Here is a 112,468-nt window from a genome sequence, read left to right as displayed (position 1 = left end):
GCTTCAGATAGCCTCTCCAGGCGGGACGCGGCGCCATGATGATTTCCTGTAGAGAAGGACCTGGCTGGAACGGACGACGACCCCAACGGTTCCAATCCGGTCGAGCCAAGGCCGGCGCGATTGCCACCGGCCCCGGCTCTTTCAGCCCCTATTCGGCGGCCTGCAGGTTGATCTTGCTTTCCGCTATTTCGGTCAGCTTGCGATCCGTCGCCTGCTCTTCCTTGAGGTTCTTGGCCAGCACGTTGGCGCAGTCGCTGCGGCCAAGCTGCTTGGCCCAGGCGATCAAGGTGCCATAGCGGGTCATCTCATAGTGCTCGACCGCTTGCGCCGAGGCGATCAGCGCCGCGTCCAGCACCTCCTTGTCGTCGACGTCGCCGCTGACGTCGTCGGCTTCCTCGAGGATGCCGTCTATGGCGGGGCAGTTGACTTCCTTGGCCTTGACGCCGTGCAGTTCGAACACCTGCTCGACGCGCTCGACATGGCCCCTGGTCTGCTCGAGATGTTTCTCGAAGCCGGCCTTCAGCTGCGGATCCGTCGCCTTGTCGATCATCTTCGGCAATGCCTTCTCGATCTGCTTTTCGGCATAATAGATGTCGCGCAGCGTGTGCACGAAGAGGTCGTCCAGGGTTTTGATGTCCTTCGAAAAGAAGCCCATGATTGCGGCCCTTCCTTTGCTCTTGCGGTTGCGGGTTAGCGTGGGGCCGCAGGTCGGCGGCCCCATGGGCCGGCCATGCCGGCTCGAAGAATCAACGTCTCGTCCCAAGCCGGGTTCCGGACTTGCGGCGGCGAGCAAGGAAAATTCTCCCGCCAGGGCGAAAGCTGAAACGCAACCGCACCCAGGCGACATCCAAACGAAACATATGTGATGCAAAAGTCACACACGCCGAAATGGCGACAAAAGGCGTGGAAAGACCCCGAATCAGCCGCATTCCGGCCATGAAGCGACGGGTTTTCGACCAGAAATTAACATCGCGTTCACCGACTATTCACGCCTCGACGCTATGATTTCCGCAATTCGGAAGGGACACCCGAAAGTCGGGACAGGGACAGGTAAAATGAACTTCCTCACGCACCTCATCGGCTATGCCGCAGCCATCCGCGAATTCGTCGCGCCGACCTATCGGCCCGAGCGCTACTACATGCGCGGGCCGGGCCCGGCCTGCGCTCGTCGCGGCACCTCGCTGGGCGCGCACTGACCATGACTTTCGAGAGCCGACACAACAGCCGCATCTGCAGGCCTGACGTCGAGTCGCGCGCCACCACCTATCGCGCCGAGCGCCCGACCTTCGCCGATCGGCGGCGTGCGACATCGCCGCGGCTTTGAGACCGCCTTCGCCGGCTTAATGTCTCAGGACACGAGCCGCCGAGGCCCGCGTAAGCGACCTTCTCCAGTCCAGTCGGGTCCAGTCCAAGCCGTCCTTCTGAATACCCTTCGATGCAACCCAGCCGCTGACCGTCTTCGACGGCGTCGGCTCCAGCCGGGATGATCGTGCGCTACCGCGGCCGGCTCGTGCCGTCCGGAGCACACGGCTCCAGCACAATCGTGCCGCCGGCCACCTTGCCGAGTTCTCGGCAACCCTGATCTGTGCACAGTGTCCAACCATCACCGGTCGCGCCGGAGGCGGCGAGCATAAGGCTTCGCTGCGGCCCGGCCTTCGGCGCATAGGCCCACCAGCCGTCTCGCAGCACCGCGCCCTCGGGTGGTTCCATGCCGGCGCCCGAGCCCTTTATGCGCGCCTCGGTGACTTGCAGGCCGGAAGGCATCACCTTCCAGTGCTCCTCCCAGCGCGTGCGCTCCACCGAGTGCGTCCAGGACAGGGTGAAGGCGGCGGCCGCGAGCGTCGCCGTCTTGCCGGCGGCAAGGATACACAGGCTCATGCTTGGGCCGCCGCCCGCCGCGCGCGCCAGAAGTGCCAGCCGATCCAGGCAAACGACAATGCCCAGCCCGTCTCGTCGGTGAGCGGGATCGCCGCGACCAGCAGCACGCCGGCACAGAAGGCGACGAGCCGTTCCCACCACGCCATGCGCCTGGCAAGGAAGCCGACGGCGGCGGCGCCCCACAGCACGATGCCCATGCACGCCTTGACGACGATGTAGGCGACCTCGACGGGGTAGCCGAACTGGGCGGCGATCGGGCCTGGATCCTGCAGCATGAGCGCCGGCGTGTAGACCGCCATGAACGGCACGACGAAACCGGCAATGGCAAGCTTGGTCGCCTGGATGCCGATCTTGAGGCCGCTTTCCCTGGCCATCGGGGCGGCCGCGAAGGCGGCCAGCGCCACCGGCGGCGTAAGATCGGCCATGATGCCGAAGTAGAAGACGAACATATGGCTGACCACCAGCGGCACGCCGAGCGACAGCAGCGCCGGGCCGGCCAGCGAGGAGGTGATAATGTAGTTGGGAATGGTCGGGATGCCCATGCCGAGCACCAGGCAGGTGAGCATGGTCAGCACCAGAGACAGGAACAGATTGTCCTGGCCGATGGAGATGATCCAGCCGATGAAGGTGGAGGCGATGCCGGTGAGCGTCAGCGTGCCGATGACGATGCCGACGATGGCGCAGGCGATGCCGACCGGCAGCGCGTTCTTGGCCCCTTCGGCGAGTGAATCCACGCAGATCCGCAGCGTTTCGCGCCCGCCCTTGAAGGCGAAGCAGGCGACGACGAGCGCGGCGATGACGAGGCCGAGTATGTTGACGCCGAAGCGCATGAACGAGGCGGCGGCGAGCCCGAGTGCCAGCCAGAAGACGACGCGGAAGGCGAGCGGTCCGATCAGGGCCGCCAGTGGGGTGCCGAGGATGAGCACGATGGTCAGCGCCAGCCCCATCGTGCCGGCGAAGATCGGTGTGTAGCCGGCAAACAGGAGATAGATGAGGGCCGCCAGCGGCAGCACCAGCGGCCAGTGCTGGCGCACGGCATCCCAGGGATTGGGCAGTTCGGCCTTGGCCATGCCGTGCAGGCCGGCCTTGCCGGCTTCCAGATGCACCTGCCAGAAACAGGCGCCGAAATAGAGCAGCGCCGGGATGATCGCCGCCTTGACCACTTCGGCATAGGGGATGTTCAGCGTCTCGGCCATGATGAAGGCGACCGCGCCCATCACCGGCGGCATGATCTGGCCGCCCATCGAGGAGGTCGCCTCGACGGCGCCGGCGAAGGCCGAGCGGAAGCCGAAGCGCTTCATCAGCGGGATGGTGAACTGGCCGCTGGCCACGACATTGGCAACGCCGGAGCCGGAGATGGTGCCCATCAGCGCCGAGGACAAAACGCAGACCTGCGCCGGGCCGCCGCGCCACGAGCCGACCAGGCCGAGCGCGAAATCGTTGAACAGCGCGATCATGCCGGCGCGTTCGAGGAAGGCGGCGAAGACGACGAAGATGAAGATATAGGTGGCCGAGACATAGACCGGCGTGCCGTATATGCCTTCGGTGCCGTAGGCGAAAGTGTCGACGAGCTGGGCGAAATCGTAGCCGCGATGGATGAAGGGCGGCGGCAGATGGTTGCCGACGAAACAATAGGCGAGAAAGATGAAAGCGATGATCGCCAGCGGCAGTCCCATCAGCCGCCGGGCCGCCTCGAAGACCAGCACCACCAGCACCGCGCCGACGACAAGATCCGGCGTGGTGAGGAAACCGGAGCGGCGGATGAGGTCGGTGTAGAACACCCAATTGTAGAGGCCGGTGCCGAAGCCGAGCACGCCGAACGCCCAGAACACGGCCTTGGCCGGCAGGCTTCGGGCGCGCAGGTTGGCGATCAGGCCAAAGCCGAGCAGCAGCAGGAAACCGACATGCATGGCCCGCACCACCTGGCTCGGGATGCTGCCATAGGCGGCGACGTAGATCTGGAACACGGAAAAGGCGACGGCGATGAGGAAGGCAGCCTTGCCGGCGATGCCCTCGCCAAAGCCCGGCGGCAAGCCTTCGACCTGCTCTTCGGCGACGGGGAGATGGAAGGTGGAGGATTTGCCGTCGGCTGTCGTTCCATGCGTTGTTTCGCTCATCCGATGCACTCCAAAATGAGCGAATGACAGTGCGAAGACATCTCAGATAGTCCTCGCCTACTTCAGCAGCCCCTTCTCCTTGTAATAGCGTTCCGCGCCCGGATGCAGCGGCACCGGCATGCCGTCGAGCGCCTTTGCAGGATCGATCGCCTTGGCGGCGGCGTGGGCGGCGGCTAGTTGGTCGAGATGCTCGAACATCAGCTTGGTCATCTGATAGGCCGTCTGGTCGGAAACATCGGCGCGGGTGACGAGGAAATTGCCGACGGCCGCGGTCGCGACGTCCTCGGCCTGGCCCTCATAGGTGCCCTTGGGGATAACCACCGACAGATAGGGGGCGCCGATCTTGGCGACATCCTCGGCCGGCACGGCGACGACGTTGATCGGCACCGAGGTGGCGAGATCGCGGATCGAGGCGACCCCGAGGCCGGCCGACTGCAGCGTGGCATCGAGCTGGCGGTTCTTGATCAGCTCGACCGATTCGGCGAAGGGCAGGTATTCGACCCGGCCGAGATCCTCGTATTTCAGCCCGGCGGCGGCAAAGATGGCACGCGCATTGAGCTCGGTACCGGAGGCCGGCGCGCCGACCGACAGGCTCTTGCCCTTGAGGTCGGCCAGCGTCTTGATGCCGGATTCCTGGCTGGCGACGATCTGGATATAGTTGGGGTAGATGGCGGCGATGCCGCGCAATTTGTCGAGCTTGCCGGGGAAGCCGGCCTCGGCATTGCCTTCGGCGGCCATCTTGACGGAATCGCCGAGCGCGAAGGCGATCTCGCCCTTGCCCTGCTGCAGCAGGTTGAGGTTCTCGACCGAAGCCTTGGTGGCCTGCACCTGGGTGCGGGCGCCTGCGATGCCCTTGCTGTAGATTTCCGACAGCGCCACGCCGAGCGGGTAGTAGACGCCCGACGTGCCGCCGGTCAGCACGTTGATGAATTCCTGTGCCCTGGCCGAGGCAATGCCGAGCCCAAGCGATAGCGCCATTGCGCCGGCTGCAACGAACTTCGTTCTGAAATGGAACATCCGGTTTCCTCCCTGAAATATTGGCTGCCGCACCACCTCCTCGATGCGAACCGGCCAAGTTTAGACGGCGGGCCGCAAATGCCAACCCGCAATTGCATTCATTAGACGAACGGTTGAATGGATGCGGAAACAGCTCCCGGCTTGCGCGGGACGCGACCGTGGCCGAAAGATTTTTTCCGGCACCTGTCGAAATCGGACCTTGCCGCGCGACATATGTCCGGCTCGCAAGGACGCGGCCTACGAAACCACGGGAGAAGACCCATGCGATACATGCTTTTGATCAACAACGACGAAGCCGCACTGGCGAACACGCCGATCGAAAAGGCCCAACAGATGAGCGCGGCCTATGGCGCCTATACCGAAGCGTTGAAGAAATCCGGCGCGTGGCTGGCCGGAGAAAGGCTGCGCCCGACTCAGGCAACCACCTCGGTGCGGATCACCGACGGCAAGACCAACGTGATCGACGGCCCCTATGCGGACACCAAGGAGCAGCTTGCCGGCTTCTACATGATCGAAGCGGCCGACATCGATACCGCCATCGAATGGGCCGCGCGCTGCCCGGCGGCCAGCACAGGCACGGTCGAGTTGCGGCCGATTTGGGAAATGGCCGAATACATGCCCAAGAAATGACGATGTGATGGACAGCAGCGCGCAGATTGCCCGGGCAGCCGCCGAGGCCGCCGCCCGGCAAAGCTACGGCAAGCTGGTCGCCTGGCTCGCGGCGCGCACGCGCGATGTGGCCGCCGCCGAGGACGCGCTGGCCGACGCCTTTGCCGCGGCGCTCGAACGCTGGCCGCGAACCGGCGTGCCCGAAAAGCCGGAGGCCTGGCTGCTTGCCGTGGCAAGGCGGCGGCGTGTCGACGCGGTGCGGCGGCGGCTCACCAGCGAAACCGGCCGCGACCATCTCAAGCTGATTGCCGAGGAGGCGGAGGCGTGCATGACCGACCAGGACCTGCCCGACGAACGGCTGCGGCTGATGTTCGCCTGCGCGCATCCGGCGATCGAACCTGGCGTGCGCGCGCCGCTGATCCTGCAGGCCGTGCTTGGTTTCGACGCCGCGACGATCGCCTCCGCCTTCCTGGTTCCGCCGGCGACAATGGGCCAGCGCCTGGTGCGGGCCAAGGCCCGCATCCGTGAAGCCGGCATTCCGTTCCGCGTACCGGAGCGGGCCGAACTCGGCGAGCGCCTGGATACCGTGCTGGAGGCCATATACGCGACCTTCGCCGAGGGCTGGTCCGACCCGGCGGGCACAGAGACGCGGCGCCGGAACCTGGCCACCGAAGGGATCTGGCTCGGCAGGCTGGTGGCCTCGCTGCTGCCGGACGAACCGGAGGCGCTGGGCCTGCTTGCGCTGATGCTGTTCGCCGAGGCGCGCCGTACCGCGCGCCGCGATGGGTCCGGAGATTATGTGCCGCTCGCCGAGCAGGATCATGCGCTTTGGGATCATGCCTTGATCGACGAGGCGGAAACCCTGCTCGGCCGCGCCGCCTCCATGGGCGTGATCGGCCGCTACCAGCTCGAGGCGGCCGTGCAGTCCGTTCACGCGGCGCGGCGGCTGAGCGGCGAGACCGACTGGGTGGCGATCCGCGAATTCTACGACGCGTTGCTTTCGATCGCACGATCGCCCGTGGTGGCGATCAACCGCGCGGTGGCGATCGCCGAAGCCGAGGGCGCCGTGGCGGGGCTGGCGGCGCTGTACGTGCTTGGCGACGACAAGCGGCTCAATGGTTACCAGCCCTATTGGGCAGCGCGCGCCGGCCTTCTGGCCAGGCTCGGCCAGGTGCCGCAGGCGGTCGAAGCCTATGACCGTGCGATCGGCCTCGAAAGCGATCCGGCGGTACGCCGCTTCCTGCAGGGAAAACGCGCGACGCTCAGGCATTGAAATGCCTGAGCGCGGTGCTTTGCCGATGAATTGTTCAGCCCGGCCACATTTCGTGCGATGCGTTGAGCGTCTTCATCAGCGGGTGCTCGCGAAGCCTGGCCCACAGGCGTTCGATGTCGGGCCAGGCAGTGCGTGCCTTGCCGCTGTCGGGATGCCAGGCCACCAGCATGGCCAGATAGATATCGGCCACCGACATCGCCTCGCCTGCCAGCCAGTCGCGGCCGCGCAAGGCGGCATCGACGACGGCAAAGCCGCGGTCCATCTCGGCCACGGCCGCCTGCTTGACGGCCTTGGCGCCGTCGGCGTCGGCCGTGTAGCGCGGCGCGTAGTAGAAACGCAGCACCGCCGGATAGAGGGCGGACGACATGAACGCCATCCAGCGCAGGAAGTCGGCGCGGGCCGGTTCATCGGCCGCCGGCGCCAGCCCGGCCCGCGGATGGCGTTCGGCGAGCAGGATGCAGATGGCCGCCGATTCGGTCAGCGAGCGGCCGTCCGGCAAGGTCAGCACCGGCACCTGGTTCAGCGGGCTGATGTGGAGGAAAGCGGGATCGGGCCGATCGGATTTCGGTACGTCGATCTGCTCGAACGGCGCCTTGGCCAGCGCCAGGGCCGCCTCGACAACGAAGCCGCCGCTGCCGGGACGGGTGTAGAGCTTGTACATGAGGTCCTCCGCCGGCCCTGCGAGGGCCGGGGGCGATATGAACCGGAAGCAGGGCGCTGCTCAAGCCCGTGGCATCCGCCACGGCGGGTTTTTTCAGCGGGCCAGGCTAAGCACCTTTGTGTTAGGCGCTCGGCAGGGGGCGTGTCGAAACTTGACAGGCGACGCGTCGTATCGCTTCGCCCAACGAAGACCCTAAGCGCCCAGCCCTTCGAACAGGATCGTCGACAAATAGCGCTCGGCGAAGGACGGGATGATCACCACCAGGTTCTTGTCCTTGTTCTCCGGCCGCGAGCCGACGACGATCGCCGCCTGCAAAGCGGCGCCCGAGGAGATGCCGACCGGCACGCCTTCCAGCCGGGCGACGAGGCGGGCATTGGCGACCGAATCCTCGTTCGAGACCGTGACGATTTCGTCATAGATGGTGGTGTCGAGGATTTTTGGCGCGAAGCCGGCGCCGATGCCCTGGATCTTGTGCGGGCCAGGCTGGCCGCCCGACAGCACCGGCGAGGTTTCCGGTTCGACCGCGACGACATGCAGCGAAGGCTTGCGCTTCTTCAGCACCTGGCCGACGCCGGTGATGGTGCCGCCGGTGCCGATGCCGGAGACGATGATGTCGACCTCGCCATGGGTGTCGTTCCAGATCTCCTCGGCAGTCGTCGTGCGATGGATCTCGGGATTGGCCGGGTTCTCGAACTGCTGCGGGATGATGGCGTTGGGGATGGTGGCCGCCAGTTCGTCGGCCTTGGCGATGGCGCCCTTCATGCCTTTCGGCCCTTCGGTCAGCACCAGTTCGGCGCCGAGCAGCGCCAGCATCTTGCGGCGCTCGACCGACATGGTCTCGGGCATGGTGAGGATCAGCTTGTAGCCCTTGGCGGCGGCAGCGAAGGCAAGCGCTATGCCGGTATTGCCCGAAGTCGGCTCGATCAGCGTCGTCTTGCCGGGAGCGATCTTGCCCGATGCCTCGAGCGCCTCGATCATCGCCACGCCGATACGGTCCTTGACCGAGGCGATCGGGTTGAAGAATTCGAGCTTGGCAAGGAGATGGGCAACGATGCCCTTCTCCTTGGCGAATTTGTCGAGCCGCACCAGTGGCGTGTCGCCGATCGTATCGGTGATGGAATTGTAGATGCGGCCACGGCCGGGAACACGAGCGGAGGCGGCGAACTTGTTCATTGGTTTGGCTCCCAGAATGTCAGGCGGATGGAACTGATCTCAGACGGATGGCCGCCAAGATAGGCCTTCCACGGACGCAAGATAGACCGTCGCCCGAAAATATCCGAGTGGGGCCCGTGTCTAAAACGCCTCGGCCTCGGAAAAGCGTTCCCGCAAAAGCCAGTCCGGCGGAATGCCTTGGCAAAAATGGCCCTATTGGCGGGCGGCGATCGCCGCCGCCGCGCCGACCATGAAACCGGCCGCGGTGCGGTTCAGCGCCTTCAGGGCGCGCGGCGAGCGCAGGAACCAGCGCGCCTTGGCCGCCAGCGCCAGATAAGGCACCAGCACCACGAACAGGACGAGGACGGTGAGTGCGGCGAGGATGCCGTAGTCGGCCAGCGTGATGGTCTTGAGGTCGACGATGGTCGGCGTGATGGCGAGATAGAAGATCATCGTCTTCGGATTGCCGAGCGTCACCGTCAGGCCGGCGAGGAAGCTCGACGCCAGCCCGCCCTTGCCTTTCCTGGCCTCGACCGTCTCGGGCGTGATGCCGGCGGTCCAGAAGCGCCAGCCGAGGAAGGCGAGATAGGCGACGCCGGCCCATTTGACGGCGAGGAACACCAAGCCGAAGGTCTGCGCGACAAAGGCAAGCCCAAGCACCACGGCGGTGAGATAAAGGAGGTCGCCGAGCATCAGGCCGAAGGACATGGCCAGCGACGAGCGGAAGCCGGAACCGAGCGCGCGCGCCACAAGCGCGGTGACGCCGGGGCCGGGAATGGCCGCGGCCAAGCCGAGGGCGGCGCTGTAGGCGAGGAAGCCGGTGAGGGTCATGGATTGAGCCTTGCGTCCGCGAAACTGCTGGGACGGCGCCTTGTCGCACAGAGTTTCGCGGGCGGGAATTGCCTGGAGCCGGATTTGGTTGCACCAGGCACGCCCCGTGCTCGAGGCCTTTCAGCGGATCAGGACCGGCCGTCGCCGTAGGTCACGCGCCAGATGGTGCCGTTGCCGTCCTCGGTGACGATCAGCGCGCCGTCGCTCGCCACCGCCACGCCGACCGGCCGGCCCCAGACCTCGCCGCCGGAGGTGACGAAGCCGGTCATGAAATCCTCATATTCGCCGGTCGGCTTGCCGTCCTTGAACTTGAGCCGCACCACCTTGTAGCCGGTCCTGTTGCCGCGATTCCACGAACCGTGCAGGGCGACGAAGGCGTCGCCCCTGTATTCGGCCGGAAAACCGGATCCTGCGCGGACATTCCTGCCGTCGTAGAAGGCGATGTTGAGCGGCGCCGAATGCGCCTGCATCAGAATGTCGGGGACGGTGACCTTGCCGGCAAGGTCGGGACGCGCGCCCTTGTGGCGCGGATCCTCATTGTCGCCGATATAGTACCAGGGCCAGCCGTAGAAGGCGCCTTCCTTCACTTCGGTCGCATATTCGAACGGCACGTTGTCGCCGAGCGCGTCGCGCTCGTTGACCACGCACCACAGCGCGCCCGCCGCCGGCTGGATGGCCATGCCCGAACAGTTGCGCAGGCCGGTGGCGACGATGCGCCCATTCCTACCGTCCGGGTCGAAAGCCCTGACGTCGGCGCGGCCTTCCTCCGCGCCCCAGGTGGCGCCGAGCGGCTTCGACCTGGCCCAGGCGTCGAGCCCGCCCCGCGGTTTCCTTGCCATGTCCTGGGCGGCGTTCGAGCCGGAGCCGACCGAGAGATACAGCGTCTTGCCGTCCGGCGAGAAGGCGATGTCGCGGGTCCAGTGATGAGTGGCCGGAATATCGCGGACGATGGTTTCCGGCTCGCCGGAGGCCTCCAGGTCGCCATCGCGGTAGGGAAAGCGCACGATGCTGTCGCTGTTGGCGACATAGACCCATTGCGGGTTGTCCCCAGGCGGGTAGAAGGCGATGCCGTAGGGCTGGTTGAGATTGCGGGCGAAGATGCCGTCCCTGACAGGTTTCGCGCTGCCCTCGCCGAGACGGTAGACGCGGATCTGGTTGGCCTCGCTGTCGGCGACGAACAGGTCGCCATTGGGCGCGACGCGCACGACGCGCGGATTGTCGATGCCCGAAGCGATCAGTTCCGCCGAAAAGCCCGCCGGCAGCCGCGGCTCGGCGCCTTGCGGCCTTTGCACCGGACCGGCGCCGTTCGAGGCGGATCTGGTGACATAGGGCCTGGGCTGGTCTTGCGGGCTGATCAACCGGCGCACGCCCGGCGCATCGGCCCGCCAGTCACCGAATGCGGCCGCGCCCTTCAGCACCGGCTCTTCCTGCTGGGCCAATGCCGTCGCGGCGAAGAGCAAGGCAGCAGCGATTACCACGGCGCCGGCAAGTCGGATCATCCCAGTCTCCAGCTTCTCGCTTCTTCATGCATGTCGTTGTCCCAAGACCGAAGTCACATGCATCAAGGGAACGGGCGGGCTCGGCAGTCGTTCCGGACGACACGGGGAGTTGAAGGAATTCGGGTCAGCTATCCGCGTCGAGATCGAGATCGGCGTCGAGGTTCTTTTCCAGTTCGACGAGATCGGCCGGCAGCGGCATGCCCATGGCGCGGATTTCGCGCAGCTTCTCGCGCAATTGCTCCTGCACTTCGCGCACATCCTCAGGCTGGTTGACCATCTCCTCCAGCAGCAGGCTGATCTGGGCCTTGAACGATTCCAGCGCCATCTTTTCTCTCCTCGGCCGTCTGGATCGATCCCAGCTCTCAGCGCAGCATGCGCGATATCAGCTGCGCCGTATAGTCGACCATCGGGACAATGCGGGCATAGTTGAGCCGGGTCGGGCCGATGACGCCGAGCGCGCCGACGACGCGGGCGTCCTTGTCGCGGTAGGGTGCCACGACCAGCGACGAGCCGGAGAGCGAGAAAAGCTTATTTTCCGAGCCGATGAAGATGCGCACGCCCGGTCCCGCCTCGGCGAGGTCGAGCAGCTGGATCAGCCCGTCCTGCGTCTCCATGTCCTCGAACAGGTGGCGCAGGAGTTCGATGTCGGCCTGGGCGGTGACGTTTTCGAGCAGATTGGCGCGGCCGCGCACGATCAGGCGCGCCGGCAGGCCGCTTTCCGCGCCGGCCCACACCGCCAGCCCTTTCTCCACCAGGTCCTGCGACAGCGTGTCGAGCGCTGCCCTTGTCTCTTCCTTGATACGCTCGACCTCCGCCCGCGCCTCGGCCAGCGTACGGCCGCGAATATGGGCGTTGAGGAAATTCGAGGCCTCGTGCAATTGCGAGACGGTGATGCCGGCCGGCAGATCGATGACCCGGTTCTCGACGTCGCCGTTCTGCGACACCATCACGGTCAGCGCCTTGGTCGGTTCGAGCTGGATGAACTCGATGTGCTTAAGCGCCACCTCGTTCTTGGCGGCCAGCACCAGGCCGGCGCCGCGCGACATGCCCGACAGCATCTGGCTGGCCTCGGTCAGCATGTGTTCCAGCGTGGCGCCCGAGCCGGAGGCTCGCACCTGCGCCTCGATGCTGCGCCGCTCCTCGTCGGAGAGGTCGCCCAGTTCCATGAAGGCGTCGACGAAGAAGCGCAGGCCGGCCTGCGTCGGCAGACGGCCGGCCGAGATGTGCGGCGCGTAGATCAGGCCGAGATGTTCGAGGTCGCTCATCACGTTGCGGATGGTGGCGGGCGACAGCGAGGACGGCAGGATGCGCGACAGGCTGCGCGATCCCACGGGCTCGCCGTCCCTCAGATAGGAATCGACGATACGCCGGAAGATGTCGCGCGAACGCATGTCGAGCGCCTGAAGTGCCGGCGCGTGAAGAGCGAGCGACTGCGAAGCGGGATCGACTGCCTTGGTCATTTCGGCCATAACCTCCGGTTCAAGGATATAGACTTCGCGGCGCTGCGCGCAACCCGGTGTCGCGTTGCGCGATCAGCCGGTGTCGCACTTGCGATCACCCGGTGTCGCCGTTTGCGATCACCCGGTGTCGCGTTGCGCGATCGCCCCGGTGCCGCCGCGTTTGCGGCCGCCGGTCCATTTTCCTTTACGCCGTGCCCCGCATGCGTCTAAAAGCCGGCCAAGATTCAAAAAAGCTGACAAGAAAGCAGGCCGAATGCGCCCCTCCAAACGCCAGTTCGACGAAATGCGCGCCATCTCCTTCGAGCGCGGCGTCTCCAAACATGCCGAAGGCTCGTGCCTGGTGAAGTTCGGCGACACGCATGTCTTGTGCACGGCAAGCCTGGAAGAAAAGGTGCCGGGCTGGATGCGCAATTCCGGAAAAGGCTGGGTTACGGCCGAATACGGCATGCTGCCGCGCTCGACCGGCGAGCGCATGCGCCGCGAGGCCTCCGCCGGCAAGCAGGGCGGGCGCACGCTGGAGATCCAGCGGCTGATCGGCCGCTCGCTGCGCGCCGTGGTCGACCTGCAGGCGCTGGGCGAGCAGCAGATCACCGTCGACTGCGACGTCATCCAGGCCGATGGCGGCACCCGCACCGCCTCCATCACCGGCGGCTGGGTGGCGCTCTACGATTGCCTGCGCTGGATGGAAGCGCGGCAGATGGTGAGCGTCGCCAAGGTACTGAAGGACCATGTCGCGGCGATTTCCTGCGGCATCCATGACGGCCAGCCGGTCATCGACCTCGACTATCTCGAGGATTCCTCGGCCGGCACCGACGCCAATTTCGTCATGACCGGCAAGGGCGGCATCGTCGAGATCCAGGGCACGGCCGAGGGCGAGCCCTTTTCGGAAGGGCAGTTCGCCGAGCTGATGGGCCTGGCCAAGAAAGGCATCCAGAGGCTGGTGAGTTTGCAGCAGATGGCGGTGGCGTAGTTTATTCATGCGGAGCCTGGGCACCCCCCTCTGCCCTGCCGGGCATCTCCCCCGCAAGGGGGGAGATCGGCTGTTGTCTCGAGCTTCGCCAGTAATCAGCATAGAATACCATGAGCGGGCGCTCACGCTGCCAATCTCCCCCCTTGCGGGGGAGATGGCCGGCAGGCCAGAGGGGGGTGCCTCGTGATCCCCTCTGCCATTCTTGAATCCGCTCTTTACGTCACCGACCTCGCCGCTGCCGAAGCCTTCTACACCGACATCCTCGGCCTCACTCCTCTCGGCAAGGTCGAGGGCCGCCATCTCTTCTTCCGTTGCGGAGCCGGCGTGCTGCTGATCTTCAACGCCGAGGCGACCAAGGTCCCGCCCGCGCCCGACGCGAGGCTGAAAGTGCCGCCACACGGCACATCGGGCGAAGGCCATCTCTGCTTTGCGGCGACCGCCGATGAAATCAGCCGCTGGAAATCCCATCTGAAGGCGGAGAACATCGCTGTCGAAAGCGAATTCGAATGGCCGCAAGGCGGCCGCTCGCTTTATATCCGCGATCCCTCCGGCAATTCGATCGAATTCGCCGAGCCGAGAATCTGGGGACTTTGATGCATTCTCTCGACGGAAAAAAGATCGTCGTCGCCAGCCACAATGAAGGCAAGCTGCGCGAATTCGCCGATCTGATGGCGCCATTCGGATTCGAGGCGAAATCGGCGAAGGACTATGGCTTGCCCGAACCCGAGGAGACCGGCACAACCTTCGAGGAGAACGCCTATATCAAGGCCTTCGCCGCAGCCAAGGCGACGGGCCTGCCGGCGCTGTCGGACGATTCGGGCCTGTGCGTTGACGCGCTCGACGGCGCGCCCGGCGTCTACACCGCCAACTGGGCCGAAACGCCTGATGGCAGCAGGGATTTCGGCATCGCCATGCAGCGCACCGAAGTGGCGCTGCAGGAAGTCGGCGCCGCCACGCCCGCGCAGCGCACGGGACGCTTCGTCGCCGTCATCTGCCTCGCCTTTCCCGATGGCGAGGCAGAATATTACCGCGGCGAGGCCGAAGGTACGTTGGTCTGGCCGCCGCGCGGCGAGCTCGGATTCGGCTACGACCCGGTGTTCCTGCCCGACGGCTTCGAAAAGACCTTCGGCGAGATGAGTGCCGAGGAAAAACACGGCTGGAAACCCGGCCAGGCTACGGCGCTGTCGCACCGCGCCCGCGCCTTCCAGAAATTCGCCCAAGCCCGATTGGGTCTGGCCCGGTTAGGCTCGGCATGATCAGGCCCGGCGCCACCATGCCGCTCGACCGCAGCCCCGGTTTCGGCGTCTATGTGCATTGGCCGTTCTGCGCGGCCAAATGCCCCTATTGCGACTTCAACAGCCATGTCCGCCACCAGCCGGTCGACCAGGAGCGCTTTGCCGCCGCCTTCGAGGCGGAACTGGCGACGATGCGCCAGCGCACCGGCCCACGCGAGGTGACCAGCATCTTTCTCGGCGGCGGCACGCCGTCGTTGATGAAGCCGGAAACGGTGGCCAGGGTCCTGGACGCCGTGGCGAAGAACTGGACGGTGCCCGACGGCATCGAGGTGACGCTGGAGGCCAATCCCTCCTCGGTCGAAGCCGAACGCTTTCGCGGCTATCGCGCTGGGGGCGTCAACCGGGTCTCGCTCGGCGTGCAGGCGCTGAACGACAAGGATTTGCGCTTCCTTGGCCGGCTGCACAATGTGGACGAGGCGCTGCACGCGATCGGGCTCGCGCGGGAGATATTCCCAAGGCTCTCCTTCGACCTGATCTACGCACGGCCAGGCCAGACGACGGAGGCCTGGGCATCGGAGCTCGAACAGGCGATCGGCCACGCCGCCGACCATCTGTCGCTCTATCAGCTGACCATCGAGGAAGGCACGCCGTTCCACGCGCTGCACGCGGCGAAGAAATTCATCATCCCCGACAACGACCACGCCGCCGACCTTTATGCGCTGACGCAAGAGGTGACATCAGCCCATGGTTTGCCGGCATATGAGATCTCAAACCACGCCCGGCCGGGTGCCGAAAGCCGGCACAATCTGACCTACTGGCGCTATGGCGAATATGTCGGCGTCGGCCCTGGCGCGCATGGCCGCTTCGTCGAGAACGGCCACCGCGTCGTGACCATCGCGGAGAGGATGCCGGAAACCTGGGCCAATCTGGTCGAGGCCAAGGGCCATGGCGTCACCGGCGGCGAGACCCTGACGCGCTCCGAAGAGGCTGACGAGTTCCTGCTGATGGGACTGAGGCTGGCGGAAGGCATCGACCTGTCGCGTTACGAAGCGTTTTCCGGGCGCGGCCTGTCGAGCGCGCGGCTGTCGGTGCTGCAAGGCGAAGGGCTGGTGGCGCCGATCGGCAACGCCCGCCTGCGCGCCACGCCCGCCGGCATGATCGTGCTCGACGCCGTGGTGGCCGATCTGGCACGGTAGGCTGGGATGCTGCTCCCAATCTCGAAGCCAAGATTACGCTTCTGGAGGCGGCTGTTTCGCGGTATCTGAGTTGAGACCCGACCGGTGAGGCTATCCGAATGAACCTGCCGCTCTCCTGGCAATTCTGGGCGCTGTTGTCGGCGACTTTCGCGGCGCTGACGGCGATCTTCGCCAAGGTCGGCATCGAGACCATCAATTCCGATTTCGCCACCCTCATCCGGACAGCCATCATCCTGGTCGTGCTTGCGGCGATCCTCGCCGCCAGCGGCCAATTCCAATCGTGGGCCTCGATCTCCGGGAAGACCTGGCTTTTCCTTAGCCTGTCGGGACTGGCGACCGGAGCCTCGTGGCTCTGCTATTTCCGCGCGCTGAAAATCGGCAATGCGGCGCAGGTGGCGCCCATCGACAAGCTAAGCGTCGTGCTTGTCGCGGTGTTTGGCGCGGTCTTTCTCGGCGAGCGGCTCACCGGTGCGAACTGGCTTGGCGTCGCCCTTATCGCGGCGGGCGCGGTGCTGGTCGCTTATCGAGGGTAGTGCTGCGCCGTGGCGGGCGTTCTTGGTTTCGAGACGGGTGATGAAAATATCGAAGCGATTGGGCATCGTCCGGTCAGTGCTCCGTCGTGCTGTCGGGTTCGTTATCGGGTAGCTTGATCTCTGGTGGCGGGCGGCGCGCGGGCCCCTGCTTGCCGTCCGTGGTGGCGGGCGGCTTCCCGTCTCCTTGCGCGGCAAAGCGCTTGCGGCCTGCATAGTAAGGCTCGAAAGCGTCCTGTATGGTCAGTCTGTCCATCCTGTCCTCCCGGGGGAATCAGGGGCTAAATCTGCGAAAGACGGTTTCGTTCCCTACTGTGGCGAAGGAATGGCGCTCGCCTTGCATTACAGCGGCTTTTGCAACCCGGCGCGGGCCGTGCCAAACAGGGCGGATAATTTCGGAACGTCCTTCGCGGCTCCATCTGGACGCGGGCGCGCCGCTGACGGAGAAGGCACCGGTGACTGGCGAGACGGGAAAGCGCAGCTATGTGATCGGGCAGACCGAGATCGCGGCCCGGCCGCTCGAACCGGCGCTCTATCTCGTGGCGACGCCGATCGGCAATCTCGCCGACATCACGTTGCGCGCGCTTGAGACGCTGGCCGCCGCCGACATGGTCGCCTGCGAGGACACGCGCGTGTCGCGCGTGCTGCTCGACCGCTACGGCATCCGCCGCCGCACCACGGCCTATCACGAGCACAATGCCGGCGAGGCCGGGCCAAAATTGATAGCGGCGCTCCAGTCGGGGCAGAGCGTGGCGCTGATCTCGGATGCCGGCACGCCGCTGGTTTCCGATCCCGGCTACCGGCTGGTCGGCGAGGCGCTCGACCAGGGCATTCGCGTCGTGCCCATCCCCGGTCCGTCCGCGCCGCTTGCCGCGCTCACCGCATCCGGCTTGCCTTCGGATGCCTTCCTGTTCTCCGGCTTCCTGCCGGTCAAGGCGGGGCAGCGGCTGGCGCGGCTGGACGCGCTTAAAGCGGTGCCGGCGACGCTGATCTTCTTCGAATCGCCGCGCCGGCTGGCCGAGTCTCTCGGCGCGATGGCCGAAGCGCTTGGCGGCGAGCGCAAGGCAGCGATCGGCAGGGAATTGACCAAGACCTTCGAGGAGATGCGCACCGGCACGCTGCGGGCGCTGGCCGACCACTATGCGGCGGCCGATACGCCGAAGGGCGAGATCGTGGTGTGCGTCGGTCCGGCCGAGGCCAGGGCGGACGAGCCGGCCGATATCGACCGGATGCTGTTGTCGCTCGCCGCCGAAATGCCGGCTTCGAAGGCGGCGGCGGAAGCGGCGAAGATGACCGGCGGCCAGAAGCAGGCGCTTTACCGGCGGCTGCTGGAACTCAGGGATGCCTCTGGAGAGGACCGTGGCTAGGCTCCCGAGCGTCAGCCGTCAAAAGGCCTACCGGCGCGGCCATCGCGGCGAATGGCTGGCGGCGGCGGCGCTGGTGCTGAAAGGCTACCGGATCCTGGCGCGCCGCCATCGCACCCGTTTCGGCGAGATCGACCTGATCGCGCGGCGCGGCGACCTGGTGCTGTTCGTCGAGGTCAAGGCGCGCCGCACGCTGATGGAAGCGATGGAGGCGATCGCCCATGAATCGGAGCGCCGCATCGAAGGCGCCGCCGACATCTGGCTGTCGCGCCAGCCGGATTACGGCAGGCTGTCGATGCGGTTCGACATGATCGCCGTGCTGCCATGGCGCTGGCCGGTGCATGTCCCGAACGCGTTTTACGGGCGCAATTGAGGGCTGTGTCGCTCGGGTTCAGCGTTCGACGGGCCATTCGCCCGCGCCAAGTGCTGCGATCGCCGCGATTATGCGCCCGAACGCGTCGGCGGCGGCCGGCACGGTGGTGCGGGCGCGCAGGAAACTGTGCACGAGGCGCTTCTCCTCGTGCCAGCTCGCTTTGCCGCCGGCGGCCAGGATGCGGTCGCGATAGGCCTCGCCGTCCGACGACAGCGGGTCGCATTCGGCGGTAATGACGACGGTGGGCGGCAGGCCGGAGAAGTCGGCGGCGCGCAGCGGCGAGAAGGTCGGATCGTCCGATGCCTGTCTCTTGGCCGAGCGGACGTGGCGGTAGAAGGCGACGTCGCCGGTCGAGAGAAGCGGCGCCTCGGCATGCTCGATATAGGAGCGGGCAGTTTCGTCGCCGCCGAGGCCGGGATAGATCAGCACCTGGCCGGCCGGCCTCTTCGCGTGAGCGCGCGTCGCGTGACTGACCGCCGCCGCCAGATTGCCGCCGGCGCTCTCGCCGGACAGCAGCAGTGGCCCGTTCGCTCTGGCCGCCGCCCATTCGAAGGCGGCCAGAGCGTCGTCGAAGGCGGCGGGGTGGAGATGTTCGGGCGCCAGCCGATAGTCGACCGAGAGCACGGCAAAGCCGGTGCCGGCGCAGATCTCGGCGCAGATGTCGTCATGGCTGTCGAGCCCGCCGAGGATGAAGCCGCCGCCATGGTAATAAAGCATCGTGGCCCGCGCGGCCGTGCCTGCCATCCCGTAGTGCCGCACCGCGATGTCCCGGCCGGGGGCGGCGATGAGGTCGTCGCTCGCCGTCACCCCCGGCGGATAGGGCTGGCGAAGCGCCCGGCACATCCTGTCATAGATCGCACGCTGCTTGGCGATCGGCAGGTCGATCGTCTCGGGCGGATACCAGGCGTTGATGCCGTCTATATAGGCCCACAGCGCAGGGTCGAGCCGCGTCGCGTATTTGCTGCGACCGGTCATTCACTGCTGCCCACGGTTTCGGAAGGCATTGCCTCAAAGCTCGCTGTAAAGCCTGGCCGCGTTTTCAAAGCTGAAGCGCAGCGGCACCGAGCCCTCGACCTGCCAGACGGCGACGCTCTCGCCAGCCAGCAGCAGGCAGGCGCCGTCGGTGTCGGTGACGGCGCCGCCATAGAGCCGGTTGGCGAGGTTGAGGATTGCGGTCTGGTGCATGGCGGCACTGCCGCTGCCGCAGGCGTCCTTGACCAGCAGCACGCGAAAGCCGCGCGCCACGGCGTCCTTCACGGTGGCATCGATGCAGGCCTCGGTCCACACGCCCGATATGACCAGCCATTCGATGCCGGAAGTCTTGAGCCGATCGGCCGCCGGCCCCGCCCGGAAGGCGCTGGCCTCGGCCTTGATCAGCAGCGTCTCCCCCTGGGCCGGCGCCACCTCACGGCAGATCTCGGTCAGCGGATCGCTCTTGTCGGAGAAGGCCGACTTGCCGTCGGCTCCAACGGGATGAAAGGGCCGCTCCTGCTTGTCGAGATCTACGATATAGGCCCAGTGATGGAGCGGCACATTGTTCTGCCGCGCCGCCGCTTGCAGGCGCTGGACGTTGGCGAGGATCGTTTCAAAACCCTCGACCAGGTAGCGCGGGTCCTGCCGGTGCTCTTCCTGCAGGTCGATGAAGACAGCGGCCACGGTGCCGCGCGTGAGGGAGATGGGGCTTTTCATACGGATGCGCCTGGGATCCAAGATACTTCCAAACGCTGGAGGGACAGAGGGGGGCGCCAAGGAATGAGGCGCTCGTTCTTCAGCTGCGGTACGTCAACTAAACCGGCCGCTGGCATCAAACCTGCTTCTCCAGAAACTCATCCTCATAGGGGAAGCGCGACAGGAGCTCGGTGCCGGTCTCGGTGATCAGGATTTCGTCCTCCAGCTTGACGCCCTCGCGGCCGCCCTTCTCGCCAATATAGCTTTCCACGCTCACCACCATGCCTGGCACGATATGGCCGTCGCGGCCATAGGTTTCGTAGTCCATGGCGTGCGCGATGAAGGGTGTCTCGCCATGCATGCCGACGCCGTGCATGACCGAGGTGTAGCGCTGGTCGACGAAGCGGTCGGGGATCTTCCAAGCCTTTTCGGCGATCTCGCGGAAAGCCATGCCGGGCTTCACGATCGAGATATTGTGCTGAACCTGGTCGTGCGCCATGCGGTAGAGCGATTTCTGATAGGGGGTCGGCTTGCCGGGCCCGCAGCGGAAGGTGCGCGAGAAATCCGAATAATAGCCATAGCAGCCGATCGTGTCGGTATCGAGCGCCAGCAACTCGCCCGGCCGGATTTTTCGCCCGCTGGCCTCGTTGAACCAGGGATTGGTGCGCTGGCCCGACGTCAAGAGCCGCGTCTCGATGAACTCGCCGCCCTGGCGGATGACCTCGCCATACATGATGGCGAACAGCTCGTTCTCGGAAACGCCGGGCTTGATCGCCTCGCGCACCGCATAGACGGCGGCTTCCGCGCCGGCCATCGACACCTGCAGGCATTTCACTTCCTCCGGCGTCTTGACCGCGCGCACCGCCAGGATCTCGCCCTGGCAATCCCGGACCTCGCAACCGCGCTTTTCCAGCGCCAGCGCCTGCAAGTGGCTGCAGCGGTCGAGCCCGAGCTTCATCGAGCCGCCGCCATGCTGCTTCAGGAGTTCGGCGATCTCGTCGGCGAACGGGCCGGCGGTTTCGTCGTCGCGGCCCGAGACCGACGACCAGACGAGCTTGGACGGACGCGCCTCGTCGATCGTGTCGAGCACCATCGAGACATGGTAGCTCTGCGGATATTCGAACAGCACGATCGGCCCTTCGGTCGGAATGAAGAAATAACGGGTCGAGTTGCGCAGAAAATAGCCGAACATGTTGCGCGAGCCGGTGGCGTAGCGCTGGTTGTAGGGGTCGAACAGCACCACGCCGCCATAGCCGGCCTCGCGCATCCAACCGCGCAGCTTGGCCAGCCGGCCTTTACGAAGGGCGTCGGCATCGATGAAGGACGGCTCGGTGTCGGACAGCCACATGCCGCCCGCCGGATCGGCCGCCGCGGGGTGGCGCATGCGGTCCTTGAAGTCGACGTCTTCAGTGCTGTCGGGGTCGAATACGACGATGCTCATGGGGGCTGACCTTGGGTGGTTTGCAAGATCAGACCATGGCGCAGGAGATAACGAGGGATTGTGCGGAAAACCGCGCTTGTTGTGCGAGATGCCGCTGGGGTAATAAGAGATGCAGGTGCCAAGCGCCCCCCTTCTGCCCTGCCGGGCATCTCCCCCTCAAGTGGGGAGATTGGCAGCTTTGACCTCGTCGCTTCTTCGGTGAAAATTGGCGAAAGCTGTTGTGACGTTCAATCTCCCCCCTTGAGGGACCCTCGTATGGGAGATGGCCGGCAGGACAGAGGGGGGCGACGTCTCTCAGCGCCAGCAAGACCTCTAATGCCGTCGCGCCAGCTTCGGAGGATGGCCGTGCTCCTCGCGAAAGGCGCGCGCGAAGCTCGACATCGAGGCAAAGCCGCAGGCGAGCGCCACGTCGCGCACGGCGAGCGTCGAGTGCGCCAGGAGATCGGCGGCGCGTTTCAGCCTGAGCCGCCGATAGTAGCCATTGGGCGAGATGGCGAGTTCGGAGCGGAAGGAGCGTTCGAGCTTATCGGAGGAGACGCCGAGCCTGGCCGTCAGCTCCGCCATGCCGAGCCGCTCCTCCACAGCGTCCTCCATGATGGCGATGGCCGACAGCACCAGCTCGTTCCGCACGCCGGTACGGAGGCGCAGCGGCATCAGCTTGCGGTCGACGCTGGAGCGCAGCTGGCTGTGCACGAACCATTCGGCGACGCCGGCCGCAAGCTCGGCGCCGTAGTCGCGGGTGATGATCTCCAGCATCATGTCGAGGCTGCCGACGCCGCCCGCCGAGGTGAAACGCTTGCGGTCGATGACATAGAGGTCGCGCCTCAGCTCGACATTGGGAAAGGCCTCGGTGAAGGCCGCCTGGCTGGTCCAGTGCAAGGTGCAGGCATGGCCGTCGAGCAGGCCGGCGCGGGCGAGGAAGAAGGCGGCGTCCGCCACCGCGCCGATATGGGCGCCACTGCGCAAGCTGCGGCGGATCCAGCTTGCCGCATCCTCGGCGACGAGATGATCGGCATCGCCGCCTGAGCAGACGACGATGCGGTCGACCTTCGGCGCATCCCCGGCATAGAAGCGCGGCTGGATGACGACGCCGTTCGAGGCCTCGACCGCGCCTTGGGTAGCGCCGACGATGATCCAGCGATAGCATTCCCGCTTCGCCAGCACATTGGTCGCGCGCAGCGGCTCGATGACCGAGCTGAACGCCATCATCGGAAAGCCGGGGAAGACCAGCACCGCGAAAGTGAGGGGAGCGTCTGGAGATGTGTCGCGCGTGGCCATAGGCTCTACATCTCGGGCAGATGGGATTTGGGGTCAACGGGGTTGTGGCTGGCTTTCTGCGAAGTTGGCGCTGCCCCTCATCCGCCTGCCGGCACCTTCTCTCCGTATAGTGACGGGGAGAAGGGAGATACCGCAACCCCGGCTCCCTCTTGCCGCCGTTGATAATTGGCGCAAATCGAGACACAGCGCCCCTCTCCCCGTCACTATACGGGAGGATGCCGGCAGGCAGGTAAGGGGCAGCGCTGGCTTGGAGACTGGCTCGTCTCAGCGGGAGCGCCGCCGCTCAGCCCCCCAGCGCCTGCTCCAGGTCCGCGATCAGATCGTCGCCATCCTCGATGCCCGCCGACAGCCGCACCAGCGAATCCGATATGCCGATCTCTTCGCGCTTCTCCGCCGGGATCGATCCATGCGTCATCAGCGCCGGATGCTCGATCAGGCTCTCCACGCCACCGAGGCTTTCGGCCAGCGTGAACAATTGCGTGCGTTCGAGGAAGCGTTTCGTGCCGGCGAGGTCGCGGTCGAGCACGGCTGATATCATGCCGCCGAACGCATGCATCTGCTGGACGGCAACGGCATGCTGCGGATGGCTGGCGAGGCCGGGATAGATGACCCGGCGCACATCCTTGCGGGCTTCCAGCCACTGCGCGATCTTGAGGCCGTTCGACGAGTGCCGCTCCATCCTCAGCGCCAATGTCTTGAGGCCGCGCAGGGCGAGAAAACTGTCGAACGGGCCCGAAATGGCGCCGATGGCGTTCTGCAGGAATTTCAGGCGATCGGCCAGATCCTTGTTGTCGCCGACAACAGCCACGCCGCCGACCATGTCGGAATGGCCGTTGAGGTACTTCGTCGTCGAATGCACCACGACGTCGATGCCGAGCTCCAGCGGCCGCTGCAAATAGGGGCTGCAGAATGTGTTGTCGGCGACCGAGAGGATGCCCTTGCGCCTTGCAAGGGCTGCGACGCCTTCGAGATCGACGATGCGCAGCAGCGGGTTGGTCGGCGTCTCGACCCAGAGCATTTTCGTCTCCGGGCGGATTGCCGCCTCTATAACCGCAAGGTCGGTGCAGTCGACGAAGCTCACCTTGAGATCGGCGGAGCGCTTGCGCACACGCTCCATCAGGCGGAAGGAGCCGCCATAGATGTCGTCGGTGGCGACGATGTGGGCGCCGGAATCGAGCAGTTCCAGCACGGTGGCGATCGCCGCCAGCCCGGAGGCGAAGGCGAAGGCAGCCGAGCCGCTTTCGAGATCGGCCACCGCGCGCTCGAAGGCAAAGCGCGTCGGATTCTGGCTCCGGGCATATTCAAAGCCCTTGTGCACGCCGGGCGACTGCTGGCCATAGGTCGAGGTGGCGTAAATCGGCACCATCACCGCTCCGGTCAGGGGATCGTGGCTCTGGCCGCCATGGATGGTGCGGGTGGAGAAGGCCAGGCGGTTCTTTCCGGATGCGGTCATCGTGCACGGCGCCTCAAATGGTTGATCAGGTCGATGCGGGTTATCAGGCCGACGAACTCGTCGCCGTCGAAGATGATGGCGACCTCGTTGCGGTCGAATACCGGCAGCAGCGCGTCCAGCGTCTGGCTGGCCTGCAAAGTATGCAGATTGGAGGTCATCGCCGTGCGCACCGGCGCGTTGAAGCGCTCCCAGCGGCCCTCATAGGGGCCGTCGACCTTGGCCAGAATGTCGCTTTCGTCGACGATGCCGACCAGCTTGCCGTCGTCGAGCACCGGCAGCTGCGAGACATCGGAGCGGCGCATGCGGCCATAGGCGTTGAGCAGGCTCTCGTCCGGACCGACATAGACGGTGTCGCCGGTGCGGTGGGTGCGCATCACCAGGTCGCGCAGGTCGCCATGCTGCTCGTGCTCGGCCAGCCCCTGCTCGGCCAGCCAGAAATCGTCGAAGACTTTCGACAGATATTTGTTGCCGCTGTCGCAGACGAAGGTGACGACGCGCTTGGGCGACGTCTGCTCGCGGCAATAGCGCAAGGCGGCCGACAGCAGCGTGCCCGAAGACGAGCCGGCCAGGATGCCTTCCCGGGACAGGAGATCGCGCACCGCCAGCATGCTCTGCTTGTCCGATATGGAATAGGCCTTCTTGACCAGCGACAGCTCGGCATTGGGCGGCACGAAGTCCTCGCCGATGCCTTCCACAGTCCAGCTGCCGGCCTCCACCATCTTGCCGGTCTTGATCAGCGGCGCCAGCACCGAGCCGACCGGATCGGCCAGCACCATTTCCGTCTTCGGCGATGCCTTGGCGAAGAACCGGCCAAGGCCGGTCAGCGTGCCGCCGGAGCCGACGCCGACCACCACCGCGTCGACATCGCCGTCGAGCTGCGAAAAGATTTCCGGACCGGTGGTGGTTTCGTGCGCCTCAGGGTTGGCCGGATTGGCGAACTGGTTGGCGTAGAAGGCGCCGGGCAGCTCGGCCGCGATCTTTTCGGCCATATCCTGGTAATATTCGGGGTGGCCCTTGCCGACATCGGAGCGCGTCATGCGCACTTCCGCGCCCAGTGCGCGCAGGTGCTGGATCTTCTCGCGCGACATCTTGTCGGGCACGACCAGGATGATACGGTAGCCCTTGGGGATGCCGACCTGGGCCAGGCCCAGCCCCGTATTGCCGGCCGTCGCCTCGACGATCGTGCCGCCTTGCTTCAGCCTGCCCTCCTTCTCGGCCGCCGCGATCATCGACAGTGCGATACGGTCCTTGATCGAGCCGCCAGGATTCTGGCTTTCGAGCTTGATGAACAGCCGGCACTTGCCGGTGTCGAATTGGGTCAGTTCGACCACGGGGGTCTGGCCGATCAGGTCGAGCACCGATCCGTAAGGCGGCCGCAGGCGCGACATTGCGTTTTCCGAAGCGGCGTTTTCCAAAGGGGCGCTATCCGAGGGCGCGATCTTGTGCCTGCTCATATCGATGCTCCATGATCAAGCGGCCGCCTCGTGCAGGGCGGCAGCGTATCCTCTTTTCCAGCCCTTTGCAGTGGGAAAGAAGATAGATCGTGCCAATCGACCGGCTAGATGGAGAATGAAATTCCGGGGCGGGCTCCGTCGTGCAAATCGCCCGCAGGCTTGTGGGGCGGCGTAGAACGCCGACGCCCTACCCCAGCAGCTGCTTGCTCAGCCTCGCACACTGGACGCGAATATCCGGGATGGCGTCGATCTCGAAGAAGGTGCCTCTGGTCAGCGGGCCGACGGCGAGGATTTTCCTGGACACCGTGCCGTCGCCGGCGATGATCTCGCAATTGGCCGTAACGTCGAGGCCGATGCGCAGCGGATCCGGCCGCGCCAGCCCGCGGTCGACCAGCGAGCGCACCACGCTGTTCGACGAGCCCGAGATGTCCCTGACGATGCCGGAGCAATCATAGATGCGGGCGACCTCGAATCTCTCCAGCCGCTTGGTGTGGCGCGACTGGACCTGGACCGTGAACTCGTCGCCCGCCGCGATGTCGACGACACGGCCGGCGACGAGGCGGATGCGGCCGGACTGCACCGCTTGCGTGACGCGGGCATGGACCTCGGGCGCCATGCGGTGGCGGTGGATGTCCCACCACGCCTTGGTGTGCTCGACGAAACGGCGCTTGGCGGAGGCCGGCCAGTTCTGCCAGATCTTCTGGTTGAACGGACGCAGGCCGTCGACGACGTCGCGCCAGTCGATGCCGGCCTTCTGGTTTTCCCGGATCAGGTCGCGGAACCAGCCGACGAAATAGGAAAGCTGGGTGCCGAGCGGGATATCGGCGACGTCGAGCTTGATCGGATTGCCCTTGCGGTGCGGCGAGGGCAGCAGGCCGCGCCGCGACACCGCGACGATCTCCGCGCGGTGGCCGCGCTGTTCGAGCGCCAGGAATGCGTCGACCATGCTGAGGCCCGTTCCCAGCACCATGACGCTCCGGTCGGGATCGAGCGCGGTGTCGGCCTCCGATCCCATCCGAACCGCATGGCCTTGCCCCATGGCCGGCACCTCGTCATGGCCGGTGGCGAGCACCGCCAGATGGGCGACGACGCTGGTGCCGTTGGCGAGCGCCACTTCGACCCCCGAGGCCGTGGGCGAGATCGACAGGCTCTCCTCATGGATCAGCCGAAGCCGTCCGGTCTCCCTCTCGCGCGCCTCGAGATCGTCCAGCAATTCGCCGAGATAGCGGGCATAGATGCTGCGCGGCGCGTAGACCGGCGCCTGCTCGGGCGTTGCCAGGCCGCGTTCCACCAGCCAGCGCCAGAAATTGCCGGGATCGTCGGCATAGGCGCTCATACCGGCGGCGCTGACGTTCAGCACATGCGCGGAGAGCAATGTGGAATAGGCGATGCCCTGGCCGAAATGCGGGCGCTTCTCGACCAGCGTGACGCGAAGGTCGGGATTGGGCTGTCTCAGCAGATGCGCGGCGAGCACGACCCCGCTGGCGCCGCCGCCGACGATGATGATCGAGTTGCCGCGGCCGCTCATGCCAGCCCCGTGCGACGCGCCGGCGTCAGGCCTTCACCGCAACCGAGAGGTCGTCGAGGCCCCTTGCGACCCCAAGGTCGTCGAGGCCGATCTCGCGCATCTCGGCGAGGCTGCGCTGGTCGAGCACCTCGGCGATCGCTTGCCGGACTTCCAGCATCAGATGTCGAACCTGGCATGTCGCCTCGTTACAGTCTTCACAGCGCTGGTATTGGGTACGGCTGGCGCAAGGGATCGGCGCCAGCGGGCCGTCGAGCACACGCACGACATGGCCGACCCTGATTTCCTCCGGTGGCCGCGCCAGGCGATAGCCGCCATCCTTGCCTTTGCGGCTCTGCACGAAACCGGCATTGCGCAATTCGCCCAGGATGGCGTCGAGAAACTTCTTCGGGATGCTGTTGCCGGTCGCGATGTCGTTGACGAAGGCAAGCTGCCCGGCCGGCATCCGTGCCAGATGGACGAGCGCCTTGAGGCCGTACTTGCCTTTCTTGGTGAGCATGATCCGAACGTTTCTCTGTCATGCGATGGCTCGAGGCCATCCTTTGCGAAACGCCTGGCGTGCCTCCCGCCGCGCTCAAGCATCCATGACACATAAATTCTACCAACATGATATACAAGCCAATCGCGATTGATCTTGCTTGATTTTCAAGCCATTGCGGCCATTTTGGACCTGACTTGTTACGCCTGGGACACAAACCGTGGCGCGACGGCCCGAGACCGGTGCCACCGGCGATCGCCGCGATACGGATGGGTATGACCTCTCATCGTCGCCTCCAAGTCTCTATGTCGATAAGTTTACTATACTTAAACGCGAACAGGCGGAACACGTTTTTAAATTCCAATCCATCTGAAGCATGGATTTGCCTTTCAAGCGGCTGCAACGTGAATTCTCGTTCGCGATCGGAGGCCGTAGCGGTGGCTGGAGCTTCCCGAACGTGATGATCTCGCCACTCTTGAAGCGCCATAGCCGCCAAATCCGCCTGGGGACCTCGGCACCGGCAGCTTTTTCCAACAAATCCGGCCCCGCTAGAAGAATTTAACTCTACAAGAACCATAGAATTAGCGGACTATCATGAAGCAATCCGGTTTTCCCCTGTTTCATGGAGCCCTTGATGTCCACCACCATTTCGCGACGCATCCTTCTCCTGTCTACGGCCGCACTTGCCGGCGCCGCCTTCCTCGGCCCGGCTTTTGCCGACGACCTCAAGATCACCATCGGCTACCAGACGGTGGTCGAACCCTCCAAGGTGCCGCAGGCCGATGGTGCCTATGAAAAGGCTACCAACGCCGCCATCGACTGGCGCAAATTCGATTCCGGCGCCGATGTCATCGCCGCGGTCGCATCCGGCTCGGTAGACATCGGCTATGTCGGTTCGAGCCCGCTGGCGGCGGCGGCGAGCCGCGAATTGCCGGTCCAGACCATCTTCGTCGTCGGCCTGATCGGGCCATCCGAGGCCTTGGTCGCACGCAACGGCGCCGGCATAGAGAAGGTCGCCGACCTCGCCGGCAAGAAGGTGGCCGTGCCCTTCGTCTCGACGACGCATTACAGCCTGCTTGCCGCGCTGAAACATGAGAATGTCGACCCGAAATCGGTCGAGATCCTCAATCTCAGGCCGCCGGAAATCGCCGCTGCCTTTTCGCGCGGCGATATCGATGCGGCCTATGTCTGGGATCCGGCGCTCGGCCAGGTCAAGACATCAGGCAAGGTGGTGCTGGATTCCTCCCAGGTCGCCGCCTGGGGCGCGCCGACCTTCGACGCCTGGATCGTGCGCACCGACTTTGCCGAAAAGAACCCGGAAGCGGTGCGCGACTTCGTCAAGGTGACGGGTGCGGCCTATGCCGAGTACCTGGCTAAGCCCGACGCCTGGTCGGCAGCGTCGCCGCAGGCGGCCGAGATCGCCAAGCTGACCGGCGCCAAGGTCGAGGAAGTGCCTGAACTGCTCAAGGGCTACGTCTTCCCGACACTCGAAGAACAGGCCTCCGACAAGTTCCTCGGCGGCGGCACGGTCAAGGCGATCGCGGCCGCGTCCGCCTTCCTCAAGGAGCAGGGCAAGGTAGACGCCGTGCTGCCGGACTATTCGAAATATGTGACATCGAAATACGTCACCGAGGCGCTGGCCTCGAACTGACCCGAGCGTTGGAGCGCCCCATGCCACGACGGGCAGGTGGCGCCCCGATGAGACGCGCGCGGCTTTCCTGACGCCGCGTGTCGTCTGTCCCGGAGCCGCTGACGAGGCGCGGCTTCGGGCAGGCGGACTTCAACGAACTCCTGCGAGGGCTCATGTCGCATCTCGTGCTCGACAGAATCTCGATCCACTATGACGGCCAGCCCGCACCCGCCGTCGAGCGGGTATCGATCGACGTCGCCAGCGATGACTTCGTCGTCCTTGTCGGCCGTTCCGGCTGCGGCAAGACCTCGCTGCTCAATGTAGCCGCCGGCTTTGTCGCGCCGGCACGCGGCACGGCCGCGATCGACGGCCGGCCGATCGCAGCACCCGGTTCGGACCGTGCGGTGGTGTTCCAGAACGACGCGCTGTTTCCTTGGCTGACGGCGCGCGAGAACGTCGCCTTCGCGCTCAGGCTGCGCGGTGTCGGGCCATCCGAGCGGGCGCGCCGCGCCGACGAATTGCTCGGCCTGGTCAAGCTCACCGATGCCGGCGACAAGCGCATCTGGGAGCTGTCCGGCGGCATGCGCCAGCGCGTCGGCCTTGCCCGGGCGCTGGCTGCCGGGCCGCAATTCCTGCTGCTCGACGAGCCGCTCGGCGCGCTCGATGCGCTGACGCGCGAGCGCATGCAGACGACGCTGCTCGACCTGTGGACGGCAAGCAAGGTCGGCGTGCTTATGGTCACGCACGGCATCGACGAGGCGCTGGTGCTCGCCACCCGCATCGTGGTGCTGGCGCCCGGGCCGGGCCGGGTGGTGCGGACCTTGGAGCCGGGCTTCTCCAGGCGCTACGCAGCGGGCGAGGCCATCCGCGCCATCAAGGCCGATCCTGGCTTCGCCGCGGCGCGCGGCGAACTGACCGACGCGATCTTCGAGGGAGAGGCGGCATGACCATTTCCTCCTACACCGAACGCTCCGGCCCCAGGACCGAAGAGGCCGACGGCCTGTCGGTGCCATGGTCGCGCCCGGTCCCGAAGCGCAAGGGCGTTTCGGCGCGCATGGTCAGCGCGGCCACCATTCTTCTGGTGCTGGCGCTGTGGACGCTGTCGGCCCGCCTGCAACTGGTGTCGCCGGTATTCCTGCCCTCGCCTGTCGCGGTGTGGAACAAATTCATCATCGTCGCCCGCGACGGCTTTGTCGACGCAACGCTCGTCCAGCATATCGCCGCCAGCCTGGGGCGGGTGTTCGCCGCGCTCATCGCGGCGCTCCTCGTCGGCGTGCCGGTTGGCCTCGCCATCGGCATCAGCACCGTCGGCCGCGGCATTTTCGATCCGCTGCTGGAATTCCTGCGGCCGATCCCGCCGCTCGCCTATCTGCCGCTGGTCATCATCTGGTTCGGCATCGGCGAGCCGTCCAAGGTCCTGGTGATAGCCATCGCCATGCTGGCGCCGGTGGCCTTGTCGACCGCGTCCGGCGTCCGCGGCGTCTCGCAGGAGCGCATCAACGCCGCGCGTTCGCTTGGCGCGACGAGGCGCCAGGTGGTCCGCCACGTGATCCTGCCCAGCGCGCTGCCGTCGATCCTGACCGGACTGCGCATCGCTCTCGGCGCCGGGTGGTCCACGCTGGTCGCCGCCGAACTGGTGGCGGCGACGCGCGGGCTTGGCTTCATGATCCAGTCGGCGGCGCAGTTCCTGGTCACCGACGTGGTGGTCATGGGCATTTTGGTGATCGCGGCCATCGCCTTCGTGCTCGAATTCGCCATCCGCAGGATCGAGCGCGCGCTCGTGCCGTGGGCGGGACGCGAATGATCGGGAAACGGAGATGACGATGACCCATTCCACCGCCATGCTGTTCGCCCATTTTGGCACCTGGCTGCTGGGCCTGACATCCGATGGCAAGGCGATAGAGGAGGACAAGGCGACAAGGGAGGACGGTCCGCGCTCGCCGGCGCCCGTCCGACTCCCGGCCGGGCGTGACCGCCTGCCGCCGCGAGACGAAAGCTTCTACTGGGCCTGGCAGTACTGGTCGCAGCGAGAGCGGCTCAACCGCGCGAACGGTTCGCCCACACGAGCCCGGCGAGACCGACCAGCATGACGACGATGCCGATGGTGAGCCATTGCGACTGGCCGGTCATGAAGCTGCCGCCGATCGCGCCGATGCCTTGCAGCGACCACAGCGCGCCGACGGCCAGCACAATCAACGCCAGCAGATTTTTGATCAGTCTCATTGCCGGATTCTCCCTTCCGAAGTTGATCGGTCGCGTCGTCGCCGTCGCGATGAAAGAGGCAAAGGAATCGGTTCGGCAGCAGCATCTTCTACTTGGATGTTGCCGCTCGATCTTGTCAAACAAGACATGGATATCCGCTGGAACATCATCGTGAGTTGATCGCTGACCGTCGGGAAATCACTGACAGACTGTTACCGGGCGACTCCAAACGTGTGCCGGCGCCATGGAACCGCCAGATGATTGCCGCATTTCGTGCCTTATTGTCTCCGTAACGGCTGGGGCCTGTCAAAAACGGAGCCTTCCCCCAAATATGAATAACAACAACCGGACCGCGCTTGCCGCGGTGACGATCGCTGCTGGCCTGATGGTCGGCGCCTCCGCCACTCCAGCCGCCTCCGCCGCCGGTCAATGCGGCCGCGCTTCCTGGTACGCCCTGCACTCCAGGACCGCGTCGGGCGAACGGATGAACCCTTCGGCCTTGACCGCCGCACACCGCACGCTGCCTTTCGGCACCAAGCTGCGGGTCACCAACCAGAACAATGGCCGCAGCGTCGTGGTGCGCATCAACGATCGCGGACCGTTCATCCGGGGACGCGTGCTCGACCTGTCGAAGGGTGCCGCCGGCCAGCTCGGCTTCATCGGTTCGGGCCACACCGCGGTCTGCATGGCGCGCGTCTGACCACCACTGCCCGGCCCGAGGGCCGGGCCGCCTGGCCTTCGCACCTGCACAATGAGCCGGCTTGTACCGTCCAAGGCTGATTTCCAACGCTTTGGACCAAGAATGCGTATAGATCACGCCACGTGACGTATTGCATCGCAGCAATTAGTTGTTAACTTCCCCGCGAGACAGTTAGGGCCAGGCACTGCTCGCCGCCCCTTCGGTCGCAGGCCGCAGCGGGGTAAACGGATGTTCTACCAGCTCTATGAAATGAACCACGCCGCCCTGCAGCCGGCCCGTCTCTATGCCGATGCGGTGCGGCTGTTCTATTCCAACCCGCTCAATCCGTTCTCGCACACGTCCTGGGGCCGCTCGATCGCGGCGGGCGCCGAGTTGTTCGAGCGCACCACGCGCCGCTACGGCAAGCCGCAATTCGGCCTCGACAAGACGGTGGTCGACTGGAAGAGCGTGGCAGTGACCGAGAAGGTCGTCTGGTCACGACCGTTCTGCAACCTGGTGCGTTTCGAGCGCGCCGTGCCCGCCGGGCGGCGGCGCGATCCGAAGCTTCTGATCGTGGCGCCGATGTCGGGCCACTATGCGACGCTGCTGCGCGGCACGGTCGAAGCCATGCTGCCCCATGCCGACGTGCACATCACCGACTGGATCGACGCCCGCATGGTGCCGACGGCCGACGGCCAATTCGATCTCGACGACTATATCGACTATGTCGTCGACATGCTGCATGTGCTGGGCCCCGACACGCATGTGATGGCTGTTTGCCAGCCTTCCGTGCCGGTGCTGGCGGCCGTGGCGCTGATGGAAACGCGCGGCGACCCCTTCGTTCCTGCGACGATGACCCTGATGGGCGGGCCGATCGACACGCGCCGCAACCCGACCGCGGTCAACCTTCTGGCCGAGGAGAAGGGCATAGACTGGTTCCGCGACAATGTCGTGATGCGCGCGCCCTGGCCGGTGCCGGGCTTCGGCCGCGAGGTCTATCCAGGCTTCCTGCAGCTTTCGGGCTTCATGAGCATGAACCTCGACCGCCACATCATCGCCCACAAGGACTTCTTCATGCACCTTGTGAAGCATGACGGCGACAGCGCCGAGAAGCACCGCGACTTCTACGACGAATATCTGGCGGTGATGGACCTGACGGCTGAGTTCTACCTGCAGACGGTCGACACGGTGTTTGTCCGGCATGCCTTGCCCAAGGGCGAGATGACGCATCGCGGCACGCCCATCGATCCCTCGGCCATCCGCAATGTCGCGCTGTTCACGGTGGAGGGCGAGAACGACGACATTTCCGGCCTTGGCCAGACGCGGGCGGCGCACGATCTGTGCGTCAACATTCCCGCCGACAGGAAGGCGCATTACATGCAGCCCGCGGTCGGGCACTACGGCGTCTTCAACGGGTCGCGCTTCCGCGCCGAGATCGTGCCGCGCATCGTCGACTTCATCACCAGCTATGGCCGCCAGAACCGGGTCGCCGTGAAACCGAAGCTGGTCCGCACCGCCAAAAGATAGGCAGCCTGCATTGCCGGCCCGATAGCGCCGGACAGGCCGGGCAGGCCTGTCGCACGGGTGCCGCTGCCATGCGTCTCGCGGGTAACCATGTCGCAAATCACCCAATCGTGGTAATTGACACGGACTGTAGATCGCCCTTAACCTTTCATTAATAACAAGGGCGAGCGGGGACAATGAATTCCTCACCAATGGCGCGAGCGCTTCGTGCGTGCGCAGTAGCCGGACTGGCGACAATGATGGGAGGCTGGGTGGCACCGGCCCTGGCGGCCGGAGCGATGACGACCGGCGGCGTCGCGTCGCAACCGATCGGCCATTATGATTTCTGCAGGCTCAATGCCCGCGAATGCGCAATCCGTCCCGGCAATCTGGCGCCGGCCGCGATGACGGACAGGTTGTGGCGCAAGCTGGCCAAGGTCACCGCCAGGGTGAATGCCGCCGTCAAGCCGATGAGCGACATGGACATCTATGGCAAGGACGAGGTCTGGGCCTATCCCGCCAAGGGCGTCGGCGACTGCGAGGACTATGTGCTGGAAAAGCGGCGCCTGCTGTCCCGGATGGGCATATCGCTTGCCGATCTTCTCATCACCGTGGTGCGCAAACCCGACGGCGAAGGGCACTCGGTGCTGACGGTGCGCACCGACAGAGGCGACTATGTGCTCGACAATCTGACCGACAAGGTCAAGGCCTGGGACGACACCGGCTACCATTTCCTCAAGCGCCAGGCGATCGACAACACCGGCCGCTGGGTCTCGATCCGCGGCGGCCAGCAGGTGCTGGTGGGGTCCGTGGAGTAGGGACTGCGGCGGGCGGCGCGCCCAACCGCCGGATGTCGGCCCCGCCCCTCATTACCCTGCCGGGCATTTCTCCCCGTATAGTGACGGGAGAAAGACGCTGTCATCGACGATTTCCCCAATTGCCGACGTCGCAAGAAATACGCCAAGGGCGCGGCTGTCTCCCTTCTCCCCGTCCTATACGGGGAGAAGGTGCCGGCAGGCGGATCAGGGGCGGCGCCGACGTTGCAGTCACGCGCCTCGCGCACTCCCCAAAAAATTCCCATACCCTCCATGAACCATTTCGGCCCGGCCGGCGACACACAGCCGTGAACCGAAACCAACCATGGAGACTTCAAATGACTGCTTTCCTGCGTAACACCCTTCTCGCCGCCGTCGCGGTGTCGGGCATGGCCGGATCCGCTCTGGCCGATCAGACCATTCGAAGCTGCGCCAACACCAATCTCAACGACCTGTGGAGCGGCCGCTGTTGCGGCGCCGCCGGCGCATCGGACTGCCTTGGCGGCGGCAATGGTGGCCGCGGCCATGGTGATCACGGCCGCGGTGGCAATGGCGGCAGCACGGCCGGCAAGAACTGATCTCATCAAGGCGGCCCGCCGGCTGCTGCTGGCGGGCACCGTTTCGCGATCGGGAGCTCAGCCGCCGCGAGAGCCGGGCAAACCCGGCCTACCGCCGCCGCCCCAGCGCCGCTCGGATAGAGAAGGTTATGCCGCGCAGTTCGTCCTCGTCGAGCTTTTCGATGTTCTCGGCCAGGAGGTTGGCAAGCTCGGTCGCGGCCGGGCTCAGGCCCGACGTGTCGAGCCTGACGCGCGGATGCGAGCCTTCGGCCAGTCGCGCCAGTTCCTCGGCGTCGTCCCAGATGATGTTGAAATAACCAATGATCTTCTGGATCAGCGTCCAGGTCGGCGCGCCCCGCCTTCCGTGCTCGAGCGCGGACAGATAGGCGGCGCTGACGCCGATGGCGGCGGCCATGTCCTTCTGGGTGACGCCGCGCTCGGCCCTCAGCGCCCGCAGCCTCTCGCCGAACGGGGTCACGACCCCATCCTCACGACCGGACCCGCCGCAGCCTGACATAGAGCGCGCCCGAGCCGCCATGGTTGCGCGCGGCATGGTCGTGACTGGAGACCAGCGGCCGGAACGCGGGCGTCGACAGCCAAGCCGGCACCGCGCGGCGCAGCACGCCGTCGCCGCCCGACGACGAGCCCTTGCCGGTGATGACCAGGACGTAACGAATGCCGCCGGCATGGGCGCGGTGCAGGAAGGAGAACAGCAGCGAATAGGCTTCGTCCTGCGTCATGCCGTGCAGGTCGACCCGGCCTTCGATGGGCAGCCGGCCTTTCGACAATTTGTCCAGCGTCGGCTCGTCGAGTGCATGGGAGACATGCTGGGCCTTCGGCTTAGGCGCGCCGGCCGGACCGGCAACGGGCCGGGCTTGTTGCGTCGGCGCCGGCTTCGCCTCGATGCCGAAATCCGGGACAGGCACGGCGGCCTTGCCCTTCAGCGGCTTGGCCGTGCGCGCCACCAGGTTCCACAGCACCCGGTCGTCCTCGCTCAGCCTGTCGGGGCGGCGGGTCATGGCCTCGACCCCGAGACGAGCGGGCGCGGCACCAGCGCGTAGAAATCGGCCGGATTGCGCACCACGCCGGCAATCTCGCCGGCGGCGTCGCCCGAGCCGGCGAAGAGATCTCCGCGCGCCGGCCCGGTGATGGCGGAGCCGGTGTCCTGCGCGATCATCAGGCGCCGGAACGGTTTTGCCTCGAAGGCCGTCAGCGATGGCGCGTCGATGTAGAAGGGCGTGCCGAATGTGTGCAGCAGCCGGTCGACGGCGATCGAGCGGCCCGGCGTCAACGGCACCTTGGCGGCGGCGATCGGCCCGAGCGTTGCGTCCTCGACCGCGGCCTCGCGGAAGAAGATATAGGAACGGTTCTGCCACAGGATCTCGTCGACGCGGCCGGGATGCGCCCTGAACCAGGCGCGGATCGACTGCATCGTCACGTTTTCCAGCGGGATCTCGCCGAGCTCGCTCAACACCTTGCCGGGCCCGGTGAAGCGCTGGCCGGACTTGGCCGCATAGGTGACGCGGCACAGCCTGCCGTCGGTCATGAGAAGCCGCGCCGCGCCCTGCACATGGATGAAGAATGCATCGACCCTGTCGGCCAGCCAGGCGATCTCCAGTCCCTTGCCGGCGAGCGCGCCGCGCTCGATCGCGCCACGGTCGAAGTATTCGGCCGGCCCGTCCGGCGTCCGGCGCGCGAAAGCGAGATAGGGGTCCATGCCGTCGGGCCGGTTGGCGTCGTCGATGTCGACGAGATCGGCGGGACGCGACAGAAGCGGCACGGCAAAACGCTCCGTGCGCACCGGCGAGGCCTCGACCTCCGGTTCGTAGAAGCCGGTGACGAGGCCGGCGCCGGTCTCTGGACGCACCTGCACGGGGACGAAATGACGCTCGAAGAAGGCGCGGGCCTCCGACCGGCTGGCAGGAGGGGCCGCGCGCGCCTCGGCATAGGCACCGGCAAAGGCGTCAAAGTCGACGCCGAGCGCGCCGCTGCGATAGGGCTTGGCCAGGACATGGAAGGCGGAGCGGCGAAAGGCCTCGAAGGCCGCCAGATGGTCGTCGTCATCCCAGCCGGGCAGAGCGCCGAAGGATCTTTCGCTGAATGCCTGATGGAAAGACACGACAGGCCCGCCGCGGTCAGGGATTCAATCTTCTTCTTCGGTGGCGACGAGCTTCCAGTTCGGGTCGCGCGAGCGCGTGTCGCGGGCGAAGGTCCAGACGTCCTTGACCTCGGCGACGGTTTCGGGGTCGCCGTCGATGACCGCACCGGCCTTGTCGCGCGTAGCCGAAATCAGCTCGCTGATGATGCGCAGCGTGACATGCGCCTCGCCGCCCTTCATCTCGGCCGAGACGATGTCGGCCTTGTCGATGCCGACGAAGGAAGACTGGATCTTTTCCGACCGCGCCTCGCGCTCGCCGATCGCGGCGACGAAACCGTCATAGACATCGCGCGACAGAAGGTTCTTCAGCGTTTTGCGATCGCCGTCGGCATAGGCCATGACGATCATCTCGTAAGCCATCTTGGCGCCGTCGATGAAACCCTTCGGGTCGAAGGACGGATCGTTGTCCTTGATGGTGCGCAGGCCCTTGTTGAGGTCGGTTCCGGGCTTGGCAAAGGCGTCGATGGCCGCATAGACCTCGCCGGCCGGCTCGCCGGGCTGGCGCTTGCGCGGCAGCGACACGACATTCTCGGATTTCTGCGCATCCTTGTCGCCGGTGCGGGCGGCGGTATAGGGATCGAAAGGCGGCCGTTCGCTGCCGGTACGACGGCCCAGCACATTGCGCAGCTGGAAAAAGATCACAACTGCCGCAATCAGAAAGAAAATCGTGCCGAAGTCGAAGAAACCCATATCTTCCGCCAATCAATCCTGCCCTCGGCCGGACCGCCCGGCCAACAGGGCAGCGGTCGCATAGCGTTCAACATGCAAACCATATAGAACGCAAGGCGCAATCATTCAAATCAAAGGCAGCCATACCTATCTAACAGCCTCGGCGCCAGCGGCCGGCGGCCGCTGGCGGGCAAAACAGACCAACGCCAGAACGATCGGAAGGATCGGCAAGACTTGCGCATTTCGTTATTTCCCGTTTTTCTTCTGGCGCTTCCGCTGCTGGAGATCGCCGGCTTCGTCATAGTCGGGCGCCAGATCGGCGCGCTGGCGACGGTCGGCCTGGTGCTCGCCTCGAGCATCGCCGGGGCGCTGCTGCTCAGGCATCAGGGTTTTGGCGTCATGAGCCGCATCAGCACCGAGATGGGCGCCGGCCGCGATCCGAGCCGCCAGCTCGCGCACGGCGCCATGATCGTGCTCGCCGCGATCCTGCTGATCATCCCGGGCTTCATATCGGACATTTTCGGCATTCTCCTGTTCCTGCCGCCGGTGCGCGATCTTGCCTGGCGCAGGCTCAAGGGCCGCATCGTGGTGGCGACGAATTTCTCGGCCGGCGGCTTCCGCGGCCGGCCGCGCGACAGGGTCATCGACCTCGACGACGGCGATTATTCGCGCGAAGACGATTTCAAGCGCGGGCCGGACCACAATTCGCCCTGGCGCCGCCTGAAGGACGATTGAGGCTATTGATGTTCAGGTGATGCCGGCCTGACCTGAATCTCGACACAGTCTGGATCCCCTCCGGTCGCAAGGCGGCAAACCTTGTCTTGTCATGCCGGCCATGGTAGCGAACGCCCGATTTCAATTCGGTCAGCAATGCTGCCCAGGCAAAAGGACACAAGGCTCATGGCCAGCAAAGATGACGCGCCGGTCGGCGCCAACGGAAACGGCAATACGGCGCAGCCCTCGCTCAACGTCCTTGCCCAGTATGTGAAGGACCTTTCCTTCGAAAGTCCCGGCGCGCCGAACTCGCTGCGCGGCCGCGACAAGGCGCCCGGCATCGCCATCAACGTCAACGTCAACGCCAATCCGCTCTCCGACAAGCAATTCGACGTCAACCTGACGCTGAACGCCAAGGCCTCCTTCGACCAGGAAGTGCTGTTCAACGTCGAGCTGGTCTATGGCGGCGTTTTCGCCATCAGTGGCTTCCCGCAGGAACACATGCTGCCGATCCTGTTCATCGAATGCCCGCGGCTGCTGTTCCCGTTCGCCCGGCAGATCATCGCCGAGGCAACGCGCAATGGCGGCTTCCCGCCGCTGATGCTCGACCCGATCGATTTCGCGCAGATGTTCCAGCAGAAGCTGGCCGAGGACCAGGCGGCGTCGAAGGTCCAGGTGAGCTGATTCCGGCTCGTACGGATATTGCAGAAAGACCCGGCCTCGCGCCGGGTTTTTCGTTTTCGAGGCTGGTGCGGCCGGTTTGGCCGCAGAGCCCCCGACCTCGTCATCCTAGGGTCTCCGCGACGTCGCTTCGCTCCTGCTCCGCCGTACGATGACGAAGGCGAGGAGAACGACGCGTCCTAGGCGCCCATCACCTTCAGCCAAAGCGCCTTCTCGCCAAGCGTGGCGACCATGCCGGCATGCGCAGCGCGCTCGGCTTCGCTCAGCCGCGGGGGCAGGGCGATCGGCCGTGCGCCGACCGAGATATCGATGTCTGCCACTTCGCCCGCGCCGTTCATCTGCACTGAAACGGTGTCCAGGATCAGAGCCGTCTGCTTGCCGCCGATCAGCTCGATATAGACTTCGGCCAACAGCTCCGAATCCAGCAAGGCGCCGTGCTTGGTGCGCCGCGCATTGTCGATGCCGTAGCGCCGGCAGAGCGCGTCGAGCGAATTGGGACCCATCGGATGCCTGCGCCGCGCCAGCGCCAGCGTGTCGACGACGCGTCCGATGTCGACGGCCGGATGGCCGAGCCGGCCGAACTCGACATTGAGGAAGCCGATGTCGAAGGTGGCGTTGTGGGCGACCAGCTTGGCGCCGTCGGTGAAGGCGATCCACTCCTCGACGATCTCGGCAAAGGACGGCTTGCCTTGCAGGTCCGCCATGCTGATGCCGTGCACGGCCTGCGCCTCGGCATGGATCGAGCGGCCCTGCGGGTTGATGTAGTGGTGGAAGGTCTTGCCGGTTGGAAAGCGGTTGACCAGCTCGACGCCGCCAAGCTCGATGATGCGGTCGTCGCGCATGTCGAGGCCGGTGGTTTCCGTATCGAAAATGATCTCACGCATCGAATCAGTCGCTCCTGGCAAGCAGAATCGTGAGAGCGGAACAAAATGGCAATGGGCAATGACTTTTTTCCTTCTCCCCCTGTGGGAGAAGGAAAAGAGGCGCCGATCTAACCTCTCAAATCCGCGATGATAGCTTTGACCTCAGCCCGCGCGGCATCCAGGCCCTGGCTGGTATCGATGACGAAGTCGGCCTGGCGGCGCTTTTGCGCATCCGGCACCTGGCTGGCCAGGATGGAGGCGAGTTTCTCTTCGCTCATGCCGGGCCGCGCCAGCACGCGCTGGCGCTGGACTTCGGCCGGCGCGGTGACGACGACGACCTTGTCGACGCGGTCGCGGCCGCCGGTTTCGAACAGGAGCGGAATGTCGAGGACGGCAAGCGGCGCGCCGGCGGCGCGGTTGCGCGCCAGGAACGCGTCGGCGTCGGCGCGCACCAGCGGATGGATGATCGCTTCCAGCCTTTTCAGCGCGGCCGCATCGCCAAGCACCCGAGCGCCGAGCTTTGCCCGGTCGACGCCTCCGGCGCCGGTGGTTCCTGGAAACGCGGCCTCGACCAGGGGGGCTGCCTTGCCGGCATAGAGGCGATGCACCGTCTCGTCGGAATCGTGGACCGGGATGCCGGCCTCGGCAAACATTTTCGCGGTGGTCGACTTGCCCATGCCGATCGAACCGGTGAGGCCGAGCACGATCATGGTTTTGGCGCCAGATCGGCTTCGACGAGCGCGCGCAATTCGGGTGTGACCTGGGGCCGCACGCCGAACCAGCGCTCGAAACCCGGCACCGCCTGGTTGAGCAGCATGCCGAGGCCGTCCACCGTCTTCAGCTTGCGCGCGCTTGCCGCCGCAAGCAGCGGCGTCTCGAGCGGCACATAGACGATATCGGTGACGATCGCGTGGTCCGGCAAAAGGGCCGGGTCGGCGGCCAGACCCTCATTGCCTTGCATGCCGAGCGCCGTGGTGTTGATGAGCAGGCCGGCATCGGCAAGCAGTTCACCGGTCGCCGCCATGCCATGCGCCGAGACACCGGCGCCGAACCGGTCGCGCAATTCCACCGCCCGGGCAAGCGTGCGGTTGACGATGCGGATATCGCGGATGCCGCGCTGCTTCAGCGCGTGGATGACGGCGCGCGAGGCGCCGCCGGCGCCGAGCACCACCGCCGGGCCAATGGACGCCCAACCCGGCGCATGATCGTCGAGATTGGCGGCGAAGCCATGGCTGTCGGTGTTGCCGCCCCACAATTGGCCGCCCTCCAGCCACAGCGTGTTGACGGCGCCGATCTGCTGGGCTGCCTCATCACGGCGCTCGATCAGGGCGAACGCCGCCTCCTTGTGCGGGATGGTGACGTTGCCGCCGAGATAGCCGTTCGCTTGCAATGTGCTCAGGAATTCGGCGAAATCCTGCGGCGCGACATCGATCGCCTGGTAGCTGCCGTCGATGCCGTATCTGGCCAGCCAGTGGCCGTGGATCTTCGGCGAGCGCGAATGCTTGATCGGGTGACCGGTGACGAAGGCCTTTTTGGTCGCCTCAGCCATCGATCGCTCCCAGCGTGCGCAGTTCGGCCAGCAGCGGCAGCAGCGGCAGGCCGACAATGGTGAAGTGGTCGCCCTCGATCTTCTCGAAGAGCTGGATGCCTTCGCCTTCGACCTGGTAGGCGCCGACGCTCGACAGCGCCCTTGAGCCGACGCGCGCCAGGTGGCGGCCGATGAAGGCCGGATCGAGCTTGCGCATGGTGAGGCTGGCGATGCCGACATGGCGCCACAGCACCTCGCCGTCGCGGACCAGGACCGCGGCGCTGTTGAGCTGATGGGTCCTTCCCGACAGCGCCAGCAGATGGCGGCGCGCCCCTTCCATGTCGGCCGGCTTGTGGAACACCTCGTCGCCGAGCGACAGCGTCTGGTCGCAGCCGAGCACCAACGCGCCGGGCCTGCGCTCGCTTACTTCGGTGGCCTTGGCTTCGGCCAGCACCAGCGCGACATCCTCGGGCGAGGCGCCGCTGCCTTGCAGGGGCGCCTCGAGCGCGCGCTCGTCGACATCAGGCGCAACCGCCTCGACGTCGATGCCGGCACCGAGGAGCATCGTCTTGCGGAACGGACTGCCGGAGGCGAGGATGATTTTTTCGGTCATGCTGGTTCACCCAGGGTTGGCGTTCCATCGCGCACCCCTCACTTCTCTCATCTGCACCTACCGCGTCTTCCCCCGCAGGGCAACGATTGCCGCCGCCGTCTCCTCGATCGAGCGGCGGCTGACGTCGATCATCGGCCAGCCATGGCGGGTACAGATCTGGCGGGCATAGGCGAGCTCCTCATTGATGGCGGCGCGGTCGACATAGTCGCCTGGCACATAGGCGCTGCTGTTGCCGAGGATGCGGTTCTGGCGGACATGCGAGATGCGTTCGGCGGTGGCGACAAGGCCGACGATCAGCGGCGTCCTGGCGTTGACCAGGCTTTCGGGCACCGGCACGCCGAGCACGATCGGAATGTTGGCGGTCTTGATGCCCCTGTTGGCGAGATAGATGCTGGTCGGCGTCTTGGACGTGCGCGAAATGCCGACCAGCACGATGTCGGCATCGTCCATATTGGCCGGCAACTGGCCGTCATCATGTTCCATGGTGAAGTTGAGTGCGTCGATGCGGCGGAAATATTCGGCATCGAGGACGTGCTGGGCGCCGACGCGGCGGCCGGCCGGCGTGCCCAGATAGGACTGGAAGACGGTGAGCACCGGCTCCAGCACGGAGACGCAGGGCAGGCCCATGGCGGCGCAGCGCTCGTCGATGCCGCGCGCCAGCTTCTGGTCGACGACGGTGTAGAGAATGATGCCCGGCTCCTCCTCGATGTCCTCGAACACTTTGGCCACCTGTTTTTCGGTTCGGATGAGCGGGTAGATGTGCTCGATGGCGCGCGCATCCTTGTATTGCGCCGAAGCCGCGCGGCCGGCCGCGAGCAGCGTTTCGCCGGTGGCGTCGGAGATCAGGTGCAGGTGGAAGAAGCTCTGGGGTTTGTTCACAGGGTTTACCTAGGGCTGTGGGCGGATGTGGATAAAGCAGGGTTCGGAAAACCCGCCGGCCGGAGCGACTGTATCAGATGCCGGTTTGTCCACAATTCGATGCGCTGTAGGCTTCGTCGGGCGGCTGGGGACAAGTCCGTGGACGGAGATTTCTGCCTTTTGTCTGTCCACAGGACGTACCTGCAGGATCGCTGCTCTAGCGTGTTGAGTCCAATGGAAGATTCCGGCTCGTCCCCAGAACCCTGCAAGGGGCGATTGGAAATGCGCGACAATATGCTTGCTGGTGTTTTGACGGCCAAAGCGGGACAGGTGACAACCACCACAACCAACAGACTCTTAGAATCAGAAGATTTTTTAAAATAAGATATTTGATTAAAGGGAAGCCGGGAGAGGCGAGCGCTCTATGCCTGCAAGACGGATCATGCTGGACGTGCTGAAGGGTGGGACAGTGTTTCCGCCGCCGCTCTGGATGATGCGCCAGGCCGGGCGCTATCTGCCGGAATACCGCGAGACGCGCCGACGCGCAGGTTCATTCCTCGACCTCTGCTATGATCCCGACCTTGCCTTCGAGGTGACCATGCAGCCGATCGAGCGCTTCGGCTTCGACGCTTCGATCCTGTTCTCCGACATCCTTGTCGTTCCGCATGCGCTTGGCCGCGACGTACGCTTCGAAGAGGGGCGAGGGCCGCTGCTGACGCCGATCACGGCGGCTGAAATCGCGGCCGTGGACAGCACGATGTTTCACGTGAATCTCGAACCGGTCTACGAGACGGTTCGCCGGTTGCGGGCGAAACTGCCCGATGAAACCACCCTGATCGGCTTCTGCGGCGCGCCGTGGACGGTGGCGACCTACATGATCGCCGGGCACGGCACGCCGGACCAGGCGCCGGCGCGGCTGTTCGCCTATCGGGAGCCGACGGCGTTTCGTCGGCTGCTCAAGGTGCTGACCGATCATTCGGCCGCCTATCTCATCAGGCAGATCGAGGCCGGTGCCGATGTGGTGCAGATATTCGATTCCTGGTCCGGCGTGCTCGACGATGCTTGTTTCGAGCTGTTCTGCGTCGAGCCGGTGGCCGAGATCGTGAGGCAGGTTCGGGCGGTCCATCCCGATGTGCCGATCATCGGTTTTCCCAAGGGCGCCGGCGCGCGCTACCGGAGCTATCGCGAGAAGACCGGCGTTACGGGGCTGGGGATCGACTGGACGGTGCCGCTGGAGACAGCGAAGGCGTTGCAGCGGGAAGGGGCCGTCCAGGGCAATCTCGATCCGCTGCGGCTGGTCGCCGGCGGCAAGGTGCTGGCCGACGGCGTCAGCGCGATCCTGGAGGGCCTGGGAAGCGGACCGTTGATCTTCAATCTTGGCCACGGCATTACCCCGGAAACGCCGATTGCGCATGTCGAGGCGATGGTGAAACTGGTGAGGAGCGCGACACGCTGATGGCCGGGATGAGCAACACCAACAGCACGGGCCAGGCGATGATGCGCATGGTGATCGGCATCGCGGCCCTGGTCGTGCTCACCGCGCTGCTGTTTCTGGCGGCTCCAGACGGCTTCTATCTCTGGGCCAAGGCGATCCACGTTCTTGCCGTCATCTCGTGGATGGCGGGCATGCTCTATCTGCCGCGGCTGCTGGTCTATCACGCCGATGCCGAGAAGGGTTCGGTGCAGTCGGAGACTTTCAAGGTGATGGAGCGCCGGCTGCTGCGCGGCATCATCAACCCGGCGATGATCGTCACCTGGGTGTTCGGCCTATGGCTGGCCTGGAAAGGTTTCGGTTTCCAGGGCGGCTGGCTGCACGGCAAGATCGCGCTGGTGCTGGTTCTGTCGGGCATCCACGGCTATCTGGCCGGCGCTGTGCGAAAATTCGCCGAGGATCGTAACGAAAAACCCGCGAGGCACTGGCGGATCGTCAACGAGATCCCCACATTGCTGATGATCGCTATCGTGATCCTGGTCGTCGTCAAGCCGTTCTGAACCTTCAGACCTCTCTCACGACCTGCTAAAAGGCGGCTTGCTCTTTCAGCCGGCCGACGATAAAAGACGGGTCTTCCTTCCCGTCATGCGCCGCCCTTCATTGCTTTTGGCCGCGCCCGGCATTTATCGCATCCCGCCGATTTCCTCCCAAAAGCCTACCCAGAGTCTATCCTAATGCAAGAAATGAAACTCACCGAGTTCAAGAACAAGAAACCGCCAGAGCTGATCGCCTATGCCGAATCGCTCGAGGTGGAGAACGCCAGCGTCATGCGCAAGCAGGAGCTGATGTTCGCAATCCTCAAGAAGCTGGCCGCCCAGGACATCGAGATCATCGGCGACGGCGTGGTCGAAGTCTTGCAGGACGGTTTCGGTTTTCTGCGCTCGGCCAACGCCAATTATCTGCCGGGCCCCGACGACATCTATATTTCGCCCTCGCAGATCCGGCGCTTTTCGCTCAAGACCGGCGATACGGTCGAGGGGCCGATCCGCAGTCCGAAAGAGGGCGAGCGCTATTTCGCGCTGCTCAAGGTCAACACGATCAATTTCGACGATCCCGAAAAGATCCGCCACAAGATCCACTTCGACAATCTGACGCCGCTTTATCCGACCAAGCGGCTGAAGATGGAGATCGACAACCCGACCTCCAAGGATATCTCGCCGCGCGTGATCGACCTGGTGGCGCCGATCGGCAAGGGCCAACGCGCGTTGATCAACGCGCAGCCGCGTACCGGCAAGACGGTTCTCATGCAGAACATCGCCCACTCGATCACCGCCAACCATCCGGAATGCTACCTGATCGTGCTTCTGATCGACGAGCGGCCGGAGGAAGTGACAGACATGCAGCGCTCGGTGAAGGGCGAGGTGATCTCCTCGACCTTCGACGAGCCGGCGGTGCGCCACGTGCAGGTCGCCGAGATGGTCATCGAGAAAGCCAAGCGGCTGGTCGAGCATGGCCGCGACGTCGTCATCCTGCTCGATTCGATCACCCGCCTCGGCCGCGCCTACAACACCGTGGTGCCGTCCTCGGGCAAGGTGCTGACCGGCGGCGTCGATGCCAATGCGCTGCAGCGCCCGAAGCGCTTCTTCGGCGCAGCCCGCAACATCGAGGAAGGCGGTTCGCTGACCATCATCGCCACCGCGCTGATCGATACCGGCAGCCGCATGGACGAAGTCATCTTCGAAGAGTTCAAGGGCACCGGCAACTGCGAAATCCAGCTCGACCGCAAGGTCGCCGACAAGCGCATCTACCCGGCCATGGACATTCTGAAGTCGGGTACCCGCAAGGAAGACCTGCTGGTGCCGCGCGCTGACCTGCAGAAGATCTTCGTGCTGCGCCGCATCCTGGCGCCGATGGGAACCACCGACGCGATCGAGTTCCTCATCGACAAGCTGAAGCAGACCAAGACCAACGCGGACTTCTTCGATTCAATGAATACGTAGTTCGCAGAGCGAGCTCCACTTCTTCGTGATCCTCGGGCTTGACCCGAGGATCCATGCCATGGCCTCGGCCAAAGAGCGCGGCGGACTGGATCTTCCACCTGTTGCAGCGCTCGAAAGTCACGGCATGGATCCTAGGGTCTCCGCGACGGAGCTTCGCCCTAGGATGACGAACTCTGTGGTCTTCGTCGCAATAGCCCTTCCAATTCATCCGGATCGCTCACCGCCGGCAAACACACCTGCCCCGTGCACAGCCACGCGCCCGGCCTGTCGGCGGGAGGCAGGATCCCGCCCGGCAACAGCGTTCGATTCGCCTGTGTACCGATCGCCACCACAATATCCACCCGACGCGGATCGGGATTGCGATTCGCTACTGGAACGAGCGTCGGATTCGCCAGATCGTCCACAAGCACCAGCTTTAGCGGCTCTATGGCGAGCGCCGAGGCGTTGACGATGCCGGCCTGTCCATAGGCCTGGTGCGCCGCGCGGCCGGCGGCATGTTCGGCGACTTTCGTCGCTTTCTCCTGCAGGTCGAGATCGCCGGTCAGCGCGGCGAGCCGGACCAGCGCCTCGATGACCTGGCCGGTGGCCGACGCAATAGCCTCGTCGACATCGCCCCTGATGCGGATCGGCACGTCGGTGCTATCGGATGCCGTGAGATAATAGCCGGTGCCGTCGGCATCGGCGTGCCAGCGGTCGAGCTGCTCGACGAATTGCCGGGCCCGATCGGCGTAGCTCCAATCGCCGGTGGCTTCGAACAGGGCGATCGCCGCATCGGTCATCGACGCATAGTCGCTCGACAGGGCCGGGAACAGTTTCTTGGCGCCGAGCATGGAATGCGGCAGCCGTCCGCCCTCGGCGGAAGAGGCGATCTGGTCGAATGCGGTCTTGGCCGCGTCGATCCAGTCTTGCCGCGCCAGCGAGCGGCCGGCCTCGGCAAGTGCTGCGATCATCTGGCCGTTCCAGTCGGCGAGGACCTTGCCGTCGCGGCCTGGCCTGACGCGCCGTTCACGGACTGCCAGCAGCCTTGCCTTGAGAGCGGCCAGAAGCGGCTGCTCGGCAATGCCTTGCACCTGCTGGGCCTGCGTCTGGTGGACAACGGGCTTGCCTTCCCAACCGGGTGGGCTGGAGAGCATGAAGTTGTTGAAAAACAACGGTGAATCGTCGCCGAGCGCGGTCTCGATCTCTTCCCGGCTCCAGGTGTAGAAAAGGCCCTCCTCGCCCTCGCTGTCGGCATCGAGACTGGCGGCGAAGGCGCCGCCATCGAGGCGCATCTCGCGCAGCAGCCAGCCGATGGTCTCCTCGATTCGGACCCGGAACAAACACTTCCCGCTCGCGGCATGGGCCCAGTTGCAAAAACGGATGAGCTGCGCGTTGTCGTAGAGCATCTTTTCGAAATGCGGCACCAGCCATTGCGCGTCGGTGGAATAGCGGCTGAGACCGCCGCCGACATGATCGTAGATGCCGCCGGCCAGCATCCGTTCGAGGCTCAACAGGACATCGTCGCGATGGCCGGTATCGCCGTCGCGCAGCCAGGACAGCCACAGTGTCTGCATGAATGGCGCATTGGGGAATTTCGGCGCGCCGCGCAGGCCGCCGAGATCCTTGTCGATCATGCCGTCTATGCCTCTGGCGAGCGCGGCAAGCGTGTCGCGGTCGAGCGCGGTGCGGGCATGCGCGCCGGCGAGCCGGGTTTCGACATGCGAAGTCAGCCCGTCGGCGCTCTGGTTCAGGCTTGCTCTTTTCTCGCGCCAGGCCTTGTCGATCGCCTCCATGACCTGGATGAAGCCCGGGCGGCCATAGCGCGGCTCGCGCGGGAAATAGGTGCCGCCCCAGAAAGGCTTGCCGTCCGAGGTCAGGAACATGGTGAGCGGCCAGCCGCCCTGCTCGCCCATCGAGGACAGCGCCGCCATGTAGATCTGGTCGATGTCGGGACGCTCCTCGCGGTCGACCTTGATATTGACGAACAGACGGTTCATGACGGCGGCGACGTCGTCATTCTCGAAGCTTTCATGGGCCATGACGTGGCACCAGTGGCAGGCGGCATAGCCGATCGACAGCAGGATCGGCCGATCCAGCGCCCTCGCCTCGTCAAGCGACGCCGGCGACCAGGCCCGCCAATGCACCGGATTGCCGCTGTGCTGCTGCAAATAGGGGCTGGCTTCGTCGGCAAGCAGATTTTGCGCAGGCAGTGTCACGATGAGCGGTCCGGCGAAACAGGGGTTGGATAGTGAAGCTAGGGCGGTCCAACAAGGCGGGCAAATGATTTCGGCCGACACCATCGTCGCGCTTTCCAGCGGCCGCCTGCCCGCCGGCGTCGCCGTCATCCGCATTTCGGGGCCAAAGACTCGATTCGTTGTCGAAACGATCGCCGGCGGTATGGTTAAGGGCCGCGTGGCCAGCCTGCGCAAGCTGCGGGCGCCCGATGGCGGCGTGCTCGACAGTGGCCTGGTGATCTTTTTCCCCGGCCCCGGCAGCTTCACCGGCGAGGACGTGGCGGAATTCCAGGTGCATGGCGGCCGCGCCGTGGTGGCGAGGCTGTTGGAGACGATCGCCGGTTTCGAAGGCGTCAGGCACGCCGAAGCGGGCGAGTTCACGCGCCGGGCCTTCCTCAATGGCAAGGTCGATTTGGTAAGGACGGAAGCGCTGGCCGATCTGGTCAACGCCGAGACCGAGGGGCAGCGGCGCTTCGCGGTGCAGAATGCCGAGGGCGCGCAGGCCGAGCTTTATCTGAGCTGGCGGCGGCGGCTGATCCATGCGCGCGCCATGATCGAGGCCGAGATCGACTTTGCCGACGAAGACGACATTCCCGGTTCCGTTTCGGATACGGTTTGGTCTGATGTTTCGGCGATGATCGGGGAGATTGAGCGCCACATTGCCGGGTTTCGTGCCGGCGAAATCATCCGCGACGGGTTCGAGGTTGTTATCCTCGGCGCCCCGAATGCCGGCAAGTCGAGCCTGTTCAACGCCTTGGCGCGGCGCGATGCAGCTATTGTAACGGATGAGCCGGGCACGACGCGGGACCTGCTCGAGATCGTGCTCGACCTCGAAGGCCTGCGGGTCAGGCTGACCGACACCGCAGGCCTGCGCGACGCCGCCGGCAAGGTGGAAGCGATCGGCATCGAGAAGGCGCGAGCCAAGGCGCATGGCGCCGACCTCTTGCTTGTGCTCGAGGATCTGGCCGACCCGCATCCCGTTGCTCTTCAACGCGAGGGGATCGCGACCTTGCGCGTGGGCACCAAGCTCGATCTGGTGCAGGAAAGAGCCCCCGCCGGGCTTACAGGCGGTTATGATCGCGTCATTTCGACCAAAGACGGGACGGGCGTGACGGAATTGCTGGCCGAAATCGCCAGGCTCGCGGCCGCGCAGGTCGGCGAAGCCGGCGACATCCTGCCCTCACGGCTTCGCCACGTTGAATTGCTAGGCGAAGCCAACCGCTTCCTGCTGCGCGCGGCCGAGAGCCCGGACGCCGGGCAGGAACTGCGCGCCGAGGATCTGCGGCTGGCCGCCGACCGGCTCGGCCGGATCGTCGGCGCGGTCGATGTCGAGGACATGCTGGATGTGATTTTCTCGCAGTTCTGCATCGGGAAATGATTCACGTGGAACATTGTCGGGGCGCCGACGCCGTCGAGCCTCCCTTCTCCCCGTCACTATACGGGGAGAAGGTGCCGGCAGGCGGATGAGGGGCAGCGCTGACCTCGGCTTCTATCACGACGGGCCCGGCCGATGACTCACGTGAAACAGAGGGGCTCTCCAACCCGACGTTGTTTCACGTGAAACGGCTGCGCCGGGGTCAGTCGCCAGCGTCGGCGCTACCCCGCACTTGCCTGCCGGCATTCTCTTATCCGGCATTCTCTTATAAAGACGGGGAGAGGGCGCTGTTATTTCCGGTTTCGGCAATTATCAGCCTTGTAAATGAAGGTGCCGGCTTTGCGGTCAGCGCTGTCTCCCTGTGCCAGGGAGGAGTGCCGACACGGCGCCGGGGGGCGGCGCCGGCGGTCGATACACGTGACGCACGTGAAACACTACAATGAGGCTCGCCGTCCTGTTTCACGTGAAACTCCCGCGAAGTTTCTTGACACCGTCCCGCTGCGGGGACATCTCTCCACCAAACTTCGGATCCAGGACGTTTGAAATGACCGATCACTATGATGTGGTTGTGGTGGGTGGCGGCCATGCGGGCAGCGAGGCGGCCAGCGCGGCTGCGCGTGCGGGCGCCAGGACAGCGCTGGTGACGCTGCGTTTCGACACGATTGGCGTGATGTCCTGCAATCCGGCCATTGGCGGGCTCGGCAAGGGCCATCTGGTGCGCGAGATCGATGCCATGGACGGGCTGATGGGCCGGGTGGCGGACGCGGCCGGCATCCAGTTTCGCCTGCTCAATCGGCGCAAGGGGCCGGCCGTGCGCGGCCCGCGCACCCAGGCCGACCGGAAACTTTACCGGCTCGCCATGCAGGAAGCGATCCGGCAGCAGAACGGTCTCGATGTGATCGAGGGCGAGGTGCTCGACTTCGACATCGACGATTCGGGATGCCTGCGCGCCGTTCTCCTGGCCGATGGCCGGCGCCTTGCCAGCGGCGCGGTGGTCCTGACCACCGGAACCTTCCTGCGCGGGCTGATCCATATCGGCGAGAAGAAGATTGTCGCCGGCCGCATGAACGAACAAGCGAGCCTAGGGCTGTCGGCGACGATGAGCCGCGCAGGCTTCAAGCTCGGCCGGCTGAAGACCGGCACGCCGCCGCGCCTCGACGGGCGTACCATCGACTGGGCGTCGCTGGAACGCCAGGCGGCGGATGACGAACCGGTGCCGTTCTCGCTGCTGACCGACCGCATCGAGACGCCGCAGATCGAATGCGGCATCACGCGCACGACCGCGGCCACGCATGAACTGATCCGCGCCAATCTCGGGCGCTCGGCCATGTATTCGGGCTCGATCGAAGGCGTCGGGCCGCGCTACTGTCCGTCGATCGAAGACAAGATCGTCAAGTTCGGCGACCGCGAAGGCCACCAGATTTTTCTCGAGCCGGAAGGCCTGGACGACGACACGGTCTATCCCAACGGCATCTCGACCTCGCTGCCGGAGGAGGTTCAGCTCGAAATCTTGAAGACCATCCCGGGGCTGGACCGAGCGGTGATGCTGCAGCCCGGTTATGCCATCGAATATGACCATGTCGACCCGCGCGAGCTCCATCCGACGCTGGAGACAAAGCGCGTCGGCGGCCTGTTCCTCGCCGGGCAGATCAACGGCACGACCGGCTATGAGGAGGCCGCCGCGCAAGGCCTGCTCGCGGGCCTCAATGCCGCAAGGCGGGCGTCGGGCAGCGAGCAGATCGTGCTCAGCCGCACCGAAGCCTATATCGGCGTCATGGTCGACGATCTGACCAGCCGCGGCATCAGCGAGCCTTACCGCATGTTCACCTCGCGCGCCGAATTCCGGCTTTCGCTGCGCGCCGACAATGCCGACGAGCGGCTGACGCCGCTGGCTGCAAGGCTGGGTATAGCGTCAGCCCGGCGGATGCGGCGGTTTGGCGAGGTGGAGCAGCGCCTCGCCGAAGCGCGCCGGCTGGCGCTCGGCGTAAAGCTGACACCCAACGAGGCGGCGCGCCACGGGCTGGAGGTCAATCGCGACGGCGTGCGCAGATCCGCCTATGAACTGCTCGCCTATCCCGGCGTCGACGTGGCTTGGCTGGCCCGAATCGATGGGAATTTCGGGACGATTGACGCCAGGACGGCGGAGCGCCTCGAAACGGAAGCAAAATATTCAGTCTATCTCGATCGCCAGAAGAGCGACGTCGCCCAAATCCGGCACGAGGAAAGCCGGCTCATCCCCGAGTCGCTCGACTTCGCCGAGGTGCCGGGACTATCGAACGAGCTGAAGCAGAAGATGCATGCGCGGCGACCGCGTTCGGTTGCCGACGCGCAGCGCATGGAAGGGATGACGCCAGCGGCGCTGGCCATCATCGTCGCTCATGTCAGGCATTCCGAGAGCGCGCAAAGGGACGTCGCGTGAGCGCTGCCTCCTGGGAGAGTCTGCGCAACGCCGCCGGTCCGGTTTCACGTGAAACATTCGATCGCCTGATGGCGTTCGAAGAGATGTTCCAGAAATGGAATCGCAGCATCAATCTTGTCGCGCAGTCGACAGCAGGCGATGTCTGGCAACGCCACATACTGGACAGCGCGCAGCTCTGGCGAATCGAGGACAAAGCGCGGCGATGGGTCGATATCGGCTCGGGCGGCGGGTTCCCGGGACTGGTGCTGGCGTTCCTGCTTGCCGAGCGTGACGGCGCCAGCATCGACCTGGTCGAGAGCAATCGCAAGAAAGCGGGATTCCTGCAAGCCGTCGTCGGCCAGTTCGGCCTGCCGGCGCGTGTCGTGGCGCGCCGCATCGACGACAGCCATGCGCTTGTTTCGGTACCGGAAATCGTCACGGCGCGGGCGCTGGCGCCGCTTTCGACCTTGCTTGAGCTGGCGGGGCCGTGGCTGATATCAGGCGCGCGCGGGCTGTTCCACAAAGGCCGGGATTACCGTGCCGAAGTGCAAGAAAGCGTTAACCGCTGGAGCTTCGATCTGGTAGAACATCCAAGCATGACCGACCTTGGCGGCGTCATCCTTGAACTGTCCAATGTGCGACCTGTCTGAACAAAGACCTGTCCGAATCCGTGTTGGCGACCCAAAATGAATTCCTGGCATAGACCCATGATGAAGAACGGCCCTCGAATCATCACCGTAGCCAACCAGAAGGGCGGTGTCGGCAAGACCACCACTGCCATCAACCTGGCCACCGCGCTGGCGGCGATCGGCGAGAAGGTGCTGATCGTCGACCTCGATCCGCAAGGCAATGCCAGCACCGGCCTCGGCATCGACCGCAAGGACCGCACGGTGTCGTCCTATGACGTGCTGACCGGCGAGCTGGAGCTTGAGGAGGCGGCGATCCCGACGGCGGTGCCCGGCCTGTCGATCGTGCCGTCGACCCTCGATTTGCTCGGCATCGAGATGGAGATCGCCTCGGCGCCGGACCGGGTGCTGCGGCTGCGCAACGCCCTGCGCGCCGCATCGGCGCGTTCGGCCGGGTTTGGCTATGTGCTGATCGACTGTCCGCCGTCGCTCAATCTCTTGACCTTGAATTCGATGGCGGCGGCCGATTCCGTCCTGGTGCCGCTGCAATGCGAGTTCTTCGCGCTGGAAGGTCTCAGCCAGCTGCTCGAAACCGTCGAGCAGGTGCGCCGCTCGATCAACCCGGATCTCACCATCCAGGGCATCGTGCTGACCATGTATGACGGCCGCAACAACCTCGCCAACCAGGTGGTGCAGGACGTGCGCGAGCATATGGGCGACAAGGTCTACGAGACCATCATCCCGCGCAATGTGCGGGTCTCTGAAGCGCCGTCCTACGGCAAACCGGCGATCCTCTACGACCTCAAATGCTCCGGCAGCCAGGCCTATCTGCAGCTTGCGTCGGAAGTGATCCGCCGCGAGCGTAAATTGCGCGCCGCTTAACAAGCGGCCGCGCATGGAGCAAAGCCGATTCGATACCGAAACAATCTGGAACCGAAATGAGCGAAGACCTTTCGAGAAAGAGACTGGGCCGCGGGCTGGCGGCGCTGATCGGCGAGATCGACCGTCCGAGCGCGCCGGAGAAGCCTGGGATGAGTGCCGACGGGAAGGTGCCGATCGAGTTCCTGACGCCCAATCCGAAAAACCCGCGCCGGCATTTCGGCGACGCCGAGTTGACCGACCTGGCGCAATCGATCCGCGAGCATGGGGTGGTGCAGCCGGTGGTGGCGCGGCCTTCGCCGTCGCAGGCCGGGCGCTACGAGATCATCGCCGGCGAGCGGCGCTGGCGTGCCGCGCAACGCGCCGGATTGACCGAGATCCCGGTCATCGTGCGCGAGGTCAACGACCGCACGGCGCTGGAACTAGCAATCATCGAGAACGTCCAGCGCGCCGATCTCAACCCGGTCGAGGAAGCGCTCGGCTATCAGCAGCTCATCGACGATCACGGCTACACCCAGGCCGATCTCGGCCAGGTCATCGGCAAAAGCCGCAGCCATGTCGCCAACACGCTGCGGCTGCTGAAGCTGCCCGACGTGATCCGCGACATGCTGGTCGACGGGGCGTTGTCGGCGGGCCATGCCCGCACGCTGGTGACGGCGGAGGACCCGGCGGGGCTTGCCAAGCGCATCGTCGAGGAAGGGCTCTCGGTGCGCCAGGCCGAAGCGCTGGCGCAGATGCCGGCCGGTCCGACCCCGGCGAAGCCGAAGCAGGCGAAAAGCGCGCCGGAAAAAGACGCCGACACGCTGGCGCTGGAAAAGCTGATGACCGGCACGCTCGGCATGATCGTGACCATCGACCACACGAACAAAGGCGGCGAGATTCGCGTGGCGTACCGGACGCTGGAGCAGCTTGACGAGCTGTGTCGGAGATTGAAACAAGAGCGGTAGTTAGCCGGCGAACTTCAACAAAGCGGAAGCTACAACGCAGGGAAAACGAGGGCTGGCTGTCCGCCAGCCCTTTCGTTTGAAGCGCTGGCGATTGCGAAAAAGCAGCGCCATCGGTATCTGTCGGCAGCCGCGCTCGCGGCTTGACAGTGCCCGGCAACGGCGTAACCTCTATTAGACAAGACTTAAATTCATTGCCCTAGCGTGCCGGTCAGTCGCGGCGAGGGCTATCTGCCATTCCTGCAACAGGCGTGAAATGGCACCGCCTCGCCAAAGCAATATGCCGACGCGCGCCTGACGCAAATGGGAGGTGCAAATGGCAGTCCGTTGGCAATTGTCCGGAAGTTACTTCGAAAACTGTAGCTGCGATGTCGTGTGTCCTTGCCTGCTGTCCATCAACGCGCAGCTGACATCAAGGCCGACGAAAGGTTTTTGCGACGTCGGTCTGGTCTTTCATATCGATACGGGCAGTTACGGCGACGTTCGGTTGGATGGGCTCAGCGTCGCCATGGTTGCCCACACGCCGGGTCCGATGGCAGACGGCAACTGGACGGCCGCCGCCTATATCGACGAACGGGCCGATGACAGGCAGACAGAGGCGCTAGGCGCCATCTTCACTGGCGTCGCGGGCGGCCCCATGGCGGTGCTGGCACCCTTGATCGGCACGAATCTCGGCGCCAAGAAGGTGCCGATAAGCTACCGGATAGACGGCAAGAAGCGGTCGGCGGAGATTGCCGGCGTCATGCGAATGGCGGTCGAGCCGCTGCCGACGATGCGCGAGGACGGGCAGATGTGGGCGGCCACTGGCCATCCCGTCAATCCCGACTGGCTCGCCTTGGCGATGGGGGCGGAAGGCAGTACATTCAGCGACCATGGCATGAGCTGGGACAATTCCCGCCGGAACGGACATTACGCCCCGATCAACTGGTCCGGCCAGCAGTAGCCGTTGGCCGCAGAGTACGGGACGTACTTCGTCCATGGTGCAGACGTTGCAGCGATACATCATTCTCGCGCTGCTGATCGCTATCGCGGCGGCGGCATGGACCTTGCTCATCCGGCAGCAGACGGGAATGGACGCGGACATGCGCATGGAAATGTACTCGCTCACCATGGGCATGAAGGCGCCGCTGTTTCTTGCCGTCTGGATGATCATGATGATTGCCATGATGTTTCCGACGGCCGCACCCATGATCCTGACATTTCACCGGGTCCAGGCCGGCAAACGGGGCCGGGGCGAGACCTTTGTCTCGAGCTGGGTGTTCGTGGCCGGGTACATGCTGGTCTGGGGCGTGATGGGCGTTATCGCCTTTGCCGGCGCGGCGGGTGCGGAGATGCTCGCCGGGCATGTGGGATTGTCCACGGCGACGGCCGCGCGTTTCGGCGGCGCGCTGCTGATGCTTGGGGGCGCCTACCAACTTTCCCCACTGAAGGATCTGTGTCTGGCCAAATGCCGCACGCCGATCGGCTTCATCCTGACCTCATGGCGCGATGGTTACTGGGGCGCGGTTCGCATGGGTCTGGAGCATGGACTTTTCTGCCTGGGCTGCTGCTGGCTTCTGTTTCTCGCCCTCTTTCCTCTCGGGATCATGAACGTTGCCGCAATGGCCGTGGTCACCTTGCTGATATTCGCGGAAAAGACCCTGCCGTCTGGAAATGGGATCGCGAAGCTGTCGGGGATCGCTCTGCTGCTCTATGGCGCGGCGGTGCTGGTCTTTCCACGGGCGCTGCCGACCTTTGAGCCGGTAGGCGCCATGACAATGAATTGACCAACGGAGGCAGCGCCCGGCGCCAAAGGGCCTAACGCTGCGCCAATCTCGCGCTCTCCACCGCGATCCCGAGCAGCGCCTGCCTTGCCAGCGCCACCGACAGGTCCGGCCTTCGCCGCGTCTGCAGCACGGCGGTCTGCAGCCGGGTCAGCGCGCGGCCGAGCGCCTCGACGCTCCAGCGTTCCAGCGCCTTCTCCACCAGCTTGCGGCGCGAGAAGAAAACCGGCGGGCGCGCCGCCGCCACCACCGACGCGGCATTGCGGCCGCCGGCCTCCATCTGGCCGCGCATGGACTGCATCGCCTGAAACTGCCGCATCGCCGAGGACAGCACCAGGAAGGGTTGGCCGCCTGCCTGGCAATGGCGGGTGAAGGCGGTGTCGAACTCGCCGACCTTGCCTTCGAGAAGCGCGTCGACGGCATCGTCGAAGGACGCGCCGGAAACGTCGCCGGACATCGCCCTGACGTCGTCGAGGCCGATTTCCTTCTGGCCATGGACATAAAGCAGCAGCTTGTCGATCTCGCCGCGAGAGGCCAGCCGGTCGCCGCCGAGATTGCGGCGCAGCGCCTGTCTTGCCTCAAGCGTCATCGTCGCGCCGGTCTTGCGCAGCTCATCGTCGATGACGGCATCGATGTCCCTGGCCTCGTCGGCATAGCAGGGCAGCGCCATGGCGTTGTCGGCCGCCTCGACGACGGCGCGCAGCCCGACGCCCTTCTTGAGATCGCCGGCTTCGATGAGGATGATCGCGTCCCGCACGGGCTCCGCCGTCAGCGCCTTGACGTCGTCGGCCAGCGCCTTCTGGCCGCCGGCATTGCGCACCCACAGCAGGCGGCGGTCGGAAAACATCGGCACGGTGCGCGCCTCGTCGAGCAGCCGGCCCTCGTCGCGCTCGACTTCGGAGCCGTCGAGCCTGACCACCGAGAAGGGGTCGTCGAGCGGCAGGCCGGTCGCGGCGGCAAAAGCCTTGGCGCGCTCCGAGACGAGGCCGCGATCGGGGCCATAAAGCAGGACGATCGCCATGCGCGGGTCCGGCTTCGCGAGCCAGGAATCCACTTCGTATGCTTTCTTCTGTGCCATCGAGGGTGGTTAGCATGATGTTGGGGCGGAGTGAACGTTTTCCAGTTCACCTCGGAAGAACTGCTTCGAGGGAAGATCGACCCCCACCCCGTCGAGCTTCGCTCGACACCTCTCCCCCGATCGACGGGGGAGAGGAAGGGTGCGAGCTCGCCAAGTTTGACGCCTTTCCTCTCCCTCCGGAGGGGGAGAGGTGGCCCGGCGCAGCCGGGACAGAGTGGGGGGAAGCCGTTTGCCAAACGCGCCGCCGCTCCAAGACACGCGCAATGACCGGCGAGGAAGAAAACCGGGTAATCAAGCGGAAGCAATGCTTCGAGGGAAGGTCGACCCCCACTCCGTCGAGCTGCGCTCGACACCTCTCCCCCGATCGAGGGGGGAGAGGAAGGGCGCCACGTTTGGCGGACCCGCGATTCTCCTCTCCTTCCGCAGGCGTGAAAGTGGGCGCGGCAGCCAAGCTTGCCAAACAATCACCTATCTGGCGACAAACCTCACGCGACCTTGCACCTAATTGCGCGGCGCCGCCCAACATCGACAAGAAATTTCGCCGACATATCTTCATCTTGGTGCGCGGCAGGCTGTATCGGCCGGCTTGGCCGGCCCGATGCCCGGAGGCTTGCCCGGTGAATTCGCACTGGCGGCGCGGATATGCAAATATCGGTGCCGGGCGACATGGAGGACGAAGGTCATGGCCGATGCTGGGATGTTGCGCTTCCATGTTCCGGAGCCCGAGGTGCGGCCGGGCGGCACGCCTGATTTCTCCAACGTGACCATCGCCGCCGCCGGCTCGGTGCCGCGCCCCGAAATCGACGTCGATCCACGCGCCATCCGCGACATGGCATTCTCGATCATCCGGGTGCTGAACCGCGCCGGCGAGGCGGTGGGGCCGTGGGCGGGGCTGCTCTCCGACGAGGAACTGCTCGAAGGCCTGCGCCACATGATGACGCTGAGGACCTTCGATGCGCGCATGCAGATGGCGCAGCGGCAGGGCAAGACCTCCTTCTACATGCAGCATCTGGGCGAAGAGGCGGTGAGCTGCGCCTTCCGCAAGGCGCTCGCCCCCGGCGACATGAATTTCCCGACCTATCGGCAGGCCGGGCTGCTCATCGCCGACGGCTACCCGATGGTCACGATGATGAACCAGATCTATTCCAACGAGGCCGACCCGCTGAAGGGCCGGCAATTGCCCATCATGTATTCGTCCAAGGAGCACGGCTTCTTCTCGATCTCGGGCAATCTGGCGACGCAGTATATCCAGGCGGTCGGCTGGGCGATGGCCTCGGCGATCTCGAACGACTCAAGGATCGCCGCGGCCTGGATCGGCGACGGCTCGACGGCGGAATCCGACTTCCATTCGGCGCTGGTGTTCGCCTCGACCTACAAGGCGCCCGTGGTGCTCAATGTCGTCAACAACCAGTGGGCAATCTCGACGTTTCAAGGCATAGCGCGCGGCGGCGCGGGCACTTTCGCCGCGCGCGGGCTGGGTTTCGGCATCCCGGCGCTGCGCGTCGACGGCAACGACTATCTCGCCGTCCACGCCGTGGCGAAATGGGCGGCCGAGCGCGCGCGCAGCAACCTGGGGCCGACGCTGGTCGAATACGTCACCTACCGGGCCGGCGCGCATTCGAGCTCGGACGATCCCTCGGCCTACCGGCCGAAGACCGAATCCGATGCCTGGCCGCTCGGCGACCCGGTGGTTCGGCTGAAGAACCATCTCATCCGGCTCGGCGTCTGGTCGGAGGAGCGGCACAAGCAGGCCGAAGCGGAAATCCTCGACACGGTGATCGCGGCGCAGAAGGAAGCCGAAAGCCACGGCACGCTGCACGCCGGCGGCAAGCCGTCGACGCGCGACATGTTCGAGGGCCTCTATGCCGAGATGCCGCCGCATCTGCGGCGCCAGCGCCAGCAGGCGGGGGTCTGAGCCATGCCGAGGCGGACCATGATCGAGGCCATTCGCGACGCGATGGACGTGTCGATGGGGCGCGACGAGAAAGTGGTGGTGTTCGGCGAGGATGTCGGCTTTTTCGGCGGCGTGTTCCGCTGCACGCAAGGCCTGCAGGCGAAATACGGCAAGAGCCGCTGCTTCGACGCACCGATCAATGAATCCGGCATTGTCGGCTCGGCCATCGGCATGGCCGCCTATGGTCTGAAGCCGTGCGTGGAGATCCAGTTTGCCGACTACATGTACCCGGCCTACGACCAGCTGACCCAGGAAGCCGCGAGGCTGCGCTACCGCTCGAACGGCGACTTCACCTGCCCGATCGTGGTGCGCATGCCGACCGGCGGCGGCATATTCGGCGGCCAGACGCACAGCCAAAGCCCGGAAGCGTTGTTCACCCATGTGTCGGGGCTGAAGACCGTCGTGCCCTCGAACCCGCATGACGCCAAGGGGTTGCTGATCGCGGCGATCGAGGATCCCGACCCGGTCATCTTCCTCGAGCCGAAGCGGCTCTACAACGGCCCCTTCGACGGCCATCACGACCGGCCGGTGACGCCGTGGTCGAAGCACGAGCTGGGCGAGGTCGCCGACGGCCACTACACCGTGCCGCTCGGCAAGGCCGCGATCCGCCGGGCCGGCTCCGCCGTCACGGTGTTGGCGTACGGCACAATGGTCTATGTCGCGCAGGCGGCGGCCGAGGAGACCGGCATCGATGCCGAGATCGTCGATCTCAGGACGCTGTTGCCGCTCGACCTCGACACCATCGTGGCGTCGGTGAAGAAGACCGGACGCTGCGTCGTGGTGCACGAGGCGACGCTGACCTCCGGCTTCGGAGCGGAGCTGGTCGCGCTTGTGCAGGAAAACTGCTTCTACCATCTGGAGGCACCGGTGGCCCGCGTCGCCGGCTGGGACACGCCCTATCCGCATGCGCAGGAATGGGACTATTTCCCCGGTCCGGCCCGCGTCGGCCGGGCGCTTACGGAAACATTGGAAGCCTAGAACGGGGAGGCCCGACATGGGCGAACACATCATCAAGCTGCCCGATGTCGGCGAGGGCGTCGCCGAGGCGGAACTCGTCGAATGGCATGTCAAGGTCGGCGACATCGTGCGCGAGGACATGATGCTTGCCGCCGTGATGACCGACAAGGCCACGGTCGAGATCCCTTCCCCCGTCGACGGCGAGATCCTGTGGCTGGGCGCCGATATCGGCGACACGGTGGCGATCGGCTCGCCCATCGTGCGGCTGAAGGTGGCCGGCGAGGGCAATGTCGTTGGCGGTGCGATGCCGGCGGAAGTGACGGCTGAAAGTATCTCCGATGATACGGGGGCTCGCCCGGTCTCGGACCTGGAGCCGTCATCGCCCAATCTGTCGCCGTCATCCTCGGGCTTGTCCCGAGGATCCGCCGTCCCACAGGGATATGACGCGACCAGTTCCGGAAGGTCGGTAGATCCTCGGGACAAGCCCGAGGATGACGGCGCCAGGTCCAAGGTCAACAGCGCGCCGCGTGCGCAAGGTGAAAGGCCGCTGGCCTCGCCGGCCGTGCGGCTGCGTGCGAAGGAAGCGGGCATTGACCTCAGGCAGGTCCAGGGAAGCGGCCCGGCCGGTCGCATCGGCCATGAGGACATCGAGGCGTTCCTGGCGCGCGGGCCGCACATGGCCAAGGCATCCGGCCTCGCCCGCAACGATGCCGTCGAGGACATCAAGGTGGTGGGCCTGCGGCGCAAGATCGCCGAGAAGATGACGCTGGCGGCGTCGCGCATCCCGCACATCACCTATGTCGAGGAGGTCGACGTTACCGCGCTCGAGGATCTGCGCGCCGCGCTCAACAAGGAGAAGCGGGCGGCCAAGGGGGTAGAAAGGCCAAAGCTGACGCTGCTGCCGTTCCTGATGCGCGCGATGGTCAGGGCGATCGCGGACCAGCCCAACCTCAATGCGCTGTTCGACGACGAGGCCGGCATCATCCACCAGCATGGCGGCATTCATATCGGCATCGCCGCGCAGACGCCGTCGGGACTGGTCGTGCCCGTCGTCAAGCACGCCGAGGCGCTGGACATCTGGGAATGCGGCGCGGAGGTCGCCAGGCTGGCCGAGGCGGCCAAGTCGGGAACCGCGACGCGCGACGAGCTCTCCGGTTCGACCATAACCATCACCTCGCTCGGTGCCATGGGCGGCGTGGCGACGACTCCGGTCATCAACCACCCGGAAGTCGCGATCCTCGGCGTTAACAAGATGATGGTGCGGCCGGTATGGGACGGCACCCAGTTCATCCCGCGCAAGATGATGAACCTGTCGTCGAGCTTCGACCATCGCGTCATCGACGGCTGGGACGCGGCGGTGTTCATCCAGCGCATCAAGACGCTCCTGGAAACGCCGGCGCTGATTTTCGTGGATTGACGGTGGATCATTCGAGATGATGGCGGGAGAGCGCCCCCCTCTGCCTTGCCAGGCATCTCCCCCACAAGGGGGGAGATCAGATGTCACGCCGGCTTTCGCCAATCACCAGCGCTGCGGGATTGAGCGAGGCGCCGAAGCCTCCAATCTCCCCCCTTGTGGGGGAGATGTCCGGCAGGACAGAGGGGGGCGCGAAGAATCTCGACGGAGCGTTTCCTCGGATCGAAGGGTCACGTCATGAAAGAAATCTCCTGCAAGCTGCTGGTCATCGGCGCGGGGCCGGGCGGCTATGTCTGCGCTATTCGTGCCGGGCAGCTCGGCGTCGATACCGTCATCGTCGAGGCCGGCAAGCCGGGCGGCACCTGTCTCAATGTTGGCTGCATTCCTTCCAAGGCACTGATCCATGCAGCGGAGGAGTTCGAGAAGGTCGCGCAGATGGCGGGCGGCAACAGCCCGCTCGGCATTTCGGTGGCCGCGCCGGCGCTGGATCTGGGCAAGACGGTCGCCTGGAAGGACGGCATCGTTAGTCGGCTTAACAGCGGGGTCGCCGGCCTGCTCAAGAAGGCCGGGGTGAAGACCGTGCACGGCTGGGCGACGTTTCGAGACGGCAAGACCGTCGCGGTCGAGACCGAGACGGGAAGCCAGGTGATCCGCGCCGAAGCGGTGGTGATCGCCACCGGCTCGGCGCCGGTCGAGTTGCCGTTCCTGCCGTTCGGCGGGCCGGTGATCTCGTCGACGGAAGCGCTGGCGCTGAAGGAGGTGCCGCAGCGGCTGGCGGTGGTCGGCGGCGGCTATATCGGCCTGGAGCTCGGCACGGCCTTCGCCAAGATGGGCGCGGCGGTGACCGTGGTCGAGGCCTTGCCGCGCGTGCTGGCGCAGTATGACGCCGAACTGACGCGGCCGGTGGTCAAGCGGCTGGCGGCACTCGGCATCGAAATGATGCCAGGCGCCAAGGCCAAGGGCCTGTCGACGAAAGGCGATGCGCTGCTGGTCGAGACCCCGGATGGCAAGGATGCGAGGATCGCCGCCGACAAGATCCTGGTCACGGTCGGCCGCAAGCCGGTGACGGAAGGGTGGGGGCTCGACCAGATCGACCTCGACATGGCGGGGCGATTCATCCGCATCGACGAGCAGTGCCGCACCTCCATGCGCGGCATCTTCGCCATTGGCGACGTCACCGGCGAGCCGATGCTGGCGCACCGCGCGATGGCGCAAGGCGAGATGGTCGCCGAAATCGTCGCCGGCCATAAGCGCGGCTGGGACAAGCGGGCTATCCCCGCCGTCTGCTTCACCGATCCGGAGCTGGTCACCGTCGGCCTGTCGCCCGAAGAGGCCAAGGCGCTCGGCGGGGAAATCAAGGTCGGGATGTTTCCCTTCGCCGCCAATGGCCGCGCGATGACCAGGATTGGCGAGGATGGCTTTGTCCGCGTCGTCGCCCGCGCGGACAATCATCTTGTGCTAGGCATCCAGGCGGTCGGGCAAAGCGTGTCGGAACTGTCGACGGCCTTCGGCCTGGCGCTCGAAATGGGCGCGCGGCTGGAGGACATCGCCGGCACCATCCATGCCCATCCGACACAGGGCGAAGGCTTCCAGGAAGCGGCCCTGAAGGCGCTGGGACACGCGCTGCATATCTAATTCGGGACGGCGGAAAGCACCCCCCTCTGTCCTGCCGGACATCTCCCCCTCAAGGGGGGGAGATTGGCAGCTTAGGCGCCCCGCACATCCCGCCTACGGTGCGCAATTCGGAGTTAATTCGCCGCGCTCATCGCCTTGTCGAGCGCTGCCTTCACGTCGGCCGGCCAGGTCTTCACCGGGGGCTTGGCGTCCGGCTCGCCATTGTCGCCGCGGCGGGCGAAATAGAGCTTGTGCTGGCCCGGATCGACCGCCATGAAGCCGTCATTGCCGCCGCAATCGTGCGGCACGCAACCGCTGGCGTAGAAGGCGCCGGACGCGGTCTTTTCAGTGCCGCCGCCGACCAGCAGGCTGGTCGCCATGTCGGGCATGTCCTTGCCGAGCAGCGCCTCGGCCGCCTTGTAGACGGCCTCATTGTGGAAGGCGTCGATGATGTTGTCGTATTTCGACGGATCGATGTCCTTCCAGTCGGTGCCGGGTTCGGGCATGTAGGTCAGATTGCCCGCGATCGTCAGCCCCGATGTCGGCGACCACTGCAATGCCGGTTTCGAATCGCCGGGCAGGAGATAGGGCACGAAATAGATGGCGCTGTCGGAGACGGCCGTGGGCGGCGCGCCGCACTCGTCCTGCTCGACGGTGGTGCTCTGGATCTCAGCGCCTTCCGGTTTCCAGACGATCACCGTCGCCGGCCCGCACTGATTGCCGCCGTCGCCGACGTCGAACAGCGCCACCTTGACGCCGCCGACCTCGACGATCTTGTCGAAGAAGACGTCGTAATTGCTGGCCAGTTGCTTGCCGTCATAGGCAAGCACCTTCTCGCCATACTGTTCCTGCTGGGTGATGGTGAACTGGCCGCCCTCGAACGGCACCGGCGCCTGTTTGTCGTCGTCGGAAACGTCGGCGGCTCCCTGATCCGTGGCAGGCGTCTCGCTTGCCGCCGGTGGCTGCGCCTCTGGCGTCTCGGCCTGCGCATGCGCGCCGGCCATCGTCGCCACGGTCATGGCCAGGGCGCAGGCGCTGGCAAGAAGCGGGCGTGTCATGACTGTTCCTCCTTCAGCCGCCGCAAGCCCGGCCAGCGACGGCCGGGCCGATGTCGTCAGCCGCGCCGTTCAGGCCCAGGGGCGCAGCTCGGCGTTCTTCTTCTCGAACGAAGCGATGGCGCCGGCCTTCTCCATCGTCAGGCCGATATCGTCGAGGCCGTTCAGCAGGCAATGACGCTTGAAGTCATCGAGGTCGAACTTGACCACGCCGCCGTCGGGCCCGCGGATCTCCTTGGCCTCGAGGTCGATCGACAGAGTGGCGTTGGAGCCGCGCGAAGCGTCGTCCATCAGCTTGTCGAGATCCTCGGGGCTGACGGTTATGGGCAGCACGCCATTCTTGAAGCAGTTGTTGTAGAAGATGTCGGCGAAGGAGGTCGAGATGACGCAGCGTATGCCGAAATCGAGCAGCGCCCACGGCGCGTGCTCGCGCGAGGAGCCGCAGCCGAAATTGTCGCCGGCGACGAGGATCTGCGCCTTGCGGTAGGCCGGCTTGTTGAGCACGAAATCCGGATTCTCCGAACCGTCGTCCTTGTAGCGCATCTCGGCGAACAGGCCGCTGCCGAGCCCGGTGCGCTTGATCGTCTTGAGATAATCCTTGGGGATGATCATGTCGGTGTCGACATTGACGATCGGCATGGGCGCAGCGACGCCGGTGAGCTTGGTGAATTTTTCCATGGTCTTTGCCCGTCTTCCTGGCATTGCGGGGGATTGCTGGCGCCCGGTTTACACAAAGCCGGCGACAAATAAAAGGCAGGTGTTCGCGCGCGTCGGCACGGGGTGCCGCACAAACGGCTTCGAATTCGCGGCCCGATGGTGCAGTCTGGCTGTGATGGCTGAAAAAATTCTCTATGCACGCGAACCCGCGCTCGACGTCCCCGAATTCCGCCGCGTGCTGGTGGACTCCGGCCTTGGCGAGATCCGTCCCGTCGATGATGCCGACAGGCTGCGGGCGATGCTGTCGGGCGCCAATCTGGTGCTGACCGCGCGGCTGGATACCGAAGGCAAGCCGCTGGTCGGCGTCATCAGGGCCGTGACGGACTTCTCCTGGGTCTGCTACATCTCCGATCTCGCCGTTTCCGGATCGGCGCAGGGGCTCGGCATCGGCAAGGGACTGATGGACGAGGCGCGGCGGCAGCTCGGCCCGTCCGTCGCCATCAGCCTGGTTTCCGTGCCCGACGCCGCCGGCTTCTACGAACGCATCGGCATGATGCGCATGGCCGACGCCTTCTGGTTCTCCCGCACGCGCTGACATTTTTCTCCTGTGGCCGGATCCAGCAGCCGTTGGCATGACATGTCGCCTTGACATGCAACCAAATGGTTGCATATTAGAGCCATGAGCATGGACGCCGTCTTTCGCGCTTTGGCCGACCCGACCCGCCGGCAATTGCTGGACAGCCTTCATGACAGGAACGGGCAGACGCTGAACGGGCTGTGCGCTGAGATGGATATGACCCGCCAGGCGGTGACCAAGCACCTGGCGATCCTCGAGGAGGCGAACCTTGTCACCACAATCCGCAAGGGGCGCGAGAAGGAGCACTACCTCAACCCGGTTCCGATCAACGAGATCGCCGAGCGCTGGATCGGCAAATTCGAGCGGGGGCGGCTCTCCGCCCTCGGCGATCTGAAGAGACGCCTCGAAAGGGAAGACTGATGAGCAACGCCTTCGTTTATGTGACCTACATCCGCACCACGCCCGACAAGCTTTGGCAGGCGCTGACCGAACCGGAATTCCACGAGCAATATTTTCTCGGCGCCCATATGCAGAGCGACTGGAGAAAGGGCTCGGCGTGGAAGATGGTCTATGCCGACGGCCGGGTGACCGACAGCGGCGAGATCCTCGAAGTCGATCCGCCAAGGCGCCTGGTGATCAAATGGCGCAATGAGTTCATGCCGGACGTCAAGGCCGACGGCTACACCACCTGCACCTTCGTCATCGAGCAGGAGGGCGACATGATGAAGCTTGCCGTCACCCATGCGGCCGACGGCCCGCACAAGCTGCTGGAGCATGTCGGCAAGGGCTGGCCGCTCGTCCTGTCGAGCCTGAAAAGCCTACTCGAAACCGGGCAGGGCCTGTCGCGGCCGGCGTCGAAAGGCTGAAAATCATCGTTTCCGAGCGAAACAATCATCCGGAGGCATCGATGATGCATGTTCCAGTGCCAACGTCAGCCGTGCAGAGCATGACCAATGGCGAGACCGTTATGGCCCAGGCCGAGATCGACGCGCCGGCAGAGCGCGTCTTCCGCGCGCTGATCACGGACGAGGTCGAACAATGGTGGGGGTCCGCCGACACCTACCGGATGGTGAAATGGTCGGCAGACCTTCGCGCCGGCGGCCGATGGGCCGTCACGGTCCGTGAAGCCGACGGCAGGGAGCTGCCGGCCAACGGGGAATTCCTCGATATCGAGGTGCCGCGGCGGATCGTGCAGACAAGGCTCTATGCCTGGGATCACCCGACGCTTGGCCGCCGGCAAACGACGGTCGCCTGGCTGCTGGAACCAACCGCCGCGGGCACGCGCCTCACCATCTGCCATGGCGGCTTCGCCGGGCTGGCCGAAGCGGCGGCCGAACATGCCGAGGGCTGGGGACGCGTGCTGGGCTGGCTACAGGCGTATTTGGGTGCGGGAAGCCGAGTGGCGGCTTAGCCGACTGGTGGCGGTGCAGACCCTTTTGATGTCAGCGTCAAAGAGGGACCTTGACTCGGCTCAAATCACATTCAACTCGCGGAACGCCCGCCCTTCGGCAACGCGTTCGTAGCCAAAGGGGGAGCAATCGACCGTGCGGTAGCCGCCATGCACGATCAGCTCGGCCAGCGCCTTGCCCACGGCGGGCGCCTGCTGCAGGCCGTGGCCGGAAAAGCCGTTGGCGAAGAGGAAATTGCCGACTTCGGGATGTGGGCCGATCACCGCGTTCTGGTCGAGCGTGTTGTAGTCGTAGTGACCGGCCCAGGCGCGCGTCGGCTTGATCGCCTCGAAGGCCGGGATGCGGGTCGCCAGCACCGGCCAGATCACCTCTTCGAACAGCGGCCAGTCGACGTCGAAATCGGCGGGATCGGCCGGGCCGTCGCCCTCCTCCGGCTCGGCGCCGCCGGTGAGATAGACCGAGCCTTCCGGCCTGACATAGATGCCGGACGGGTCGACCAGCAGCGGCATGTCGGCATATTTCTCGCGCGCCTCGAAGACGAAGACGTTGCGCTTGCGCGGCTCGACCGGCAGCGCCAGCCCGGCGAGTGCGGCGACCTTGCCCGCATTCGGCCCTGCGGCATTGACAAGGATGCCGGCCTCGAGCCGTTCGCCATTGTCAAGGCTGACGCCGGTAACGCGGTCACCCTGCCGCTCGATGCCGGTGACCGAAGCATTGATGAAGTCGATCTTCTTCTCACGCAACGCCTTGCGGAACAGCATCAGCATGGCATGCGCGTCGAACCAGCCCTCGCCGCTGCGGCCATAGGCGCCGGCGGTGATGCCCTCGGCCGACAGCCAAGGGAAACGGCGCACGAGTTGTTCGGCGTCCTCCAGCAAAATGTCGGCGCCTTCGGCAAGCTGTGCCTCGTGGTTGGCCCTGAGGATCGGCAGCCCGGCCTCGCCGGCGAGAATGAGATAGCCGCCCTCGCGAAAACCGATGTCGGCGTCGGCGCCGAATTCTTCCTTCAGCCGGCGGAACAGTTTCAGCGTGAATTGCGACAGGCGGATATTTTCCGGAATGGAGAATTGCTGGCGGATCGAGGCCATGGATAGCGTTGTCGCCGCGTGGGAAAATTGCGGGTCGCGCTCGACCAGCGCGATCCTGCCGGAAAAGCCCTCCTCGCGCAGATAATAGGCGATCGAGGAGCCGACGATGGCTCCGCCGATGATGACGATGTCGTAGCGCACTTTTTTCTCCGATCCGCTGCCGGCGTCCTTACGCAACCGGCAAGACAATCTCGAAGCGCGTGCCGCGCTCGGAGTCAACCAGCCTGATCGTGCCATCCTGCGCTTTCAGGAGGGCCAGCACGATGCCGAGCCCCATGCCGGTGCCCCCGGTAGAGCACCGCGCGATGCCGCCTGCTCCCTTGCCTCAACCCGCGGCAGGCGGCATAGATCTGGCATGACGACCGATCTCTACCGCCCGCGCCGCTCGGTGCTCTATGTTCCCGCCTCGAACGACAAGGCGCTGGCCAAGATGGCGCAGCTTGCCTGCGATACCGTCATCATCGACCTGGAGGATGCCGTCGCCCCGGCCGAGAAGGTCGCGGCGCGCGAAAAACTGGCCGGCATCTTCAGCAATCGTCCTGATACCAACCATAGTGGCCGGCGCTGCGAGATGGTGGTGCGCATCAATGCGCTCTCGAGCGAATGGGGCGGCGCCGACCTGCTGGCGGCGGCCAAGGCGGAGCCGGACGGCATCCTGCTGGCCAAGGTCGACACGCCCCGCGACGTGCTCGAGGCGGGTGACGTGCTCGACGACAATTCCGCCCCCGACAGCGTGAAACTATGGGCGATGATCGAGACGCCGAAGGCTGTGCTCAATGTCGGCGCCATCGCCGAACTTGGCCGCGATCCTGCCTCGCGGCTTGATTGTTTCGTTGCCGGAACGAATGACCTGACCAAGGACACCGGCATTCTGGCGACGTCGGACCGGCGTTATCTCCTGCCGTGGCTGATGCAGATGGTGCTGGCGGCGCGTGCCGGCGATCTCGATATCGTCGACGGCGTCTTCAACGATTTTCGCGCGCTCGATGCTTTCAGCCGCGAATGCACGGAAGCGGCCGCCATGGGCTTCGACGGCAAGACGCTCATCCATCCCGCCCAGATCGAGGCGGCGAACCGCGCCTTTGCGCCATCGGCGGAGGCGGTGGCCAAGGCCCGCGCGGTGAAGGAGGCCTTTGCGCTTCCGGAAAATGCCGGCAAGAACGTGATTGCGCTGGAGGGAAGGATGGTCGAACGGCTGCACCTTGCGCAGGCCGAAAAACTGCTGGCGAAGGCGGCGGCCGTCGGCGCATGATGTGCCGTGTTGGATTGCCGATCGCGGGCGATGGACTGACGACAGGAATTGAATGATGAAACTCTACCGCTTTCTCACCGCTCCGGACGACGCCAGCTTCTGTCACAAGGTGACGGCGGCGCTGAACAAGGGCTGGCACCTGTTCGGCTCCCCCACCTACGCCTACGACAAGAAGACCAAGACCATGCGCTGCGGCCAGGCCGTGGTGAAGGATGTCGAGGGCCAGGAATACGGGCCGGACACCAAGCTCAGCGACTGGTAGCCCCTCGCATCCACAGCCACGCCGCCAGCCAGGCGATCGATGCCGCAAGCATCGCCAAGCCCAGGTCAAGAGCCAGCTCCGGAACGAACGCACGAAGCGCGATCGGCACCGCGCCAATAAGATAAAGAGCGAGAGGAATGCGCGGCACGCCTCTTGCAACGGCGAGAGAGATTACAAACGCGAGCGTTCCAACCAGAAAAAGAACCGAACTGGCGACCAGAGCCAGACCGAGCGGTCCGGCTCGCAGCTCGACGATGGTTGTGAGCGGAAGCTTCGAAAATACCAGATTGATCACTGCTTCCACGCCTACCAAACTTGCCAACGCAACGAAGTTGATGACAAACGCGATAGTGCCGAACAGCCCCGCGCGCCGGCCAAACGCAAGAAACAGGCCTACGACGAGGCCAAGCGCCAATATCTCGGCGACTGGTGCGAGAAGTTGCGTCAGATCGGTGGTCGCGATGAGCGAGCTGCGTTTAGCCGCGTTGACCAGAAGAATAAGCGCGCTTCCCATCCCGGCGACGGCGGCAAGCCGATAAAGCGTGAGGCTGGGCACAGTCGCGCTCGACTGAACAATCGCGAAATTCTCCTGCTGAAGTTCTTCGGCTGGACTCTGATGCGAAATGACCGATTGCGGGCGGGGTGGGGCTGTTCTGGCGAGCATGTTCGTCTCCTCAGCTGGGAGTTCGGGAGCCGCGAAGACCGTAGGCCTGTTCCGATCCCATCAGTAATCACTGCTTACATCCTCTGGCCGGGATTGTAAACGGCGATTACATAAATCGCGGAATCATGCTACAGAGGCGGGAAGCTGCTCCACGGAACGAAGGGAAAGAGATGGCAAAAGCCAAGGCGCCTCATCGCACTGGTTACCACCATGGCAATTTGCGGGAGGTCCTGATCGATGCCGCGGTTCAACTGGTCGAGGAAGGCGGCCCCGACAATGTGAGCGTGCGCGAAGCCGCAAAACGTGCCGGGGTTTCCCCCGGCGCGCCATTCCGTCACTTCAGCAACAAGACCGCGTTGATGACGGCTGTCGCGGAGCAGGCAATGAGCCGATTCCGCTCGGAGATCACGAATGCGGTCGAGAAGGTTGCGACGGACGATCCGATCGAACGCTTTGCCGCTGTTGGAATCGCCTATTTGCGCTGGGCAATTCGAAACCCCACCCACTTCCAGATCATCTCGACACGCAATCTTATTGATTGGGATGCTTCGGAGTCGCTGCGTCACGATAATGAAGCGGTGCGTTCGCTGATGGAAGCGTCAATGGCAGAAGCACAGCGGCGAAACATGCTCCGGTCGGACGACATGGCAGAGACCCAGATAGCCGCGAGGGCGCTCGTCTACGGGCTCGCACGCATGTACATTGATGGACATTTTGCGCAATGGGCAGTGGCAGGACATACCGGGGAGCAGACTGTGCAGAACGTATTAAAACATTTCATCACACTCATTGTGAAATGACGGCCTGACGTAGAACCGGTCACTCGGCTGCCTCTTCGATCTTCTCCATATCGTCGTCCGACAGGCCGAAATGGTGGCCGATCTCGTGGATCAGCACATGGGTGACGATGTCGCCCAAAGTCTCCTCGTTCTCGGCCCAGTAGTCGAGGATGGCGCGGCGATAGAGCGTGATGCGGTTCGGGCCTTCGCCGGTCTGCGGGTTCCAGCGCTCGGCAATGCCGCGTCCCTCGAATAGGCCGAGCAGGTCGAAGGGGGTTTCCAGCGACAGGTCGTCCATGATCTCGTCGGTGGGGAACTCGGCGATCTGGATGACGATCTCGCCGGTCAGCTTGCGAAAATCCTCGGGCAGATGGGCGTAGGCCTCCAGCGCCAGGAACTCGATCTCGTCCATCGACGGCGAAAGCTGGTCGTGCCAAATGCGGGTCTTGTAGATGCGGGCCATGCTTTGTCCTTTGATCCCGGCATATAGGCTTTTGGGCCACAATCGGCAAATGACGCGGCGGCCAACCCCAGGATTGCTTACGGCACCGGGAGCCGTTTCGCATGGCTTGAGGCGCGGTCGGCTGTCCGACCCATGTTGGCCCTCTTATCGGAGAGGAATAAATTCCCCCATGAGTCTGCTTGACTCTTCGGGTCGCCTCTGGAATCTATAAGAACATAACAGGAACAATTGTGAGTGGACACTGACCGTCATGGCGATGAGCGCCGTGGCGCGGGAGACTGTTTTTGCCCTGCGCCGCCAGATCGCGAAGATCGAGGGAACGCTGCCCGAGCGCCTGCAGGCGCCGGCCGGCGCGGTTTCCGACGCCGGCATGGCCGCCGCGGACCGCACCGTGGTCCGGCGCGGCATCGCCGTAGCCAGGCCGGATGCTTTCCTGCGCACCGGCATCGGCCGGCTCGATGCCGCCCTCGGTGGCGATTGGGGCGGCGATTTGGGCGGCGGCCTGCCGAAAGCGGCCTTGAGCGAAATCCATGGCATCGAGACCCGCGATGCCGGAGCGGTCGCCGGCTTCGCCCTGTCGCTCGCCAGCCTGATTCTCAAGCCCAGCCTGATTCTCAAGCCCAGCCTGGTTCTCAAGCAAGGGCCGCGATTGCCGGTGCTGTGGATCGGCACCCAGGAGGTTTTTCGGGAGGCGGGTTTTCCCTATGCCCGGGGCCTTCACGCCGCCTTCGGCATCGAGCCGGAGCAATTGCTGTTTTCCGAGGCGCCAAGGCTCGCCGATGCGCTGTGGGTCGCCGAGGAGGCGGCCCGCATGACGGCGCTCGCCGCCGTCATCCTTGAAGTCCGCGGCAATCCGCAGCGGCTGGACCTGACCGCGACGCGCCGGCTGCACGCCCGCGCGCAGAGCGCCGGCCGGCCGGTCTTCCTGCTGCGGCAGGCGGCCGAACCCGAACCGACGGCGGCGCCCGTCCGCCTCATCGTCTCGCCGGCGCCGGCAGGGCCGCGCGACACGGTCGCCGGGCCGCTTGCCGGCTCGATCGGCCGCCCCGCCTTCACCATCAGCATCGGCAAGAGCCGCACGGCCCTGCCAGGACAATTCATATTGGAGTGGAACCCCGATGAACGCATATTCGATGAAAGACGGATTGGGGAAGAACGAGCAAAGAATCCTGTCCCTGTGGTTTCCCTATCTCGCGGCCGAACGGATCCTGCGGCAGCGCCTGGGGCGGTCCTGGCGTTCCCGACCGTCGGATCACCGGCCGCTGGTGATCAGCCATCGCGACAGCAACGCGCAGCGCATCTTAGCCCTCGACGAGCGGGCTGAGGCGCTGCATCTGAAGCCCGGCATGGGCATCGCCGATGCGCGCGCCATGCATCCGTCGATCGACATAATGGAGGCCGATGCCGAAGCCGACCGGCGCCTGCTCGAAGGCCTTGCGGACTGGTGCGACCGCTATACCCCGCTGGTGGCGCTCGACGGGACCGACGGCCTGTTCCTCGACGTCACCGGCTGCACCCATCTTTTCGGCGGCGAACGCGCCATGCTGGACGAGATCCTGTCGCGCTTCTTCCATCAGGGCTTCGACGTCCGTGCCGGCCTTGCCGCGACACCCGGCGCCGCCTGGGCGGCGGCGCGGTTCTGCGGCGACCGCATCGTTGCCGGCGGCGAGGAGGAAGCGCTCCTGGGGCCCTTGCCGCTGGCGGCGCTACGCATCGCGCCGGAAACCCGCGCCAGCCTGGAAAGTGTTGGCCTGCGCACGGCGGGCGCGGTGATGGCCGCGCCGCGCGCGCCGCTCGCCCGCCGCTTCGGTGCCTCCCTGCTCTTGCGCCTCGACCAGGCGCTCGGCCGTCTCGACGAGGCGGTGTCGCCGCGCCTGCCCGTCGCGCCGCTTTCGGTCGAACGCCATTTGGCCGAGCCCGTCACGCTGACAGAGGACATAGAACGGCTGGTGGGCATGCTGGCGACGACCCTGAAGATCGACCTTGAGCGGCGCGGCGAAGGCGCGAGAAGCCTGGCGCTGCTCTTGTTCCGCGTCGACGGCGCCGTCAGCCGCATCGCGCTCGGCACGTCGCGACCGATGCGCGAACCCCGGCTGATCCAGAAATTGTTCCATGAGCGGCTGGCCGCCCTCGAGCAGCATATCGATGCCGGCTATGGCTTCGACCTGGTGCGGCTTTCGGTGCTGGCGGCGGCGGCCTTCGACATGCCGCAGGCCGACCTGACAGGCGAAACGACCGACGACGGCGCCGATATCGCGCTGTTCGCCGACCGCATCCGCGCCCGGCTCGGCGAGGGGGCGGTTCTCAAGCCGGTCGCCGTGGAAAGCCATCTGCCCGAGCGTGCCGTCGCCACCATCCCCTTCACGGAAACCCCGCGCCGCATCACGCCGCCGAAGAAACCGGACAGGATGCAGGCGCCGATGACCATCTTCCCGCCGGAGCGGCCGATCCGGCTTTTCCGCTCGCCCGAGCCGATTGAGGTGCCGGCCACCGAAATGCCCGAGGGACCGCCGCTGAATTTCCGCTGGCGGCGTGCGCTCTACAGGGTCGCCCGCGCCGAAGGCCCTGAACGCATCGCGCCGGAATGGTGGCGTGAATTTTCGAGCGACGAAGCGGCGTCGACACGCGACTATTTCCGCATCGAGGATGCCGACGGCCGCCGCTACTGGCTCTACCGGCAAGGTCTCTATGGCGGCTCTGAAATCCCGCCGCGCTGGTTCCTGCACGGGGTCTTCGCATGAACGCGCTGACCGCCATTCCCTATGCGGAATTCGGCATCCAGTCGAATTTCTCGTTCCTGCGCGGCGCCTCCAAGCCGGAGGAGCTGGTGGTCGCGGCCAAGCTCATGGGGTTCTCCGCGATCGGGCTCGCCGACCGCAACACGGTGGCGGGTGTGGTGCGCGCCTGGCAGCAGGCTAAGGTCGAGACGCTTGCCTACCACCCCGGCAGCCGGCTGGTTTTTTGCGACGACACGCCTGATATTCTCGCCTATCCGCGGAACCGCAAGGGCTGGGGACATCTGTGCCGCATGCTCACGCAAGCCAATCTGCGCGAGGAGAACGAAAAGGGCGCGACCCTTCTGCGGCGCGACGACCTTCTCGAATGGGGCGAACTGATGTCGCTGGCGGTCCTGCCCGCTCTGGCGACAGGCGCGCAAGACAGCCTTGCCCTGCTTCGCCAGCTCAAGGACCGTTTCGGCGGGGCCCTGCGGCTTGGCGTTTCGCCCGATTATGCGGGAAACGACCGCTTCAGGATCGAGCAGGCGGCGGCGATGGCGGAGCTGGCCGGCCTGCCCTTGATGGCGACCAACGACGTCCTCTACCACACGGCCGAGCGGCGCCCGCTGCAGGACGTGCTGACCGCGATTCGCCTCAACATTCCCGTTTCGGAGGTCGGGCTGGAACTCACGGCGAATGCCGAGCGCCATCTGAAGCCGCCGCTGGAGATGGCGCGCCTGTTCCGCAGGCACCCGGAGGCACTGGCCGAAACGCTGCGCTTCGCGCAGGAGCTGACCTTCTCGCTCAGCGACCTTCAGTACAATTACCCCGACGAGCCGACGCAATCAGGGCTCGGCCCGCAGGCGGAGCTGGAAAGGTTGGCGCGGGAGGGGGCGGCCAGGCGCTATCCCTCGGGCGTGCCGCAATCGGTGACGAGGCGCATCGAGGAAGAGCTCGCCCTTATTGAGCGCCTGAACTATGCCCGTTATTTCCTGACCGTCCACGACATCGTCAAATTCGCCCGCAGCCAGGATATTCTCTGCCAGGGGCGCGGTTCGGCCGCCAATTCGGTCGTCTGCTTCTGCCTCGGCATCACCGAGGTCGGGCCGGAGCGAATCGACACGCTGTTCGAACGCTTCATTTCCGAGGAGAGGAACGAGCCGCCCGACATCGACGTCGATTTCGAGCATGAAAAGCGCGAGACGGTCATCCAATATATCTACGAGAAATACAGCTCCAAGCGCACCGCGCTGGCCGCCGCCGTCATCAGCTATCGCGGCCGCTCGGCGCTGCGCGAAGTGTCGAAGGCGATGGGCCTGTCCGAGGATGTCAGGGCATCGCTCTCCGGCTCGATCTGGGGCTGGTCGACCTCGGAGCTCGGCGAGAAGGAAGCCCGGGCCGGCGGCCTCGATCGCGCCGACCCCATATCGCGGCACGTGATGGAGCGTGCCAACGAGATCATGGGCTTTCCCCGTCACCTCTCCCAGCATGTCGGCGGCTTCGTCATCACCAGGGACCGGCTCGACGAGATCGTGCCCATCGTCAAGACGGCGATGGAGGAACGCAAGATGGTCGAATGGGACAAGGATGATCTCGACGCGGTCAAGATCCTCAAGGTCGACGTGCTGGCGCTCGGCATGCTGACTTGTCTCAAACGCGCCTTCACTCTGCTGACGGACCATTATCCGCAGGCGCGAGACCCTTACGGGCAGCCCTATGTCCTTGCCACCCTGCCGGAAGAGGACGAGCAGGTCTATAAGATGATCGGTCGCGCCGACACGATCGGCGTCTTCCAGATCGAATCGCGCGCGCAGATGTCGATGCTGCCGCGTCTCAAGCCAAAAGAATTCTATGACCTTGTCATCGAGGTGGCGATCGTGCGGCCCGGCCCGATCCAGGGCGACATGGTCCACCCCTATCTGCGCCGCCGGCAAGGCAAGGAGCAGCCCGAGTATCAGAAACCGGAGCTGGAGGCGATCCTCCACAAGACGCTGGGCGTTCCTCTGTTCCAGGAACAGGCGATGAACATCGCCATCGTGGCCGGTGGCTTCAAGCCTGGCGAGGCCGACGAGTTGCGCCGCGCCATGGCCACCTTCAAGCGCACCGGCACGATCGGCAATTACCGCCGGCGCATGATCGACGGCATGGTCGGCAAGGGCTACACCCGGGATTTCGCCGAACGCTGTTTCAAGCAGATCGAGGGTTTTGGCGAATACGGCTTTCCCGAAAGCCATGCCGCCTCCTTCGCGCTGCTGGTCTATGCCTCCTGCTGGTTCAAGACCTTCTATCCCGACGTGTTCTGCGCCGCGATCCTGAATTCACAGCCGATGGGATTTTACCAGCCGGCCCAGCTTGTTCGTGATGCGCGCGACCATGGCGTCGACATCCGCGAGGTCGACGTCAATTTCTCGGTCTGGGACTGCACGCTGGAACAGGCGGCTTTCGACCCGGCCCGCATCCTGCCGCGCCATGCCGACATGCGCGGCGTCATCGCGACGCAGCACGCGGTGCGGCTCGGCTTCAGGCAGATCAAGGGATTTTCCAAGGAGCGCATGGACGCCTTCGTCGAGCGACGCGGTTCAGGCTACATATCCGTCCGGGATGTCTGGCTGCGCTCCGGCCTCGATGTCGCCGAGATCGAAAGACTGGCGCAGGCCGATGCCTTCCGCTCGCTCGGCCTCGACCGCCGCGCCGCACTTTGGGCGGTGCGCGCCCTCGACGGCAAGAGTGCCGCCGAAAAGCTGCCGCTTTTCGACCAGCCGGCGCTGCGGCTACGCGAGCTGGAGCCGGAGACGAAGCTGCCGAAAATGCCGCTCGGCGAGCATGTCATCCACGATTACCGCTCGCTCGGCCTGTCCTTGAAGGCGCACCCGGTCGCCTTCCTGCGCGAACGGCTCGACCGGGCCGGCGTGACGCCCAATGCCAGGCTGTGCTCGGTGCGGGACGGACGGCGCGTCTCGGTCGCCGGGCTCGTTCTGGTGCGGCAGCGCCCCGGCAAAGGCAATGCGGTCTTCCTGACGCTGGAGGATGACGAGGCCGTCGCCAACGTCATCTTCTGGCAGCGGACCTTCGACCGCTTCCGGCCCATCGTCATGGGCGCGCGCTTCGTCAAGGTCACCGGCAAATTGCAGTCGGAATCGGATGTCGTCCACATCGTCGCCGAGAAGATCGAGGATCTGACGCCCTGGCTGACGGTGTTGCTGGAGAAGGTCGACCAGGCCAGTTTGCCGGGCGCCGGTTTTCAGGGGCACGCCTCAAGGGAGGATCCGGATCGTCCCGGCCGGCCCGCGATGCGGAACTCACCGGCCGGACAGGATTTGGCAACACTGTCGGAAGAAGCGGAAAGCGTCATGCCCAGGGGCCGCAATTTTCAGTAGGCACATCAGTGCCTTCGTCATCCACGGGCGGAGCAAGGAGCGAAGCGACGCGGCGCGAGGATTCATGCCGCGACGTCTCCGCACCGCAGCGGTGCGAAACTTGACGCTGGCGGGCGAGCCCCCCTCTGGCCTGCCGGACCCGGCCCTTCGCTGTCGCTTCGGGCGCTCCTCGTTCGCAAAGCCAAGCAATTGGCTTTGCGTCCACTTCATGGACCACTCCTCGCCCCCACAAGGGGGAGATTGGCAGTTTCAACGCTCCGCCTGCAACAATGGAGATTGGCGAAGGCGGAGATGACATTCGATCTCCCCCCTTGAGGGGGAGATGCCCGGCAGGCAGAGGGGGGCGCCGTAGAATGCCGACCTTGATAATTTTCACGTCGAGCCGGCCGGCCCGCCCGGCCGCGGCGGCAGCACGTCTTCCGCCGAGATGCTCCGTGCCTCCGAAGGCAGCATGATCGGGATGCCGTCGCGCACGGGATAGGCGAGCTTGGCGACCCGCGAGATCAGTTCGCCGCGCTCGGGATCCCAGGCCAGCGGTCCCTTGGTCAGCGGGCAAGCCAGCAGCTCCAGCATCCTGGGGTCGACATTCGCTCTCTTTCCGTCACGCCCATCCGCCGCCATCGTGCCCTCTCTCAACATCCTACTGCAGGCTCGAGCCAAAATCCTCGTTCTCGCGCGCCAGCGCCATTTCGGTGATGGCGATCAGCGTTTCGGCGCGGGTCTTGAGATCGGCCGCTTCGAGCAGCGCCTGCTTCTCGGCCGGTCCATAGGGCGCCATCATCGACAGCGCGTTGACCAGCATGGCGTTTTCGGCCCGGCTGACGCTTTCCCAGTCGGCCTCCAGGTCGTTGGCCTGAAGATAGGAGCGGAACGCCCGCAGCAGCGCCGGCCGGTCGACCTCGGCGGCCGCCTGGTCGTCGTCGAGATCGGCGAGAAAGGGGGCGATCTTGCCTTGGCGGAACGGCGTCTTGACCGTCAGCTCATGGGTGACACGGAACCGGCACACACCCTGCAGCGAAATCAGGTAGCGGCCGTCGCCGGTCTCGGAAAGCGCTATGATGCGGCCGGCGCAGCCGACATTGCAGAGTTCCGGCTCGCCATCGTCGCGCAAGGCGCCGTCGAGGCTGGGCTGGATGACGCCGATCAGCCGGGAGCCGGCGATCGCCTCGTCGACCATCTGCAGGTAGCGCGGCTCGAAAATGTTGAGCGGCATGCGGCCGCCCGGCAGCAGAAGCGCGCCCTCGAGCGGAAAGACCGGGATGGTCGACGGCAGATCCCTGGCGAGCCGGTAGTGAGCGTTTCCCGCTTGCACCTCGTTCCTCCGATCGCTTCGCCCGGGAAGCGCCTCCATGCCGCGATCCGCCTGTCGCTGCCCGGGGTTGTTGGCTTCCCGAGGGAAAGGCGGGCCGGATTCGTCCTATCTGGCGCGGCCGGCGCCGGGTGCAAGCCCCGCGCGACCATTCGGCCGCGCCGGCTCAGGAAAACAGCAGCGACGACAATTTGCGCCGCGCGGCAAGCGTCGCCTCGTCGGTCATGCCCCAGGCCTCGAAGAAGCGCAGCAATTGCGCCTTGGCGCCGTCCTCGTTCCAGCCGCGGTCAGCCTTGATGATGGCCAGGAGATTGTCGGCGGCCGCATCGCGCTCGCCCCTGGCGTTCTGGACCATGGCCAGATCGAAGCGGGCCTGATGGTCGCCGGGATTCTCAGCCAGCCGGCGCTCGAACTCCGCCGGGTTGCCGAGTTCGGACGCTTGCGCGGCCAAGGTCATCCTGGCGCGCAGCGCGGCCAGCGGCGGCGCATCGGCCTTGGCCTGCGGCGCCCGCGCCAGCATCGCCTCGGCGCCTTCGGTATCACCGGCCTCGAACAGCAATTCGCCTAGCCCCGCTATCGCCTCGATCGTCTCCGGCGCCTGCTCGAGCACGGCGTCATAGATGTCGGCCGCCGTCTGCACGTCGCCGGCAGCGCGCGCCTCGGCCGCCGCCGTCAGCGCCTCGGTCACATCAGCCGCACCATTGCCCTTGCCGCCGACCTTGTCGATGAACTGGGTGATCTGGCTCTCGGGGATGGCGCCCATGAAGCCATCGACCGGCTGGCCGTCCTTGAAGGCGATGACCGCGGGAATGGACTGGATGCCGAGCTGGCCGGCGATCGAGGGATGGTCGTCGATGTTCATCTTGACCAGCTTGACCTTGCCGCCGGCGGCGCGGACCGCCTTTTCCAGTTGCGGCGTCAGCTGCTTGCACGGCCCGCACCACGGCGCCCAGAAATCCACCAGCACCGGCTGGCGGCGCGATTCCTGGATGACATCGGCGGCAAAGGCCGCGGTGGTCGTATCCTTGATGACGTCGCCGGCGGGGGCGGCGCCGGCCGCAGGTTTCTGCGGTTCCGCGCCGCCGCCATACTGCACCGTCGTGGCATACTGGCCGCCGCTGTTGCCAAAGGAGCCGCCAAACGGATTGTTGTCACTCATGTCGTCGCCCTTTCGGTGGCGCCAGCGGATCGGCGCACTGTCCTTGGTTGGAAACCGGTTTCGCCATCCATGTGGCGATCATGCCGAGACTTTCAAGATAGCAGCATCGTGCCCGGTTGCCTCGACGAATCTGACGAGGTCGCCCGATGCGATCGACGTCGTCGCCTCATTGGTCAGCGGATGCGCGTTGATCACCGCATGCCGCATCAGCGCCTCGTCGAGCACGACCCTGACCCTGTGCTGCGTGTCGTTGATCAGGCCAAACACCGTGACTGCGCCCGGGGCGACGCCCAGAAGCTCCATCAGCATCTCCGGCTTGCCGAAGGAAACGCGGCCGGCGGCGCCGATCACATGATGGATCTGCTTCAGGTCGACGACAGCATCCTCGCCGACCGTGACCAGGAAGAAGGCGTCCTTCTTGTCCTTCAGGAACAGGTTCTTGGTGTGGCCGCCGGCGATTTCGCCGCGCAGCGCCTGCGAATCGGCGACCGTATAGAGCGGCGGATGGCGTTTCGTCGAAACGGCGATGCCGAGTTCGGCAAGAAAGGCAAAGAGCTCGGCTTCGGTCCTGGGCATGGGGTTCTCGTCTTCGGCTGGTTTCCAGCCATGCCGTTTACGGCCAATGACATGGTCGAGACAAGACCGCCGCGCGACGCGGCGCCGAATCCTTCCGCCTCCCGCCGGCGGCCCGCCGGCCTCGTCCGGCGCATTGAAAAAAGCCTGCGATTTCCCTGTTGCAATCGCCGCGCTCTTCAGCCATATAGGCCCGGCTTGCGGCCCAAAGCCGCGCGAGCGGGTGTAGCTCAGGGGTAGAGCACAACCTTGCCAAGGTTGGGGTCGAGCGTTCGAATCGCTTCACCCGCTCCAAGTTTCCCCCCAGGGGAATCAAGCAATTAAGAGAAAAGCGCCGCCTAGTGCGGCGCTTCTTTTTTGCGCGTAGGTCATTGATATCTCCCATGACTTGGCGAGCCAGGGCACGATCTTTGTCGGCTCGCCATAGCTCTGGTCTGTTAGCGAATCGACAAGCTGACAAACGTCAACCGATCCATACCCGTGGTTGCTTGCTGCGGATCGATGCAATCCGCCTGACTCGGACTGTCGCACCATCTCCGCTACGCACTGCCCAGAGCGATCGCGATACCCTGTCCGACACCGATGCACATCGTGGCCAGGGCCAGTCGTGCTTTTCGGGACCGCAACTCGAGCGCGGCAGTGCCGGTGATGCGAATGCCCGACATCCCAAGCGGGTGCCCGAGCGCGATCGCTCCGCCGTTCGGGTTCACATGCTCCGCGTCCTCGGGGATCCCGAGTTCGCGGAGCACGGCGATGCTTTGGGAGGCAAATGCTTCATTCAGCTCGATGATATCGAAGTCCGAAGGCGCGATGCCGAGCCGCGCGCAAAGCTTGCGTGTCGCCGGAGCCGGACCGATTCCCATGATCCGTGGGGCAACCCCGGCCGTCGCGACGCCCAGAATCCGGGCGATCGGTGTGAGCCCGAATGCCTTGACGGAGGCTTCGGACGCGATGATCAGCGCTGCCGCGCCGTCGTTCACGCCAGAGGCGTTGCCCGCGGTGACGGTGCCGCCTTCCTTTTTGAACGGCGCTGCAAGCTTGGCGAGCGACTCGGTTGTCGTTCCGGCGCGTGGATGTTCGTCGCGATCAACCACGATCGCATCGCCTTTGCGCTGGGGCACAGTCACCGGCGTGATCTCCAGCGCGAGCCGGCCATTTTCCTGAGCGGCGGCGGTCCTGGCCTGGCTGCGTGCGGCGAAGCCATCCTGATCGGCGCGGCTGACCTTGAAGGCTTCCGCAACGTTTTCACCCGTCTCCGGCATCGAATCGACGCCGTACTGCTTCTTCATCAATGGATTGACGAAGCGCCAACCGATCGTGGTGTCGTAAATCTCGGCGTTGCGCGAGAACGCCTCGCCCGCCTTCGGAAGCACGAACGGCGCGCGGCTCATGGATTCGACGCCACCGGCGATGATCAGGTCGGCTTCGCCGGCCTTGATGGCCCGTGCAGCGATGCCCACGGCGTCCATTCCAGAACCGCACAGGCGGTTGACGGTGCTGCCGGGGACTTCGATCGGCAGTCCAGCCAACAGCGATGACATGCGCGCGACATTGCGGTTGTCCTCGCCTGCCTGGTTGGCGCAGCCAAAGATGATCTCATCCACCGCGGACCAGTCCAGGCCTGGATTGCGGTGCCGCAGCGCTCGCAGCGGCACCGCGCCGAGATCGTCGGCCCGGACCGAGGACAGCGAACCGCCAAACCTGCCGATCGGGGTGCGGATGTAGTCGCAGATGAAGGCCTCGGTCATTCAGAGCTCCGGTGCCGCCAAGGATTTGATTTCGCCATCGACCTTAAGCTCTGCGCCGGTCAGCGCCTGCAATTCATCGAAGCTCATCGCAAGCAGCTTCTCGCGCAGCACGAAACGACAATCGATGATGTCTATGACCGCAAGGCTCGTGTAGACCCTCGTCACGCAGCGCACGCCGGTCAGGGGAAGGCTGCAGGCTTTCACCAGTTTCGGACGACCGTCCTTGGTGACGTGATCGGTGATGACGGCCACGCGTTTTGCTCCGTGCACCAGATCCATGGCACCACCGACCGCTGGTATGCCCTTGGGTCCTGTGCTCCAGTTCGCAAGGTCACCGGTCTCGGCCACCTCGTAGGCGCCGAGAATGGCAACGTCGAGATGTTCGCCACGCACCATCGCGAAGCTGTCGGCATGGTGGAAGAACGAAGCGCCCGGATTGAGCGTGACCGCCTTCTTGCCCGCATTGATCAGATCCCAGTCCTCGTCGCCTGCCGCCGGGGCTTCGCCAAAATTGAGGATGCCGTTTTCGGTGTGGAAGATCGCCCGGCGCCCATGCGGCTGAAAGCTCGCCACCATCTCGGGAAAGCCTATGCCGAGGTTCACATAAGCGCCGTCCTCAATGTCCTGCGCGGCGCGCCATGCAATCTGCGCGTTGGTCAGCTTGACTGTCATGCGTATGCGACCCCTTGGCGGATAAGCGTCTCTTCCTGCATCGGGTTCGAGACCTCGATCACCTGGTCCACGAAGATCCCGGGCGTCACGACCAGCTCAGGATCAATCGCACCGGGCTGGACGATCCGGCGCGCCTGAACGACGGTCGTGCGTGCGGCCATCGCCATCAGCGGCGAGAAGTTGCGTGCCGCCTTCCTGTAGGTGAGGTTACCATGAGGGTCGGCAAGTTCCGCCTTGATGAGGGCCACATCCGCCTTCAGCCAACGTTCCTGCACATAGTGGCGCCCCTCGAACTCGGCCACAGGCTTGCCGGCCGCGAGGTCGGTCCCGTAGCTCGTCGGCGTGTAGAAAGCCGGGATGCCCGCGCCACCGGCGCGGATTCGTTCGGCCAGGGTCCCCTGTGGAACCAGTTCGAGCGCGATTTTCCCGGCGAGGTACCGCTCGGTGAATGCCCGCGGATCGGACGAGCGCGGGAACGAGCAGATCATCTTGGCGACCATGCCATTGTCGATCATGGCGGCGATGCCGATCCGTCCGTTCCCTGCATTGTTGTTGACGATCGTAAGGTTTTTCGGGGCGCCGGTAGCGCGAAAATGGTCAATCAGGGCGTGGATCAGCTCTATCGGAGCACCTGCGCCGCCGAAGCCGCCGATCATGACGGTCATGCCGTCTTGGACGACTGCCACTGCTTCCGCGAGGCTCGCGATTGTCTTGTCCACGTAACCTGCCTTTCCCGGCACCAAGATGGATTTCGCCGCCACACGTATCGGCAGACGAGATCTTTCGGCAAGCCGGCTTGTGCGATATCATTCGTTTGTTGACATATCGCACAAGGTGAATGGATGCCCATTTCCGAACGAGACACGATGGGTGGCTTGGCCAAGGGGTTGTCCGTCATAGAGACGTTCACGGTGGAACGGCCACGGCAGTCGATCACGGACGTCGCGAATGCATCCGGTCTCGACAGGGCGACAGCCAGACGCTGTCTCCTTACGCTTTCCCATCTCGGCTACGCCGACTACGACGGAAAGTTCTTCACGCTCACTCCGCGCGTGTTGAGGCTCGGGACAGCCTGTCTGGCAACCATGCCGCTGCCGCATCTGGTGCAGCCTTTGCTGGATGACCTTTCGGAGCGGCTCGGCGAAAGCTCGTCCGTCTCGATTCTGGACGGCACCGACGTCGTTTACGTCGCGCGCGCGGCGCAGCGAAAGGTGATGTCGATCGCGCTGATGCCCGGCTCGCGGCTTCCGGCATACTGCACTTCCATGGGGCGCGTGCTCCTGGCAGCCATGCCTCCGGAACGCGCTGCACATCTTCTATCTTCCCATGCCCTGCCGGCGCGGACTGCTCACACCTTGACTGACCCCGACACCATCCTTGCGGAGTTGGGGCGGGTGCGGACGCAAGGGTTCGCGTTGATCGATCAGGAGGTCGAGCTCGGATTGCGCTCGATCGCCGTGCCGTTGATGACCGTGCGCGGGACGGTGATCGCAGCCGTGAACGTTGGCGTTGCGGCGACACAAGTGGGTGTCGGCAATCTCGTTGCGCTCTACCTGGAGCCGTTGCGTGCACTCCAAGCTGAACTGCGGGCAGTGCTGCGTTAGGGCGCTGCCATGGAGGGAATTAGCGTCCAAGTCGCTCGAGATAGGAGAGCATGTTCCCACCCATGATCTTGTCGATGGAAGATCAAGGTCGCGGATCGGAGGGTGGGAGCCGGACATTCGCCGCCGTCGAGACGGAGATCGCGAAACTACATTCTCGGTTCAAAGCGCGACGTGTCTTCGCGCAAGTGACCGGCCTCTCACGCACCGCCCTGTCGCTGATCCGCGGCGGCATTCTTTGCGGCCATAGCCGATCCGTTGTAGGCCTGCATCTGCGCCAGCTTCGCCATGCGCTGGGCGGCCTCCGCGAGCGCTGCGCAATGCTGCTTGAAGTTTTGCTCTATGATCTGACCGTAGGGTCCCGTAAGTCCCACCGCGTATATCACCTCACCGCTCGTCGGCCTTATCGGAAATGCTATCGAGCCCAGGCCCGGAACATGCTCGGCCAGGTCCATGGCGTAACCCTGCTCCCGAACGTCGGCCAATTCCCTGGTCAACTCCGCGATCTTCGTTTTCGTCCGATCGGTGTAGCTGCGCAGCTCCGTCGCCAGGATCCTCTTCACGGTCTCCTGCGGATGAAACGCAAGGATCGCCTTGGCCGAAGCGGTCGCATTTACAGGCATGGCCATGCCCGGCATGACATAGGTCCGGACCGGAGTGTCGGGCGCGACGCAGGTGACCGAGCGCACTTCGGTACCGTCGAACTTCGACAGGAACGCCGACTGGCCGGTGCGGTCGGCCAAATCCTGAAGCGGTCGCTGCGCGAGCGTCGTCAGCCAGCCGCTATCCGGAGACATCTGTAGCAGCTGCAACAGGCGATCGCCGAGACGGTATGTCCGATTGCGAACGCTCTCGGCGGTGATCATCCCGCTTTCGATCAAGGCATGCAGCAGCCTGTTGATCGTGGTTTTGGGCAATCCAAGCGTCGTTTCGAGTTCGATCGCCGTCAGGCCGTGCTCGAACGGCGCGACCGTCTCCATGATCGAGATGTAGCGCTCGAGGGGGCTGTCCTTGGCGCTCGGCTTCTTTGATTTCGTATTCAAGGGCACCTACGCCGATCTGACAATTGCAACTGCAAGAAGGTTATCGTTCAAAACAGACATGAGGGGCAAGGTCGGTCCCTTGTTATTCCGCCGCGCCTTGAGCCCGGAGCTGCGTGGAATAGCCGAACGGCCGCACGCCCCGATCGGTCGGGCTCGGTTAGCAATCCGAACCGGGAAATGTCCTCGCAAATTCCGAAATTCGGTATTATACCCATTTTATGGTCCCCTCGATTGACTCGCAAGCCAAATCCTGATTATCGGACTAAATACCGATTTTCGGAGGAACTTGAAATGGCTGAACTCCCGCGTGTGACCTACTCGAACATCGGAGTGGATTTTTCCCCGGTTCACGCTCACCTCGACGCAATGATCCCGGATTTCGAGAAGAACACACTGGGTCGCGAGTGGTCGACGCCGTTTGCGACTGGCGCTCGGAAAGAAATCCTGAGCCCTATCGACAAGAAGATCTCTCTCGGCAAGTTCCCGGTTTCAACCCCGTCAGACGTCAAGTCGGCGATCCAGGCTGCCCGGGCCGGCGCGAAGGCCTGGAACCGTTCGACGCTGGACGATCGCCTTGCATTCGGCGCCCGCTGGCGAGAGGCGCTGGCGGAGCGGAAGTATGACCTTGGTTTGGCAGCGCTATACGAGATCGGAAAGTCCCGCCTCGAGGCAGTCGGCGAAGCCGAGGAATGCCTCGACATGGTCGAGTACTACGCATCGGAGATGAAGGCGAACAACGGGTTCGTCCGGCCGATGAACATGTTGGTCGAAAACGAGACCGCTACGAGTGTCATGAAGCCCTATGGCGTCTTCGCGGTCATCGCTCCTTTCAACTTTCCGCTCGCCTTGTCGATCGGCATGGTTTCGGGTGCGCTGTTGACAGGCAATGCGGTGGTCTACAAGCCGTCGCCGGGTTGCGCGCTGACCGGATTGCTGATTGCCGAAACGCTTCGCAAGGCGGGATTGCCCGAAGGTGTTTTCAACATCGTGCTTGGCGATGGAGAGGTGGGGCGCCTTCTTGCCACCGACAACGGCATCGACGGCGTTGCATTCACGGGCTCCCATAAGACCGGCATGAGCATCTTCCGTCATATGGCAACGCTGCCCCACATGAAGCCCGTCATCGCCGAAATGGGTGGCAAGAACCCTGCCTACGTGACCAGCAAGGCCGATCTCGACCGTGCGGCGCAGGGAGTGGCGCGCTCCGCTTTTGGCCTGCAAGGCCAGAAGTGCTCCGCATGCTCGGTCGTGTATGTCGACGAGAAGGTCAAGGCGGAATTCATCGAGAAGCTGGTAGCATTCGCCGCAAAGCTGGTGGTCGGAGATCCTCGCAAGGCCGAGACCTTTATGGGCCCTGTCTATGGCGACGCCACAGTCGCCCTTTTCCAGGCCGCACTGTCGGAAGTCGAGGGCAAAGGCAAGGTGCATTTTGGGGGCGCCGCCCTGGGCCAGGGCTTTGCGGACAACTACGTCCTGCCGACGGTCGTCGAACTTGATGGTCCGGGCCGGCTGACCCGCGACGAACTCTTCATGCCTTTCGTGGTCGTCCGCGGTTTCGATAGTCTCGATGCCGCGATCGAAGAGGGCAACGACATCGCCTACGGACTATCCGCCGGCATCTTTACCAACGACCAGGAAGAGTTGCGTCACTTCCTCGACACCGCCGAAGCAGGGGTTCTCTACGCCAACCGTGCGAGCGGCGCGACGACGGGTGCATGGCCAGGCGCGCAGCCATTCTGCGGCTGGAAGGGCACCGGGGTCAGCGGCAAGGGCGGTCTCGGCTCGTGGTTCCTGCCACAGTACCTGCGCGAGCAGAGCCACACGATCATGACCAGGTGATCGAAAGAGGTCGCGCTCTTCGCCGCGGCCATCCAAGGCTGTCTCCTTCATCGGTTTACAAGATTATGCGCCACTATCCAGATTCAATGTCGAAATCCCGCGAGATGTTCGAACGGGCCCGCAAGGTCATGCCGGGAGGGAACACCCGGACAACGGTCTTCATCGACCCGTTTCCGATCTATGCCCAGCGCGGCGAGGGCTGCCGCGTCTGGGACGTCGATGGAAACGTCTACTACGACTGCATCAACAATTTCACGGCCATGATCCATGGCTACGGCCATCCCGCCGTCACGGCGGCGGTGGTGGACCAGATGCCCCGGGGATCGGCTTTCGGAGCGCCCACCGAGAGCGAACTTGATCTTGCTGAACTGCTGGTGGAGCGCCTCCCGTCGGTCGAGCAGGTTCGCTTCGCCAACTCCGGCACGGAAGGCGTCATGATGGCGATCAAGGCGGCTCGGGCGTTCACTGAGCGGCCGAAGATCGTCAAGATCGAAGGTGCCTACCATGGCTCCTACGACTTCGCGGAAGTCAGCCTGGACAGCTCGCCCGCCAACTGGGGCGACATGCCTGCCTCGACGGCATACGCGAAAGGCACGCCGAAGGGAGTTCTCGACGACGTCATCGCGGTGCCGTTCAACGATACGGAGGCCCTGCGTGCCGTCTTCGACGCGCATGGAGACTCGATAGCGGGTGTTCTGATCGACCCGATGCCGAACCGCGCCGGACTTATTCCCGCGCGGAAGGATTATCTCGACGCGATGGTCGAGATCGCTCATGCCGCCGGCTCGCTGGTGATCTTCGACGAGGTGATCTCGCTCCGCCTTGGCTATTCGGGGGCGCAGGGCCTGTGGAGCATCACGCCCGATCTGACGGCTCTCGGCAAGATCATCGGCGGAGGGTTCCCGGTCGGCGCCGTCGGCGGCCGCGCCGACGTGATGGCGGTGTTCGATCCAACGCGAGGCAAGCCTGCATTGCCGCATGGCGGCACCTTCACCGCGAACCCGGTGACGATGCGAGCCGGTCTGGCGGCGATGCGCGCGTTGACCCCGGCCAGCTTCGCGCATCTGGACGCTATCGGCAGCCTGCTTCGCGACGGCATCACGGCCTCGCTTGCTCGCCACGGCCTCAACGGGCAGTGCGTCGGTCTCGGCTCGCTCTTCAAAGTCCATTTCACGGCGTTGCCGATCACGGACTATCGGTCGGTCTATCCGGGTGCGTCCGAACGCACGAAGCTCGACCTGTTCCACAAGGGTCTGCTCGACCGCGGCGTGCTTTCGGCGAGTTACGGACTCTTCGCGCTTTCCACCTCGATGACCGAGGAAGACGCACGCGAAATCCTTTCCGCAATCGACGGCGCCCTCGCAGCAATCGCAAAGCAATGACGTAGCGCGTCCGGCGCCGGATCCATCCGGCACGGGACGACGCAGCAACAGATGGAAGTCACATGACAGCTTCTCCTCACGTCGTCGTCATCGGTGCGGGCACACTCGGCATGTGCTCTGCGCACGCGCTCGCGGAACAGGGCGCTCGCGTCACCGTCATCGACGCACAATCCATTGCGTCAGGATCCAGCGGCCGCTCGGTCGGCGTCGTTGGCACACAGCTGACGGATTCGTTCGAGATCCAGCTGCGCATGCAATCCGTGCAGCGCATCCGTCGATGGCAGGAGCGCCTCGGTCTCGGCTTCAACCCTATCGGCTATCTGCGTCTGGCGCGCACCTCCGAGCAGATGGAACTGTTCGCCCGCTCGGTGGAGATCCAGCGCGATGCCGGCTTCAGGTCCAGGGTCTACCAGGCGAGCGAGCTCCAGCAGCTCGTGCCGCACTTGAGTTCAGATGGGCTCGAAGGCGGCATCTTCGGGCCGGACGACGGCTTCCTCGATCCCCACGAAATGTGCACGTTGCTGGCGCAAGAGGTGAAGAAGCTCGGCTCCGAGGTTTTCCAGTTCCGCAAGCTGCTTGGTGTCGCGCGGACATCCGGTGGCTATCGGTTGGACACCAGCAAGGGTCCGATCGGCTGCGACTTCGTCGTGAACGCGGCAGGCGCCTGGGCGCCACGCGTTGCCGAGATGCTTGGACAGACGCTTCACATCCACCCCGAGCGCCACGAGGCGCTGACAATCCACCTGGACGCGCCGCTCCCCTACACAATGCCGATGGTCATGGATCTGGTGAACGGGCAGGGCACCGGACTCAACTTTCGGCACGAGAAAGCGAGCGAGCTCATCGCCGAGATACACAAGGTAAGTTCGCCCTCGCCCGAGGATCCGGACAATTACAACGAGCAGTGCGAGGAAGGGTCCAAGGTCATGCTGGCCGAGATGCTGATCGAGCGCGTGCCTGATCTGCCGGGCGCCCGGCTCGGCCGGGGCTGGGCAGGCCTCTACCCTGTCACCGCCGACCACCGTCCCCATGTCGGACCAGTCGATCAGTCCGAGCCCGGTCTGATCACCGCGGCCGGTGCGGGCGGCTACGGGATCCAGCTCGCGCCGGTGATAGGCCTGATCGTCGCGGACTGGGTGCTCAAGGGCTCTCCCGCATCGATCCCAGGCACCGAGAGTCTCGCTCCAACTCCGGAAAGAAACGTCCCCGCCGTACATACTGCGGCGGCTTGACCAGTAGGACACCGGCGTTAGCGCAAGGACAAAGAAGCCATGCCCGAGGCAGAAAACATCGTCCGCATCAAGAACATCAACGTGATCTATGGCGGCCATCACGCCGTGAAAAACGTCTCGCTCGACATTACGCGCGGCGAGGTCGTGGCGATCGTCGGACCCAGCGGCGCGGGGAAGAGCACGCTGCTGCGTGCGATCAACATGCTCGAACAGCCGTCATCCGGTACCCTCGAAGTGGGCGCCATCCGGTTTTCGGTCGACCGCAATCTGTCCGCCGGAGAGCTGTTGAGGCTCCGACGTTCCACCGGGATGGTTTTCCAGTCCTTCAACCTGTTTCCGCACATGACCGTGCAGCGCAACATTTCGCTGCCGCAGATGCGGGTTCTGGGGCGCACCAGGGAGCAGGCGGACGCGCGCACCGCCCAATTGCTCGAACGCGTACACCTTACGGACAAGGCGCACTCCTACCCGGCGCGCCTGTCGGGTGGCCAGCAGCAGCGTATCGCGATCGCACGCGCCCTGGCTCTTGACCCCAAGGTGATGCTCTTCGACGAACCCACGAGCGCCCTGGATCCCGAACTCGGGCTTGAGGTGTTGGCCGTGATGCGCGAGCTCGCCCAGGAAGGCATGACAATGATCATCGTCACGCACGAGATCGCCTTTGCCGCAGACGTCGCCGACCGCGTGATCGTCATGGCCAATGGAGAGATCATCGAGCAGGGTCCGCCTGATGCCGTGATCCGCAACCCGTCGTCGCCGCGCACGCGGCAGTTCTTCCGTGCCGTGGTCGATCGCAGATGATCGACCTGCTGGTTTCACTGCTCAGAGGCGTTCCGGCCACGCTGCTGGTGACCTTCGGCGCTTTCGCAGTCGGGGCCATCGCAGCCGTGCCGCTGGTGCTGATGCGACGTTCCCGGTGGCTCCTTCTAAGCATGCCGGCGCGCATATACATCGACGTTGTCCGGGGAATCCCGCCGATCGTCTGGCTGTTCATTATCTTCTTCGGATTGGGCAGCGGAGTGATCGTTCTCAGTTCCTATCAGGCTGCCATCCTGGGTATGGGGCTGGTATCAACGGCCTATCTCGCTGAAATCTACAGGGGTGGCTTCCTGGCCCTCTCGAAGGGCCAGCGGGAGGCGTCCACGGCGCTCGGTATGACGCGCCTGGATACGCTGCGCTACATCCTGGCGCCGCAGGTCCTGCGCGTCTCGGTTCCGCCCATGGCGACCTTTCTTGTCAGCCTGCTCAAAGACACGACCGTGGCCTCCACGATCGGTGTCCGCGACGTGATGATGTACGCATCGCAGCAGGCCCAAGGCGGAGGCGGCAGCTTCATGCCGTTCATTTTCGCTGCGCTTCTCTACATCGCGCTGTCGATACCCGTTGTCGTGTTGGCACGCGCCATGGACGAGCGGCTGCGCTCAAGAGGGCAAGCGAAATGAGCGAGATGCTGGCCAACTGGCTGGACTGGTCCCCCCAGCTTTTCCAAGGAGTTCTTGTCAGTCTCCAGTTGGCGGGCCTGGCGCTGCTGTTCGGATTGCCTATCGGTCTCGTTCTTGCGCTTGCCTCCTCCTCTGGAAACAGGCTCGTCCGCTATTTCGCGGTGGTACTTGTCGAGATCGGGCGCGGCGCGCCCGCACTCGTCGTCCTGCAGATGGTCTACTATGGATTGCCTGCTTCGGGGATGACCGTAAGTGCCTTCACCTCCGGCGTGATTGCGTTGGCGCTAACGACAGGCGCCTATACCAGCGAGATCCTTCGGGCCGGTCTGAACGCGGTTCCGCATTGTGAGATCGAGGCTGGCCTGGCGCTCGGCATGACCCGCCGGGACATCCTGCGCTTCGTGGTGGTCCCCCAGGGAATCCTGTTCGCAATACCCGCGCTGATGGGCTTTGCCATTCTCATCTTCCAGGCGACGGCCCTTACATACACGATCGCCATCCCCGAACTTCTGGCGCGCGCCTATCGCGTGGGTGCGGCCACCTACCTCTACCTCGATGTCCTGATCCTGGCGGGCCTGTTCTATCTCGCCATCACCGTCCCGTTCGGGTGGCTGGTCTCGTACACCGAACGTAGGCTGGGCAGCCATCTCGGCTGACCTGCAATCAAAAACCATCAATGTCAGAGGAGAGCAAAGTGAAAAATTGGAGTAAGATCATCTCGGCCGCAGCCATTGCCACGGCCTTGGGTGCCAGCGTCGCGTCCGCACAGGATTGCAAGCCGCAGCATGCTTTCGAAACCGTGTCGGCGGGCAAACTCACCGTCGCGCTCACCAACACCGCTCCGTATTCGCTCGAAAAAGACGGCGGCATCGCGGGTATCGACGGCGATCTCGTGAAGCGTTTTGCCAAGGAGAATTGCCTGGAGATCACGTATGAGATCTTCACATATCCAGGCGCGGTTTCCGCAGTTCAGTCGCGGCGCGCGGACATCGCGCTTGGCGGCTTCTATCGTACCGCCGCCCGCGCGAAGGTCGTCGCTCTGTCCACGCCGGTCTATCTCGACCAACTGTCCGTCACCTCGACCGACGGCATTGATACCGTCGACGGTCTGCTGGGCAAGAAGGTCGGCACCGTGGAAGGATATCTGTGGGTCCAGGACATGGAGAAGCTCTACGAAGGCTCCAAGACCTATCCGTCGTCGCTGAACCTCGCCCAGGATCTTCATGCCGGTCGTATTGAGGCGGCGCTCGACGGCTTCGGCTCCGCTGTCATTCAGAACGAAGGGCAGAACTACAAGGTGCATGTCCTGAAGCCGGATCCGCGCATCGATGCGACCATGAACCCGTCGCAGACCGCCTTCCTGCTGGACAAGAGCAATGAGGGCTTCGTTAAGGCGGTCGACGCTTCGCTCGATGTCTACCGCAAGAACGGCGCTATCGCCGAAGCGCTCAAGGCTTACGGGCTGGATCCGTCGGCCGCAGATGTCGGTGAAGCCCGCGTCATCGAGTAAGCCGCTGGCATGAAGGGCCGCCTGCCTGCCCCCGCTTCTAGGAAGAAAACCGGATGCGGGGGGCGGCCTGTACGTTTGCTGCGCGGCTGCGATCCGCGAGCAGAATTTCGTAGTGCACCCCGAGTCTGAGACACGAAAAGGGTAACAGTCCTTCACTAAGGAGAGCTGATGAGGAAAGGAGACCCGTGGTGCAGTACAGCGCACCACAGATCCCTCCGGTCACATAAGGTTACAGCGAGGAACGGTACCGGTTCAGGCTCGTTAGCCCTGCATCCAATCCAATCATGGAGAAAAACGATGCAGGATATTTCCGGCAAGCGCGTCGCCATCCTTGCGACGAATGGTTTTGAACAGTCCGAGCTTGAGGTGCCGCTGAACAAGCTGCGCCAGGCCGGCGCCGAGGTCGAAATCGTGTCGCTCGAAAGCGGCAAGATCAAGGGCTGGGACCACAAGGATTGGGGGCGCGAAGTTCCGGTCGACAAGACCTTGGACGAGGCCCGCGCCGATGCCTACGATGCGATCGTTCTGCCCGGCGGCGTCATCAATCCCGACCTGTTGCGGGTCGAGCGCAAGGCGCTGGATTTCATCAGTTCGTTCTGGACGGCCAACAAGGTCGTCGGCGCGATCTGCCATGCGCCCTGGCTTCTGGTCGAGACCGGGATCATCAAAGCCCGCCGCGTCACATCCTACAAGTCGATCAAGACCGACGTGATCAATGCCGGCGGCCTGTGGCAAGACAGCGAGGTCGTCACCGACCAGGGGCTGGTCACCAGTCGCAATCCCGGCGATCTCGACGCCTTCTGCGACAAGCTCACGGAAGAGATCAGGGAAGGGCGGCACGACAGGCGGGCCGCGGCTTAGCGCCGAACCTTGTTCACCAGCCGCGCCGCGAAGGATCTCGGCATGGGTTGTTCAGGCGCTCTTCGCCCCCTCCGCCTTGCGCAGCGACGCCTGATGCATCAGCGACGTCCAGCTGTTGGTCGAGGCAAGGTGGCAGTAGAGCAGGCTGAGCGCGCCTGACTTTCTCAGGTCGAGGAAGGCCTCGTCGCTCAATCTGTTGAAGGCGGCCTCGTCTATCACCTGGAAATCGGTGAGGTTCAGCACCTCGCCTCCTTCCAGCGTCACCTTGCTCTGGCGCGGCGCGAACAGGGCATGCGCGTCGATCTTGTCGACCATCTCGCGGGTCGCCCTGAAGTCGATCTGGAACTGGTTGCAGAAGGCGAGCGCCTGCTTCGTCGCCTCGGTCGCCTCGTTACCGCTGAAGAACGGCAGCACCTTGTCGTCGCGGAACGGCGCCAGCAGCTGGTCGATGACGCGCTCGCTCGCCCGGTCGACGCACAGCGTCAGCCGGCCGGGCTGCTTGGGATCGTCGGCGAGAATGAAGGGATAGCGGCGGACATAGGCGGGGATGTAGTGCGGCCCGGCCCAGTTGCCGTCGGCGTCGACGAACAGGTTCTCGTCCTGGCGCAGGCCGGTGATGATGACGGGCGCCTTGGCGGTGCCGATGAAAACGATCGGGTAGGAGCGCATCGCCGCCGGCATTTCCGAGGCCACCACCGGGATGGCATGCGCCGAGCGGGCGAAGGAGAAATCGCTGCGCGCCGTCAGGCCGAGTGAACCGTGCCGCGCCGGATTGAGCGCCTCGGGCCTGGAATAGAACAGCGGCAAGGCCTCGCCCGCCGTTTCCGTCTTCGCACTGCTGTCAGCCATGTGTCCGTTTTCCTCCTCGCGCCGGCCAACCAGGCCGGCCCGTCCAGCATTGAATTCCCAAAGCGGGGTCTGTTCTTGTCGCGCCGGCCTTGCTTCGAAGCAATCCTGCGCAGGGACAAAGTACTACAGCGTCGCCGGCGCGCATAAAAGGACACGCGCTGCTGTATTTTGGCGTTTGCGCCCTAATCGCCTTGCGGGACGCCCGCAACCATGCCGGCCCTGGAGCGGTTCACCGTTTCGCGGAAACGGCGAGCCGCGCTATCTCTTTGTTTTTGCGCAATCCCCCAGGGAAAGCGCTGCGCGCTTTTCCCGGGAAGACCGTACACACTTTTCCTGGAATGGCTCTATGGACAGCTTGCCGCGAAGCGGCGACAGTGGCCTCGCATGGCAAAATCCGGGAGCCGTAGCGGTCTTGCGTCCGGAAATTGCGAGGATATGAGGAACCGGAGCGGGTCTGCCCTTGGCCGCCCGCTCAGCAAGCGCTTTGAGGCGGGGTGGCATGGCGTCGGCATCGGATTTCGAACAGGCGGTCGGACAGGCATTCACCGTCGAGGCCGGCGGCAGGCAGATCGCGCTCGAATTGAGCGCGGTCAACCGCATCGCCTCCAGCCCGCGCCCGGGCGGCGGTTTCTCGCTGCTGTTCAAGGGTCCGCGCGAAACCGCGCTGCCGCAGGCGACTTACCGCTTCGCCGGCAGTGGCGCGACCCACGATATCTTCATCGTGCCCGTGGCCGCCGACGCTACGGGGCGGCTGTATGAGGCGGTGTTCAATTAGAGTTTGGAAGCAGGCGTGAGCGCAGCAGCGGTGCGATTTGTGAGACGCTGGCGCGAAGGATCGATACCGAACAAGCACCGCCGAATTGTGCGACGACCGGAACAGGATTCTCGGCCCGGGAATGACGAAGCGGATGGCGTCCCCGTTCACCCACTGTCTGCGCCACCCCGCGGCGGCGCGCATGCCATGAGATCGTAGACACCCTTGTCCTCGACCGCTGCGAAGCCGAGCTCGAGATAGAGCCGCCTGGCCGGATTGTTCTTCTCGACATGGATCGAGGCCGATTTGCCCGATGACCATGCCTCGTCGATGAGGTCGCGCAGCAGTGCGGCGCCGTGGCCCTTGCGGCGATGGGCCGGCAGCAAGGCGATGTCGATGATGCGGTGCTGGCTCGGCCAGCGCTCGATGTAGAGGCGGCCTATGGGCTGTCCGGCCCGCTCCACCACCAGCCAGTCGGCCTCGGGATAATGCTTGCGGTAATGCGCGTGCTGCGCCTGGAACTGCATGTCGAGGAAGGCGACCTTCTGCGCCTCGCTCCAGTCCGTCACGGCGAGCTCTTCCATGCGCGTCGAGGCGTAGAGCCGCGCTAGGAACGGCATGTCGGCCTCCGCGGCGGGGCGGAAAGCGAGGCCGGCCTGCCGCGACCGCGGCCAGGCCGGGAGCCGCTGCGCCTGTTTCGCTTCTGTCACGCTGACTGACCTCACACCGGCGGCGTCAGGTCGCGCACCACGGTAATCTGCTTGAGGTTGCTGGTGGCCAGCGCCGTCCAGGTCCACTCCCATTCCGAACTGTCCATGGCCATCTGATTGATGGTCCACAGACCATTCGTGCCGTCGTTCTGGATCATCATCGAGAACAAGGCAAGACGGCCATCGGCATTGTAGTCGAGCGACAGGCGGGTGTTGGCGCCGGAGGCGTTGAAATCGCGCCATCCCGACCAGTTCTGGGTGGCGGCGTCGTATTGGGCGTTGAAGGAGTGAACATGCTGCTGGTCGGAGGCGACCAGCAGCATGTCGCCGTCGCCCTGGATGCCGGCGCAGAGCGTATATTTGGGAACCCTGCTGTAGCCGGGCGTCGCCCAGGCCGTCCAGGTGTCGGAGCCTGCCGGCAATTGCTTGGTGTGCAGGACCTGGCCCTGCTGCGTCATGGCAAACAGATTGGTGCCGCCCAGCGGACCGATGATAGGCGCCATTTCCGTGAAGGGGTAGCCGGCGTCTATCTGCACCCATGGCGTCCAGTCGGCGACCGTCAGCGCCTGGGCCTTGGCCTGCTGGCAACGGTAGAGGTTGAGCCCGGAATTGATGCCGAACAGGGCGATGCGGCCGTCAGCCTGGCGCAATGCGGTGATCGCCACAAGCTGGCCTGTGAGCTGAATCCAGGCGCTCCAGGGCTGGGCAGGCGGCCTGAGCTCGTCGACGGTGACGACGATCGGTGTCGTCGTGCCGGGCGGCGTGATGGTCTTCTGCACCTGCACGATCACATCCGGGTTCTGGTAGATCCACCAGACGCGGCCCAGATTGTCGGTGAGGAAGATCTCGATGCGGCCATCGGCATCGCGCGCCATGGAAAGCTTCTGGTAGCTGAAGGCGCCGGGCGGCGCGCCGATGCCGACCGGCGCGGTCCACTTGTCGATCGGGCCGATCTGGTTGGCGTCCTCGGTGACGAAGGAGAGGCTGGTGGTGCCCGAAGGCTGCGCGACCACGGCGACGCGACCATCCTTGGTGAGACCCGCGGTCATGATCACCCAGGCGCCGGGCGCGATGACAGACCAGGCCGACGGCCATGGTCCGTTCGGCGATGTCTGTGCCTTCTGGATCAATTGTCCCTTGGCCGAATCGATGCCGACGACCATCAGCCGCGACAATTCGAAAAACGTCGCGCCGGCGGGCATGTGGCCATGGGGCACCGCCTGGGATGGTAGATGAGCGTCTTCGGTAGCCATGATCGGTATTGCCCTGTTGGCTCGGAGTTCAGCCTCTCGGCGGGAAAACGCCTTGCAGCGCGATGCAGAAATAGCAGGTGAGATAAGGCTGGAGATTGTTATGCGGCTGATCACTGCCGGCGGGCGTCAAGGCGTTACTGTTCATGGGCACAAGGTTGGCGTTTGTGGTCGATTGAAAAACCGCACCGCCAATGGACGTTGCCAGAGTAATGCCGGAGGTCAGTGTGCCTTGCGTTCCATCTTCAACAGTCCCCCTCATCGCATGATTATGCATCGGAATTTCGGATTCCAGCAATGTCACGGTTTCCGAGCCGCCAGCCTCGCCGAGATAATGCAGGGAAAGTCCAGGCCCCTGTCCTGGGTGCATGGGCGAGCGGCCCTGCAGATCGGGCAACGCAAAGTTCGACGTGCCATTGCCGCCATAAGTGGTGCCGAGCAGCGAGAACAGTGCCGTGTTCTGCGACAGCGGCAACAGCTGGCCATCGCACCACGCCCAGCCCTTGGGCGCGAAATTGAACGGAAAGATGCGGATCTCGGCGACGAACGGATCGGCCATGACAGTATCCTTCTTCAAGTCGGCGACGGAAAAATCCCGAACAGGGAGATGATGAAGTTCACGCACAGATAGGGCTGAAAATTGGTATGCGGCTGGCTGCCGCCTATCGAGGAAATGGCTGACGTTGCCATGTTGGCGTCAGCCGTTTCCAGCGCATAAAGCTTGACCAACGTCGAGCTTGCGAGAACGTTGTTCTGCGGCGAAGCTTGCGATCCGTTGCCCGTGTTTCCCAGAAACGCGTGGGAATGCGTCGGTATCTGCGAGATGGTCAGCACGGTCTCTTCGGTGCCGCCGGTCTCGGCAAGGACAAAGCCGTTGCCTTGGTGGAGCGGAAGACGACCGCGCAAATCCGGCATTGCGAAGGTGCTCTCGCCATCGCCGCCATAGGTGGTGCCGATCAACTGGAACAGGGTCTCGTTCTCGGAGATAGGCAAAAGCTGTCCCTCGCAGAACATCCAGCCGGCCGGCGCGAAATTGCCGGCAAACATACGGATCTCGCCAATATAGGGTTGTGCCATTATCGCGTTTCCTCAGTTCGGCGACGGGAAAATGCCTTGCAAGGCGATGCAGAAACTGAGCGTCAAAAAGGGCTGCATGTTGAGATGCGCTTGGCTGTCGCCAATGCCAGATACGCTCCCGGCGTTCAACGCGGCCAGGTTGCCGGGCGGGCCGTAAACATTCCCTGGATCCTTCGCGAGGACATAGCCGACGCCGCCGAAATTCGGATTGGTCGAGTTGCCCTGCGTGCTGGACGCGTTCGCGACATGCACATGCGTCGGCAGTTCCGCTATGGAAAGCGTATGGGCCTGCTCGCCGCCACGTTCGCCAAGCGCGTGACCGCTGCCGACATGGATTGGAATGCGTCCGCGACAATCGGGCAACGCAAAGTTGACGCGTCCGTCGCCGCCGAACGTGGTGCCCAGCAGTGAGAACAGCGCCTGGTTCTGGTTGATGGGCAGAAGCTGCCCGTCGCACAGTGCCCAGCCCTTGGGCGCGAAAACAAAAGACATGATTCTGATTTCAGAAAGAAATGGTTCCGCCATCACCGCCCCACCCGCGCATTGCTTCGAGCGTAAGAAATCCACGATCGCTAGAAAATATCTGCGACATGAGCTCGTCAGTAGTTAAGATTTCTGTTAATCACGGAATGCTTGTCAGTTCTTATTGAACAACCGATTTAACTACTTTGCAAGCCAGTTTATAACTTGCTCTGCCGTGATCGAATTTCGCTGGACCAATTCGTCTTGGTCAAGGCAACGGATTGGTCGTCGGCAACGGCGCAGGCCCCCCCGAGAATGTCACCGTTCCGGAGATGCTGAACTTTGTCGGGTCGGTTGAGCCGTTGGCGTTGTCAAGTTCAGTTCCAACATTGGACGCTGTTGCGGCATCCTGCGTCACCCTCACCGTGCCGGCGGTTTGCTTTATGCGCATGAATTGGCCATTTCCGGCTTGCCCGGCTACGTTCGCAAAAGAGTTGCCCTGGATATTGGCCCAGATGGTGGGGAAAGGTCCGAAACCCGCTTGCTGGTTGTCCTGGATGGTGATCGCGCGGCTGCCATTGATATGGTCGAACGTATTGTTGGTGATGGTGACGTCAGTTTCACCGCCACCCGTAGCCAGACCGGCTAGCCCGACATTGACGCTGATGCCGTTGGCAGTCGCGATCTGATAGATCTGATTACCGTCGATCAGATACTTGCCGTTGATGGCACCTTCATTCTGGATGCTGATGCCATTGCCGACGGACGAACCTGAATTGGTGACCGCATTATTGCCGATAATGTTGTTCTTGATCGTTCCGTTCACCGTCCTGTTGAAAGGCCCGTTGCCATTGTCGAAATGATTGATGGCCGTTGAACGCGTTCCGATGAACGTGTTGTTTTCGATGTCGAAGGTGAGCGATGTCGCTGCCGGATCGGTGGACACATCGACGCCCGCATTGTTGTTGGTGAACATTGCTCCCGACACGTTCACGGTCATGCCGGTGCCGCCGGAGTTGGCAAAGACGCCTGTGCCGGTGGTTGTCGGAGGAGGATTGGCGATATCCCCGTTCCAATTTCCGGTGAAGCTGCCGCCAGCGACCGTCAGCCCCATCGTCGATGTTCCCAAGCCGAGGAAGTTGACGAGGTTGCCATGGGGCGAACTGGCGTTGCCATTGATTGGCAAACCATTGCTGGAAATGGTGTTGTTGACAAGCTGGAGGTTCGTCAGCGTGCCGGAAGAGTTCGAGATTTGAATTTCGAACTCGTTGTTGTTGCTGATCACTGAGTTGCTGATCGAAGTCGCATGTGCGTCGTTCGAGGCGGTTCCGGTCAACTGCGTTATATTGATGCCGGACTCGTCGGTCGCCGCGTCGTTGCCGTTGCCCGAAATATTGAGCCGGTTCAGCACGAAGCCGTTGATGCCCGAACCGCCGATGCCGTCGCCCAGATTATTGGTGAGGTTCATGTAGGCGAGACGGGCGTCCTGGGTTGACGTCAGGCTTACGCCGTCGCCTGTCGAGCTCTGGATGGTGCCGCCCGAGCCATTGTTCGCACCGCCGCCGTCGCCCGTCACCGTCAACCCGCCGCTGGCACCGGTGTTGTTGAGCACGATGCCGTTGGCGGCGCCGTTAGCCGAAATGCTCCGGAATGTGAGACCGCTCGCGCCGATCGTCGTGTTGGCGACGTTGAGCGCGGTGCCGGTACCGGATGTGATCGTGTTTGGATTGGCGCCGGTTGTCACTGTCACCGTGCCGCCGCCCGTGGCGCCGAAGCCGGTGCCGCTGGTGCTGGTGATCGCCAGTCCGCCATTGGTGAAGTTGATCGTCGCGCCGGTGTTGTCGGTCAGGTTGACGCCGGCCGCGCTGCCCGACGTGATCGACTTGGAGGCACCGGAGAAGGTGATCGTGCCGGCGGCATTGTCGTCCAGTCGGATGCCGGTCTGACCCGCCACGTTATGCGAGATGTTGCCTGAAAGCGTGATGGCCTGCGCGCCCGCGGCGCGATCTTGGATATCGACCCCCTCGCCCGAAGCGCTGGTGATGGTGCCGGCATAGGTGAGACCCGCGGTGCCGCCGCTGTTGACGGTGCCGAGGCCATCGCCGATGCGGATTACCGCGCCGTTGATGCCGGCCACAGCGCCGCCAACGAGAGAGCCGCCGCCGAGGCTGACCGTGCCGGTGCCGGTGACCGTACTCATGACAACGGCGCTGGTGCCCCCGGCGCCCTTCGTGGTGGTGGCGAAATTCAGGCCGGCGGCGGCTACGATGACGGTGTCGAGATTGACCGCTACACCGCTCGTCGTGGTGATGGAGTTGCCAGCGCCCGTCACCGTCACCGTGCCGCCGCCCGAGGCGCCGAAGCCGATGCCGCTCGTGGTGGTGATCGCCAGGCCGCCATTGGTGAAGTTGATGGTCGCGCCGGCGTTGCTGGTCAGGAGCACGGCGGCGTTGGCGCCGGTCGAGAGCGTTTTCGACGCGCCGCCGAAATTGATCGTGCCGCCGGAGTTGCTGAGCGCGACGATGCCCAGTCCGCCATCGTTTCGGGTGATGGAGCTGGCATTGTCGAAATTGACCAAGCCACCAGCCATGCCGCGAATGTTGGCGACGTTGCCGCCAGGGTTGGTGATGTCGACATTGTTGAGATTGATTGTGGCGCTCACGTCGTCGTTGGTAAACGTGCCCTGGTCGCCGTCGACGGCGAACGCATGGTTCGTCAGCGCGCCGGCAACCATGTCGATAGCGACGTTGTTGAACGTATAGGTACCGGTCGCGTTGTTCGCCACATCGCCAAGGATGGTGATGCCGGTCGTCCCGGTCAGGCTGGCGTTGTTCACGGTGACGTTGCCGGCGACGCCGTCGATCACGATGCCGGTGCCGCTGGTGTCGTTGAGCCCATTCGCCAGGGCGGTGGTGAAGTTCACCGCGCCGCCGGTGGTGTCGGCGACGACGATCAGGCGCTGGTTGGCGTTGGTCTGCGTGATCGTGCCGGCATAGGTGACGGTGGCGTTGCCGCCATCGACATTGAACGCCGTGCCGCTCGGGCTGGCGATCGATGTGCCGGTGCCGAAATTGAATGTGCCATCCGAGCCGTTGAGGATGTCGACACTGGCATTGCCGCCATTCAGCGTCGTCGTGCCGTTGAGATTGTAGATGCCGTCGGCATTGTCGAACTGCAGGCCGGTGCCGTTGGTTGCCGACAGCGTGCCGGTCTGGAAGGTGATCGTTCCCGTCGTGTGGCCGGCGATGGCGACTAGCGCGGCATTGCCGGCCTGGGTGATGTTGCCGCTATAGATGACGTTCGCCGCGCTTGCGTCGACGTTGAAGGCCGTGCTGTTCGGGTTGGTGATCGAGGTGCCGCTGCCGAAGTTGAACGTGCCGCCCGAATTGTTGACGATATCGATGCCGGCGTCGCCGCCATTCAACGTCGTCGTGCCGTTGAAATTGTAGGCGCCGTCGGCATTGTCGAATTGCAGGCCGGTGCCGTTGGTTGCCGACAGCGTGCCCGAGAAGGTCAGCGTGCCCGTATGGCCTGCTGAAACCGACACCAGGGCCGCGTTGCTCGCCTGGGTGATGTTGCCGCCATAGGTGGTGCTTACGGTGCCGCCGCCGACGCTGAATGCCGTGCCACCGCCGCCGCTCAGCGTGCCGGTGCCGAGGCCGGCGGTGCCGGTGACATTGGTCAGGACGACACCGCCGCCGCCGGACGACGTCGAGTCGAGCGCGACGTCGAGGGCGGCATTGGTGAGATCGATCGCCTTGTAGCTGGTGGAATTCACCGTTTCGCTGCCGGCGGTGGCGATGATGTTGATCGTCCCGCCGGGGCCGGTAATGCCGGCGCCGGTGGTGGTGTCGATTGTCAGCCCGCCGTTGAAGCTGGTCGTGCCGCCGCCCTGGAACAGGCCGGCCCCGCTGGTCGTATCGATGTCGGCGAGCGCGCCGACGTTGAGCGTGCCGCTCTCCCAGCCGATGCCGCCGCCCGTCGAAGCCGTGTTGTTCACCGTCACCGTGTTGAAATTGAAGGTGCCGGTGGGATTGCTGGCGTTCGAACTGATACCGGCACCCGTCGTGCCGGTGACGGTGGTCGCGCCCGTGACCGTGAACGTGCCGGCGACGCCGTCGAAGATGATGCCGCTGGCGCCGCCGCTGGCGGTGACGCTGTTTACGATCATGCTGACGGTCAGCGGATCGAGATTGAACGCCACGCCGTTGATGGTGTCGACCGTGCCGCCGCTGCTGTTCAGCGTGAAGGTTGTGGCCGGGGGGCCCTTGGTGTCGACGAGGACGCCAGTGCCGCCATCATTGAACGTGGTGAACGTGCCGAGATCGAGCGTGCCGCTGGTGCTGGTGAAGGCAAGGCCGTTGCCCTGGACGCGCGCGCCTGATGTGCCGACGTCGAGCGTGCCGGCGCTGACCGTGCCGCCGGCGCCAGTGGAGTCGAACGTGACATTGTCGAAGGCAATGCCGCCGCCGGTGCCGCCGAGCACCGTGTTGCCGGCGAAGGAGCGGATGGCGATCGAATTGTCCGTCGCGTTGATGTTCTGGCCGGCGAAGGACGCGGCTAGCGCGGATCCCGTCGATCGCAGCGTATTGCCGTCGATCGAAAGCAGCAGCGTGTTGGCCGCCGCAGCGGTCGTGGAGAAGTCGAGCGCCCTGCCGCCGGCTGATATGTCATTGTTGCGGAGGAAGAAACTCGACGCGGCCGATGCATCGACGGCAACACCGGCGCCGGTGCCGGTGCTGCGGATGATGAGATTCTCGATGCCGCCGGTGATCGGGCTGGTACCACTGGTCGCCAGGGTGATCACCGAACCGGCAGTGCTGCTCTGCAGGATCGGCCGCAGCGTGTCGATGCCGGTCGGTGCGGCGATGATCGGCGAATTCTGCACCGTGGTGAAATGGAATGCCGCCGACGCGCCGCTGCTGGTGTCGACACCGAGCTGCGAGACGTCGATGGCCGTATCGTTTTGCCCGAAGGCGAGCAACACCTGCCCGTCATCGAGCTGGAACGACGTGCCGCTCAGGTCGATCGTTTCCTGGCTACCGGTGCCGTTCTTGTCGATCAGCACGATGACATTGGCCGTGGACGCCTGGGCGTTGGCATAGGTGCCTGGATTGACGAAGCTGCCGTCGCCGCCGCCGGTGGCGTCGGTGGTGACGTAGTAGACCTTGTAAGCGGACAGATTCGACGTGTCGCCGGTGAAGGTGACGTCGTTGAAATTGTAGTCGCCATTGGTCGGCAGGGTGTCGATGGCATGGATGGCCTGGCCGCCGGTGGTCGCGATCGCCGATTCGGCCAGGCCAGCGCCGTCGCCGAACACCAGCCTGGCGTTGGTGGCGCTGGAGAACTGGACGCCATAGCCGACATTTTCGATTTTCGAGGTCTGGCCCGCCGGATTGTTGTTGGCAGTGTCGCCGAGCTGGATCGTGCCGGTGCCGGTCGTGCCGGCCATGTCGATGCCGATAGTGCCGGCGAAGCTGCCGCCGTCGATGTCGAAATCGCCGGCCTTGATGTTGCTCGTGCCGAGCGCAGCGCCGTTGAGGTCGAAGCCGACCGCATTGGCTGCATTGAGCCCGATGTTCAGGCTGTCGAAGCCCAAGGTCGAGCCGAGCGTGCCGGATATGTCGACACCGCGCGAGGTGATGTTCTGCAGGTCGACCGCGCCGAGATCGATGGCGCCGCCGACTATATTGTTGAGCGAAACGCCGGTCGCCGCGCCATTGATCGAAACGGAATCGAAAATAACGCCGCCCGCGCCGACCGTTGCGCCGTCGAGATCGAGCGCGGTTCCAGTCGTTGTCGTGATGGTGTTGCCGGTGCCGGAGATGCTGATCGTGCCGCCGGAGCCCGCGCCAAAACCCGCTCCTGCCGTCGTCGTTATATCAAGGCCGCCATTGCCGAAGCCGATCGTGGCGTTCGGGTTGCCGATCAGGCTGACGCCGTCTGTCGCGCCCGAGCTGATCTGCTTGGTCGCGCCCGAGAAGGTCACGGTCGCCGCCGTGCCGTTGTCGATGCCGGCAACGACGATATTGCCGCCGGCGCCCGCAAGGCCATCGGTCAGGTTGCCCGACAGCGCCACAGAACCGCCGGTCAGTTCCTGGATCGAGACCGCCGCGCCGGTGCCGTTGCTGACGATGGCGCCCGCGTAGGATATGTTCGCGTTGCCGCCGCTCGCATTGGTGCCCGAGCCGACATTGAAGGCCGTGCCCAAACCGGTGTTGGTCAGCGTGCCGGTGCCGAAATTGAACGTGCCGCTGAGGTTCTGCAGGTCGATGCCGCTGCCGGAACCGAACGACGCGCTGGTCGAGGCGAAATCGATATTGCCGGCGATGCCGTCGAGGGCCACCGCCTGCGCGTTGGTGGCATTGACCGTACCCGTCAGGACATTGACCGTGCCGACGCCGCTGGCGCTGAACGCCGTCGCGCCGTTCGTGGAAATGTCCACATCCGTGAAGTTGACGGTGCCGGCGTTGTTGGTGAGCGAGACGCCGTTGCCGCCAACAGTCACCTTGTCGGTGAAATTGATCAGACCGCCGCCGTGATTGGCGATCGAGATGCCGCCGCCGGTCAGCGTGCCGGCCGGCCCGCTGTTGGGCAAGATGCCGCGCGTCACGGTGATGTTGCCGGCGCCGCCGTCGACGTCGAGCAGCGTGCCGGCGACGTTGACGTTGTTGTTGGTGATCGACAAATTGCTGTCGAGGCCGGCGACCTTGAACGCCGTCTGGCCGGCGCCGACATTGCCGACCGTGACGCCTTCGATGACGATGCCGCCGGCATTGTTGAAGCTGCCCGCGCTCTGGTCGATGGTGAAGACCGAGCCGATGCCGCCGGTGAAGTCGAAGGCGGTGTTGCGCACTTGGTTGCTGCCGAGCAGATGCAGGGTATCGCTGCCCGTGCTCTTGACCACGCCCTCGTCGCCGGTGACGTCGCCGCCGGTGGCGCCGAGATTGCCCTGCACGTTCACCGGCTGGATGGTGCCGGTCGTGGTGATGGCGTTGCCGTTGCCGAAGCCGGTGATCGATTGGCCGGAATCGAGCGTGAACGGCGTGCCGCTGAGGTCGACCGTGCCGACGAAGGCGAAGGTCTGGGTGCCGGTCTTCAGATCGGCATCGGCAACCGAGATGGTATTGACTGACGTACTGAGCCCAAATGAGCCGGCGGCGATGACGCCGCCATTTTGCGACACCATGAACACCCCGCCGACGGCGCTGGCCAGATTCGCGCTGCCGGTGAAGAGCACGTCATCGAAATCATAATTGCCGAGCGCGGCGAGACCGACGGTGTTGACGGTGAAATTGCCCGCCGCCGCGGTGATCGTCGAATTGCGGCCGTTGGCGTCGGCGAATTCGCCGTCGCCGAAGGTGAAGCTGGCGTTGGCGCTGGTCGCCGCCGTCTGGCCGGACGACAGATCGACGCCGATGCCGGCGCCTGAGATCGACGATCCGGTCAGGAAGGTGATGGTGCGGTTGCCCGTGGTCGAGGTCAGGTCGATGCCGCGCGAGCTCGCGGCGTCGTTTCCGGTGATCGTCGTCAGCCCGAAATCGGCGGTCGTGGCCGAGCCGGAGAAGTCGATGGCGGTCTGGCTGGCGCCCGCGCCGAGGCCGCTGACGGTGGTCGTGCCGAAGCTGACGTCGTTGTTGGTGCCGGAGAAATCGATGCCGGTAGTACTGGTCGCGCCCAGCGTCACATTGGTCGTGCCGAAGGTGGCGCTGCCGGCCGCATTCGAGATGGACAGCGCGGCGCCGGTCGTGCCGGTGATCGACAGCGTGCCGCTGACCTCGAATGTCGAGTCGGCGCCAAGGCTGGTGATCGACGTGCCGCCGCCGCCGGTCGCCGTGAGCGGGCCCGTGAAGCGGATCGCGGTGTCGGTGGGAGCGGTTATCTCCCCGATATCGAAGAGGCCGCCGGTGCCGGTCGAAGTGATGGCGCCGCCGAATGTGATCAGGCCGCCGGTGGTGCCGTCGATCCTGACGGCTTTTGCCGCGCTACTCTGGCTAATCGTGCCGTCATAGGTGACGTCGGCCGACGAACTGCCGATAACGATCGCGCTGGCGCCGGTATTGGCGATGGAGCTGGCCGCCCCGAAGGTCAGGCTTCCGCTCGAGCCGTTGAGGATCACGATGCCGAGGCCGCTGCCGCCTGATATGTCGAGATCGGCGAAATTGGCGGTGCCGCCGAAATTATTGACCAGCAGCGCGATATTGCTGCCTCCGGCGATCGTCGTGGTGCCGGTGAAGTCGACCGTCGCGGATGTGTTGGCCAGCACGACGCCGGTCGGCACCGACCCCTGGATGGTCAGATCGTTGACAGTGATCGCGCCCGACGCGCTGCCGAGGTAAAGCCCGATGGTCCCGCCCACGATCGTCACGCCAGTGCTGGTGAGGCCGTTGATCGACGCCGTGCCGTCGATCGCCAGGAACGAGCTGTTGACGCTGAGGTTGGAGACGGTGTTGCCGCTGGCGAGGTCGATGGTGTTGCCGCCGCCGTTGTTCAGCGTCGCGCCACCGAAGCCGAACGGATCGGCCTGTGTCGCGCCGGTGACGACCGCCGTGCCGGTGACATTGGCCGGCGGGCCGCCCAGGCTGATGGTGGCGCCGTTGGCGAAGGAGACCAGCGACTGGCCGCTGGCCAGCGTGAAGCCGTTGGCATCGGTGTCGGTGGTCTGCACGGCCGCGGTCTTGACCAGCACGAAGGTCGTGTTGGCATTGGTGGTCAGATCGTCGGCCGCGGCGGCATCGATCAGGTTGGCGACGCTTGAGCCGTCGCCCGTTCCGGTGCTGCTCGAACCGACGAAGACGACGTTGGCTGCATCGAACAGCTGCGATCCAACCAGATGCGTGCCGTTGAAGGCATAGGTGCCGCTGCCGGGCAGCAGGCCGCGCATGTCGAGCGAGGCGATGACGCCGGTGATCGATGCGCCGCCGGCCGCACCGAACGAGAACGCCGTGCTGGCGGTGGTTCCGGCCAGGCCGTTGGTGCCCATCTGGACGCCGGTGTCGACACCGGTGATGACGCCGCTGCCGACGGTCACCGAGCCGCCATTGGTGCCGGACAGGTCGACGCCGATCGAGGAGCCGCCGGAACTGCCGCTGATGTCGAGCGTGGCGGCGGTGAAGGTCGACGTGCTGCCCGAGAGGTCGAGCGCGGTGGAGCAATTGCACAGGCCGGTGATGTCGATGTCGTCGAAGCTGATGACGCCGTTGCTGCCGACGACGTCGATGCCGCTTCCGAGCGGCTGGTCGATGGTGACGGCGCCGCCGAACGAAACGGCGCCGGTGTTGTTTTCCAGCCAGACGCCCTCGCCGGGGCCGGTCATGCTCACCGGGCCACTGAAGGTGAGCGTGCCGGTGTTGTCGGTGGCGAGGATGCCCTCGCTGCCGATATGGGTCAGAATGACCGGCCCGCCGAAGGTGACCGCGCCGCCGGAATTCTGGACGTCGATGCCGATGCCGCCGGGGGCGGTGATGTCCGAAATATCGACGGCTCCGAACATGAAATCGGCGGTGCTGTCGAAGATCCCGAGGCCGCCGACGAAGGTGTTGCTGATCGTCGTTGCGCCGGAAACGGCGAAATTTCCCGATACGCCTGCCAACGTCGCGCCGAACAGGCCACCGTCCTGCGTCAGGCTGGCCAGCTTGACGTCGAGATTAGCGCCAAGCAAGGCGACGCCGGCCGCGCCATTGCCGGAGATCGTGCCGTCGGTGGTGCTGAACGTGCCGGTGGTGGAGAGGACGTTGACGCCGAAGCCGGAATTGTCGGAGGCGTTCAGCGTCTGGAATGCATATGTTCCGTCGCCGCCGACGAACAGGCCATTGCCGGCATTGTTCGACAGTGTCGTCGTGCCGGTGAAGGCATAACTGCCGTCGCCGTCGATATGCAGGCCCTCGCTGGCGTTGCTCGTCGAGGTCACATTGTTGGCCGCGACATTGCTGGCGCCTTCGAACAGCAGCCCGTCCAGGCCGGCGCCGCTGACATTCATGCCGCTTATCGTCACGCCGGTGACATTGTTGCCGTGGATGCCGTTGCCTCCGCCCGGATTGGCGTTCGAGACGTTGAAGTCGAGCAGCGCGCTGTTGTTGGCCAGCGTGACGGTGTCCGCGCCGGCCGAACTGGTGAGCGTCGCCGCGCCCGCGCCGTCCGAGATGGCGCTGGTGTGCGCGATGTTGTCGCCCGTTACGTTAACCGGGATGCCGCCGAGCGAGAATGTGCGGCCGTTGCCGAAGGAAGCCAGCGTCTGTCCGGCGCTCAGCGAGAACCCGTCGGTGTCGTCGATGGTGCCGCGATTGACCAGCACAAAGATCGCGGTGCCGTCGGGGTTGGCATCGGCGTCGGCAATCGAGGCAAGGTCGAGCAGCGAGGAGCCGGTGCCCGAGCCGGTCGCGGCCGCGCCGACGAAGATGACATTCTGCTGGTCGAACAGTTGCGGGCCGCTGAAGGTGGTCGAACCGAAGGCGTAGTGGCCGAGCGTCTGGTTAAGGCCGCGCGCGTCGAGCGAGGCGGTGCTGCCGGCAATGGAACCGCCGCCGAAGGAGAATTCGGCATTGGCCGAGTTCAGCAGCGAGCCGGAAATGCCGAAGCGCACGCCGGTGCCGACGCCTGTGATCGCACCGCCATCGGTGATGACGATCGATGCCCCGCCCGAGGTCGGCGAGGCGAGGTCGATGCCGATCGAGCCGGCCGCACCCGTGCCGGCGATGTTGAGCGACTGTGCGGTGAAGTTCGTATGGCTGCCGGAGAAGTCGAGGCCGGTGCCGACGCCGAGGCCCGAGATGACGATGTCGCCTGCCACCACCGCCGCGTTGACGCCGGTAAACGAGATGCCGTCGCCGGCGGGAGCGCTGATGTCGATATCGCCGAAGCGGATCGCCGCCGGTGAGTTGGAAATGGCGATCGCCGGTCCGGTGGTGTCCGAAATGGTCGTGGCGCCGGTGACGGCGAAGCTGCCCGCCACGTGATCGAGCACGACGCCCGACGGACCGCCGGTCTGGTCGATCGAATCCAGCACCACATGCGCCGTGATCGGATCGATGAAGACGCCGACGCCGCCATTGCCCGACAAGGTGCCGCCGGTGGTGGCGAAGCTGCCTGATGTCGAGGTGCCCTGAACGGTTATGCCGCGGTCGGCATTGTCCTTCGCGCTAAGCGTCGCGAATGTATAGGTGCCATGGCCGGTGGCATCCAGCCCGTCGTCGCTATTGCCCTGGAGCAGCATCGTGCCGGCGAAATTGTAGGTGCCGTCGCCTTCGATGTGCAGGCCGTCAAGGCCGTTGCCGGTCGAGGTGAAATTGGAACCGGTGATGCCGGTCGAGGTGCCGGTGAAGGCGGCGCCGTTGCCGCCGGCGCCTGTCACCGTGACATTGGTCAGCGTGGCGCCGGTGATGTTGTTGGCGAAGATGCCGTCGGCGCCGCCGGTGATGGTGATGCCGTTCAGCGTGTCGCCATTGCCGAGCGCGATCACGTTGCTAGCGACGTTGGTGCCCTGGATGGTGCCGTCGCTGCCGCCCAGATTGAAGGTGCCGGTGCCGCCGCCGAACAGCTTCGCGGTGACGCTTTGGCCGCCGCCGATGACGGTCTGGCCGTCTGCGAGCGTCGTGCCAGTGGTGGTGATGTTGCCGTTGCCGCCCAGCGCCACCACGAAACCGCCGGCGCCTGCCTTGGCCACAGCGTCGTCCAGCGTCGTCGGATCGGCCAGCGTGCCGACGCCGGCCAGGCCGCCATCGGCGTAGTAGAACTTTCCGAAGGCGGCATTGGTGGCGGCGTTGATGGCGACGCGCGTCGTCGAGCCGCCGGGCAGCTCCTGGCTCTGGATCCTGACGCCGATGTCGCCGCGCACCCGCTCGTTGACGCGCTTGCGCAAGCCTTCGCTGACCGGATAGACCGGCTCCGGTCCGCTGTCCGCGCCGCCTTGGCCTGGATTGAACGGGATGCTCAGCCGTACGCTGCCGGCGAACTGGGTGTCGTCGCGATTGTCGTTGCGCACTTCGCCGGTGAAGGTCAGCGCCGTTCCGGTGCCGAAGATATCGCCGATCTCATATTCGATGCCGGCCTTGACCCCGGTTACGCCGCTGTCGTCGCCATGCGGATCCTCGAAGTGGTAACCGCCTATGTCGAGCCGCAGCGAATGCTTGTCGGGAAGGTTGAGCGGCACCCGCGCGCCGATCTCGCCCTCGATGCCCCAGGCCGCGTAGTCGCGATGGTCGAGCACCGAAATCTGCTCGATCAACTGGTTCGAGACCATCGACAGGGTCGAGGAGACCGAATGGTCCGTCGTGTCGCCCTTGATCGGCACGAAGACGTTCACATGCGCGTCGAAATGCGGGGTGATGGCCTCGGCGCCGAGCGTGGCTGACGTGAACTGGTTGGAGTTGTAGTTCTCGACGTTGAGATAGGCGTAGCCGCCGAGCATCAGGTCGGGATTGACGATGCGGCGAATGCCCAGGCCGACATCCTGGCCGAACGCGTCCTTGAAATCGTGCTTAGCCCTGACATCCAGGAACAGCACCGATTCGGCGGTCTGCTTGATCGGGATGAAGCCTTCGAGCGCGGCGTTGCCGCCATTGTTGTCGGCGCCAATGATGGCGCGTATCTGCGGCTGCCAGAGGGCGTCGTCGCCATAGGCGGCCACGCCTGACAACGCCAGCGCCAGCGTCGAAAGCGCCGTCGTCTTCCAGAGATGCCTTGCAAAACGCGAGCGACCATAGGCCACGCGCGCGCGGAAATCCTCCCCGCGCGCCGCCATCTCCCCAACCTGCCGAGACGTCTCGGTAGTTCCCATCCCTGGCCGCCCTTTGGGGACTGCTCGCCCCCGCACCAATTCTTGCGCGAATTCCATTGTATAGCGAGTCCCCAACGTCGTGACTGCTGTTGTTGCGCCGTAAAGTTCTCACTTGTGGCAATGCCGCAACAGTAATTTTGCCGGCTTTCCTCGCCTGTGCGCGGCTTCCGGAACAGTCAGGAGTATTGTATCAAGCCGCCGGTGGGAAAATACCTGCCGTTTCGAGAAAAATGCGGGGCGTGAAGAACATGGCAGCCATTTTAGCGCGTGCTAATCTGTTAAATGTGACGGCAGCACTGGGCGCCCTGGGGCTGATCGCATCGGTCGCCGGGCCGGCGCTT

Annotated in this window: 106 protein-coding genes, 1 tRNA gene and 1 pseudogene (2 of these 108 running past the window's edge); 55 read left to right on the top strand and 53 right to left on the bottom strand. The window is 64.8% G+C overall.

The window, feature by feature from the left end; translation table 11 throughout:
- Both FJ942_RS11615 and FJ942_RS11610 read right to left on the bottom strand, forming a co-directional pair.
- Nucleotides 1-37 carry the 5' end (the start) of a Ku protein gene (locus tag FJ942_RS11615; protein WP_140514137.1) on the bottom strand. The gene continues 842 nt to the left of window position 1, outside the view, so the window shows 37 of its 879 coding nt (coding positions 1-37); it begins with the start codon at nucleotides 35-37; the stop codon falls past the left edge of the window.
- 111 nt (nucleotides 38-148) lie between these two features.
- A complete protein-coding gene (locus FJ942_RS11610) occupies nucleotides 149-655 on the bottom strand; it encodes a ferritin-like domain-containing protein (protein WP_140491790.1) in 507 nt (168 codons plus the stop codon).
- 400 nt (nucleotides 656-1,055) lie between these two features.
- Between FJ942_RS11610 and FJ942_RS11605 the strand changes: the two genes are divergently transcribed.
- Nucleotides 1,056-1,196, top strand: a complete 141-nt coding sequence (locus FJ942_RS11605; protein ID WP_013892047.1) for a hypothetical protein — start codon at nucleotides 1,056-1,058, stop codon at nucleotides 1,194-1,196.
- 298 nt (nucleotides 1,197-1,494) lie between these two features.
- Here FJ942_RS11605 and FJ942_RS11600 read toward each other — a convergent pair whose 3' ends face one another.
- From FJ942_RS11600 to FJ942_RS11590, 3 genes are read right to left on the bottom strand one after another with little or no spacing between them, the layout of a single operon-like run.
- On the bottom strand, nucleotides 1,495-1,878 hold the full coding sequence (locus FJ942_RS11600) for a DUF1850 domain-containing protein (RefSeq protein ID WP_140554713.1): 384 nt from the start codon (nucleotides 1,876-1,878) through the stop codon (nucleotides 1,495-1,497).
- The gene (locus tag FJ942_RS11595; RefSeq protein WP_140897774.1) at nucleotides 1,875-3,995 is read right to left on the bottom strand and encodes a TRAP transporter permease; all 2,121 of its coding nucleotides are present in this window, start codon (nucleotides 3,993-3,995) and stop codon (nucleotides 1,875-1,877) included. Before FJ942_RS11595 ends, FJ942_RS11600 begins: the two co-directional genes overlap by 4 nt.
- A 57-nt stretch (nucleotides 3,996-4,052) precedes the next feature.
- Complete coding sequence (locus tag FJ942_RS11590) at nucleotides 4,053-5,012, bottom strand: TAXI family TRAP transporter solute-binding subunit (protein WP_140897773.1); 960 nt, start codon at nucleotides 5,010-5,012, stop codon at nucleotides 4,053-4,055.
- 261 nt (nucleotides 5,013-5,273) lie between these two features.
- Here FJ942_RS11590 and FJ942_RS11585 point away from each other — a divergent pair, with 261 nt between their 5' ends.
- Together FJ942_RS11585 and FJ942_RS11580 are read left to right on the top strand one after the other, a co-directional pair.
- Nucleotides 5,274-5,642: a YciI family protein gene (locus FJ942_RS11585; protein ID WP_140491798.1), complete on the top strand. Its 369-nt coding sequence runs from the start codon at nucleotides 5,274-5,276 to the stop codon at nucleotides 5,640-5,642.
- A 7-nt stretch (nucleotides 5,643-5,649) separates the two neighbouring features.
- Nucleotides 5,650-6,894: an RNA polymerase sigma factor gene (locus tag FJ942_RS11580; RefSeq protein WP_140897888.1), complete on the top strand. Its 1,245-nt coding sequence runs from the start codon at nucleotides 5,650-5,652 to the stop codon at nucleotides 6,892-6,894.
- A 34-nt stretch (nucleotides 6,895-6,928) separates the two neighbouring features.
- On the opposite strand, the gene FJ942_RS11575 is transcribed toward FJ942_RS11580, so the two are convergent.
- The 6 genes from FJ942_RS11575 to hrcA form a co-directional block, all read right to left on the bottom strand.
- Nucleotides 6,929-7,555 carry a glutathione S-transferase family protein gene (locus tag FJ942_RS11575; RefSeq protein ID WP_140514133.1) on the bottom strand — a complete coding sequence of 209 codons (627 nt, stop codon included), beginning with the start codon at nucleotides 7,553-7,555 and terminating at the stop codon, nucleotides 6,929-6,931.
- A 192-nt stretch (nucleotides 7,556-7,747) separates the two neighbouring features.
- Nucleotides 7,748-8,728 (bottom strand): cysteine synthase A, encoded by a 981-nt coding sequence (gene cysK / locus FJ942_RS11570; protein ID WP_140759044.1) that lies wholly within the window; start codon nucleotides 8,726-8,728, stop codon nucleotides 7,748-7,750.
- A 192-nt stretch (nucleotides 8,729-8,920) separates the two neighbouring features.
- Complete coding sequence (locus tag FJ942_RS11565; RefSeq protein ID WP_140673815.1) at nucleotides 8,921-9,538, bottom strand: LysE family translocator; 618 nt, start codon at nucleotides 9,536-9,538, stop codon at nucleotides 8,921-8,923.
- A 128-nt stretch (nucleotides 9,539-9,666) separates the two neighbouring features.
- A complete protein-coding gene (locus FJ942_RS11560; RefSeq protein WP_140491808.1) occupies nucleotides 9,667-11,037 on the bottom strand; it encodes a sorbosone dehydrogenase family protein in 1,371 nt (456 codons plus the stop codon).
- A gap of 124 nt (nucleotides 11,038-11,161) precedes the next feature.
- Entirely contained in the window at nucleotides 11,162-11,362 is a 201-nt protein-coding gene (locus tag FJ942_RS11555; RefSeq protein ID WP_140491810.1) for a hypothetical protein, read from the bottom strand.
- Between the two features lie 37 nt (nucleotides 11,363-11,399).
- A complete protein-coding gene (gene hrcA / locus FJ942_RS11550; RefSeq protein ID WP_140514128.1) occupies nucleotides 11,400-12,497 on the bottom strand; it encodes a heat-inducible transcriptional repressor HrcA in 1,098 nt (365 codons plus the stop codon).
- 253 nt (nucleotides 12,498-12,750) lie between these two features.
- On the opposite strand from hrcA, the gene rph reads away from it, so the two are divergent.
- From rph to FJ942_RS11520, 5 genes are all read left to right on the top strand, one after another.
- Nucleotides 12,751-13,467, top strand: coding sequence for a ribonuclease PH (rph, locus tag FJ942_RS11545; protein ID WP_140491814.1), 717 nt, complete (start codon nucleotides 12,751-12,753; stop codon nucleotides 13,465-13,467).
- Between the two features lie 183 nt (nucleotides 13,468-13,650).
- Nucleotides 13,651-14,061 carry a VOC family protein gene (locus tag FJ942_RS11535; RefSeq protein WP_140673821.1) on the top strand — a complete coding sequence of 137 codons (411 nt, stop codon included), beginning with the start codon at nucleotides 13,651-13,653 and terminating at the stop codon, nucleotides 14,059-14,061.
- Nucleotides 14,061-14,723 carry an RdgB/HAM1 family non-canonical purine NTP pyrophosphatase gene (rdgB, locus tag FJ942_RS11530; RefSeq protein ID WP_140491821.1) on the top strand — a complete coding sequence of 221 codons (663 nt, stop codon included), beginning with the start codon at nucleotides 14,061-14,063 and terminating at the stop codon, nucleotides 14,721-14,723. Before FJ942_RS11535 ends, rdgB begins: the two co-directional genes overlap by 1 nt.
- Entirely contained in the window at nucleotides 14,720-15,898 is a 1,179-nt protein-coding gene (gene hemW / locus FJ942_RS11525; protein WP_140897771.1) for a radical SAM family heme chaperone HemW, read from the top strand. Before rdgB ends, hemW begins: the two co-directional genes overlap by 4 nt.
- A 98-nt stretch (nucleotides 15,899-15,996) precedes the next feature.
- Nucleotides 15,997-16,431: an EamA family transporter gene (locus FJ942_RS11520; protein ID WP_140491827.1), complete on the top strand. Its 435-nt coding sequence runs from the start codon at nucleotides 15,997-15,999 to the stop codon at nucleotides 16,429-16,431.
- A gap of 73 nt (nucleotides 16,432-16,504) precedes the next feature.
- On the opposite strand, the gene FJ942_RS11515 is transcribed toward FJ942_RS11520, so the two are convergent.
- Nucleotides 16,505-16,684 (bottom strand): hypothetical protein, encoded by a 180-nt coding sequence (locus FJ942_RS11515; protein WP_140491829.1) that lies wholly within the window; start codon nucleotides 16,682-16,684, stop codon nucleotides 16,505-16,507.
- 199 nt (nucleotides 16,685-16,883) lie between these two features.
- Between FJ942_RS11515 and rsmI the strand changes: the two genes are divergently transcribed.
- Both rsmI and FJ942_RS11505 read left to right on the top strand, forming a co-directional pair.
- A complete protein-coding gene (gene rsmI, locus FJ942_RS11510; protein WP_140563839.1) occupies nucleotides 16,884-17,795 on the top strand; it encodes a 16S rRNA (cytidine(1402)-2'-O)-methyltransferase in 912 nt (303 codons plus the stop codon).
- Nucleotides 17,788-18,165: a YraN family protein gene (locus FJ942_RS11505; protein WP_181165189.1), complete on the top strand. Its 378-nt coding sequence runs from the start codon at nucleotides 17,788-17,790 to the stop codon at nucleotides 18,163-18,165. Before rsmI ends, FJ942_RS11505 begins: the two co-directional genes overlap by 8 nt.
- A gap of 18 nt (nucleotides 18,166-18,183) precedes the next feature.
- Here the strand turns inward: FJ942_RS11505 and FJ942_RS11500 are convergent, their stop codons facing one another.
- From FJ942_RS11500 to FJ942_RS11465, 8 genes are all read right to left on the bottom strand, one after another.
- The gene (locus FJ942_RS11500) at nucleotides 18,184-19,140 is read right to left on the bottom strand and encodes an alpha/beta hydrolase (RefSeq protein ID WP_140897769.1); all 957 of its coding nucleotides are present in this window, start codon (nucleotides 19,138-19,140) and stop codon (nucleotides 18,184-18,186) included.
- A 33-nt stretch (nucleotides 19,141-19,173) separates the two neighbouring features.
- Complete coding sequence (locus FJ942_RS11495) at nucleotides 19,174-19,854, bottom strand: isochorismatase family protein (protein ID WP_140897767.1); 681 nt, start codon at nucleotides 19,852-19,854, stop codon at nucleotides 19,174-19,176.
- Nucleotides 19,855-19,969: 115 nt separating this feature from the next.
- Nucleotides 19,970-21,274 carry a Xaa-Pro peptidase family protein gene (locus tag FJ942_RS11490; protein ID WP_140550515.1) on the bottom strand — a complete coding sequence of 435 codons (1,305 nt, stop codon included), beginning with the start codon at nucleotides 21,272-21,274 and terminating at the stop codon, nucleotides 19,970-19,972.
- Between the two features lie 312 nt (nucleotides 21,275-21,586).
- The gene (locus tag FJ942_RS11485) at nucleotides 21,587-22,552 is read right to left on the bottom strand and encodes a GlxA family transcriptional regulator (RefSeq protein WP_140524457.1); all 966 of its coding nucleotides are present in this window, start codon (nucleotides 22,550-22,552) and stop codon (nucleotides 21,587-21,589) included.
- A gap of 283 nt (nucleotides 22,553-22,835) precedes the next feature.
- On the bottom strand, nucleotides 22,836-24,005 hold the full coding sequence (locus tag FJ942_RS11480) for a PLP-dependent aspartate aminotransferase family protein (RefSeq protein WP_140554727.1): 1,170 nt from the start codon (nucleotides 24,003-24,005) through the stop codon (nucleotides 22,836-22,838).
- Nucleotides 24,002-25,459: a pyridoxal-phosphate dependent enzyme gene (locus FJ942_RS11475; RefSeq protein ID WP_140649492.1), complete on the bottom strand. Its 1,458-nt coding sequence runs from the start codon at nucleotides 25,457-25,459 to the stop codon at nucleotides 24,002-24,004. The genes FJ942_RS11480 and FJ942_RS11475 overlap by 4 nt, the downstream gene beginning before the upstream one ends.
- 187 nt (nucleotides 25,460-25,646) lie before the next feature.
- A complete protein-coding gene (locus FJ942_RS11470) occupies nucleotides 25,647-26,987 on the bottom strand; it encodes an FAD/NAD(P)-binding protein (RefSeq protein WP_140628372.1) in 1,341 nt (446 codons plus the stop codon).
- A 25-nt stretch (nucleotides 26,988-27,012) separates the two neighbouring features.
- Complete coding sequence (locus FJ942_RS11465; protein WP_140897765.1) at nucleotides 27,013-27,483, bottom strand: Rrf2 family transcriptional regulator; 471 nt, start codon at nucleotides 27,481-27,483, stop codon at nucleotides 27,013-27,015.
- 613 nt (nucleotides 27,484-28,096) lie between these two features.
- Between FJ942_RS11465 and tauA the strand changes: the two genes are divergently transcribed.
- The 3 genes from tauA to FJ942_RS11450 all read left to right on the top strand — a co-directional run bounded on the left by tauA (nucleotide 28,097) and on the right by FJ942_RS11450 (nucleotide 30,896).
- Nucleotides 28,097-29,113, top strand: a complete 1,017-nt coding sequence (gene tauA / locus FJ942_RS11460) for a taurine ABC transporter substrate-binding protein (protein WP_140524462.1) — start codon at nucleotides 28,097-28,099, stop codon at nucleotides 29,111-29,113.
- A gap of 152 nt (nucleotides 29,114-29,265) precedes the next feature.
- The gene (locus FJ942_RS11455) at nucleotides 29,266-30,039 is read left to right on the top strand and encodes a taurine ABC transporter ATP-binding protein (RefSeq protein WP_140655108.1); all 774 of its coding nucleotides are present in this window, start codon (nucleotides 29,266-29,268) and stop codon (nucleotides 30,037-30,039) included.
- The gene (locus tag FJ942_RS11450; RefSeq protein WP_140524466.1) at nucleotides 30,036-30,896 is read left to right on the top strand and encodes an ABC transporter permease subunit; all 861 of its coding nucleotides are present in this window, start codon (nucleotides 30,036-30,038) and stop codon (nucleotides 30,894-30,896) included. Before FJ942_RS11455 ends, FJ942_RS11450 begins: the two co-directional genes overlap by 4 nt.
- Nucleotides 30,897-31,129: 233 nt before the next feature.
- Here the strand turns inward: FJ942_RS11450 and FJ942_RS28490 are convergent, their stop codons facing one another.
- Complete coding sequence (locus FJ942_RS28490; protein WP_181167265.1) at nucleotides 31,130-31,315, bottom strand: hypothetical protein; 186 nt, start codon at nucleotides 31,313-31,315, stop codon at nucleotides 31,130-31,132.
- A gap of 310 nt (nucleotides 31,316-31,625) precedes the next feature.
- On the opposite strand from FJ942_RS28490, the gene FJ942_RS11435 reads away from it, so the two are divergent.
- From FJ942_RS11435 to FJ942_RS11415, 4 genes are all read left to right on the top strand, one after another.
- Nucleotides 31,626-31,994, top strand: coding sequence for a septal ring lytic transglycosylase RlpA family protein (locus tag FJ942_RS11435; protein ID WP_140491856.1), 369 nt, complete (start codon nucleotides 31,626-31,628; stop codon nucleotides 31,992-31,994).
- A gap of 228 nt (nucleotides 31,995-32,222) precedes the next feature.
- Nucleotides 32,223-33,500 (top strand): polyhydroxyalkanoate depolymerase, encoded by a 1,278-nt coding sequence (locus tag FJ942_RS11430; protein ID WP_140491858.1) that lies wholly within the window; start codon nucleotides 32,223-32,225, stop codon nucleotides 33,498-33,500.
- A 173-nt stretch (nucleotides 33,501-33,673) separates the two neighbouring features.
- Complete coding sequence (locus tag FJ942_RS11425) at nucleotides 33,674-34,294, top strand: transglutaminase-like cysteine peptidase (protein WP_140491861.1); 621 nt, start codon at nucleotides 33,674-33,676, stop codon at nucleotides 34,292-34,294.
- Nucleotides 34,295-34,629: 335 nt separating this feature from the next.
- On the top strand, nucleotides 34,630-34,869 hold the full coding sequence (locus tag FJ942_RS11415) for a hypothetical protein (protein ID WP_140491863.1): 240 nt from the start codon (nucleotides 34,630-34,632) through the stop codon (nucleotides 34,867-34,869).
- 88 nt (nucleotides 34,870-34,957) lie between these two features.
- On the opposite strand, the gene FJ942_RS11410 is transcribed toward FJ942_RS11415, so the two are convergent.
- Genes FJ942_RS11410 through FJ942_RS11395 form a run of 4 tightly spaced genes read right to left on the bottom strand, consistent with a single transcriptional unit; the run spans nucleotide 34,958 to nucleotide 37,696 of the window.
- The gene (locus FJ942_RS11410; RefSeq protein WP_140897763.1) at nucleotides 34,958-35,326 is read right to left on the bottom strand and encodes a helix-turn-helix transcriptional regulator; all 369 of its coding nucleotides are present in this window, start codon (nucleotides 35,324-35,326) and stop codon (nucleotides 34,958-34,960) included.
- Between the two features lie 10 nt (nucleotides 35,327-35,336).
- The gene (locus FJ942_RS11405) at nucleotides 35,337-35,867 is read right to left on the bottom strand and encodes a Smr/MutS family protein (RefSeq protein ID WP_140897761.1); all 531 of its coding nucleotides are present in this window, start codon (nucleotides 35,865-35,867) and stop codon (nucleotides 35,337-35,339) included.
- A complete protein-coding gene (locus tag FJ942_RS11400; RefSeq protein ID WP_140897759.1) occupies nucleotides 35,864-36,967 on the bottom strand; it encodes a murein transglycosylase A in 1,104 nt (367 codons plus the stop codon). Before FJ942_RS11400 ends, FJ942_RS11405 begins: the two co-directional genes overlap by 4 nt.
- Before the next feature lie 24 nt (nucleotides 36,968-36,991).
- Nucleotides 36,992-37,696 carry a Tim44/TimA family putative adaptor protein gene (locus tag FJ942_RS11395; protein ID WP_140491871.1) on the bottom strand — a complete coding sequence of 235 codons (705 nt, stop codon included), beginning with the start codon at nucleotides 37,694-37,696 and terminating at the stop codon, nucleotides 36,992-36,994.
- Nucleotides 37,697-37,909: 213 nt separating this feature from the next.
- Here FJ942_RS11395 and FJ942_RS11390 point away from each other — a divergent pair, with 213 nt between their 5' ends.
- Nucleotides 37,910-38,410 carry an FxsA family protein gene (locus FJ942_RS11390; RefSeq protein ID WP_140491873.1) on the top strand — a complete coding sequence of 167 codons (501 nt, stop codon included), beginning with the start codon at nucleotides 37,910-37,912 and terminating at the stop codon, nucleotides 38,408-38,410.
- A 165-nt stretch (nucleotides 38,411-38,575) separates the two neighbouring features.
- A complete protein-coding gene (gene secB / locus FJ942_RS11385; protein ID WP_140491875.1) occupies nucleotides 38,576-39,073 on the top strand; it encodes a protein-export chaperone SecB in 498 nt (165 codons plus the stop codon).
- A gap of 176 nt (nucleotides 39,074-39,249) precedes the next feature.
- Here secB and dnaQ read toward each other — a convergent pair whose 3' ends face one another.
- From dnaQ to FJ942_RS11360, 5 genes are all read right to left on the bottom strand, one after another.
- A complete protein-coding gene (gene dnaQ, locus FJ942_RS11380) occupies nucleotides 39,250-39,954 on the bottom strand; it encodes a DNA polymerase III subunit epsilon (protein WP_140514104.1) in 705 nt (234 codons plus the stop codon).
- 107 nt (nucleotides 39,955-40,061) lie between these two features.
- The gene (coaE, locus tag FJ942_RS11375) at nucleotides 40,062-40,643 is read right to left on the bottom strand and encodes a dephospho-CoA kinase (protein ID WP_140559166.1); all 582 of its coding nucleotides are present in this window, start codon (nucleotides 40,641-40,643) and stop codon (nucleotides 40,062-40,064) included.
- Nucleotides 40,640-41,482, bottom strand: coding sequence for a shikimate dehydrogenase (locus FJ942_RS11370; protein ID WP_140655093.1), 843 nt, complete (start codon nucleotides 41,480-41,482; stop codon nucleotides 40,640-40,642). The genes coaE and FJ942_RS11370 overlap by 4 nt, the downstream gene beginning before the upstream one ends.
- Nucleotides 41,475-42,074: a Maf-like protein gene (locus FJ942_RS11365; RefSeq protein WP_140491900.1), complete on the bottom strand. Its 600-nt coding sequence runs from the start codon at nucleotides 42,072-42,074 to the stop codon at nucleotides 41,475-41,477. The genes FJ942_RS11370 and FJ942_RS11365 overlap by 8 nt, the downstream gene beginning before the upstream one ends.
- Before the next feature lie 57 nt (nucleotides 42,075-42,131).
- A complete protein-coding gene (locus FJ942_RS11360; RefSeq protein WP_140491905.1) occupies nucleotides 42,132-42,953 on the bottom strand; it encodes a pyruvate, water dikinase regulatory protein in 822 nt (273 codons plus the stop codon).
- 403 nt (nucleotides 42,954-43,356) lie between these two features.
- On the opposite strand from FJ942_RS11360, the gene hemE reads away from it, so the two are divergent.
- The 3 genes from hemE to rho all read left to right on the top strand — a co-directional run bounded on the left by hemE (nucleotide 43,357) and on the right by rho (nucleotide 46,364).
- The gene (gene hemE, locus FJ942_RS11355; RefSeq protein WP_140897757.1) at nucleotides 43,357-44,388 is read left to right on the top strand and encodes a uroporphyrinogen decarboxylase; all 1,032 of its coding nucleotides are present in this window, start codon (nucleotides 43,357-43,359) and stop codon (nucleotides 44,386-44,388) included.
- Nucleotides 44,388-44,924: a protoporphyrinogen oxidase HemJ gene (gene hemJ, locus FJ942_RS11350; protein WP_140491911.1), complete on the top strand. Its 537-nt coding sequence runs from the start codon at nucleotides 44,388-44,390 to the stop codon at nucleotides 44,922-44,924. The genes hemE and hemJ overlap by 1 nt, the downstream gene beginning before the upstream one ends.
- 174 nt (nucleotides 44,925-45,098) lie before the next feature.
- Complete coding sequence (gene rho, locus FJ942_RS11345; RefSeq protein WP_140491913.1) at nucleotides 45,099-46,364, top strand: transcription termination factor Rho; 1,266 nt, start codon at nucleotides 45,099-45,101, stop codon at nucleotides 46,362-46,364.
- 158 nt (nucleotides 46,365-46,522) lie between these two features.
- Here rho and FJ942_RS11340 read toward each other — a convergent pair whose 3' ends face one another.
- A complete protein-coding gene (locus FJ942_RS11340; RefSeq protein ID WP_140897755.1) occupies nucleotides 46,523-48,559 on the bottom strand; it encodes a thioredoxin domain-containing protein in 2,037 nt (678 codons plus the stop codon).
- A 64-nt stretch (nucleotides 48,560-48,623) separates the two neighbouring features.
- On the opposite strand from FJ942_RS11340, the gene mnmE reads away from it, so the two are divergent.
- From mnmE to FJ942_RS11305, 7 genes are all read left to right on the top strand, one after another.
- A complete protein-coding gene (gene mnmE / locus FJ942_RS11335) occupies nucleotides 48,624-49,955 on the top strand; it encodes a tRNA uridine-5-carboxymethylaminomethyl(34) synthesis GTPase MnmE (RefSeq protein ID WP_140897753.1) in 1,332 nt (443 codons plus the stop codon).
- Between the two features lie 541 nt (nucleotides 49,956-50,496).
- Entirely contained in the window at nucleotides 50,497-52,371 is a 1,875-nt protein-coding gene (gene mnmG, locus FJ942_RS11330; RefSeq protein WP_140897751.1) for a tRNA uridine-5-carboxymethylaminomethyl(34) synthesis enzyme MnmG, read from the top strand.
- Nucleotides 52,368-53,000, top strand: a complete 633-nt coding sequence (rsmG, locus tag FJ942_RS11325) for a 16S rRNA (guanine(527)-N(7))-methyltransferase RsmG (RefSeq protein ID WP_140728721.1) — start codon at nucleotides 52,368-52,370, stop codon at nucleotides 52,998-53,000. The genes mnmG and rsmG overlap by 4 nt, the downstream gene beginning before the upstream one ends.
- Before the next feature lie 57 nt (nucleotides 53,001-53,057).
- Nucleotides 53,058-53,858, top strand: coding sequence for a ParA family protein (locus FJ942_RS11320; protein ID WP_140491929.1), 801 nt, complete (start codon nucleotides 53,058-53,060; stop codon nucleotides 53,856-53,858).
- Nucleotides 53,859-53,914: 56 nt separating this feature from the next.
- Nucleotides 53,915-54,802 carry a ParB/RepB/Spo0J family partition protein gene (locus tag FJ942_RS11315; RefSeq protein WP_140491933.1) on the top strand — a complete coding sequence of 296 codons (888 nt, stop codon included), beginning with the start codon at nucleotides 53,915-53,917 and terminating at the stop codon, nucleotides 54,800-54,802.
- Between the two features lie 313 nt (nucleotides 54,803-55,115).
- A complete protein-coding gene (locus tag FJ942_RS11310; RefSeq protein ID WP_140897749.1) occupies nucleotides 55,116-55,742 on the top strand; it encodes a DUF1326 domain-containing protein in 627 nt (208 codons plus the stop codon).
- 34 nt (nucleotides 55,743-55,776) lie between these two features.
- The gene (locus tag FJ942_RS11305) at nucleotides 55,777-56,565 is read left to right on the top strand and encodes a DUF2182 domain-containing protein (protein ID WP_140897747.1); all 789 of its coding nucleotides are present in this window, start codon (nucleotides 55,777-55,779) and stop codon (nucleotides 56,563-56,565) included.
- A gap of 31 nt (nucleotides 56,566-56,596) precedes the next feature.
- Here the strand turns inward: FJ942_RS11305 and holA are convergent, their stop codons facing one another.
- Complete coding sequence (gene holA, locus FJ942_RS11300; RefSeq protein ID WP_140524492.1) at nucleotides 56,597-57,640, bottom strand: DNA polymerase III subunit delta; 1,044 nt, start codon at nucleotides 57,638-57,640, stop codon at nucleotides 56,597-56,599.
- A gap of 682 nt (nucleotides 57,641-58,322) precedes the next feature.
- On the opposite strand from holA, the gene FJ942_RS11290 reads away from it, so the two are divergent.
- The 4 genes from FJ942_RS11290 (at nucleotide 58,323) to lpdA (ending at nucleotide 63,600) form a co-directional block, all read left to right on the top strand.
- Nucleotides 58,323-59,555 (top strand): 3-methyl-2-oxobutanoate dehydrogenase (2-methylpropanoyl-transferring) subunit alpha, encoded by a 1,233-nt coding sequence (locus tag FJ942_RS11290; protein WP_140514092.1) that lies wholly within the window; start codon nucleotides 58,323-58,325, stop codon nucleotides 59,553-59,555.
- Nucleotides 59,556-59,558: 3 nt separating this feature from the next.
- Entirely contained in the window at nucleotides 59,559-60,572 is a 1,014-nt protein-coding gene (locus tag FJ942_RS11285) for an alpha-ketoacid dehydrogenase subunit beta (protein WP_140524493.1), read from the top strand.
- A gap of 16 nt (nucleotides 60,573-60,588) precedes the next feature.
- Nucleotides 60,589-61,968 carry a dihydrolipoamide acetyltransferase family protein gene (locus FJ942_RS11280; RefSeq protein WP_140491951.1) on the top strand — a complete coding sequence of 460 codons (1,380 nt, stop codon included), beginning with the start codon at nucleotides 60,589-60,591 and terminating at the stop codon, nucleotides 61,966-61,968.
- A 234-nt stretch (nucleotides 61,969-62,202) separates the two neighbouring features.
- A complete protein-coding gene (gene lpdA / locus FJ942_RS11270) occupies nucleotides 62,203-63,600 on the top strand; it encodes a dihydrolipoyl dehydrogenase (RefSeq protein WP_140625337.1) in 1,398 nt (465 codons plus the stop codon).
- Between the two features lie 113 nt (nucleotides 63,601-63,713).
- On the opposite strand, the gene FJ942_RS11265 is transcribed toward lpdA, so the two are convergent.
- Together FJ942_RS11265 and leuD are read right to left on the bottom strand one after the other, a co-directional pair.
- Complete coding sequence (locus FJ942_RS11265) at nucleotides 63,714-64,637, bottom strand: hypothetical protein (protein ID WP_140897745.1); 924 nt, start codon at nucleotides 64,635-64,637, stop codon at nucleotides 63,714-63,716.
- 69 nt (nucleotides 64,638-64,706) lie between these two features.
- A complete protein-coding gene (leuD, locus tag FJ942_RS11260; protein ID WP_140491959.1) occupies nucleotides 64,707-65,312 on the bottom strand; it encodes a 3-isopropylmalate dehydratase small subunit in 606 nt (201 codons plus the stop codon).
- A 154-nt stretch (nucleotides 65,313-65,466) separates the two neighbouring features.
- Between leuD and FJ942_RS11255 the strand changes: the two genes are divergently transcribed.
- The 4 genes from FJ942_RS11255 (at nucleotide 65,467) to FJ942_RS11240 (ending at nucleotide 67,279) form a co-directional block, all read left to right on the top strand.
- Nucleotides 65,467-65,886 (top strand): GNAT family N-acetyltransferase, encoded by a 420-nt coding sequence (locus FJ942_RS11255; RefSeq protein ID WP_140897743.1) that lies wholly within the window; start codon nucleotides 65,467-65,469, stop codon nucleotides 65,884-65,886.
- 90 nt (nucleotides 65,887-65,976) lie between these two features.
- A complete protein-coding gene (locus tag FJ942_RS11250; protein ID WP_140514430.1) occupies nucleotides 65,977-66,288 on the top strand; it encodes a metalloregulator ArsR/SmtB family transcription factor in 312 nt (103 codons plus the stop codon).
- Entirely contained in the window at nucleotides 66,288-66,734 is a 447-nt protein-coding gene (locus tag FJ942_RS11245) for an SRPBCC family protein (RefSeq protein ID WP_140554745.1), read from the top strand. The genes FJ942_RS11250 and FJ942_RS11245 overlap by 1 nt, the downstream gene beginning before the upstream one ends.
- 41 nt (nucleotides 66,735-66,775) lie before the next feature.
- Nucleotides 66,776-67,279: an SRPBCC domain-containing protein gene (locus tag FJ942_RS11240; protein ID WP_140897741.1), complete on the top strand. Its 504-nt coding sequence runs from the start codon at nucleotides 66,776-66,778 to the stop codon at nucleotides 67,277-67,279.
- Between the two features lie 60 nt (nucleotides 67,280-67,339).
- Here FJ942_RS11240 and FJ942_RS11235 read toward each other — a convergent pair whose 3' ends face one another.
- Together FJ942_RS11235 and FJ942_RS11230 are read right to left on the bottom strand one after the other, a co-directional pair.
- Complete coding sequence (locus FJ942_RS11235; RefSeq protein WP_140897739.1) at nucleotides 67,340-68,506, bottom strand: FAD-binding oxidoreductase; 1,167 nt, start codon at nucleotides 68,504-68,506, stop codon at nucleotides 67,340-67,342.
- A 28-nt stretch (nucleotides 68,507-68,534) separates the two neighbouring features.
- Nucleotides 68,535-68,657, bottom strand: a pseudogene (locus tag FJ942_RS11230) (ATP-binding protein); the annotation flags it as partial.
- A 63-nt stretch (nucleotides 68,658-68,720) separates the two neighbouring features.
- Between FJ942_RS11230 and FJ942_RS11225 the strand changes: the two are divergent.
- Nucleotides 68,721-69,617 carry a CoA ester lyase gene (locus tag FJ942_RS11225; protein WP_140816472.1) on the top strand — a complete coding sequence of 299 codons (897 nt, stop codon included), beginning with the start codon at nucleotides 68,721-68,723 and terminating at the stop codon, nucleotides 69,615-69,617.
- 55 nt (nucleotides 69,618-69,672) lie between these two features.
- On the top strand, nucleotides 69,673-69,879 hold the full coding sequence (locus tag FJ942_RS11220) for a DUF1737 domain-containing protein (RefSeq protein WP_140493464.1): 207 nt from the start codon (nucleotides 69,673-69,675) through the stop codon (nucleotides 69,877-69,879).
- Here FJ942_RS11220 and FJ942_RS11215 read toward each other — a convergent pair.
- Nucleotides 69,866-70,543, bottom strand: a complete 678-nt coding sequence (locus FJ942_RS11215) for a hypothetical protein (RefSeq protein ID WP_210239597.1) — start codon at nucleotides 70,541-70,543, stop codon at nucleotides 69,866-69,868. The two genes, FJ942_RS11220 and FJ942_RS11215, sit on opposite strands and share 14 nt — an antisense overlap.
- 170 nt (nucleotides 70,544-70,713) lie before the next feature.
- On the opposite strand from FJ942_RS11215, the gene FJ942_RS11210 reads away from it, so the two are divergent.
- A complete protein-coding gene (locus FJ942_RS11210) occupies nucleotides 70,714-71,343 on the top strand; it encodes a TetR/AcrR family transcriptional regulator (RefSeq protein WP_140524507.1) in 630 nt (209 codons plus the stop codon).
- A gap of 19 nt (nucleotides 71,344-71,362) precedes the next feature.
- Here FJ942_RS11210 and FJ942_RS11205 read toward each other — a convergent pair whose 3' ends face one another.
- Nucleotides 71,363-71,785, bottom strand: a complete 423-nt coding sequence (locus FJ942_RS11205) for a metallopeptidase family protein (RefSeq protein WP_140491980.1) — start codon at nucleotides 71,783-71,785, stop codon at nucleotides 71,363-71,365.
- Between the two features lie 250 nt (nucleotides 71,786-72,035).
- Between FJ942_RS11205 and FJ942_RS28840 the strand changes: the two genes are divergently transcribed.
- Genes FJ942_RS28840 through FJ942_RS11190 form a run of 3 tightly spaced genes read left to right on the top strand, consistent with a single transcriptional unit; the run spans nucleotide 72,036 to nucleotide 77,879 of the window.
- The gene (locus tag FJ942_RS28840; RefSeq protein ID WP_140816470.1) at nucleotides 72,036-73,109 is read left to right on the top strand and encodes a hypothetical protein; all 1,074 of its coding nucleotides are present in this window, start codon (nucleotides 72,036-72,038) and stop codon (nucleotides 73,107-73,109) included.
- The gene (locus tag FJ942_RS11195; protein WP_140628317.1) at nucleotides 73,051-74,526 is read left to right on the top strand and encodes a DUF6504 family protein; all 1,476 of its coding nucleotides are present in this window, start codon (nucleotides 73,051-73,053) and stop codon (nucleotides 74,524-74,526) included. Before FJ942_RS28840 ends, FJ942_RS11195 begins: the two co-directional genes overlap by 59 nt.
- Nucleotides 74,523-77,879: an error-prone DNA polymerase gene (locus FJ942_RS11190; protein ID WP_140897737.1), complete on the top strand. Its 3,357-nt coding sequence runs from the start codon at nucleotides 74,523-74,525 to the stop codon at nucleotides 77,877-77,879. The genes FJ942_RS11195 and FJ942_RS11190 overlap by 4 nt, the downstream gene beginning before the upstream one ends.
- Nucleotides 77,880-78,251: 372 nt before the next feature.
- Here the strand turns inward: FJ942_RS11190 and FJ942_RS11180 are convergent, their stop codons facing one another.
- From FJ942_RS11180 to FJ942_RS11165, 4 genes are all read right to left on the bottom strand, one after another.
- On the bottom strand, nucleotides 78,252-78,500 hold the full coding sequence (locus tag FJ942_RS11180; protein ID WP_140670570.1) for a Trm112 family protein: 249 nt from the start codon (nucleotides 78,498-78,500) through the stop codon (nucleotides 78,252-78,254).
- A 19-nt stretch (nucleotides 78,501-78,519) separates the two neighbouring features.
- Nucleotides 78,520-79,191: an LON peptidase substrate-binding domain-containing protein gene (locus FJ942_RS11175; RefSeq protein ID WP_140514078.1), complete on the bottom strand. Its 672-nt coding sequence runs from the start codon at nucleotides 79,189-79,191 to the stop codon at nucleotides 78,520-78,522.
- A 163-nt stretch (nucleotides 79,192-79,354) separates the two neighbouring features.
- On the bottom strand, nucleotides 79,355-80,347 hold the full coding sequence (gene trxA / locus FJ942_RS11170; protein ID WP_140625342.1) for a thioredoxin: 993 nt from the start codon (nucleotides 80,345-80,347) through the stop codon (nucleotides 79,355-79,357).
- A 78-nt stretch (nucleotides 80,348-80,425) separates the two neighbouring features.
- The gene (locus FJ942_RS11165; RefSeq protein ID WP_140524511.1) at nucleotides 80,426-80,923 is read right to left on the bottom strand and encodes a prolyl-tRNA synthetase associated domain-containing protein; all 498 of its coding nucleotides are present in this window, start codon (nucleotides 80,921-80,923) and stop codon (nucleotides 80,426-80,428) included.
- A gap of 216 nt (nucleotides 80,924-81,139) precedes the next feature.
- Between FJ942_RS11165 and FJ942_RS11160 the strand changes: the two genes are divergently transcribed.
- Nucleotides 81,140-81,214, top strand: a tRNA-Gly gene (locus FJ942_RS11160).
- 245 nt (nucleotides 81,215-81,459) lie between these two features.
- Here FJ942_RS11160 and pcaF read toward each other — a convergent pair.
- From pcaF to FJ942_RS11140, 3 genes are read right to left on the bottom strand one after another with little or no spacing between them, the layout of a single operon-like run.
- Entirely contained in the window at nucleotides 81,460-82,668 is a 1,209-nt protein-coding gene (gene pcaF, locus FJ942_RS11150) for a 3-oxoadipyl-CoA thiolase (RefSeq protein ID WP_140655055.1), read from the bottom strand.
- Entirely contained in the window at nucleotides 82,669-83,340 is a 672-nt protein-coding gene (locus tag FJ942_RS11145; protein ID WP_140559187.1) for a 3-oxoacid CoA-transferase subunit B, read from the bottom strand.
- Entirely contained in the window at nucleotides 83,337-84,059 is a 723-nt protein-coding gene (locus FJ942_RS11140; RefSeq protein ID WP_140559188.1) for a 3-oxoacid CoA-transferase subunit A, read from the bottom strand. Before FJ942_RS11140 ends, FJ942_RS11145 begins: the two co-directional genes overlap by 4 nt.
- Before the next feature lie 123 nt (nucleotides 84,060-84,182).
- Between FJ942_RS11140 and FJ942_RS11135 the strand changes: the two genes are divergently transcribed.
- Entirely contained in the window at nucleotides 84,183-84,944 is a 762-nt protein-coding gene (locus FJ942_RS11135; RefSeq protein ID WP_140492012.1) for an IclR family transcriptional regulator C-terminal domain-containing protein, read from the top strand.
- A 197-nt stretch (nucleotides 84,945-85,141) separates the two neighbouring features.
- Here FJ942_RS11135 and FJ942_RS11130 read toward each other — a convergent pair whose 3' ends face one another.
- Nucleotides 85,142-85,984 (bottom strand): IclR family transcriptional regulator, encoded by an 843-nt coding sequence (locus FJ942_RS11130; protein WP_140492015.1) that lies wholly within the window; start codon nucleotides 85,982-85,984, stop codon nucleotides 85,142-85,144.
- Between the two features lie 291 nt (nucleotides 85,985-86,275).
- Between FJ942_RS11130 and FJ942_RS11125 the strand changes: the two genes are divergently transcribed.
- From FJ942_RS11125 to FJ942_RS11090, 8 genes are all read left to right on the top strand, one after another.
- Nucleotides 86,276-87,823 (top strand): aldehyde dehydrogenase family protein, encoded by a 1,548-nt coding sequence (locus FJ942_RS11125; protein WP_140897886.1) that lies wholly within the window; start codon nucleotides 86,276-86,278, stop codon nucleotides 87,821-87,823.
- 86 nt (nucleotides 87,824-87,909) lie between these two features.
- Nucleotides 87,910-89,205 carry an aspartate aminotransferase family protein gene (locus tag FJ942_RS11120; RefSeq protein ID WP_224519126.1) on the top strand — a complete coding sequence of 432 codons (1,296 nt, stop codon included), beginning with the start codon at nucleotides 87,910-87,912 and terminating at the stop codon, nucleotides 89,203-89,205.
- Between the two features lie 62 nt (nucleotides 89,206-89,267).
- The gene (locus FJ942_RS11115; protein ID WP_140625348.1) at nucleotides 89,268-90,437 is read left to right on the top strand and encodes an FAD-binding oxidoreductase; all 1,170 of its coding nucleotides are present in this window, start codon (nucleotides 89,268-89,270) and stop codon (nucleotides 90,435-90,437) included.
- A 39-nt stretch (nucleotides 90,438-90,476) separates the two neighbouring features.
- Complete coding sequence (locus tag FJ942_RS11110; RefSeq protein WP_263483292.1) at nucleotides 90,477-91,238, top strand: amino acid ABC transporter ATP-binding protein; 762 nt, start codon at nucleotides 90,477-90,479, stop codon at nucleotides 91,236-91,238.
- Nucleotides 91,235-91,879, top strand: coding sequence for an amino acid ABC transporter permease (locus FJ942_RS11105; RefSeq protein ID WP_140650083.1), 645 nt, complete (start codon nucleotides 91,235-91,237; stop codon nucleotides 91,877-91,879). Before FJ942_RS11110 ends, FJ942_RS11105 begins: the two co-directional genes overlap by 4 nt.
- A complete protein-coding gene (locus FJ942_RS11100) occupies nucleotides 91,876-92,535 on the top strand; it encodes an amino acid ABC transporter permease (protein ID WP_140492032.1) in 660 nt (219 codons plus the stop codon). The genes FJ942_RS11105 and FJ942_RS11100 overlap by 4 nt, the downstream gene beginning before the upstream one ends.
- Before the next feature lie 38 nt (nucleotides 92,536-92,573).
- Nucleotides 92,574-93,389: a transporter substrate-binding domain-containing protein gene (locus FJ942_RS11095; RefSeq protein WP_181169889.1), complete on the top strand. Its 816-nt coding sequence runs from the start codon at nucleotides 92,574-92,576 to the stop codon at nucleotides 93,387-93,389.
- Nucleotides 93,390-93,686: 297 nt separating this feature from the next.
- The gene (locus FJ942_RS11090) at nucleotides 93,687-94,250 is read left to right on the top strand and encodes a type 1 glutamine amidotransferase domain-containing protein (protein ID WP_140559191.1); all 564 of its coding nucleotides are present in this window, start codon (nucleotides 93,687-93,689) and stop codon (nucleotides 94,248-94,250) included.
- Nucleotides 94,251-94,301: 51 nt separating this feature from the next.
- Here FJ942_RS11090 and FJ942_RS11085 read toward each other — a convergent pair whose 3' ends face one another.
- The gene (locus FJ942_RS11085) at nucleotides 94,302-95,099 is read right to left on the bottom strand and encodes a SapC family protein (RefSeq protein ID WP_140897735.1); all 798 of its coding nucleotides are present in this window, start codon (nucleotides 95,097-95,099) and stop codon (nucleotides 94,302-94,304) included.
- Between the two features lie 499 nt (nucleotides 95,100-95,598).
- Here FJ942_RS11085 and FJ942_RS11080 point away from each other — a divergent pair, with 499 nt between their 5' ends.
- Nucleotides 95,599-95,874 (top strand): hypothetical protein, encoded by a 276-nt coding sequence (locus tag FJ942_RS11080; protein WP_140492044.1) that lies wholly within the window; start codon nucleotides 95,599-95,601, stop codon nucleotides 95,872-95,874.
- 146 nt (nucleotides 95,875-96,020) lie between these two features.
- Here FJ942_RS11080 and FJ942_RS11075 read toward each other — a convergent pair whose 3' ends face one another.
- From FJ942_RS11075 to FJ942_RS11050, 6 genes are all read right to left on the bottom strand, one after another.
- Nucleotides 96,021-96,563, bottom strand: a complete 543-nt coding sequence (locus tag FJ942_RS11075; protein ID WP_246679768.1) for a GNAT family N-acetyltransferase — start codon at nucleotides 96,561-96,563, stop codon at nucleotides 96,021-96,023.
- An 11-nt stretch (nucleotides 96,564-96,574) separates the two neighbouring features.
- Entirely contained in the window at nucleotides 96,575-97,816 is a 1,242-nt protein-coding gene (locus FJ942_RS11070) for a hypothetical protein (RefSeq protein WP_181169885.1), read from the bottom strand.
- Nucleotides 97,817-97,844: 28 nt separating this feature from the next.
- Nucleotides 97,845-98,372, bottom strand: coding sequence for a tail fiber protein (locus FJ942_RS11065; protein WP_140655043.1), 528 nt, complete (start codon nucleotides 98,370-98,372; stop codon nucleotides 97,845-97,847).
- A 14-nt stretch (nucleotides 98,373-98,386) separates the two neighbouring features.
- A complete protein-coding gene (locus tag FJ942_RS11060) occupies nucleotides 98,387-98,890 on the bottom strand; it encodes a tail fiber protein (RefSeq protein ID WP_140655040.1) in 504 nt (167 codons plus the stop codon).
- A 12-nt stretch (nucleotides 98,891-98,902) separates the two neighbouring features.
- Complete coding sequence (locus FJ942_RS11055) at nucleotides 98,903-99,415, bottom strand: tail fiber protein (RefSeq protein WP_140655037.1); 513 nt, start codon at nucleotides 99,413-99,415, stop codon at nucleotides 98,903-98,905.
- A gap of 205 nt (nucleotides 99,416-99,620) precedes the next feature.
- The gene (locus FJ942_RS11050; protein WP_140897730.1) at nucleotides 99,621-112,091 is read right to left on the bottom strand and encodes an S-layer family protein; all 12,471 of its coding nucleotides are present in this window, start codon (nucleotides 112,089-112,091) and stop codon (nucleotides 99,621-99,623) included.
- Between the two features lie 284 nt (nucleotides 112,092-112,375).
- On the opposite strand from FJ942_RS11050, the gene FJ942_RS11045 reads away from it, so the two are divergent.
- Nucleotides 112,376-112,468 carry the 5' end (the start) of an invasion associated locus B family protein gene (locus FJ942_RS11045; protein ID WP_224618147.1) on the top strand. It continues 471 nt past the right edge of the window, so only the first 93 of its 564 coding nucleotides appear in the window; it begins with the start codon at nucleotides 112,376-112,378; its stop codon lies off the right edge, out of view.

The organism is Mesorhizobium sp. B2-4-2 (assembly GCF_006442845.1).
Taxonomy (GTDB): domain Bacteria; phylum Pseudomonadota; class Alphaproteobacteria; order Rhizobiales; family Rhizobiaceae; genus Mesorhizobium.
This window is presented reverse-complemented; position numbering and strand designations above follow the sequence as displayed.

Coding starts and splice junctions, on each gene's coding strand:
- FJ942_RS11430 (WP_140491858.1), top strand. CDS start 32,223: ATGTTCTACCAGCTCTATGAAATGAACCACGCCGCCCTGCAGCCGGCC.
- FJ942_RS11320 (WP_140491929.1), top strand. CDS start 53,058: ATGATGAAGAACGGCCCTCGAATCATCACCGTAGCCAACCAGAAGGGC.
- FJ942_RS11595 (WP_140897774.1), bottom strand. CDS start 3,995: ATGAGCGAAACAACGCATGGAACGACAGCCGACGGCAAATCCTCCACC.
- FJ942_RS11580 (WP_140897888.1), top strand. CDS start 5,650: ATGGACAGCAGCGCGCAGATTGCCCGGGCAGCCGCCGAGGCCGCCGCC.
- FJ942_RS11310 (WP_140897749.1), top strand. CDS start 55,116: ATGGCAGTCCGTTGGCAATTGTCCGGAAGTTACTTCGAAAACTGTAGC.
- hemE (WP_140897757.1), top strand. CDS start 43,357: ATGCCTGCAAGACGGATCATGCTGGACGTGCTGAAGGGTGGGACAGTG.
- mnmG (WP_140897751.1), top strand. CDS start 50,497: ATGACCGATCACTATGATGTGGTTGTGGTGGGTGGCGGCCATGCGGGC.
- FJ942_RS11605 (WP_013892047.1), top strand. CDS start 1,056: ATGAACTTCCTCACGCACCTCATCGGCTATGCCGCAGCCATCCGCGAA.
- FJ942_RS11280 (WP_140491951.1), top strand. CDS start 60,589: ATGGGCGAACACATCATCAAGCTGCCCGATGTCGGCGAGGGCGTCGCC.
- FJ942_RS11180 (WP_140670570.1), bottom strand. CDS start 78,500: ATGGCGGCGGATGGGCGTGACGGAAAGAGAGCGAATGTCGACCCCAGG.
- cysK (WP_140759044.1), bottom strand. CDS start 8,728: ATGAACAAGTTCGCCGCCTCCGCTCGTGTTCCCGGCCGTGGCCGCATC.
- FJ942_RS11070 (WP_181169885.1), bottom strand. CDS start 97,816: ATGGCTACCGAAGACGCTCATCTACCATCCCAGGCGGTGCCCCATGGC.
- FJ942_RS11365 (WP_140491900.1), bottom strand. CDS start 42,074: ATGACCGAAAAAATCATCCTCGCCTCCGGCAGTCCGTTCCGCAAGACG.
- FJ942_RS11565 (WP_140673815.1), bottom strand. CDS start 9,538: ATGACCCTCACCGGCTTCCTCGCCTACAGCGCCGCCCTCGGCTTGGCC.
- FJ942_RS11245 (WP_140554745.1), top strand. CDS start 66,288: ATGAGCAACGCCTTCGTTTATGTGACCTACATCCGCACCACGCCCGAC.
- FJ942_RS11475 (WP_140649492.1), bottom strand. CDS start 25,459: ATGAGCAGGCACAAGATCGCGCCCTCGGATAGCGCCCCTTTGGAAAAC.
- FJ942_RS11500 (WP_140897769.1), bottom strand. CDS start 19,140: ATGACCGGTCGCAGCAAATACGCGACGCGGCTCGACCCTGCGCTGTGG.
- FJ942_RS11105 (WP_140650083.1), top strand. CDS start 91,235: ATGATCGACCTGCTGGTTTCACTGCTCAGAGGCGTTCCGGCCACGCTG.
- FJ942_RS11085 (WP_140897735.1), bottom strand. CDS start 95,099: ATGGCTGACAGCAGTGCGAAGACGGAAACGGCGGGCGAGGCCTTGCCG.
- FJ942_RS11395 (WP_140491871.1), bottom strand. CDS start 37,696: ATGGGTTTCTTCGACTTCGGCACGATTTTCTTTCTGATTGCGGCAGTT.
- secB (WP_140491875.1), top strand. CDS start 38,576: ATGGCCAGCAAAGATGACGCGCCGGTCGGCGCCAACGGAAACGGCAAT.
- coaE (WP_140559166.1), bottom strand. CDS start 40,643: ATGATCGTGCTCGGCCTCACCGGTTCGATCGGCATGGGCAAGTCGACC.
- FJ942_RS11470 (WP_140628372.1), bottom strand. CDS start 26,987: ATGAGCGGCCGCGGCAACTCGATCATCATCGTCGGCGGCGGCGCCAGC.
- FJ942_RS11465 (WP_140897765.1), bottom strand. CDS start 27,483: ATGCTCACCAAGAAAGGCAAGTACGGCCTCAAGGCGCTCGTCCATCTG.
- FJ942_RS11450 (WP_140524466.1), top strand. CDS start 30,036: ATGACCATTTCCTCCTACACCGAACGCTCCGGCCCCAGGACCGAAGAG.
- holA (WP_140524492.1), bottom strand. CDS start 57,640: ATGGCACAGAAGAAAGCATACGAAGTGGATTCCTGGCTCGCGAAGCCG.
- hemJ (WP_140491911.1), top strand. CDS start 44,388: ATGGCCGGGATGAGCAACACCAACAGCACGGGCCAGGCGATGATGCGC.
- pcaF (WP_140655055.1), bottom strand. CDS start 82,668: ATGACCGAGGCCTTCATCTGCGACTACATCCGCACCCCGATCGGCAGG.
- FJ942_RS11265 (WP_140897745.1), bottom strand. CDS start 64,637: ATGACACGCCCGCTTCTTGCCAGCGCCTGCGCCCTGGCCATGACCGTG.
- FJ942_RS11315 (WP_140491933.1), top strand. CDS start 53,915: ATGAGCGAAGACCTTTCGAGAAAGAGACTGGGCCGCGGGCTGGCGGCG.
- FJ942_RS11490 (WP_140550515.1), bottom strand. CDS start 21,274: ATGAGCATCGTCGTATTCGACCCCGACAGCACTGAAGACGTCGACTTC.
- rph (WP_140491814.1), top strand. CDS start 12,751: ATGCGCCCCTCCAAACGCCAGTTCGACGAAATGCGCGCCATCTCCTTC.
- FJ942_RS11215 (WP_210239597.1), bottom strand. CDS start 70,543: ATGCTCGCCAGAACAGCCCCACCCCGCCCGCAATCGGTCATTTCGCAT.
- FJ942_RS11135 (WP_140492012.1), top strand. CDS start 84,183: ATGCCCATTTCCGAACGAGACACGATGGGTGGCTTGGCCAAGGGGTTG.
- FJ942_RS11090 (WP_140559191.1), top strand. CDS start 93,687: ATGCAGGATATTTCCGGCAAGCGCGTCGCCATCCTTGCGACGAATGGT.
- FJ942_RS11255 (WP_140897743.1), top strand. CDS start 65,467: ATGGCTGAAAAAATTCTCTATGCACGCGAACCCGCGCTCGACGTCCCC.
- FJ942_RS11110 (WP_263483292.1), top strand. CDS start 90,477: ATGCCCGAGGCAGAAAACATCGTCCGCATCAAGAACATCAACGTGATC.
- FJ942_RS11600 (WP_140554713.1), bottom strand. CDS start 1,878: ATGAGCCTGTGTATCCTTGCCGCCGGCAAGACGGCGACGCTCGCGGCC.
- FJ942_RS11560 (WP_140491808.1), bottom strand. CDS start 11,037: ATGATCCGACTTGCCGGCGCCGTGGTAATCGCTGCTGCCTTGCTCTTC.
- FJ942_RS11305 (WP_140897747.1), top strand. CDS start 55,777: ATGGTGCAGACGTTGCAGCGATACATCATTCTCGCGCTGCTGATCGCT.
- FJ942_RS11555 (WP_140491810.1), bottom strand. CDS start 11,362: ATGGCGCTGGAATCGTTCAAGGCCCAGATCAGCCTGCTGCTGGAGGAG.
- FJ942_RS11415 (WP_140491863.1), top strand. CDS start 34,630: ATGACTGCTTTCCTGCGTAACACCCTTCTCGCCGCCGTCGCGGTGTCG.
- rho (WP_140491913.1), top strand. CDS start 45,099: ATGCAAGAAATGAAACTCACCGAGTTCAAGAACAAGAAACCGCCAGAG.
- FJ942_RS11050 (WP_140897730.1), bottom strand. CDS start 112,091: ATGGCGGCGCGCGGGGAGGATTTCCGCGCGCGCGTGGCCTATGGTCGC.
- FJ942_RS11205 (WP_140491980.1), bottom strand. CDS start 71,785: ATGGCCCGCATCTACAAGACCCGCATTTGGCACGACCAGCTTTCGCCG.
- FJ942_RS11240 (WP_140897741.1), top strand. CDS start 66,776: ATGATGCATGTTCCAGTGCCAACGTCAGCCGTGCAGAGCATGACCAAT.
- FJ942_RS11575 (WP_140514133.1), bottom strand. CDS start 7,555: ATGTACAAGCTCTACACCCGTCCCGGCAGCGGCGGCTTCGTTGTCGAG.
- FJ942_RS11495 (WP_140897767.1), bottom strand. CDS start 19,854: ATGAAAAGCCCCATCTCCCTCACGCGCGGCACCGTGGCCGCTGTCTTC.
- FJ942_RS11125 (WP_140897886.1), top strand. CDS start 86,276: ATGGCTGAACTCCCGCGTGTGACCTACTCGAACATCGGAGTGGATTTT.
- hrcA (WP_140514128.1), bottom strand. CDS start 12,497: ATGACCAAGGCAGTCGATCCCGCTTCGCAGTCGCTCGCTCTTCACGCG.
- dnaQ (WP_140514104.1), bottom strand. CDS start 39,954: ATGCGTGAGATCATTTTCGATACGGAAACCACCGGCCTCGACATGCGC.
- FJ942_RS11405 (WP_140897761.1), bottom strand. CDS start 35,867: ATGACCCGCCGCCCCGACAGGCTGAGCGAGGACGACCGGGTGCTGTGG.
- FJ942_RS11520 (WP_140491827.1), top strand. CDS start 15,997: ATGAACCTGCCGCTCTCCTGGCAATTCTGGGCGCTGTTGTCGGCGACT.
- FJ942_RS11225 (WP_140816472.1), top strand. CDS start 68,721: ATGACGACCGATCTCTACCGCCCGCGCCGCTCGGTGCTCTATGTTCCC.
- FJ942_RS11515 (WP_140491829.1), bottom strand. CDS start 16,684: ATGGACAGACTGACCATACAGGACGCTTTCGAGCCTTACTATGCAGGC.
- hemW (WP_140897771.1), top strand. CDS start 14,720: ATGATCAGGCCCGGCGCCACCATGCCGCTCGACCGCAGCCCCGGTTTC.
- FJ942_RS11485 (WP_140524457.1), bottom strand. CDS start 22,552: ATGGCCACGCGCGACACATCTCCAGACGCTCCCCTCACTTTCGCGGTG.
- FJ942_RS11220 (WP_140493464.1), top strand. CDS start 69,673: ATGAAACTCTACCGCTTTCTCACCGCTCCGGACGACGCCAGCTTCTGT.
- FJ942_RS11055 (WP_140655037.1), bottom strand. CDS start 99,415: ATGGCGGAACCATTTCTTTCTGAAATCAGAATCATGTCTTTTGTTTTC.
- rdgB (WP_140491821.1), top strand. CDS start 14,061: ATGCATTCTCTCGACGGAAAAAAGATCGTCGTCGCCAGCCACAATGAA.
- leuD (WP_140491959.1), bottom strand. CDS start 65,312: ATGGAAAAATTCACCAAGCTCACCGGCGTCGCTGCGCCCATGCCGATC.
- FJ942_RS11585 (WP_140491798.1), top strand. CDS start 5,274: ATGCGATACATGCTTTTGATCAACAACGACGAAGCCGCACTGGCGAAC.
- FJ942_RS11425 (WP_140491861.1), top strand. CDS start 33,674: ATGAATTCCTCACCAATGGCGCGAGCGCTTCGTGCGTGCGCAGTAGCC.
- FJ942_RS11370 (WP_140655093.1), bottom strand. CDS start 41,482: ATGGCTGAGGCGACCAAAAAGGCCTTCGTCACCGGTCACCCGATCAAG.
- mnmE (WP_140897753.1), top strand. CDS start 48,624: ATGATTTCGGCCGACACCATCGTCGCGCTTTCCAGCGGCCGCCTGCCC.
- FJ942_RS11290 (WP_140514092.1), top strand. CDS start 58,323: ATGGCCGATGCTGGGATGTTGCGCTTCCATGTTCCGGAGCCCGAGGTG.
- FJ942_RS11610 (WP_140491790.1), bottom strand. CDS start 655: ATGGGCTTCTTTTCGAAGGACATCAAAACCCTGGACGACCTCTTCGTG.
- FJ942_RS11285 (WP_140524493.1), top strand. CDS start 59,559: ATGCCGAGGCGGACCATGATCGAGGCCATTCGCGACGCGATGGACGTG.
- FJ942_RS11435 (WP_140491856.1), top strand. CDS start 31,626: ATGAATAACAACAACCGGACCGCGCTTGCCGCGGTGACGATCGCTGCT.
- FJ942_RS11120 (WP_224519126.1), top strand. CDS start 87,910: ATGTCGAAATCCCGCGAGATGTTCGAACGGGCCCGCAAGGTCATGCCG.
- FJ942_RS11100 (WP_140492032.1), top strand. CDS start 91,876: ATGAGCGAGATGCTGGCCAACTGGCTGGACTGGTCCCCCCAGCTTTTC.
- FJ942_RS11065 (WP_140655043.1), bottom strand. CDS start 98,372: ATGGCCGATCCGTTCGTCGCCGAGATCCGCATCTTTCCGTTCAATTTC.
- FJ942_RS11480 (WP_140554727.1), bottom strand. CDS start 24,005: ATGACCGCATCCGGAAAGAACCGCCTGGCCTTCTCCACCCGCACCATC.
- FJ942_RS11210 (WP_140524507.1), top strand. CDS start 70,714: ATGGCAAAAGCCAAGGCGCCTCATCGCACTGGTTACCACCATGGCAAT.
- FJ942_RS11190 (WP_140897737.1), top strand. CDS start 74,523: ATGAACGCGCTGACCGCCATTCCCTATGCGGAATTCGGCATCCAGTCG.
- FJ942_RS11080 (WP_140492044.1), top strand. CDS start 95,599: ATGGCGTCGGCATCGGATTTCGAACAGGCGGTCGGACAGGCATTCACC.
- FJ942_RS11455 (WP_140655108.1), top strand. CDS start 29,266: ATGTCGCATCTCGTGCTCGACAGAATCTCGATCCACTATGACGGCCAG.
- FJ942_RS28840 (WP_140816470.1), top strand. CDS start 72,036: ATGGCGATGAGCGCCGTGGCGCGGGAGACTGTTTTTGCCCTGCGCCGC.
- tauA (WP_140524462.1), top strand. CDS start 28,097: ATGTCCACCACCATTTCGCGACGCATCCTTCTCCTGTCTACGGCCGCA.
- FJ942_RS11060 (WP_140655040.1), bottom strand. CDS start 98,890: ATGGCACAACCCTATATTGGCGAGATCCGTATGTTTGCCGGCAATTTC.
- FJ942_RS11145 (WP_140559187.1), bottom strand. CDS start 83,340: ATGACAGTCAAGCTGACCAACGCGCAGATTGCATGGCGCGCCGCGCAG.
- FJ942_RS28490 (WP_181167265.1), bottom strand. CDS start 31,315: ATGAGACTGATCAAAAATCTGCTGGCGTTGATTGTGCTGGCCGTCGGC.
- trxA (WP_140625342.1), bottom strand. CDS start 80,347: ATGAGTGACAACAATCCGTTTGGCGGCTCCTTTGGCAACAGCGGCGGC.
- FJ942_RS11590 (WP_140897773.1), bottom strand. CDS start 5,012: ATGTTCCATTTCAGAACGAAGTTCGTTGCAGCCGGCGCAATGGCGCTA.
- FJ942_RS11250 (WP_140514430.1), top strand. CDS start 65,977: ATGGACGCCGTCTTTCGCGCTTTGGCCGACCCGACCCGCCGGCAATTG.
- lpdA (WP_140625337.1), top strand. CDS start 62,203: ATGAAAGAAATCTCCTGCAAGCTGCTGGTCATCGGCGCGGGGCCGGGC.
- FJ942_RS11115 (WP_140625348.1), top strand. CDS start 89,268: ATGACAGCTTCTCCTCACGTCGTCGTCATCGGTGCGGGCACACTCGGC.
- FJ942_RS11165 (WP_140524511.1), bottom strand. CDS start 80,923: ATGCCCAGGACCGAAGCCGAGCTCTTTGCCTTTCTTGCCGAACTCGGC.